This window comes from Aeribacillus sp. FSL K6-2848 (assembly GCF_038004325.1).
Lineage (GTDB): Bacteria > Bacillota > Bacilli > Bacillales > Aeribacillaceae > Aeribacillus > Aeribacillus composti.
Map to the genome: position 1 here is coordinate 1,288,187 of NZ_JBBOQQ010000001.1, position 115,343 is coordinate 1,403,529.

General features: G+C 38.1%; 100 protein-coding genes, 1 tRNA gene, 11 pseudogenes and 1 riboswitch (2 of these 113 running past the window's edge). Of the genes and pseudogenes, 68 read left to right on the forward strand and 44 right to left on the reverse strand.

Annotation, left to right across the window (positions count from 1 at the left end):
* The 6 genes in view from NSS70_RS06455 to NSS70_RS06480 are tightly spaced (at most 34 nt apart) and all read left to right on the forward strand, a layout consistent with a single transcriptional unit that may run on beyond the window.
* Window positions 1–761 carry the 3' portion of a DegT/DnrJ/EryC1/StrS family aminotransferase gene (locus tag NSS70_RS06455; protein WP_327862825.1) on the forward strand. Its footprint begins 355 nt before the window's first position, so only the last 761 of its 1,116 coding nucleotides appear in the window; its start codon lies beyond the left edge, outside the window; it ends in the stop codon at window positions 759–761.
* Between the two features lie 3 nt (window positions 762–764).
* A complete protein-coding gene (locus NSS70_RS06460; protein ID WP_340881095.1) occupies window positions 765–1,805 on the forward strand; it encodes a glycosyltransferase family 4 protein in 1,041 nt (346 codons plus the stop codon).
* Window positions 1,802–2,302: a hypothetical protein gene (locus NSS70_RS06465; protein ID WP_339199217.1), complete on the forward strand. Its 501-nt coding sequence runs from the start codon at window positions 1,802–1,804 to the stop codon at window positions 2,300–2,302. The genes NSS70_RS06460 and NSS70_RS06465 overlap by 4 nt, the downstream gene beginning before the upstream one ends.
* Window positions 2,303–2,336: 34 nt before the next feature.
* A complete protein-coding gene (locus NSS70_RS06470) occupies window positions 2,337–3,971 on the forward strand; it encodes a hypothetical protein (RefSeq protein ID WP_340881096.1) in 1,635 nt (544 codons plus the stop codon).
* Window positions 3,972–3,992: 21 nt separating this feature from the next.
* The gene (locus tag NSS70_RS06475) at window positions 3,993–4,697 is read left to right on the forward strand and encodes a sulfotransferase family 2 domain-containing protein (RefSeq protein WP_327862829.1); all 705 of its coding nucleotides are present in this window, start codon (window positions 3,993–3,995) and stop codon (window positions 4,695–4,697) included.
* Between the two features lie 26 nt (window positions 4,698–4,723).
* Entirely contained in the window at window positions 4,724–6,460 is a 1,737-nt protein-coding gene (locus NSS70_RS06480) for a DUF4214 domain-containing protein (protein WP_340881097.1), read from the forward strand.
* 47 nt (window positions 6,461–6,507) lie between these two features.
* Here NSS70_RS06480 and NSS70_RS06485 read toward each other — a convergent pair whose 3' ends face one another.
* Window positions 6,508–7,281, reverse strand: coding sequence for a sulfotransferase family 2 domain-containing protein (locus NSS70_RS06485; RefSeq protein WP_339199227.1), 774 nt, complete (start codon window positions 7,279–7,281; stop codon window positions 6,508–6,510).
* Between the two features lie 179 nt (window positions 7,282–7,460).
* Here NSS70_RS06485 and rfbC point away from each other — a divergent pair, with 179 nt between their 5' ends.
* The 3 genes from rfbC to rfbD are packed head-to-tail and all read left to right on the forward strand — an operon-like array spanning window position 7,461 to window position 9,849.
* Complete coding sequence (rfbC, locus tag NSS70_RS06490; RefSeq protein WP_327862832.1) at window positions 7,461–8,024, forward strand: dTDP-4-dehydrorhamnose 3,5-epimerase; 564 nt, start codon at window positions 7,461–7,463, stop codon at window positions 8,022–8,024.
* Window positions 8,021–9,001 carry a dTDP-glucose 4,6-dehydratase gene (rfbB, locus tag NSS70_RS06495; protein WP_339199230.1) on the forward strand — a complete coding sequence of 327 codons (981 nt, stop codon included), beginning with the start codon at window positions 8,021–8,023 and terminating at the stop codon, window positions 8,999–9,001. The genes rfbC and rfbB overlap by 4 nt, the downstream gene beginning before the upstream one ends.
* The gene (rfbD, locus tag NSS70_RS06500) at window positions 8,998–9,849 is read left to right on the forward strand and encodes a dTDP-4-dehydrorhamnose reductase (RefSeq protein WP_327862834.1); all 852 of its coding nucleotides are present in this window, start codon (window positions 8,998–9,000) and stop codon (window positions 9,847–9,849) included. The genes rfbB and rfbD overlap by 4 nt, the downstream gene beginning before the upstream one ends.
* Window positions 9,850–9,979: 130 nt before the next feature.
* On the opposite strand, the gene NSS70_RS06505 is transcribed toward rfbD, so the two are convergent.
* The 4 genes from NSS70_RS06505 to NSS70_RS06520 all read right to left on the reverse strand — a co-directional run bounded on the left by NSS70_RS06505 (window position 9,980) and on the right by NSS70_RS06520 (window position 13,953).
* Entirely contained in the window at window positions 9,980–10,726 is a 747-nt protein-coding gene (locus NSS70_RS06505) for a sulfotransferase family 2 domain-containing protein (RefSeq protein ID WP_339199232.1), read from the reverse strand.
* 83 nt (window positions 10,727–10,809) lie between these two features.
* Complete coding sequence (locus tag NSS70_RS06510; protein WP_339199234.1) at window positions 10,810–11,781, reverse strand: CgeB family protein; 972 nt, start codon at window positions 11,779–11,781, stop codon at window positions 10,810–10,812.
* Window positions 11,782–11,798: 17 nt separating this feature from the next.
* Window positions 11,799–12,836 (reverse strand): hypothetical protein, encoded by a 1,038-nt coding sequence (locus NSS70_RS06515; protein WP_339199236.1) that lies wholly within the window; start codon window positions 12,834–12,836, stop codon window positions 11,799–11,801.
* 397 nt (window positions 12,837–13,233) lie between these two features.
* Window positions 13,234–13,953, reverse strand: coding sequence for a hypothetical protein (locus NSS70_RS06520; RefSeq protein WP_339199238.1), 720 nt, complete (start codon window positions 13,951–13,953; stop codon window positions 13,234–13,236).
* Window positions 13,954–14,225: 272 nt separating this feature from the next.
* Here NSS70_RS06520 and NSS70_RS06525 point away from each other — a divergent pair, with 272 nt between their 5' ends.
* From NSS70_RS06525 to NSS70_RS06545, 5 genes are all read left to right on the forward strand, one after another.
* Window positions 14,226–14,693: a hypothetical protein gene (locus tag NSS70_RS06525; protein ID WP_327862839.1), complete on the forward strand. Its 468-nt coding sequence runs from the start codon at window positions 14,226–14,228 to the stop codon at window positions 14,691–14,693.
* A 76-nt stretch (window positions 14,694–14,769) separates the two neighbouring features.
* Window positions 14,770–14,922 (forward strand): hypothetical protein, encoded by a 153-nt coding sequence (locus tag NSS70_RS06530; protein WP_327862840.1) that lies wholly within the window; start codon window positions 14,770–14,772, stop codon window positions 14,920–14,922.
* A gap of 10 nt (window positions 14,923–14,932) precedes the next feature.
* Window positions 14,933–15,109 (forward strand): hypothetical protein, encoded by a 177-nt coding sequence (locus NSS70_RS06535; protein WP_339199241.1) that lies wholly within the window; start codon window positions 14,933–14,935, stop codon window positions 15,107–15,109.
* 135 nt (window positions 15,110–15,244) lie between these two features.
* The gene (locus NSS70_RS06540; RefSeq protein ID WP_327862842.1) at window positions 15,245–15,385 is read left to right on the forward strand and encodes a YjcZ family sporulation protein; all 141 of its coding nucleotides are present in this window, start codon (window positions 15,245–15,247) and stop codon (window positions 15,383–15,385) included.
* Between the two features lie 169 nt (window positions 15,386–15,554).
* On the forward strand, window positions 15,555–15,812 hold the full coding sequence (locus NSS70_RS06545) for a stage VI sporulation protein F (RefSeq protein WP_327862843.1): 258 nt from the start codon (window positions 15,555–15,557) through the stop codon (window positions 15,810–15,812).
* A 332-nt stretch (window positions 15,813–16,144) separates the two neighbouring features.
* Here NSS70_RS06545 and NSS70_RS06550 read toward each other — a convergent pair whose 3' ends face one another.
* The 5 genes from NSS70_RS06550 to NSS70_RS06570 all read right to left on the reverse strand — a co-directional run bounded on the left by NSS70_RS06550 (window position 16,145) and on the right by NSS70_RS06570 (window position 19,534).
* Window positions 16,145–16,612: a hypothetical protein gene (locus tag NSS70_RS06550; protein WP_340881098.1), complete on the reverse strand. Its 468-nt coding sequence runs from the start codon at window positions 16,610–16,612 to the stop codon at window positions 16,145–16,147.
* 284 nt (window positions 16,613–16,896) lie between these two features.
* On the reverse strand, window positions 16,897–17,571 hold the full coding sequence (locus tag NSS70_RS06555; protein WP_340881099.1) for a DUF421 domain-containing protein: 675 nt from the start codon (window positions 17,569–17,571) through the stop codon (window positions 16,897–16,899).
* 217 nt (window positions 17,572–17,788) lie between these two features.
* The gene (locus NSS70_RS06560; protein ID WP_340881100.1) at window positions 17,789–18,223 is read right to left on the reverse strand and encodes a GNAT family N-acetyltransferase; all 435 of its coding nucleotides are present in this window, start codon (window positions 18,221–18,223) and stop codon (window positions 17,789–17,791) included.
* Window positions 18,223–18,741, reverse strand: a complete 519-nt coding sequence (locus NSS70_RS06565; RefSeq protein ID WP_094245364.1) for a YjcG family protein — start codon at window positions 18,739–18,741, stop codon at window positions 18,223–18,225. The genes NSS70_RS06560 and NSS70_RS06565 overlap by 1 nt, the downstream gene beginning before the upstream one ends.
* Before the next feature lie 61 nt (window positions 18,742–18,802).
* A complete protein-coding gene (locus tag NSS70_RS06570; protein WP_339199251.1) occupies window positions 18,803–19,534 on the reverse strand; it encodes an alpha/beta hydrolase in 732 nt (243 codons plus the stop codon).
* Between the two features lie 177 nt (window positions 19,535–19,711).
* Here NSS70_RS06570 and NSS70_RS06575 point away from each other — a divergent pair, with 177 nt between their 5' ends.
* The 10 genes from NSS70_RS06575 (at window position 19,712) to NSS70_RS06620 (ending at window position 33,039) form a co-directional block, all read left to right on the forward strand.
* Window positions 19,712–20,497, forward strand: coding sequence for an ABC transporter ATP-binding protein (locus NSS70_RS06575; protein WP_339211185.1), 786 nt, complete (start codon window positions 19,712–19,714; stop codon window positions 20,495–20,497).
* Window positions 20,481–21,239, forward strand: a complete 759-nt coding sequence (locus NSS70_RS06580) for an ABC transporter permease (RefSeq protein ID WP_327862847.1) — start codon at window positions 20,481–20,483, stop codon at window positions 21,237–21,239. Before NSS70_RS06575 ends, NSS70_RS06580 begins: the two co-directional genes overlap by 17 nt.
* A gap of 17 nt (window positions 21,240–21,256) precedes the next feature.
* A complete protein-coding gene (locus NSS70_RS06585; protein WP_339211186.1) occupies window positions 21,257–22,267 on the forward strand; it encodes an aliphatic sulfonate ABC transporter substrate-binding protein in 1,011 nt (336 codons plus the stop codon).
* 412 nt (window positions 22,268–22,679) lie between these two features.
* A complete protein-coding gene (locus tag NSS70_RS06590) occupies window positions 22,680–23,795 on the forward strand; it encodes an IS4 family transposase (protein ID WP_340880736.1) in 1,116 nt (371 codons plus the stop codon).
* A gap of 1,219 nt (window positions 23,796–25,014) precedes the next feature.
* Window positions 25,015–25,152, forward strand: a riboswitch (SAM riboswitch).
* Window positions 25,153–25,371: 219 nt separating this feature from the next.
* Window positions 25,372–26,649, forward strand: coding sequence for an IS110 family transposase (locus NSS70_RS06595; protein ID WP_340881101.1), 1,278 nt, complete (start codon window positions 25,372–25,374; stop codon window positions 26,647–26,649).
* Window positions 26,650–27,036: 387 nt separating this feature from the next.
* Window positions 27,037–28,152 (forward strand): methionine biosynthesis PLP-dependent protein, encoded by a 1,116-nt coding sequence (locus NSS70_RS06600; protein WP_066248281.1) that lies wholly within the window; start codon window positions 27,037–27,039, stop codon window positions 28,150–28,152.
* Window positions 28,145–29,308 carry a cystathionine beta-lyase gene (gene metC, locus NSS70_RS06605; RefSeq protein WP_063387528.1) on the forward strand — a complete coding sequence of 388 codons (1,164 nt, stop codon included), beginning with the start codon at window positions 28,145–28,147 and terminating at the stop codon, window positions 29,306–29,308. The genes NSS70_RS06600 and metC overlap by 8 nt, the downstream gene beginning before the upstream one ends.
* A gap of 168 nt (window positions 29,309–29,476) precedes the next feature.
* A complete protein-coding gene (locus NSS70_RS06610) occupies window positions 29,477–30,484 on the forward strand; it encodes a TAXI family TRAP transporter solute-binding subunit (protein ID WP_144596586.1) in 1,008 nt (335 codons plus the stop codon).
* Between the two features lie 73 nt (window positions 30,485–30,557).
* The gene (locus NSS70_RS06615; RefSeq protein ID WP_311067053.1) at window positions 30,558–31,076 is read left to right on the forward strand and encodes a DUF1850 domain-containing protein; all 519 of its coding nucleotides are present in this window, start codon (window positions 30,558–30,560) and stop codon (window positions 31,074–31,076) included.
* Window positions 31,077–31,113: 37 nt separating this feature from the next.
* A complete protein-coding gene (locus NSS70_RS06620) occupies window positions 31,114–33,039 on the forward strand; it encodes a TRAP transporter permease (protein ID WP_066248422.1) in 1,926 nt (641 codons plus the stop codon).
* A 453-nt stretch (window positions 33,040–33,492) separates the two neighbouring features.
* Here NSS70_RS06620 and NSS70_RS06625 read toward each other — a convergent pair whose 3' ends face one another.
* Together NSS70_RS06625 and NSS70_RS06630 are read right to left on the reverse strand one after the other, a co-directional pair.
* Window positions 33,493–33,708 carry a DUF3006 domain-containing protein gene (locus tag NSS70_RS06625; protein WP_094245372.1) on the reverse strand — a complete coding sequence of 72 codons (216 nt, stop codon included), beginning with the start codon at window positions 33,706–33,708 and terminating at the stop codon, window positions 33,493–33,495.
* Window positions 33,709–34,031: 323 nt separating this feature from the next.
* Window positions 34,032–34,859 (reverse strand): annotated as a pseudogene (locus NSS70_RS06630) (ComEC/Rec2 family competence protein); the annotation flags it as partial.
* An 846-nt stretch (window positions 34,860–35,705) separates the two neighbouring features.
* On the opposite strand from NSS70_RS06630, the pseudogene NSS70_RS06635 reads away from it, so the two are divergent.
* The 9 genes and pseudogenes from NSS70_RS06635 to NSS70_RS06675 all read left to right on the forward strand — a co-directional run.
* Window positions 35,706–36,934 (forward strand): annotated as a pseudogene (locus tag NSS70_RS06635) (IS3 family transposase).
* A gap of 1,089 nt (window positions 36,935–38,023) precedes the next feature.
* Entirely contained in the window at window positions 38,024–39,181 is a 1,158-nt protein-coding gene (locus NSS70_RS06640; RefSeq protein WP_340881102.1) for an ISL3 family transposase, read from the forward strand.
* A 122-nt stretch (window positions 39,182–39,303) separates the two neighbouring features.
* A complete protein-coding gene (locus NSS70_RS06645; RefSeq protein ID WP_340436148.1) occupies window positions 39,304–39,540 on the forward strand; it encodes a mersacidin/lichenicidin family type 2 lantibiotic in 237 nt (78 codons plus the stop codon).
* Between the two features lie 129 nt (window positions 39,541–39,669).
* The gene (locus NSS70_RS06650) at window positions 39,670–42,816 is read left to right on the forward strand and encodes a type 2 lanthipeptide synthetase LanM family protein (protein WP_340436150.1); all 3,147 of its coding nucleotides are present in this window, start codon (window positions 39,670–39,672) and stop codon (window positions 42,814–42,816) included.
* A 91-nt stretch (window positions 42,817–42,907) separates the two neighbouring features.
* Window positions 42,908–43,822 (forward strand): ABC transporter ATP-binding protein, encoded by a 915-nt coding sequence (locus NSS70_RS06655; protein ID WP_340436152.1) that lies wholly within the window; start codon window positions 42,908–42,910, stop codon window positions 43,820–43,822.
* A complete protein-coding gene (locus tag NSS70_RS06660) occupies window positions 43,819–44,556 on the forward strand; it encodes an ABC transporter permease (protein ID WP_340881103.1) in 738 nt (245 codons plus the stop codon). Before NSS70_RS06655 ends, NSS70_RS06660 begins: the two co-directional genes overlap by 4 nt.
* Before the next feature lie 303 nt (window positions 44,557–44,859).
* Window positions 44,860–45,186: an IS66 family insertion sequence element accessory protein TnpA gene (gene tnpA, locus NSS70_RS06665; protein ID WP_340881104.1), complete on the forward strand. Its 327-nt coding sequence runs from the start codon at window positions 44,860–44,862 to the stop codon at window positions 45,184–45,186.
* Window positions 45,176–45,532, forward strand: coding sequence for an IS66 family insertion sequence element accessory protein TnpB (gene tnpB / locus NSS70_RS06670; protein ID WP_340881105.1), 357 nt, complete (start codon window positions 45,176–45,178; stop codon window positions 45,530–45,532). The genes tnpA (NSS70_RS06665) and tnpB (NSS70_RS06670) overlap by 11 nt, the downstream gene beginning before the upstream one ends.
* Window positions 45,533–45,576: 44 nt before the next feature.
* Window positions 45,577–46,173 (forward strand): annotated as a pseudogene (locus NSS70_RS06675) (transposase); the annotation flags it as partial.
* Window positions 46,174–46,349: 176 nt separating this feature from the next.
* Here the strand turns inward: NSS70_RS06675 and NSS70_RS06680 are convergent.
* The 3 genes and pseudogenes from NSS70_RS06680 to NSS70_RS06690 all read right to left on the reverse strand — a co-directional run bounded on the left by NSS70_RS06680 (window position 46,350) and on the right by NSS70_RS06690 (window position 49,098).
* Window positions 46,350–47,150: an ExeA family protein gene (locus NSS70_RS06680; protein WP_063389145.1), complete on the reverse strand. Its 801-nt coding sequence runs from the start codon at window positions 47,148–47,150 to the stop codon at window positions 46,350–46,352.
* A pseudogene (locus NSS70_RS06685) lies at window positions 47,143–48,394 on the reverse strand (IS481 family transposase). Before NSS70_RS06685 ends, NSS70_RS06680 begins: the two are co-directional and overlap by 8 nt.
* A gap of 140 nt (window positions 48,395–48,534) precedes the next feature.
* On the reverse strand, window positions 48,535–49,098 hold the full coding sequence (locus NSS70_RS06690; RefSeq protein ID WP_063388963.1) for a DUF6431 domain-containing protein: 564 nt from the start codon (window positions 49,096–49,098) through the stop codon (window positions 48,535–48,537).
* Window positions 49,099–49,229: 131 nt separating this feature from the next.
* Between NSS70_RS06690 and tnpC (NSS70_RS06695) the strand changes: the two are divergent.
* Window positions 49,230–50,234, forward strand: a pseudogene (tnpC, locus tag NSS70_RS06695) (IS66 family transposase); the annotation flags it as partial.
* Between the two features lie 37 nt (window positions 50,235–50,271).
* On the opposite strand, the pseudogene NSS70_RS20800 reads toward tnpC (NSS70_RS06695), so the two are convergent.
* Window positions 50,272–50,394, reverse strand: a pseudogene (locus tag NSS70_RS20800) (hypothetical protein); the annotation flags it as partial.
* A 727-nt stretch (window positions 50,395–51,121) separates the two neighbouring features.
* Here NSS70_RS20800 and NSS70_RS06700 point away from each other — a divergent pair.
* Window positions 51,122–52,732 (forward strand): IS1634 family transposase, encoded by a 1,611-nt coding sequence (locus NSS70_RS06700; protein WP_340880959.1) that lies wholly within the window; start codon window positions 51,122–51,124, stop codon window positions 52,730–52,732.
* Between the two features lie 104 nt (window positions 52,733–52,836).
* Here the strand turns inward: NSS70_RS06700 and NSS70_RS06705 are convergent, their stop codons facing one another.
* Genes NSS70_RS06705 through NSS70_RS06715 form a run of 3 tightly spaced genes read right to left on the reverse strand, consistent with a single transcriptional unit; the run spans window position 52,837 to window position 55,637 of the window.
* Window positions 52,837–53,472, reverse strand: coding sequence for a winged helix-turn-helix domain-containing protein (locus tag NSS70_RS06705; RefSeq protein ID WP_340434346.1), 636 nt, complete (start codon window positions 53,470–53,472; stop codon window positions 52,837–52,839).
* A 2-nt stretch (window positions 53,473–53,474) separates the two neighbouring features.
* Window positions 53,475–54,206 carry a peptidase domain-containing ABC transporter gene (locus NSS70_RS06710; protein ID WP_340881106.1) on the reverse strand — a complete coding sequence of 244 codons (732 nt, stop codon included), beginning with the start codon at window positions 54,204–54,206 and terminating at the stop codon, window positions 53,475–53,477.
* Window positions 54,207–54,227: 21 nt separating this feature from the next.
* Complete coding sequence (locus tag NSS70_RS06715; RefSeq protein ID WP_340881107.1) at window positions 54,228–55,637, reverse strand: peptidase domain-containing ABC transporter; 1,410 nt, start codon at window positions 55,635–55,637, stop codon at window positions 54,228–54,230.
* Window positions 55,638–55,838: 201 nt separating this feature from the next.
* On the opposite strand from NSS70_RS06715, the gene NSS70_RS06720 reads away from it, so the two are divergent.
* The 3 genes from NSS70_RS06720 to NSS70_RS06730 all read left to right on the forward strand — a co-directional run bounded on the left by NSS70_RS06720 (window position 55,839) and on the right by NSS70_RS06730 (window position 58,261).
* Window positions 55,839–56,543, forward strand: a complete 705-nt coding sequence (locus NSS70_RS06720; RefSeq protein WP_340436503.1) for a response regulator transcription factor — start codon at window positions 55,839–55,841, stop codon at window positions 56,541–56,543.
* Window positions 56,536–57,459: a sensor histidine kinase gene (locus NSS70_RS06725; protein ID WP_340436506.1), complete on the forward strand. Its 924-nt coding sequence runs from the start codon at window positions 56,536–56,538 to the stop codon at window positions 57,457–57,459. The genes NSS70_RS06720 and NSS70_RS06725 overlap by 8 nt, the downstream gene beginning before the upstream one ends.
* A gap of 85 nt (window positions 57,460–57,544) precedes the next feature.
* Window positions 57,545–58,261, forward strand: a complete 717-nt coding sequence (locus NSS70_RS06730; protein WP_340436507.1) for an ABC transporter permease — start codon at window positions 57,545–57,547, stop codon at window positions 58,259–58,261.
* Window positions 58,262–58,705: 444 nt separating this feature from the next.
* Here NSS70_RS06730 and NSS70_RS06735 read toward each other — a convergent pair whose 3' ends face one another.
* Both NSS70_RS06735 and NSS70_RS06740 read right to left on the reverse strand, forming a co-directional pair.
* Complete coding sequence (locus NSS70_RS06735) at window positions 58,706–58,867, reverse strand: hypothetical protein (RefSeq protein ID WP_340881108.1); 162 nt, start codon at window positions 58,865–58,867, stop codon at window positions 58,706–58,708.
* Window positions 58,868–59,239: 372 nt separating this feature from the next.
* Window positions 59,240–59,653 carry a disulfide oxidoreductase gene (locus tag NSS70_RS06740; RefSeq protein ID WP_340433740.1) on the reverse strand — a complete coding sequence of 138 codons (414 nt, stop codon included), beginning with the start codon at window positions 59,651–59,653 and terminating at the stop codon, window positions 59,240–59,242.
* A gap of 714 nt (window positions 59,654–60,367) precedes the next feature.
* Between NSS70_RS06740 and NSS70_RS06745 the strand changes: the two genes are divergently transcribed.
* The 3 genes and pseudogenes from NSS70_RS06745 (at window position 60,368) to NSS70_RS06755 (ending at window position 62,709) form a co-directional block, all read left to right on the forward strand.
* Window positions 60,368–60,679 carry a hypothetical protein gene (locus tag NSS70_RS06745; protein WP_340881110.1) on the forward strand — a complete coding sequence of 104 codons (312 nt, stop codon included), beginning with the start codon at window positions 60,368–60,370 and terminating at the stop codon, window positions 60,677–60,679.
* Window positions 60,680–60,922: 243 nt separating this feature from the next.
* Window positions 60,923–62,040: pseudogene (locus tag NSS70_RS06750) on the forward strand (IS3 family transposase).
* 78 nt (window positions 62,041–62,118) lie between these two features.
* Window positions 62,119–62,709, forward strand: coding sequence for a site-specific integrase (locus NSS70_RS06755; protein WP_340881112.1), 591 nt, complete (start codon window positions 62,119–62,121; stop codon window positions 62,707–62,709).
* A 114-nt stretch (window positions 62,710–62,823) separates the two neighbouring features.
* On the opposite strand, the gene NSS70_RS06760 is transcribed toward NSS70_RS06755, so the two are convergent.
* Window positions 62,824–62,896: transfer RNA gene (locus NSS70_RS06760), tRNA-Val, on the reverse strand.
* 359 nt (window positions 62,897–63,255) lie between these two features.
* Between NSS70_RS06760 and NSS70_RS06765 the strand changes: the two genes are divergently transcribed.
* The 13 genes from NSS70_RS06765 (at window position 63,256) to NSS70_RS06820 (ending at window position 79,684) form a co-directional block, all read left to right on the forward strand.
* Window positions 63,256–64,866 carry an IS1634 family transposase gene (locus NSS70_RS06765; RefSeq protein WP_340880959.1) on the forward strand — a complete coding sequence of 537 codons (1,611 nt, stop codon included), beginning with the start codon at window positions 63,256–63,258 and terminating at the stop codon, window positions 64,864–64,866.
* A gap of 345 nt (window positions 64,867–65,211) precedes the next feature.
* Window positions 65,212–66,231, forward strand: coding sequence for a GTP 3',8-cyclase MoaA (moaA, locus tag NSS70_RS06770; protein WP_340881114.1), 1,020 nt, complete (start codon window positions 65,212–65,214; stop codon window positions 66,229–66,231).
* A gap of 149 nt (window positions 66,232–66,380) precedes the next feature.
* Complete coding sequence (locus tag NSS70_RS06775; protein WP_340881116.1) at window positions 66,381–67,133, forward strand: response regulator transcription factor; 753 nt, start codon at window positions 66,381–66,383, stop codon at window positions 67,131–67,133.
* Window positions 67,134–67,144: 11 nt separating this feature from the next.
* Window positions 67,145–68,233 (forward strand): XdhC family protein, encoded by a 1,089-nt coding sequence (locus NSS70_RS06780; RefSeq protein ID WP_340881117.1) that lies wholly within the window; start codon window positions 67,145–67,147, stop codon window positions 68,231–68,233.
* Window positions 68,234–68,753: 520 nt separating this feature from the next.
* Entirely contained in the window at window positions 68,754–71,171 is a 2,418-nt protein-coding gene (locus NSS70_RS06785) for a xanthine dehydrogenase family protein molybdopterin-binding subunit (RefSeq protein WP_340881118.1), read from the forward strand.
* Window positions 71,168–71,623, forward strand: a complete 456-nt coding sequence (locus NSS70_RS06790; RefSeq protein WP_340881119.1) for an SRPBCC family protein — start codon at window positions 71,168–71,170, stop codon at window positions 71,621–71,623. Before NSS70_RS06785 ends, NSS70_RS06790 begins: the two co-directional genes overlap by 4 nt.
* 586 nt (window positions 71,624–72,209) lie before the next feature.
* Window positions 72,210–73,097 carry an FAD binding domain-containing protein gene (locus NSS70_RS06795; protein ID WP_066248256.1) on the forward strand — a complete coding sequence of 296 codons (888 nt, stop codon included), beginning with the start codon at window positions 72,210–72,212 and terminating at the stop codon, window positions 73,095–73,097.
* The gene (locus NSS70_RS06800) at window positions 73,084–73,575 is read left to right on the forward strand and encodes a (2Fe-2S)-binding protein (RefSeq protein WP_063387539.1); all 492 of its coding nucleotides are present in this window, start codon (window positions 73,084–73,086) and stop codon (window positions 73,573–73,575) included. Before NSS70_RS06795 ends, NSS70_RS06800 begins: the two co-directional genes overlap by 14 nt.
* Before the next feature lie 7 nt (window positions 73,576–73,582).
* Window positions 73,583–75,142 carry a class I adenylate-forming enzyme family protein gene (locus tag NSS70_RS06805; protein WP_340881120.1) on the forward strand — a complete coding sequence of 520 codons (1,560 nt, stop codon included), beginning with the start codon at window positions 73,583–73,585 and terminating at the stop codon, window positions 75,140–75,142.
* Between the two features lie 30 nt (window positions 75,143–75,172).
* A complete protein-coding gene (locus tag NSS70_RS06810) occupies window positions 75,173–75,961 on the forward strand; it encodes an enoyl-CoA hydratase/isomerase family protein (RefSeq protein WP_327847675.1) in 789 nt (262 codons plus the stop codon).
* A 91-nt stretch (window positions 75,962–76,052) separates the two neighbouring features.
* Window positions 76,053–77,390 (forward strand): MFS transporter, encoded by a 1,338-nt coding sequence (locus NSS70_RS06815; RefSeq protein ID WP_311067059.1) that lies wholly within the window; start codon window positions 76,053–76,055, stop codon window positions 77,388–77,390.
* Between the two features lie 669 nt (window positions 77,391–78,059).
* Complete coding sequence (locus NSS70_RS20805) at window positions 78,060–78,365, forward strand: TIGR04104 family putative zinc finger protein (RefSeq protein WP_117017504.1); 306 nt, start codon at window positions 78,060–78,062, stop codon at window positions 78,363–78,365.
* Window positions 78,366–79,285: 920 nt separating this feature from the next.
* On the forward strand, window positions 79,286–79,684 hold the full coding sequence (locus NSS70_RS06820) for a hypothetical protein (RefSeq protein ID WP_339199277.1): 399 nt from the start codon (window positions 79,286–79,288) through the stop codon (window positions 79,682–79,684).
* A 341-nt stretch (window positions 79,685–80,025) separates the two neighbouring features.
* On the opposite strand, the gene NSS70_RS06825 is transcribed toward NSS70_RS06820, so the two are convergent.
* Window positions 80,026–81,399, reverse strand: a complete 1,374-nt coding sequence (locus tag NSS70_RS06825) for an IS1380-like element ISGsp2 family transposase (RefSeq protein ID WP_044899598.1) — start codon at window positions 81,397–81,399, stop codon at window positions 80,026–80,028.
* A 490-nt stretch (window positions 81,400–81,889) separates the two neighbouring features.
* On the opposite strand from NSS70_RS06825, the gene NSS70_RS06830 reads away from it, so the two are divergent.
* The 3 genes from NSS70_RS06830 to NSS70_RS06840 all read left to right on the forward strand — a co-directional run bounded on the left by NSS70_RS06830 (window position 81,890) and on the right by NSS70_RS06840 (window position 82,907).
* Window positions 81,890–82,033 (forward strand): hypothetical protein, encoded by a 144-nt coding sequence (locus NSS70_RS06830; protein WP_232515499.1) that lies wholly within the window; start codon window positions 81,890–81,892, stop codon window positions 82,031–82,033.
* Entirely contained in the window at window positions 81,975–82,124 is a 150-nt protein-coding gene (locus NSS70_RS06835; RefSeq protein WP_232515741.1) for a TetR/AcrR family transcriptional regulator, read from the forward strand. Before NSS70_RS06830 ends, NSS70_RS06835 begins: the two co-directional genes overlap by 59 nt.
* A gap of 204 nt (window positions 82,125–82,328) precedes the next feature.
* A complete protein-coding gene (locus tag NSS70_RS06840; protein WP_198318514.1) occupies window positions 82,329–82,907 on the forward strand; it encodes an HXXEE domain-containing protein in 579 nt (192 codons plus the stop codon).
* Window positions 82,908–83,174: 267 nt separating this feature from the next.
* Here the strand turns inward: NSS70_RS06840 and NSS70_RS06845 are convergent.
* From NSS70_RS06845 to NSS70_RS06855, 3 genes and pseudogenes are all read right to left on the reverse strand, one after another.
* A pseudogene (locus tag NSS70_RS06845) lies at window positions 83,175–83,768 on the reverse strand (multicopper oxidase domain-containing protein); the annotation flags it as partial.
* A gap of 160 nt (window positions 83,769–83,928) precedes the next feature.
* Window positions 83,929–84,798, reverse strand: a complete 870-nt coding sequence (locus NSS70_RS06850; RefSeq protein WP_094245385.1) for a C39 family peptidase — start codon at window positions 84,796–84,798, stop codon at window positions 83,929–83,931.
* Between the two features lie 297 nt (window positions 84,799–85,095).
* Window positions 85,096–86,346, reverse strand: a complete 1,251-nt coding sequence (locus tag NSS70_RS06855) for an IS4 family transposase (protein ID WP_339192832.1) — start codon at window positions 86,344–86,346, stop codon at window positions 85,096–85,098.
* 337 nt (window positions 86,347–86,683) lie between these two features.
* Between NSS70_RS06855 and asnB the strand changes: the two genes are divergently transcribed.
* The gene (asnB, locus tag NSS70_RS06860; RefSeq protein ID WP_339199281.1) at window positions 86,684–88,582 is read left to right on the forward strand and encodes an asparagine synthase (glutamine-hydrolyzing); all 1,899 of its coding nucleotides are present in this window, start codon (window positions 86,684–86,686) and stop codon (window positions 88,580–88,582) included.
* 320 nt (window positions 88,583–88,902) lie between these two features.
* The gene (locus NSS70_RS06865; protein WP_339199596.1) at window positions 88,903–90,672 is read left to right on the forward strand and encodes an IS1182 family transposase; all 1,770 of its coding nucleotides are present in this window, start codon (window positions 88,903–88,905) and stop codon (window positions 90,670–90,672) included.
* 5 nt (window positions 90,673–90,677) lie between these two features.
* On the opposite strand, the gene tnpC (NSS70_RS06870) is transcribed toward NSS70_RS06865, so the two are convergent.
* The 6 genes from tnpC (NSS70_RS06870) to tnpA (NSS70_RS06890) form a co-directional block, all read right to left on the reverse strand.
* A complete protein-coding gene (gene tnpC / locus NSS70_RS06870) occupies window positions 90,678–92,252 on the reverse strand; it encodes an IS66 family transposase (protein WP_339199974.1) in 1,575 nt (524 codons plus the stop codon).
* A 59-nt stretch (window positions 92,253–92,311) separates the two neighbouring features.
* The gene (tnpB, locus tag NSS70_RS20810) at window positions 92,312–92,641 is read right to left on the reverse strand and encodes an IS66 family insertion sequence element accessory protein TnpB (RefSeq protein WP_445206619.1); all 330 of its coding nucleotides are present in this window, start codon (window positions 92,639–92,641) and stop codon (window positions 92,312–92,314) included.
* 58 nt (window positions 92,642–92,699) lie between these two features.
* The gene (gene tnpC / locus NSS70_RS06875) at window positions 92,700–94,277 is read right to left on the reverse strand and encodes an IS66 family transposase (protein ID WP_094245431.1); all 1,578 of its coding nucleotides are present in this window, start codon (window positions 94,275–94,277) and stop codon (window positions 92,700–92,702) included.
* 61 nt (window positions 94,278–94,338) lie between these two features.
* Window positions 94,339–94,695: an IS66 family insertion sequence element accessory protein TnpB gene (gene tnpB, locus NSS70_RS06880; RefSeq protein ID WP_003352857.1), complete on the reverse strand. Its 357-nt coding sequence runs from the start codon at window positions 94,693–94,695 to the stop codon at window positions 94,339–94,341.
* Window positions 94,689–95,009: an IS66 family insertion sequence element accessory protein TnpA gene (gene tnpA, locus NSS70_RS06885; RefSeq protein WP_003352856.1), complete on the reverse strand. Its 321-nt coding sequence runs from the start codon at window positions 95,007–95,009 to the stop codon at window positions 94,689–94,691. Before tnpA (NSS70_RS06885) ends, tnpB (NSS70_RS06880) begins: the two co-directional genes overlap by 7 nt.
* Window positions 95,010–95,114: 105 nt before the next feature.
* Window positions 95,115–95,438: an IS66 family insertion sequence element accessory protein TnpA gene (gene tnpA / locus NSS70_RS06890; RefSeq protein ID WP_066247376.1), complete on the reverse strand. Its 324-nt coding sequence runs from the start codon at window positions 95,436–95,438 to the stop codon at window positions 95,115–95,117.
* Window positions 95,439–95,719: 281 nt separating this feature from the next.
* On the opposite strand from tnpA (NSS70_RS06890), the gene NSS70_RS06895 reads away from it, so the two are divergent.
* The gene (locus tag NSS70_RS06895) at window positions 95,720–95,998 is read left to right on the forward strand and encodes a transposase (RefSeq protein WP_340881123.1); all 279 of its coding nucleotides are present in this window, start codon (window positions 95,720–95,722) and stop codon (window positions 95,996–95,998) included.
* A 91-nt stretch (window positions 95,999–96,089) separates the two neighbouring features.
* Here the strand turns inward: NSS70_RS06895 and NSS70_RS06900 are convergent, their stop codons facing one another.
* The 6 genes and pseudogenes from NSS70_RS06900 to NSS70_RS06925 all read right to left on the reverse strand — a co-directional run bounded on the left by NSS70_RS06900 (window position 96,090) and on the right by NSS70_RS06925 (window position 98,619).
* Complete coding sequence (locus tag NSS70_RS06900; RefSeq protein WP_117017593.1) at window positions 96,090–96,335, reverse strand: DNA-binding protein; 246 nt, start codon at window positions 96,333–96,335, stop codon at window positions 96,090–96,092.
* 90 nt (window positions 96,336–96,425) lie between these two features.
* On the reverse strand, window positions 96,426–96,728 hold the full coding sequence (locus NSS70_RS06905; RefSeq protein ID WP_063389303.1) for a contact-dependent growth inhibition system immunity protein: 303 nt from the start codon (window positions 96,726–96,728) through the stop codon (window positions 96,426–96,428).
* 85 nt (window positions 96,729–96,813) lie between these two features.
* Window positions 96,814–96,946, reverse strand: a pseudogene (locus tag NSS70_RS06910) (recombinase family protein); the annotation flags it as partial.
* 400 nt (window positions 96,947–97,346) lie between these two features.
* On the reverse strand, window positions 97,347–97,808 hold the full coding sequence (locus NSS70_RS06915; protein WP_011886783.1) for an Imm30 family immunity protein: 462 nt from the start codon (window positions 97,806–97,808) through the stop codon (window positions 97,347–97,349).
* Window positions 97,809–97,892: 84 nt separating this feature from the next.
* Window positions 97,893–98,174: a hypothetical protein gene (locus NSS70_RS06920; protein WP_094245393.1), complete on the reverse strand. Its 282-nt coding sequence runs from the start codon at window positions 98,172–98,174 to the stop codon at window positions 97,893–97,895.
* Window positions 98,175–98,181: 7 nt separating this feature from the next.
* Window positions 98,182–98,619: a hypothetical protein gene (locus NSS70_RS06925; protein ID WP_232515500.1), complete on the reverse strand. Its 438-nt coding sequence runs from the start codon at window positions 98,617–98,619 to the stop codon at window positions 98,182–98,184.
* A 441-nt stretch (window positions 98,620–99,060) separates the two neighbouring features.
* On the opposite strand from NSS70_RS06925, the gene NSS70_RS06930 reads away from it, so the two are divergent.
* Window positions 99,061–100,263, forward strand: coding sequence for a transposase (locus tag NSS70_RS06930; protein ID WP_340732215.1), 1,203 nt, complete (start codon window positions 99,061–99,063; stop codon window positions 100,261–100,263).
* 158 nt (window positions 100,264–100,421) lie between these two features.
* Here the strand turns inward: NSS70_RS06930 and NSS70_RS06935 are convergent, their stop codons facing one another.
* Window positions 100,422–100,715 (reverse strand): hypothetical protein, encoded by a 294-nt coding sequence (locus tag NSS70_RS06935; protein WP_066249852.1) that lies wholly within the window; start codon window positions 100,713–100,715, stop codon window positions 100,422–100,424.
* 50 nt (window positions 100,716–100,765) lie between these two features.
* Window positions 100,766–101,101: a hypothetical protein gene (locus NSS70_RS06940; RefSeq protein ID WP_339199289.1), complete on the reverse strand. Its 336-nt coding sequence runs from the start codon at window positions 101,099–101,101 to the stop codon at window positions 100,766–100,768.
* Window positions 101,102–101,358: 257 nt separating this feature from the next.
* Between NSS70_RS06940 and NSS70_RS06945 the strand changes: the two are divergent.
* Window positions 101,359–102,520: pseudogene (locus NSS70_RS06945) on the forward strand (IS3 family transposase).
* A gap of 178 nt (window positions 102,521–102,698) precedes the next feature.
* Here NSS70_RS06945 and NSS70_RS06950 read toward each other — a convergent pair.
* Together NSS70_RS06950 and NSS70_RS06955 are read right to left on the reverse strand one after the other, a co-directional pair.
* On the reverse strand, window positions 102,699–103,232 hold the full coding sequence (locus tag NSS70_RS06950; RefSeq protein ID WP_066249858.1) for a hypothetical protein: 534 nt from the start codon (window positions 103,230–103,232) through the stop codon (window positions 102,699–102,701).
* Between the two features lie 12 nt (window positions 103,233–103,244).
* Window positions 103,245–104,849, reverse strand: coding sequence for a hypothetical protein (locus tag NSS70_RS06955; protein ID WP_340881126.1), 1,605 nt, complete (start codon window positions 104,847–104,849; stop codon window positions 103,245–103,247).
* A 417-nt stretch (window positions 104,850–105,266) separates the two neighbouring features.
* Between NSS70_RS06955 and NSS70_RS06960 the strand changes: the two genes are divergently transcribed.
* The 6 genes and pseudogenes from NSS70_RS06960 (at window position 105,267) to NSS70_RS06990 (ending at window position 112,071) form a co-directional block, all read left to right on the forward strand.
* Window positions 105,267–105,752, forward strand: coding sequence for a PTS sugar transporter subunit IIA (locus NSS70_RS06960; RefSeq protein ID WP_063386461.1), 486 nt, complete (start codon window positions 105,267–105,269; stop codon window positions 105,750–105,752).
* A gap of 35 nt (window positions 105,753–105,787) precedes the next feature.
* Complete coding sequence (gene treP, locus NSS70_RS06965; protein ID WP_340881128.1) at window positions 105,788–107,203, forward strand: PTS system trehalose-specific EIIBC component; 1,416 nt, start codon at window positions 105,788–105,790, stop codon at window positions 107,201–107,203.
* Window positions 107,204–107,320: 117 nt separating this feature from the next.
* Window positions 107,321–109,006: an alpha,alpha-phosphotrehalase gene (gene treC, locus NSS70_RS06970; protein WP_327863910.1), complete on the forward strand. Its 1,686-nt coding sequence runs from the start codon at window positions 107,321–107,323 to the stop codon at window positions 109,004–109,006.
* Between the two features lie 23 nt (window positions 109,007–109,029).
* Window positions 109,030–109,776: a trehalose operon repressor gene (gene treR / locus NSS70_RS06975; RefSeq protein WP_063386458.1), complete on the forward strand. Its 747-nt coding sequence runs from the start codon at window positions 109,030–109,032 to the stop codon at window positions 109,774–109,776.
* Between the two features lie 175 nt (window positions 109,777–109,951).
* A pseudogene (locus NSS70_RS20815) lies at window positions 109,952–110,981 on the forward strand (ISL3 family transposase); the annotation flags it as partial.
* 262 nt (window positions 110,982–111,243) lie between these two features.
* Entirely contained in the window at window positions 111,244–112,071 is an 828-nt protein-coding gene (locus NSS70_RS06990; RefSeq protein WP_339199300.1) for a hypothetical protein, read from the forward strand.
* A gap of 588 nt (window positions 112,072–112,659) precedes the next feature.
* Here the strand turns inward: NSS70_RS06990 and NSS70_RS06995 are convergent.
* The gene (locus NSS70_RS06995) at window positions 112,660–114,327 is read right to left on the reverse strand and encodes an IS1634 family transposase (protein ID WP_340881130.1); all 1,668 of its coding nucleotides are present in this window, start codon (window positions 114,325–114,327) and stop codon (window positions 112,660–112,662) included.
* A gap of 620 nt (window positions 114,328–114,947) precedes the next feature.
* The gene (locus NSS70_RS07000) for an IS3 family transposase (RefSeq protein WP_445290580.1) occupies window positions 114,948–115,343 on the reverse strand (it continues 761 nt past the right edge of the window). Within the gene, window positions 114,948–115,343 belong to an annotated coding region that runs on past the window's edge; the region does not span the whole gene.

The following is a 115,343-nucleotide window of genomic DNA, read 5'->3' on the forward strand; positions in this document are numbered from 1 at the left end:
AAAAAATTACCGATCGCACGAAAGCAATTATGGTCGTTCACTTATACGGACACCCGGTTAATATGGAGCAAGTAATGAAACTTGCTGAAAAATATAATTTGTATGTTATCGAAGATGCAGCTGAAGCACATGGTGCCGAATACAAGGGAGAGAAAGTTGGAGCAATCGGACATATAGGCTGTTTCAGTTTTTTTGGCAATAAAATAATTACAACGGGAGAAGGAGGCATGATTACGACAAATGATAATAAGTTGGATGAGAAAATCCGATTGCTTCGAAATCAAGGAATGGATCCAACAAAAAAATATTGGTTTCCTGTCATCGGCTACAACTACCGCATGACAAATCTTCAAGCCGCTGTCGGCCTCGGGCAGCTTGAGAACATTCAATTTCATTTAAAGAAACGCCGCACCGTTGCCACTTTATATGACCACTATTTAAAACCGCTGGGAAAATTTATTGAAACTCCAAAGGAACAAAGTTGGGCCCGTCATTCATTTTGGATGTATTCGATTTTGCTGAAAAACCGCGCAAAAGTAGATCGAGACCAGTTTATGAATCTCTTGAGAAATGATGGAATCGAGACGAGGCCAATTTTTTATCCAATGCATACATTGCCGCCATATCAAGAGACGGAAGGCCGTTTTCCAATTGCTGAAAACATTGCGCGGCGGGGAGTGAATTTGCCAACTCATGCTCTCTTAACAGAAGAAGAAATTCAATATATAGCAGAACGTATTTTATACCATTGCAAAGGATAAAAGATGATGAAGATATTAATCGGAAGCACGTATGTACCTTATGTGAGGGGCGGCGCTACGTTCATAGCTGATTGGCTAAAGGCAAAGCTAGAAGAGTATGGCCATCAAACGGAAATGTTAAAAATACCTTTTCTCTCTTACTACCCGACGATGCTTCAGCAAATGAAAGCAATTCGTTCTTTTCCAATAAGCGAAAATATAGATCGGTTTATTGCCATCAGACCTCCAAGCTATTTGGTGAAGCATCCGCAGAAAGTGATCTGGTTTATCCATCATCATCGAGGGGCTTACGATTTTTGGGGAACCCGCTATCAAGATATTCCGAATACTGATAGCGGAAGGAATATTAGAAACAGAATGATAGAAGCGGACAATTTGGCCTTTTCGGAAGCAAAAAAAATCTTTGCTAACTCGCATACCGTCAAGAACCGCTTAAAAACATTTAATCATATTGATGCTGAAGTGCTCTATCCTCCTTTATATGATCCTGATGCATTTTATTGCGATAAGTACGGTGATTTTCTTTTTTATCCGAGCCGAATCGTTCATCATAAAAGGCAGCAATTAGCCATAAAAGCCATGAAATACACTAGGTCAGGTGTAAAGCTCATTATTGCAGGAAAAACCGAATCAAAAGAAATGGCATTTCTTTTAGAACAAATGATCGAAAAGAATGGCTTAGCAAACAAAGTTTGGATTCTAAATAGATGGATCACGGAACAGGAGAAAATTGCATTAATGGCAAAAGCGCTCTCCTGCTTATATATCCCATATCAAGAGGATTCTTACGGATATCCCTCTTTAGAAGCCTATTACTCTCGAAAACCTGTTATTACTTGTACTGATTCCGGCGGCACACTCGAACTGATTGAACATGAAGAAAACGGACTCGTGTCACAACCGGATCCGAAAGAACTTGCCAAATGTTTTGATAGACTTTATTTCAACAGGAAACTGGCTAAAAAGCTCGGTGAAGCAGGATATGAAAAATTGAAATCAATGGACATTTCTTGGAACCATGTTGTTCGGAGGTTATTGAGTTGAGAATCGCTGTTGTGAAAAACTTTATACCTTTCCAAAAAGATTGTATAGACGAATTAGCCAGGAAGTTAGTAAACAAAATAAGTCAATTCGGACATCAAACGGAAATTATCCACATCCCTTTTGATTGGACAGATTCAAAAGCTTTGATTGACCACGTGAAGTCGATCAGGCTGCTTCATCTTCAATGTTTTTTTGATCAAATTATTGCACTTGAAATTCCGGCCTGTTTCGTCGATCATTCGAGCAAAACATGGTGGCTTATGAACACCAGTTCTTTTTTTCAGGAGTTGGAAAAAAAGAATTTAAAGCCGCGTATGATCGATAAAGTGATTCACTTTGGAGCAAGATCAATTGCTGATGTTTCAGCCATTTATACACCGTCGATTAAAGATCGTGAATTCATCCAGAGACATTGGAAGAAAGACTGTGAAATATTGTCACATCCTTTATCTGAACATAAATGCTGGGACAAAGTCATCGAGAAACTCATCTGTTGATGTGAAGAAAAGACCGAATTTTGGAGGTGTCAGAATGATTGCACCAAGGATTTATTGGCTTTGCACTCATCAAACGCTGCGATATGAGGAAATTCCGTTGTTAATTGAGGCCGGCGCCGAAGTCATTCCATGTTTGGGAGACCGGTTTTGGTTAAAATTTGACAGCCGCTACGATGATGAAACAGACCGGCTTTATCCGCATTGGAGGAAGTCATGCACGCTTCCCACCAATATTGTGGAACAGATTAGAAGAATAAACATATTAGGAAAAAAAGGAAATTTGTCAACAGAAGAAGCAAAACTGATCAATCAATGGATCGATTGCATATTTGTTTCAAACTACCCAGAAATTTTGCAAAATATTAGCAAATGGTTTCATGGATACATTGTATTCCGTGTTTTTGGCCATGGAGATTATACAACTTATACGGAGCAAATGAACCGTCTTCATGTAGATATCGGTCAAATCACTGCATCCGAACGATATGTTTGGTGCCCGATATTACATTCTTTAGATGATCGGGAAGATAAGAGAATCATCAAAAATAAATTTTATTTAAATGCATTTGTATCAAAAGAAAGGCTTGAATTTGCATGGAAAGGTCCATTTTCCAAACCATATGTAAGCACGACGATTTCCTATTTGGACAGTAATCCTGCAGCAAGGGGGATTTTCGAAAATTTTATAAATGAATTTCAAGAGATTCCATTCGTTGTTCTTGGAAAAAATTCTAAAAATGCAGTTAAAGGCATATCCGACAAAATTCTTGGCCATTTGGACGATTTGTCATTTTATTCGAAAATTACAGAAAGCCGGATTTTCGTTTATTTCGGTTTAGGCTCCAACTACCATTTGCATTACACTCCGATTGAAGCGATTGAAATGGGAGTGCCAGTCGTTTTTCTTGAAAAATCAGGTCTGGCTCAAGAAGCACGCGATCACGGTATAAACGACAATGAACTGAAAAAAATCGGCATGTGTGCAAATCCAAAAGAAATAAAACAGTTTGTCTTGAGCAAAATGAACAATATTCAAGCTTTGCAAAACCTTGCGAACAATCAATCGAACGTATTTGGAAAAATATTCAGCCGCCAAGCAGCATTAACTAGAACGAAAATATTTTTCCGCCGCATAAGGCCGTACATTCGGGAACGTCGAAAAGGAGAGCGTGCACAAACAACGATTGCAAATCTATCAAAAAATACCTTATTCCGAAGCCCTGATATTCAAACGGATTTGCCGGTCATAATGGGGCAACGGACAGTTTTCAGTATGGAGAACATCAGCGGAACAACGGGAAAAATGATTTACGACCACAAGGGCGAATTTATTGCGAAGAGGGCTGAAAAAGGTTCAGATCCGGTAGGAATGTTGATAGGACAATATATTCAGAAGATGTCCCCTGGCCGGTATTCTTTTTCTCTTGAATTGATCAGTGGACAATCGTTTCCTTCATCTGTTGGAGTTTTTTCGATCGGAGTTTGGAATCCAGAGTTTCAATTGATTAGATCAACTGCTGTTTCCAATTTAAAGCAAGGAAAAAATATTGTTGCGTTTTCTGCGGAAATATCGCAACAAACAGCTGAACTATTGAAGGAAATTAGGTTTGTCTGGAATGGAAATCATACGTTTGAGTTAAAGAATTTAATCGTCGAAAAACTGGATTAATCTGAGAAAAGGGTGAGCAAAGTGAATGGAAATGAACTTCTCATTTTTCTTCACATCCCAAAAACAGGCGGTACGACTTTAACAAAAGTGATCGAACAACAATATCAAAACAATTTTCATTATGAAAAAGGGGATTTATCTAAACTAAAAATGGATCTGGAACGAGCTGAGACAATTTTAGGTCATCTGCCTTTTGGCGCGCATCGTTATGTATCTAAAAAATGCACTTATATCACAATGTTGAGAGAACCGGTTGAACACGTTACTTCATGGTTTTATTACCGCTATAAAAGCCCCTACTTCGACCCTTATGACGGCAGTTTTGAAGATTATTTAAACGATGACATATTCAATTTGACCTATAGCAATTTGCAAACCCGTTTTATTTGTGGGGATGATCCTCCAAGTTTTGAAAAAGCGAAAATGATTTTAACAACTTATTTTTCTGTCGTGGGCATTACGGAACTTTTTGCCGAGTCACTGTTTTTTATGAAAAAGAAGTTTCATTGGCAAGAAGTCTTTGTGGAAAAAAGTAATGTCAACCGCAATCGGCCTTTAAGAGAACACTTGCCAAAATCGACGATTGAAATAATATGTAAAAAAAATGAAATTGATTTAAAAGTGTACAATTTTGCTAAAAATAAGCTTTTAAAAAAAATAGCAGGGCTAGATGATCAAACGAAGCGTGAGCTCAATCAATTTAAAAGAAATTTTGCATCCATTTGAATTTGGATGGAAGGAGATGCCGTCAAATGAATTTTGCCGAATTGCGAAAAAGAAACAAACAATTACAAAAAATGTATGTCCATTGCGACAAGACGGTTGTGCGTTTTTTGTCAAAAGTGCTTCAGCTGGATGGAAATGACTTCGTTTGGGAGCTATACAGACAAATACTTGAGCGGGAGCCGGAAAAAGATAGTTTGCAGGCTCTTGCTACACAGGCTTCTAGTAGTCGCAAAAAGTTTGCAATAATTCTAAAAATGATGCAAAGCAAAGAGGCTAAAAAATTATATGCAAACAATCAATTGAAAAACAACGAACAAACAGTATTAAAATTTATAAGAGAGTGTCTGTGTACCCAAAATGAAGACTTCATACTTAAAATCTATGAACATTTTCTTCTTCGCAAGCCAAGACAAGAAGAATGGAATGATCAAATTCAGCGGCTTCAACAAGGCATTTCCCGAATCAAAATCATCTTTCGTCTCATCTATTCAGAAGAATTTCGAAAGCTTTTAATGGCTCTTGCTTTCGCTTCCAAAGTCCAGCCAGAAAGAGAACATCTTCATAAAGGAAGGAGCAAGGTGGAAAAATCATTTTCGAACAATGTAACAATAGGAGTATTTCTCTGTTACTCTATAAAGATTCACAATTTTGACGGCGAAGGGATTGGGCGTTTTGTCATAAGACTTCTTGAAGGAATGTTAAAAAACAACGGCCGTATTAAAACAATAATAGCAATAGAGGCGCTTAATTATGGCGTAATCCAACAGGCGTTTCAAACTTTGTTAAAAGTATTTCCTGCACAAATAAAGTTGATTCAATTTGAAACAATTGGCTGGCTGAACGAAAACGTAATGGTTGATGGCTGGATCGTCCCATACGCCGGGATGAAACAGGCAGCTGATTTAAAACAGCCGATGATTCTCTGTCTGCATGATCTTGTTTACACACATTTTCAAGGCATGTATAAACAAAATAAAATCTTTTACGATCAATTTCATGAAACTGTAAAAAAGGTAGTAGAGAAAGCTAAAAAAATTGTATTTCATTCCGAATTTATCAGAAATCATGAAGGGCTGCGTGTGCTAAAACTGCCTATTGAGAAAACGTGCGTAATCAGACTTGCTGCGCCGAGGGAGGAGTACAGCTCATCCGCTGTAACAACGGAAGAAGCATTTAGGAACAAATATAAACTGTATGGAAATTATATGACATATCCAACAGTGTTTCGCTGGCATAAAAATATAGAAAGGCTTATTGAAGCGTTTTTGCGATTTAGTAAAAATTATCCAGAAGCAGATCTGAAATTTGTTTTCACTGATCATTATGTAAACAGCCCTTTAGCTGGAAAGATAAAAGATATTTTGCAGAAGGAGCAAGTAGCGGGCTTCAGAAACCGGATTATTTTTTTAGGGAGGCTGCCGTGGGCTGATATTTCCCTTCTATATAAATATGCCATTGGCACAGTTGTTCCAACGCTTTTTGAAGGCAGCTGCCCGTTTCAAATGCTGGAATCATTACTTATGGGGACGCCTGTTGCTGTCAGCAATATGGAAGTGGTAAAAGAGATAGTTCATGATTTGAACGTTTTTGTCCCATTTAATCCTTATCAAATAGAAGAGATTGAACGGGCGCTCTTCAACTTGTGGAAACAGCACAATCATCTCCTGCCAAAACAATTGGCGGCCTTTCGCTCAACTTTGGAGCGAACGTGGTCAGATGTATCAAGCGAATATTTGGCATTGATGCATGAACTCATAGGTTAAAGCTCGCTAATTTCTCTGAACTCTCATCTCCGTTTCCCTCTGCTATATTAATGTAATTGTTTATACTCGTTTATTTTTTTCTTAAAAATTTTCAAATGTTTTTTTGTCAAAAAATCTAAAGAGGAAATTCGATCGGTTAATCGCTGTTTGGCAAATTCATAAAGTTTTATATCTGTTCTATTGTTTTCTTTGATTTTTTCAATTGTTTCCTGGGAAATTTCATGTTTTGCGGGTCTTTTTTTTGTGACATTTGCTTTCGTATAAAGCGTGTTCGCCCATTGAAATTGTTTCATCAACAAAAATAAAGATTCATCAAACATGTCCGTAATGCCGACAACGGAAAAATGTGTTTCTAAATTTTTTTTTGCCTGTTCAAAATCTTCTTCTGATAGAGGAGAACCAAACTTTCCCCCTAAAATGTAATGAGTTTGCAAATTTTGATTCATTGGTGATTCCTGATATTCTTCCAAACTCATCTTTGAAACTTTTAAATGAGAATTATGCCAGGGAATGCTTCGGATAAAATAATACTCTGAAATGATCCGATCAACCGGATCTCTTAACAGTGTAATATAAGTGCTTGGCTGCTTGAAAACATGATGAACTCCGAAAGGCATGTGACCTTGCAAGCACTTGACATCTTTTTCAGCTATCTCCTGAAGCCGTGTTTCCAATTGTTGATGGTCTAAGTATACGTCGAAAACATTACTTCTCGGGTAATTTTTTTTGATGATTTTTTTTAATGTTGTTCCGCCGGTTTTCGGCATATGAAGATGAATTACTAAAGGGGCTTTTTTTTGAATATGAATCATTGTTCCCATTTTCATCCGCCTTTTTTACAATTTTTTATCATTTGCTGTTTTATATATAATTACAATATTTTTAGCAATGTATGAAAGTTCTAGGTTGTTCCTTTAATTTCTTTCTCTTTTAAGAGGCGGATGCAGTTCATGAAACCGTTGATGCGTTCATAAAATGAAGATATGGGGAGGAACGCGCAATGAATGTCATAAACACGATGTTCCCGGATGTCTTTCTGTTTGAACCAGACGTTTTTCTAGATGAACGTGGATATTTTATGGAAGCATTTAACGAAAAAACGCTGCAAAAGCTTGGATTTTCTTTCAAATTTGTCCAAGATAACCATTCTTTTTCCAACTCTTCTGGAGTTTTGCGTGGTCTGCACTATCAGCTTTCTGAAAAAGCGCAAACAAAGCTGATTCGCGTCATTAAGGGAGCTATTTGGGATGTGGTCGTTGATCTTAGAAAAGGATCGCCGACTTTCAAAAAGTGGGAAGGATTTATTTTATCAGAGAATAACAAAAGACAGCTTCTTGTACCGAAAGGCTTTGCCCACGGTTTTTGCACCATCGTCAAAGAAACAGAAGTAATCTATAAAGTGGATGAATTTTATTCACCGGAATTCGACCGCGGAATTTGTTGGAATGATGATGAACTTCAAATCAGCTGGCCTGTTCAAAAACCGATTCTTTCGGTAAAAGATGCAAGTCTTCCTCCGCTTCGTGAGGCAGAAAACGATTTTGTCTGGAGGAGTTGGCCGTGAACATTCTTGTTACAGGCGGATGCGGCTTCATCGGAAGTCATTTTATTCGCCGGATGATCGCGCGATATGCCGATTATAAGCTGGTGAATCTTGATTTATTGACTTATGCGGGGGATTTGGAAAACTTAGGAAATATTAAAGCGCATCAAAACTATATGTTTATTCAAGGCGATATTCAGGATCGGAAGCTCGTCCGACAAATCATTGAATCTGAACAAATTGACGCCATTGTCAACTTTGCCGCCGAATCCCATGTAGACTTAAGCATTCGCGAGCCGGAAGTTTTCGTCCGTACAAATGTGCTTGGAACGCAAACTCTTCTGGAAGCTGCAAAAGATTTCAGTATACAAAAGTTTGTCCAAATATCTACCGACGAAGTATACGGATCCCTTACTAAATTCGGCTGTTTTACGGAAGATTCGCCGCTGAAACCGAACAACCCGTATTCTGCAAGCAAAGCAGGAGCTGATCTTCTTGTGCGATCCTATTATAAAACGTACGGGTTAAACGTTAATATTTCAAGATCATCCAACAACTACGGTCCTTTTCAATATCCAGAAAAGCTGATTCCGCTAATTATTACAAACGCATTGGAGGGAAAGAGGCTGCCGATTTATGGAACCGGAGAAAACATCCGGGACTGGATATATGTAGAAGATCATGTTGCAGCTATTGATTTGATACTTCATAAAGGAAAGCCGGGAGAAATATATAATGTCGGCGGCCGAAATGAACGTACAAACAATGAAATCGCCAAGCTAATTTTGGAGCAATTGAATTTATCTGATGAATGGATCGAGTATGTGCAGGATCGTCCGGGGCACGATTTCAGATACGCGGTCAATCCTGAGAAAATTGAGAAAGAGCTTGGATGGAGGCCGAACCGCTTATTCAGGGATGGTTTAAAGAAAACGATTCAATGGTATGTGGAGCATGAATCGTGGTGGAAGCCGCTAAAAAAAGGTGAGAAGGGATGAAAATTGTTGTTACGGGAGGCAAAGGGCTGTTAGGGACAGACTTGACACAAATTATAAAACAGAAAGGGTATGAAGTTTTTTCTTTTGGCAAAGCAGAACTAGATGTTACGAATTTTGACAAAGTTTATAAAGCATTTCAAGAGGCTGAACCTGATGTTGTCATTCATGCGGCTGCCTTCACGAATGTAGATTTGGCGGAAAGAGAGCAGGATCTAGCTTATTTGATCAACGGAATAGGTACGCGAAACGTTGCGGTATTGAGCGAAAAAGTCGGAGCGAAGCTGATGTTTATCAGCACAGATTACGTTTTTGATGGGGAAAAGAATCGCCCTTACAACGAATTCGATGTTCCAAAACCGCTCAATATATACGGACATTCAAAACTGCTAGCAGAAACATTTGTCAAACAGTTCCATTCAAAATGGTTTATTGTCCGAACGTCATGGCTGTTTGGCGAAAAAGGGTTAAATTTTGTCAAGACGATGATCAAATTGGCGAAAGAAAAGAAAAACATTCAAGTTGTAAATGATCAAATCGGTTCGCCAACATACACGAAAGATCTTTCCGAAAAATTGATCGAGCTTATGGTTACGGAAAAATACGGGGTGTACCATATTTCCAATGCCGGAGAATGTTCATGGTTTCAATTTGCCAATCAAATTTTAAACGAAGCAGGCTACACAGATATCAAAATCATCCCTTGCACAACAAAAGAAATAAATAGACAAGCAAAACGTCCGCATTATTCCGTCCTTGACAATTTTGCTTTAAGACTAAATGGATTTGCCGGCCTGCGTTCGTGGGAAGAGGCTTTGAAGGAGTATATGGTGAACAATAGGGGACATTAACGAAACAAGGGGCTGTCCAGAAAGTCAAATCCCCATTGAAAACAAAAAATCATAACACCGATATATCAACGTTTCTAATACATTAAAGGGGGCATCAATAAGCCGTAAAAATGACTTATTAGACACCCCCTCAAGTTTGTTTCTTCAAATATTTGTTCAATTCTTGTTTTTCTTTAGCTGTAAGCTCATCCAGCATCTTCTCCAATTTTTCTTTTGCTTTACTATAAAGGGCAAGATCCAACTGATTTTTTGACTCAATGAGCTGGATCAAAGAATCGTCAAGATCACTTTTTTTCGGTCTGTTATTAGTTTGATTTACCTTTTGATAAGAAATATTTTTCCAACCTAAATGTTTTTTCATTAAAAAAATCGATTCGTTAAATTTTTCCGTAACGCCGACAACTGAAAAAAACTGCTCCATATTTTTTAGCGCAAGCTTTAAGTCAGGAATTTTTTTACCGGACATAAATCTCGTTTGGTGGTTGTTTACCGGAACATGAAATTCAGGATGTTTTTCTTGGACAAACTGTTCGAAGGTGACTTTTTTCGCCAATTGGTGCAATCGATTTTGCGGGCGTTCTAAGATAAAATAATAAGTGGAAATAACCCGTTCAACAGGATCTCTTAGCATGGAGATATACGTAAAGGACCGCTTTTGTATATGCTGATGAATTCCAAACCGATTGTGTCCATAGAGAGCCTTTATTTGTGTGTTATCCGCCTGTTTCATTTGTTGATTAAGATCGAGATCAGATCGAATAAGCATAATTTCTTTCAGACGGTATTGTTGTTCCATCAGTTTTCTAATAGTAAGTCCTCCGGTTTTTGGAATATGCATGAAAATAACGAGCGGAAGCCTCATGTGTTTTTTATACATTTGCTCACTCTCCTTAAAGTATCTATACTTTATGTTTTATGCATTTGAAGAGTGAATGTGTTTCTTAGAAAAAAATACATCAATTACTCATTTTTTCCAGAAATCGAGTCAATCATTTGTTTCAATCTGTTTTCAAATGAATCACGGCTTTTGGCGGTTTTTTGTGCATTTCGGCCGATTCGTTCCCGTTTCTGCTTGTTTTTCATATAACGATCTATTTTTTGTACGGCTTCTTGAAAGTCAGAAAAAATGCAAATTTCTTCTTCTTCCATAAAAAAATCTTCCAAGTCATCGCTTTTTTCAGCAATTTGAAAAGCTCCGCACGCTGCAAGATCAAACGTCCGATTGTTCAATGATCGAAATGGTATGAAGTCAAGCGTGTCATTATGGGAATCGTTGATGGGCCTTAAAGTGTTGACATTGATCTCCGCGCTGTTGTAATAGGATGAAGCGATGCCGGGAGAAACCCAACCGTAATGGACAGATACCCGTTTTTGTTGATGTTTCGAAAGATTTAATTTCCATAATCCAACTAGTTTTAGTCGGTAAGGCGTTTCCTTGATCAGAAGCTCCGCGAGTTTTTTTCGGTTCTCATACGGGTAGCCGATGATGCAAATATCGCTTTTAAAAAGAGGTGCCGCTTGTTTTGGATAAAATGTAGAAAAATCTGTTCCAAGCGGCAAATAAAAGGCGTTTTGAATTCCCTGTTTTTGATACCAGCCGGCGCTAAATCGGTCAACAGTAAAAACAAAGTCAAACCAAAAAGCATATTGTATTGTTTTTTTTAAATAGTAAGGATCTTCTGTCAGCCAAACCGTGGCAGGAACGTTTCTTTTTTTCATAAGTTTTAGTTTTTGCAGCGGAATTTTGTCGCCAATCATTGTTAAAGCAAGGTCTGGCTGAAATTTAAGTAGCAATTCTGTAAGCTTTTGAATCGGCTCTAAAGGGTGGTGAACGACAAATGGAATGGACAGTTTGTTAAAGGCGCGAAAAAGGGATCGGTCAAAAAACGTGTAGATTCCTTTATGGCCAGATGGAATGTAGAGAATTTTCATTAAAACATGACCGCCTTTTAATTTATAATAATTTTGTTTTCAAATGGAATGCCGTTTTTCTTTTCCTGGCAATATACAAAACCTTCAATGACTAGCGCTTCATCGAAATCATCTAAAGGGAAAACAATGTGAAATCCTTCAAAGGAAATTTTTTCGTATGGTTCGATCGCCATTTTTTCACTAGGTTTTAGCCAGTATTCCCCTTTTTCTTGAATTTGTTTTCGCCATTCAGGGTGCAAATACTTCCATTCCATGGAAGAATCAGTTTTATAGTTGAAATCATTTTCGTTTTGTTTTTTTGTTGTAATAATTTTTCCGCTGAATTGAACATGTTGATGAGGGTGGATTTTAATGCATAATACAGGATGGTGCAAAGTTTGTTCTGTAATGTTTTCTATCTCGGCATGGCCAAGAATCGTTACCGGATCACCGTTTTCATGAGGAAGAACAATCGAGTGTATAAAACGAGCGCGAATCGGGTCGTCCATAAAGGCGGTGTTTTCCTTTCCTACCGCATCAACCTCTTTTTGTTCAACGTGTTTCTCGTATAGTGATTGGAATAAAAATTGAGAAGTATTTAAAAGTTCATTTCGTTCAGCTGTCAATAAATCGATGCGAAATTGTTCTTTTTCAAGCCTTTTATCTAGTTGTGTAATCAATCGTTCTTTTTCCAACAATAGTTGATTGATCTTTTCGTCAGAAGATTGCTTTTCTTTTAATAGGTTAGTAACTGCTGCTTTTAACAGTTTTAATAGGTCGTTTCGTTCCTCTTCAACAATGGAAAGCTGCATGTTCATCTTCTCAGCATTTTTTTCAGCTTCTTTCAATTTGGATTGAACGTATTGGATTTCTTGTTCAAATTGTTCTTTTGCGATGCGATATTGTTCGCCGGTTCGGATGACTGCTTTGTAATATTCTGTTTTCTCCCGTTCTTGAAGAAGTTTATTCTGAACGCTTGCCAATTCGTGTTTGTATTTCGAAATTTCGGACTTATAGTGGATAAGCTGCTGCTGAAGTTGTAAATAATCCTGTTTGCCCCGTTTTGTTTTGTTCATTGAATCGCCTCCTCGGACAAATAAATATTTTGCTTTTTTCTTGAAAATAGAAAACAGTTATTAGCCATTTCTTTCAAAAAGAAGCGCTTTTAAAACATAATTGTAACAGGATATAAATGGAAGAAATTAGTCATTCTATCTGATTTTGACCAAGCCTGCAGTTGATTCTGATCATTGGTTTAAATCCCATATGTATACGGAATTTGGCGCATAAGCGGTTCAAAATCCGTATAAAGGGACGAAAACTTTCGAAAGCGCTGTTCTCGTTTAAGTTTCAACAAAACCATCTTTGAAAGAACAGTTTTTCTATACATATGTATGTTCACTTCTTTAAACACTTTCCCGGAAAAATGAGAGGAAAAATAAAAAGGGGAGGACATCCCCTTTTCCAGTTGATTTAGACATCCAAGTCGTAGTCGTCACCAGGGAAAATTTCCGGACATTGCGGCGGAACTTGCACGGCCGAACATGTAAGAGTTGTAGGCAGTTCGCGACGGGGTTTGCAAAATTTCCCTTCCACCTCAAGCTTCACTTGGGCTTCCATTTGCACATCTAGACAAATCATGATGGAAATATCTAGTTGGCTGAATGATGTATTATCACAAATCATGTTCGCGTCGCTTTCAAAAAAGGAAACATGGCTGTTTAATGTTGTGCCGGGTGGTGCGCAAAGGAAGAAGGTTTGAACCGTTGCAAATGGAATAGCATCTGACACACAAGTGACAGATCCTTGCAAATCGGAGAGAGTAACGACAATATACCCTCTGATGAGCACTCTTACTTTTTGAAGGGTAATTTTTCCATCCCTTGGCAAATGAACGACTACTGATTGACGACCTTGCGGCTGAACAATTTCTGTCACTGATATAGCGTTTGGAGAATTTGGATCAACGGGATTTCCTAAACTGTCTGACAAGTAGCAATTGACATTTACAGGCCCATCATCATACAGCGCACACGGATCTTCCGATGTACCTGTCACTCCTTCGCAATCAAAACCGATGGATGATAAATCTCTAAAGCTTAACTGAGGAAGATCAATTTGACGGCTCACCCAGTCATAAACTTTCGGAACGCGAATACATAATCTTTCTGTATCATGTCCCAAATGGCTCATGCTGTTACCTCCTAATCATTCTGATTTCCAAAACCTTCTTAGGTGTCGGACTACTGTATATTATGAGCAAACTGGTTAAATGTGCAGTGACAGGAGCGGAAATTTTGAATTTGTTTTGCTAAAAAAATCCCTTTCTTTGAAGCAATGAGAGAGAATCTCTATATTTGCCTATACGCACATGTCAATATACAAAAGTCATATGCATCTTTTTCCTGGGCTTTTGTCAACATTTTTCATTTGAGCTCATACATTTACAGTAAGGGGTGAGGAAGATGGCGCAAATAAATAAAGAATTTTTGCAGCGGATGAGAGCGGAACTTTCGTTTTATAAAGAAAAAGCAAAAGAATCGATAGAATTAGAAATATTATTGCAGGAAAAAGAACGGGAACTTGAAAAAATCATCAAAGAAAACGAGAAGCTAAAGGAAACGATCGAACAGCACCGCCAAAGCAATGATCGAAATCATGAGTGGGAGGAACAAAAAAAACTTTTAGAAAAAATCGAGGCGTTAAAAAAGCAATTAGCTGAAAAAAATCACCATCCGTATGAATATGAAAAAAAGGCTGATGAAAAGAAGCAGGGAGATTGGTTTTTCCGAAATTTAAAAGAAACGAAAGCTATTCAAGGAAGAGTTGAACCTCATGAGTGGAAAGAATATTTTATAAAAGAAAAAAACGAAAAGAACAACCAAAGAGAATTTCATTTTTTGATGATGGATGATGCGGCCAAAAACGATTAGAAGGAACACAGATCAACCTTATTCTTCATAGAATGGAATAAGGTTCTTATTTTTTGGAAGAAAGGGGAGAAGCACATTGAAAAAAAACGTAAAGGTTTATTCCGGTTCAATGGCAAAAGGAGATGTTTTTAAAAAGAAGATGATGAAAAAGAAAGCTTACCCATCCGACATAAAAATTTACAACTCATCGAGTTCCGGTGGCTGCGGCTGTGGGAAAAAAGGATTTTAAAAAGGGAAAGATGAACAAGCTAGAAAAGGAATTCGTCAAATGGATAGAAGGTATATACGAAGACCATGACAAAGTTCAGCAAAAATGTTTAAGCTGGATGATGAAAAAAGACGGTGAGCTTTTAGACCTTGAAAAAACGGCGGTAAAATTTGAAAAAGAGATCGAAAACATGGAAAAACATATTTAAAAGGGAAACGAAAAGTGAACCAAAACAGGTTGAAACCTCACTAAAAAATCCGCACTTGCCCATCTTGTGTGTCCACTCCAAATGAGGAACTGCTTCATACTGTATAGTGATGAATAAAGGAGGAGGTGCAGAAAAATGGGCTTTGGTTGCGGATATGGAGGATACGGCGGATACAGCTATCCTTATAGCGGCGGTTTTCATAACAACAGCTTTGTGCTAATCGTCGTTTTATTCATCTTGTTGATTATCGTCGGTTGTTCCTGTTTTAAATATTAATCTGTAAGTCTTTTACAAAACTAATGGTGAGTGCTGGTCACGGATGGATGTCCGCCTTTTAGAAGGCGGACTATACTTTTTCCTCATCACGTTTTCATTTCATTTTCATAAAATATTAAAGCCTGTTATACAGGACATTTCGACAATTTAGGAGGGGACGAATTTCAGAATGGATCATATTTTTAAAAATATTGAGAAAAAAACCGGCGTCAATATGAAAGATGTGTTTGAACTGGCCAATTCCTTGCAAAATTCCAATTTCAACGATGAAGCAACCGTCAGAAAAGTGATCAAGCGGGTTGCACAATTGGCAAATCGGCCGGTTTCAAGAGAATTAGAAAATAAAATTGTCAATGCGATTGTAAATGGAAAAGAGAATATGGATTTTAACACCATCGCCAATATGCTGGACAATAAGAAAAAATAGCGCGTCAGCGGGAGTACTCCCGCTGACGGTATTATAGCAGCATTGGTTATAAAACCCCACAAGAGCTAGAGGACTACATTCGGCGTACTGCCTAATGGCTATCTTAAGATTGTGCACCCGCTTTACATGGAGTGGCGGGCATGATGGCCTTGTTTGGCGATGCCGATTGTTTTACACTTCTGCTTTATGGCAGCATGGAAGGAAAAGAGAAAATAGGGCAGCTTTTTTCCATCCAGACTTCTGCCAATTAAGATAGCAGAGCTGTTCAGCCAACAGCAGATTATGCGAAACGAAAACTGCGAAACAAATGTTAGAATGGATGAAAAATATTCTTAGACGGCTAAGACTGGCCGTATGAAATCCATAAGTTCTTGAGATGCTCTGCTCTTTAAATTGTGAGCTGCCAAAATCGTACCGCTCAGGACCTCTCGAATCACGTATAAGGTTTCATTTCCTTTTTCAGGTTGAACTCCATCAATAAACAATATGATCCCGCCATGTTCATTGACCACTTTTTGGAGATCATCCTTTACAGTCTCTTTGACATTGGCTCGAAGTAATAAAGCATAACGTTCATAAAGTTTCTGTACTTGACGGTCTGAGATTTTTACTTTCTTCTCTTTCAAAATAGAAGCCATTTCTGTTCGTGCTTTATGTTCTTTAAAGCGTAAATGGCCAATATATGCAATGACATCCATACCATAAGTAATGTGCTTCATACTTAAATGTTCAGCTTGTGCCGAACGATAAACTGTTGTGTTAGAACAAGATGGGTTTTCACAGCGATATCCCATATTCACGATCTTGAATTCACCATCTAAAGTGGAAATGGTTTTCTCCAAACTGGATGGCAATATGTAAGTTTTTCACCACAATCGGAGCAATGGGTGATTTCAGGACGAAAATACTTTGTATCTATAGGAGTTAATCGGTTTTTTGTACGCATAAATAAACATCAACCATTAAGATTTATAAGTCAATTATAACTTAAATCTCAACTTAGTGTTATTTATTCCATCTAAGAAAATATTTCAATTTCCAGCAAAAGCACATACATGAGTTTCATGATATGCTTCGAAACAAGCTAAAATTTTTGGACAAATAATCCGTTGTTTTGATCCCATTCCGCGTAAAAAACATCTTTCGCGTCTTCCACACTGTAAGCGAGAAGCTGCTGCTGAAGCCATTTTTCATCGAAACCTGCTTCCTTTAAATTTTCACTAACCACTTCGCCGTCCATAATAATCGTGTAGGGTATGGTAGCAGGCGAAGATAAAAGATTTAAATCCCTTCGGGTCGGCTTATCAAATTCCGATTTTTTCAATACGCTGATTGTGCCGTCCGTTTCAAGAATTGCGTATTCCACTTCGCGGATCGAAAAAGCTCCTTTTGCTCTTAGCAAATGTTGAAGCTGGTTCATATCAAGCTTGTTTTTTTTCAGCTGATCCCGTAAAATTTTTCCTTTGAGGATGACCATTGACGGAGCGCCCTCCAGTATTCCTCGGGTTCTTCTCCATTTTTGTGTGATGAATTCCAACAAATAGATTAACATTCCCCATATCACGACCGTAAATAATATTTTTTCAATCCCCATTTTCACATCATAAACAGCATTGCCAACCAGCTCGCCTAAAACGAGTGCAGAAATAAAATCGAACGTCGTGATTTGCGTAATTTGTGTTTTACCTAGTATTTTTGTCAGAAGAAAAAGGGCAAAGAATCCGAAAATCAGTTCAGTGGCAATTCCTACAAATTCCATTCCCATCACCTTTGCTAAGATCGGTAATGGTTAGGTTGTCCCAACTGCCAAAATTCATGTACATTTTTTAAAAACTATGGGAAGGTGTGCGGCGGAGAAAATGGTGAAACATTCAAATTGATCTGAATGTAATGAAGGGATTTTTAACCTCTTTTTCACGCTTTCTGACCCTTCAAAATGAAAGACCGCAATTCGCGGCCTCGTTTGTTTTTCAGCTTTATGAATGTGGATGTAACGTTTTTTCCATCGTGACATGAGGAATGCCCGCATCCATAAAAATATCGGAAACGGTTTGATATCCATGCTTTTTATAAAAATTTTCCGCTTGTGTTTGAGCGTTTAATTTTATTTTCTTTAATCCTTTTTCGGCCGAGAGTTTTTCAAGTGTTTCCAAAATGATATTTCCCGCTCCTTTTCCTCGGTATTGTGGCAGAACACAAATTCTCTCAAGCTTTCCGGTGTCGCCAATAACACGAAACCTGCCGGCTCCTACAGGCTGATTGTCGTCATAAAGCACGACATGCTCGGCAAAGTCTTCATATTCATCGAGCTCAATTTCAATTGGAACGTTTTGCTCCTCTACAAACACTTTTTTTCTAACATAAAAAGCATCATTTCGTTGTTTTTCATTAATAGCTTTGACTGCCTTCATCAATCTCGTCCTTCTCCAAGCAGGAATGTTTCATAAACAGTCCATGAGCCGTTTTCTAATTGATACAAAATATGGAATCGGTCAATCGTTTCCTCATGTTGAATTTTTAACATTTTTAAACGGCCGAGAACGTCAGAATGTTCATCATCCGATAAATTTTGTCCAATTGTAATGTGAGGTACGAAAGCGTATTCAGGCTTCTCTTTAAATTTTCCTTGATGGAGAAGCTCATGCAATTTTGTTAATTCCGGATTTGGTTCAACTTTTAAATAAATAACGTTATTGACAGGAGCAAATGAACTGAATTTGTAGACAGAGAGTTTAAAAGGCTTCACTTGTTTCGCAATTTTCCTAAGTTCTTTCACAATATCGCCAATTTCTTTTTCGTCAGCTTCAAACGGTGCCTTCAATGTTAAATGAGGAGGGACAAGCGCATAATGCGGATCGTAACGTTTTCTATATGAGTTGGCAATGTCTTGCAACTTTTTTGAAGGAAATAACACAATTCCGTACTTCATTTTTTTGGCCTCCTTGATATTTACTCGTATTCTTTATTATAACAACTTAAAGAATGAATTTTCATGATACAGCAAACATTTTTTTTAATATGTCTTTCAGCAGCGGCTGCCAATATGTCCAGCGGTGATCGCCGTCAAATTCTTCATAAATGCATTCGAATCCTTTATGTTCCATTCGTTCATGAAGTTTTTGATTGATTGTGTAAAAATCTATTATTTTCCCATCGGTCGTTTTTACGCTCGTTTCCTGTTTCCCGATTTGATGATAAATAGATAATAAAGAAGGCTGTGAAAAAGCATCGATCGCTTCTAACACCTTTTCATCCACATATGGTGATTGCATAATCACTTTTCCAAATGTATGCGGATAATACAGCGCTGCCATAAGTGAAACGGTTGCAGCCAGAGAATCACCGATAAGCGCACGGCCTCTTCCTAATGGCAAAAGTGGAAAACGTTCTTCTAAAACAGGAATTAATTCATGAGCTAAAAATCGGATATAGCTGTTGAACTGGCTTCCATCGGGATGATATTTTCTTCTTCGATCTTGAATGTCTTTATAAGGAATGCCGACGACGATCAAATCTTCAATCGTTTGCTGCTCTGTTAATTCCTCAACAAAACGCGCGATCCTTCCCAGTTTAAAGTAGTCTCCACCATCTTGGGCGATGAGAAGATGATGATGAGATAATGGAGAAAAAGAAGTCGGCAAAAATATGAGCAAAGAAACTTCTTCCCCCAGCTCTTTGCTAAAAAATGTTTCTTCTTTAATAGGTGCGACTTTTTGGGCCATACCAATTCCTCCAAAATGACTAATTACCAGTTAGGCTGGACTTCTCATTATTTTATCACTCTTTTGAAAAGTCTCCAACAAATAAAAAGGTTGACAAAATAAAAAATGCTTATATTATAATGATAACGACTAATCCGATAAGATAGGTAAGAATGATCATATACTGGGGGAATTACTTTGTCTGTCCAAATTGCGCATATTTCAAAAACATTTCAACATCATGGCGTCTCCCAAACGGTTCTTGACCAAATTGATTTGACTGTGCAGAAAGGAGAATTTGTTTCCATTCTTGGCCCTTCCGGTTGTGGCAAGTCGACGTTATTATCGATTGTTGCCGGGTTAACAGCCCCCACATCGGGAAAAGTGCTGGTAAACGGGAAGGAAGTAAAAGGACCTGGAAGCGACCGGGGAGTAGTGTTCCAACAGGCAGCCCTTTTTCCATGGCTGACAGTTGAGGAAAATGTCATGTTTCCGCTGAAGAAAAAAATGCCGAAGGAAGAAGCGAAAAAAAAGGCGCATCAATATTTGGCCATGGTTCAATTAAGCCAATATGCCAAGCATTCTCCGCACGAGCTTTCCGGCGGCATGCAGCAGCGCGTATCGATCGCAAGAGCTTTGGCGATGGATCCTGAGGTGCTCTTAATGGATGAGCCGTTCGGAGCGTTGGATGAGCAGACGAGTTCACGTCTGCACGAAGTGTTGGAAAAAATTTGGATCGATACGAAAAAAACAATTCTATTTGTTACGCACAGCATCCAAGAGTCGTTAAAATTATCGGACCGTATTATCGTCATGGGTACAAGGCCTGGGAGAATTATTGATGAGATTGAAGTTTCTTTTCCGAGACCACGTGATGAATTTAGAAAGCAGCTTGCTGAATATGAAGAGCGCATTCAAAAGCTGTTGAAGTCAGAAATTGATAAAGTAGTGAAAGAGGAAGAAAGTTATGCAGCAGGTCGTTAAACGAATCATTTTTTATGCAGCCGCACTGGGTATATGGGAAGCAATCGTCAAGCTGTTAAATATTAAGGCTGTCGTCTTTCCGGCTCCGAGCGATATTTTTCAGGCATTGTGGAACGGTTTTGCTGATCTAACTCTTGTTTATGATTTGCTGGCAAGTTTTCAGCGGCTGGCAATCGGGCTTGTGATTGCTCTAATTCTTGGAACGGTGCTAGGGGTTATTTTGGCAAAATCGAAAGTAATTGATGATACCATTGGCTCTTTAATTTTGCCGTTGCAAAGCGTACCGAGCATCGTATGGCTGCCTCTAGCCATCATCTGGTTCGGTTTAAATGAAAAAGCGATCATTTTTATTGTTGTGCTCGGTGGAACGCTTGTGATGACATTGAATATGCGGACAGGCATTAAAAGCGTTCCTCCAATCTACACAAATGCGGCAAGGACAATGGATTACAACGGATTTTCACTGTTTACTCATGTGATTTTTCCTGCAGCCATTCCGCATGCAGTAACTGGTGCAAGGCTTGCTTGGGCGTTTGGGTGGAGAGGCCTAATGGGTAGCGAGCTGCTAAGCACCGGCCCGGGTTTAGGCTATACATTAAAATTCGCATCGGACTTTGGCGATATGGCGTTAGTGATGGGCATTATATTTATCATTGCCTTAATTGGAATTTTAGTAGATTTAGTTTTTTTCAGCAGAATTGAAAAGAAAGTGATGAAAAAATGGGGATTGCTTGAACAATAAAGGAGGAAGTTGAGATTATGAAGAGAAAAAGTTTGTTGCTATCATTTATCTCCTTGCTGCTGATCGGTATTTTATCTGCCTGCGGAGCCGGTGGAGGAAATGAAGCATCAGGGAAAGAAGAAAGCGGAAAAAATAAAGTAGTCATCGGCTATTTTCCAAACATTGACCATGTTCCGGCGATGATTGCGAAGGAAAAGGGCTACTATGAAGAAGCGCTAGGGGATCAGGTAGAGATTGAATATAAAACTTTTCCGGATGGCGGTGCTTTTATGACAGCGTTGAAAACCGGCGAAATTGACGCCGGGCTTGTCGGTCCAGCTCCTGTCATGAATAACTATTCTAATGGTGCAGACGTGAAAATTATTGCCGGTGCGTCATCTGGGGGTACTGTCGTCGTAGCAAGCAAAAAAAGCGGAATCGAAAGCTTAGATGATATTCATAATAAAACATTCATTACTCCTGGTGTCGGCTGCACTCACGATGTCCAATTTGAAACGTACTTGCAAGATTACGACATTGCTTCATCAAGAATCGGCGGCACATTAAAGCATACAACTGGAAACCCGGCACAATATCAAGCTTTCTTTGAATCGGGAAAAGTGGATTTAGCCGCTGTGCCTGAGCCTTGGGCTTCATTATTAATAAAAGACGGGGCGAAAGTGATTGTCGATACGAAAGATATCGCCTATGGCACAACGCTTCCGAACACTGTTTTAGTGACGAGCAACAAATTTATTAAAGAAAATAAAGATTTAGTTCAAAATATTGTCAAAGCCCACAAAAAAGCAGTCGACTTCATCAATAAAAACAAAGAGGAAGCACGCGATATTGCCATTCAATCGATTAAAGAAATAACAAATCAAGAGCTTGACCCAGAAATTATCGACAGCGCTTGGGAACGTGTCCGCTATACAACCGAAGTGGATGAAAAAGTTCTTCAAGACTTTTCTAACTCTTCTTATGACTTGAAATTTTTAAAAGAAAAACCGGATCTTAAAGGTCTTGTAGATACAAGCTTTTTGAATTAAGTAATAAACCCCCTATACAGAAGCTTTTTGATATTATGCGGCTTCTGGATAGGGGGGTTATTTTGTTGATGTAAATTCAAGATGAAGCAGTTGTTAAAACAGGGCTTATCCCAAAAGTTGTTTATGACTATGCCTGTATATTGGGATTCTGTTGTTGTGAGAGCTTTTTATTCAAATCGCTCGAATAAGCTCCCGTTTTTTCACATTGTTTGGAGCTGTCCAGAAAGTCAAAATCCATTGAAAACGAAAGATTATAAACATTGATATATCAACACTAGCATTGCAGTAATTAAATCTGATGATTCAAAATACTAAGAATGTTCAATTTTTTATTGATTTCGAAACAAAAAAATCCTTTACAATGGAAGTACAGGTGGTTCCTGTCCAAATCCAATCGTAAAGGATAACCATTATGGACAAGAATACACTAATTTCATCATTTGGTAAATGGGTTTCACCCATAAATATTCAAAAACTTAGCGAACAAGTCAAAGAATTGAAACAGGACTATTACACAAAAAAGCTGACAACAGAAGCCTATATTAAACTTTTATTGGTAGCCCAGCTGCTCGAATTTACGAGCTTAGAGGAAATGAGTGATGCACTTGTAGACGAAGATCTTCAAAAAGCACTCGGATTTGAATCGATAAGTGCCTCTCAGCTATCCCGAAAAAACAATCAGATCAACCCACTAATTCTTGCCAATTTGTTCTTGGATCTTGTTTGGAAAATTCAACGGTACCATTATCAAAACGGAAAGAATATGCCACTGAAAATCATTGATTCAAGTACACTCCCGTTGAATTTGACCCATTATAAATGGGCAAAATTCCGTAAAACAAAAGCTGGTGTAAAGCTACACTTACGGCTCGTTTTCATGGATAAAGACACCGTCTATCCTGAAAAAGCAGTGATTACGACAGCAAAAGAACATGACCGAAATCAACTCGAAGTCCTAGTGGATGATCAAGAAGCCATGTATGTGTTTGACCGCGGTTATGTGGACTATGAACGTTTTGATCGGATGACAGATGATGGCTATTTCTTCGTTTCAAGACTGAAGAAAAACGCAGTCATTCGTGAAGTCTATACATTTTCACTTCCTGATGATTGTCACGTTCTATCCGATAAAATGGTCTACATTGGTACCACACAAAATCGTACTGAAAATGTCTTTCGTCTACTAGAAGTTATGGACACAAAAGGGAACTTACTTCGTTTCATCACCAACCGATTTGATTTAAAACCAGAAGAGATAAGTGATATTTACCGATCTCGCTGGGCTATTGAACTCTTTTTCAAATGGCTCAAGCAACACGTAGAAATTAAGCACTTTTATGGAATGAGTGAAACAGCTATTCAAAATCAAATTTTCTTAGCCCTGATCACGTATTGCTTACATGTTCTCATTCAATTGGAGATGAAAAGTAAGAAATCCCTACTTCGAATTACTCGTTGGTTAAAGAGAGCTCTGTGGAAACCAGCTTATGTTTGGTTGCGAAAATTTGATGGGCGAGCCAGTCCATAATCTCCCTTTTGTCGTTGTCGCTCTGGTTTAACTGTATATATTTACCAAATGGGCAGTGCCACCTTTCTTTAGGTTTTGTCTTTTTGGCACAAATTCACAAAAAATAATTAACAGAAAATTCTAACTATATTTATGCAATGCTAATGATATATCAACATTTCTAAAACATTAAAGGGGCGTCTATAAGCCGGAAAATCGACTTATTAGACAGCGCCTATATGAATTTCAATTTCTCCATTTGGGCCGTATTTTTCAAAATCATATGTGTAAGCACGCTCTACTTAAACCAGTTTCTTCTTGCTTCCAAATCTTACTCCAAGTTTTAAAAATGCCTTGTTCGTCCGTTTTATCTACTTGAAAAACTTTATTTTCATGTTCCTCGGGATTTCAATTAAAAGCTTCCCCATTATTTTCTTCAATTGCAATACTTAATAAATAATCTCCTCTGTAGTCGCTTTCATAATCATAATAAATTCCGTACACATTGTTTTGATGATGTTCCAGTTTTTAGAAAGCGTTTTCTCACATAATTTTGATTTGCCCCATCATTTGCTCGTCATGAAAATTATTGGTTCGTATGCTGTTGATTATATACAGCATCATAAACAGTCTTTCCTTTCCATAATATTGATAAAAAAGAGAAGGCGCATCAGTAAAGAATGTTCAGCAAATTTTCCAACGGCACGTTTATGTTCATCTTTTTTGCTTCCCAGCTTCACCTGCAAAACAAATATCGCATCTTCGTTTTCTGTTCAGTTGCTTTATGGAGTACGGGTTCGTTTGACAGAAGTTGGCGAAAAATTTATCAAACGATTAGTTTGCCAATTCAATCGTTTCATTCACTGTTTATTAAATACTCTTAAAATTTTCCAATTCCTCTAAAGAAGATCACCTCGTTCACAATTTTTCTTAAAAATACGACAGCTTCCGAATTGAATATTTATATTTTAAAATCTATTAAAATTTGGGAAGCCTCAGGGGAAAATAAAACCACTTCATTGAAATGATGGAGGATCAAAGGTGATCCATACAAAAAAATTTCCCTTTTGGCTTTCGCAAAAAAACATTTCAAGAATCGACGGATTATTTAAAGAAAGTTCTTATTTTTCTTTAGTTTTACTGAAAATAAATCAAAGTTATCGGAATTGTTGGCAGGAAACGTCTTGAATTTTTTTTAAAACTGAGGTAAAGTTATACCTATCAAAAGTTCATATCGGAATTCTTATCGAGAGAGGCGGAGGGAACTGGCCCGAAGAAGTCTCAGCAACCGGTACAAGGACGGCGGCATGATAACCTTTGTACCAAGGTGCTAAATCCAGCAAGCATTTTGCCGTAAGATATGCTTGGAAGATAAGAAGGAGCCAAACAATAAACGCCTTCTTCTTATGAAGAGGGCGTTTTATTTTTCAAGCCTCCTCTACAGGCAATGAAAGCAGCACATTTTTACTAACTAAAAAAGGAGCATTCCTGTTAGAAGTTTTTTCGGGGACTTGAATAAAAAAAGCCCTCTTGGTATGATTCGGGGGTGTCAATCGCACGAATTGACCCCTAATTTGGATACCAAGGAGGACTATACATGAATTCTATCTCAAACAAGAAGATTAATCAAGTCACCGATCAAACGCTGGTTGTTGGGATGGATATCGCAAAGAAAAAACATTATGCCTGCTTTGTGGATGAGCGAGGAAGGGTGTTAAAAAAGCCGTTTCCCGTTCTGCAATCGAGAGAAGGATTGGAATGGTTGTACCAGTGCATCGTGGAAGCCATGAAGGAATTTGGAAAAACCGAGGTGATCGTTGGCATCGAGCCAACGGGACATTATTGGCTCAATCTCGCTTACTTTCTTGACGAGAAGGGCATTCCTCTCGTCATGACAAACCCGATGCACGTGAAGCGCTCCAAAGAGCTGGACGATAACCTTCCAACCAAGCATGATGCGAAAGACGCGCTCGTCATTGCCCGGTTAGTGAAAGACGGCCGATTCAGCTATCCGCGCATTCTGAAAGGGATGGAGGCCGAACTGCGCGTTGGAGCGACATTTCGCTCCAAATTGGTGGAAGAACGGGGAGCGATTCGAAATCAAATGATTCGCTGGCTTGATCGATATTTTCCGGAGTTTTCCCAAGTCTTCCCGTCATTTGGGAAAATGGCGCTCGCGGTGCTGGAATATACGCCATTTCCGAGTGATCTGGCAGGAAAAGAGCTGGAAGAGGTGCTGGCCCTTTACCGGCAAAGTGAGGGATTACAATCGCCACAAAAGCCGAAAGCGAAGAAGCTGATGGAACTGGCCCAACACTCCATTGGCGTAACGGAAGGACAACAGATGGCCCGTATCGAAATCGCCACACTTGTCCGCCGGTACCGCCAATTGGAGAAAGAAATCGAGGCACTGAATGAGCAACTGACAGAACTTGTGCAAACATCCGTGGAATACGAATGGCTCAAAACTGTTCCGGGCTTAGGGGATGCGACGATCGTGGAACTGTTATCGGAAATCGGGAGTTTTTCCCACTATCAGGATCCGCGCCAATTATTGAAACTTGCGGGACTGACCTTACGGGAAAACTCCTCCGGCCAACACAAAGGGCAAAAACGGATCTCCAAGCGTGGAAGAAGGCGGTTGCGCGCCCTCCTCTTCCGCGTGATGATGCCGATGATCCGCCACAACGAAGCGTTTCGGCAGCTGCACGACTATTACACGACACGTCCTGATAATCCGTTGCGGAAGAAGCAATCGATTGTGGTGTTATGCGGAAAATTATTGAAGGTATTGCACGCTGTATGTACGAAGCACCAAGCGTTCGATGCGAAGCGAATGATGCAGGACATCTTTGGCCTCGAAACGGCTGCTTGATGCCTATAGTCTCGATTCTCTAGACAACAAGGATGACACGGAGAAGCTGGCGCGATATCATCCATTCGACCTTGAGTCCCTAAAGGAGCTTAGCCGGCCTCTGCCTGATGACTAGACCGAACGAAGGAATGTAGGCGCAAGGATGCCAAGAGACATGGGAGGGTTCGTCATCATCAGCGATGCAGAGATCCACGGTGCATCCCATACGCTTCCCCCACTACAACCAAATTTAACCAGTAGTGGCCGCGAAGCGTACCCAGTCAATGTAAGATATACACATATTTAAGAAATAATGTTAGGAACTTTGTCGAAAAATATTTTTTTGACACCCCTGAAACGGCTACAACCGTTGATATATCAACATTTATAGAGGGAGGAAAGTCAAAGATGAATATTGAAACAGTTTTGGCCCAATTAGGAAATCGAAGTGAAGCTCTTACAGGAACAGTAAGCGCCCCCATTTATTTGTCCACAGCCTACCGGCATAAAGGAATAGGTGAATCAACAGGTTATGATTACACTCGGACAAAAAATCCAACGAGAGAGCTTGTCGAGGACGCCATAGCCAAATTGGAGGGAGCCGATCAAGGATTTGCATTTTCTTCCGGAATGGCAGCGATTCAGACGATTATGGCTTTATTTAAAAGTGGAGATGAACTGATCGTTTCAAAAGATTTATATGGCGGGACATACCGCTTGTTTGAAGAAGAGTGGCGCAAATACGGTCTTTCCTTCCACTATGACGATTTTACGTCTCGTGAATATACGGAATCATTAATAAACGAAAATACTAAAGCGATTTTTCTAGAAACGCCCACTAATCCGCTTATGCAGGAAACATCGATTTCCTCGTTGGCGGAATTGGCCCGGAAGCACAATTTGCTGCTGATCGTTGACAATACGTTCTACACGCCTGTTTTGCAGCGTCCGATTGAAGAAGGAGCGCATATCGTGATTCACAGCGCAACGAAATATTTAGGCGGTCACAACGATGTCCTTGCCGGCCTGGTCTGTGCAAAAGGGAAAGAAATTTGCGAAAAATTAGCCATGCATCAAAATGCAATTGGTGCGGTATTATCTCCTTTTGATTCGTGGCTGCTGCTTAGAGGAATGAAAACTTTATCATTGAGAATGGCCAAACATCAGGAAAATGCAAGGGAGCTGGCGGCATATTTAAAAGAGCTTCCTGAAATTGATGATGTATTATATCCTGGCAGAGGCGGAATGCTTTCCTTCCGTGTGAAAAAAGAAGAATGGGTCAACCCGTTTTTGCAGAATCTGAAATTAATCTGTTTTGCGGAAAGCCTTGGAGGGGTAGAAAGCTTTATAACGTATCCAGCTACCCAAACACATGCGGACATTCCGGAAGAAATCCGAATTCAAAACGGTGTATGTAACCGGCTTCTCCGTTTTTCTGTAGGGATTGAAAGCGTGGAGGATTTGAAGGAAGATCTCAAGCAGGCATTGCAAGCAGCTGCGAAAGGGGATTTACTAAATGCATGACCAATGGAGCTTTCAAACAAAATTGATTCATAATAAACATAAGGTTGACCCGACAACTGGTGCTGTCAGCGTGGCGATTCAGCAAGCGTCAACGTTTCATCAGCAAACATTGGATGAATCTCCTGAATTTGACTACAGCCGTTCAGGAAATCCAACACGAAAAGCGTTGGAAGAGGCGATTGCCGAACTGGAAGGCGGAGTGAGAGGCTTTGCGTTTGCTTCTGGGATGGCCGCTATATCAACAGCTTTTCTTTTACTTTCTTCCGGTGATCATGTTTTGGTCACAGAAGATGTGTACGGCGGAACATACCGGATCGTTGCCGATGTTTTATCGCGCTTTGGCATTGAATATACGTTTGTCGATATGACGGACCTTGATGCCGTAAAAGCAAATATACGTCCGAACACAAAAGTGATTTACATTGAAACGCCCTCGAATCCGCTGTTAAAAGTGACGGACATTCGAGCAATTGTGCAGCTTGCAAAAGAAAACGGCTGTTTAACATTTGTTGATAATACATTTATGACTCCGGCTTTGCAAAGGCCTCTCGATTTAGGGGCCGATATTGTTTTACATAGTGCAACAAAATTTTTGGCAGGTCATAGCGACTGTTTGGCAGGATTGGCAGTTGTGAAAGATGAAAAGCTTGGCGAAGAGCTTTACAAACTTCAAAATGCCTTCGGCGCTGTTCTCGGCCCGCATGATTGCTGGCTTGTATTAAGAGGGTTAAAAACACTTCATGTGCGGCTGGATCAATCCGTCAAAACAGCTTCTCAATTAGCAGAATTTTTGAAAAAGCACCCTGCCATTAAAAAAGTGTACTATCCAGGTCTTCACGATCACCCAGGGTCAGATATTCATTTGCGGCAAAGTGTCAACGGTGGAGCGGTTTTATCGTTTGAACTAGAAGATGAAAAAGCGGTCAAGATTCTTGCTGATCATGTTCAGCTGCCTGTTTTCGCAGTCAGCCTTGGTGCAGTTGAATCGATCTTGTCGTATCCAGCTAAAATGTCCCATGCCGCGATGCCGAAAGAAGAACGGATCAAAAGAGGGATAACCGATGGTCTTCTTCGATTAAGCGTAGGGCTAGAAAATTTTGAAGACTTAAAAAATGATTTGGAGTCTGGTCTTTCTACTGTTTTGGCCTATCAATAAATTTTTTCTTACCTTAATAGAAGACAGGGAGATGTCGAATACCGACAATTCCTGTCTTTTTTTTATGTTGATAATCTAGCTGACATATTATCCCACATTTTTTCATTTGTTCTTTAATATGATAGTAATGCACCCAAAGTCAAACGAATTTAAAAAGGGGGAGTATCAATGATCAAATGGCGAAGCGGACTTATATTCTTAACAGCTCTTCTTTTCATAATGATCATTTCTGCGTGTGGAAATAACAGCGAAGGAGGAAGCAGCAAAAGTGATGGCTCCAATCAAAGCGGGGAAAAGGCAGGAAGCAAGACGTTAAGCATTTTAACCGGAGGCACAGGAGGAACTTATTACCCGCTCGGCGGATCGATGGCGCAAATTATTTCGGAAGAAACGGACTTTAATGCAAATGCACAATCTTCAGGAGCATCAGCAGAAAATATGCAAGCGCTAAAAAATGGTGAAGCTGATATTGCGTTCTCGCAAACTGATATTGCTGCTTATGCATTAAACGGTGAATTGATGTTCAAAGACAATAAAGTCGACAATGTTAAAGCAATTGGGACTTTATATCCGGAGACGGTGCAAATTATTACAACAAAAGATAGCGGCATCCTTTCTGTTGAAGATTTGAAAGGCAAGTCGGTTTCCGTTGGTGCCCCTGGGTCTGGAGTGAATGCAAACGCACAGCAAATTTTAGAAATTCATGGATTAAGCTTTGATGATATTAAAGCGCAAAGCTTATCTTTTGACGAATCAACGGACGGCATTCAATCCGGAAGCATAGACGCTGCATTCATTACTGCGGGGACACCGACGGCTGCAGTTGAATCGCTCTCAGCACAAAAAGAAATTAGAGTAATTCCGATTGCGGATGACAAAATCAAACAATTGATCGAAAAATATCCTTACTATGCTGAAGATACAGTACCAAAGGGGACATATAAAATTCCTGAGGACGTAAAAACAGTCGCTGTAAAAGCGATGCTGGTCGTCCGCGGCGAATTGGATGAAGATGCCGTATACAATATTACAAAAGCGATTTTTGAAAATACAAATAAAATTACTCACGCAAAAGGCAAATTAATCAAAGCGGAGGCAGCCCTTGATGGAATAGGCAATTTGCCGCTTCATCCAGGGGCTGAAACGTATTTTTCAGAAAAAGGAATCCAGCCATAACGTATCAAAGATAGGCCGTTTTAAACGGTCTATCGATTTCATTTATGTAACTCCATTTTAGGCGGGGATTTTCATGAGAGCTAGGATGAAAGCTTTGTTCATCTGTCTTCCCCTTTTTATGACAATCAACGTTTTTTTATTTTTCCTTCCTATTGTAAATGCCATCGCTTTTTATCATGAAGATCAGAATGACTTATTAGGTTATCTGCCTGTCCGTGATGATGACTTGTTTCAAATTCAGTACACTCATTCCATCCATCTTACGGATGTGAAGGAGACATATACATTACGCAATAACAAAATCATTCAGACAGAACTTGAGTATGAAAATTTTGCTGTTGGAATGCCTTCTAATGTGGAAGGGGAGGGGAAATTTTTAGAAAAGGATGGAAAATTTTTTATAAAAAACATGGAGCGAGAATTTTCCTATATTGATTTGAGAATTGGACAAGTACAGGCCGATCACCGAATCGTTTATCAAGGTAACAGCTACAAATTGGCGGATTTTTTTGGACCCGGCTCATGGGTAAGAATAAAACCGGCAAAAATCAGTATTTGGCAGCAGGTGAAAGGAGTGAATATTCGTGAGTAAAGAGAAATTTGACGTACTGTCAGAAGAAGAGCAGCAAATGCTGCTTGAAAAATATGATCCTGAAGCAGGAACGAGGAAGCTAAAAGGCGTGTTGGGAGGCATCGCATTTGCCGGATTATTGGCATTTTCGCTGTTTCAGTTGTATACATCGATTTTCGGTGTTTTTACAGCGCAAATCCAGCGCTCTGTCCATCTCGGTTTTGCGCTTGCTTTGATTTTTCTTTTGTTTCCGGCTAATCGAAAAAAGAGGAAAGAATATAAATTTCAAGTGGCTTGGTATGATATCATCCTTGCGCTTTTAAGTATTGGCGTTGGAGCATATTGGCCGCTGTTCATTGATGACATTGTAATGCGCGTCGGAATATTGACAGAAACGGATTTTTATATCGGAATTTTAGCTATTTTACTAGTTTTAGAGGCAACAAGGAGGGCGGTTGGGCTGCCGATTACGATCATCGCGCTGCTTTTCTTGGCGTATGCCTATTTTGGTCCTAGCATGCCTAACTTTCTCCAGCATAGCGGTCTTAGTTCTGAACGAATTGTTCAAACTATGTTCTTTACAACCGAAGGGATTTTAGGAACTCCGCTAGGCGTGTCATCAACCTTTATCTTTTTGTTTCTCCTTTTCGGCTCCTTTTTAATTAGAACTGGGATTGGTCAATATTTTAATGATTTGGCCGTTGCCGTTGCAGGGCGCAGAATTGGCGGTCCTGCAAAAGTAGCTATTTTTTCCAGTGCCCTTCAAGGAACGATCAGCGGAAGCTCAGTTGCCAATGTCGTCACATCCGGCGCGTTTACCATCCCGATGATGAAAAAGCTTGGTTATAACAAAGATTTTGCAGGAGCGGTGGAGGCTTCTTCATCTACAGGCGGTCAGTTAATGCCGCCGGTTATGGGAGCAGCTGCGTTTTTAATGGTTGAATTTATCGGGAACGGCATTACGTATTGGGACATTGCCAAAGCGGCAGCTATTCCGGCTATTCTATATTTTGCAGGGATTTGGATCATGACTCATTTTGAAGCAAAGCGAATCGGTTTAAGAGGCTTGTCAAAAGAAGAAATGCCGAATCGGAAAGAAATTTTGAAAAAACTGCATTTGTTAGCCCCGATCGTTGTTATTATTATTTTGCTAATGTCAGGAGTGACCGTTACACATGCTGCCATTTATTCGATATGTATTTCGATTGTCGCTGGATTTTTAAATCGTGAGAATCGGATGACATTTAAGGATATTGTATTAGCGCTCGTCGACGGCGCCCGTACAGCGTTAGGGGTTGCGGCAGCAACAGCCGCTGCTGGAATTATTGTCGGCGTTGTGACGAAAACCGGGCTTGGTTTGAAGCTTGCCAACGGGCTGCTTGATATCGCCGGGGGCAATCTCATTCCGACATTAATGCTGACGATGATAGCTTCGTTGATTCTTGGAATGGGTTCGCCGACTACAGCGAACTATGTTATTACCTCAACGATTGCTGCACCAGCGATTATTTTGTTGGGGGTACCTGATTTGTCTGCACATTTATTCGTGTTTTACTTCGGGATTATTGCCGACATTACACCGCCAGTTGCCCTCGCAGCCTTTGCCGCAGCCGGTGTATCAGGAGGAGAACCGATCCGAACGGGAATTCACTCTTCAAAATTGGCAATCGCCGCCTTTATCATTCCGTATATTTTCGTTTTGTCTCCGCAAATGTTAATGATTGATACGACATGGCTTGGAATTTTATGGGTAGTCTTTACGGCGTTTTGCGGAATGATCGCAATTGGAGCCGGGATGATCGGATATTGGATGAGAAAAATGCATTTGATTGAACGAATTGCCGCAGTCGTGGCCGGGCTGTTGCTGATTTATCCAGAACGTTTTTCAGACATTTCAGGTCTCATCATTTTCATCGCATTATATGCGTTTCAATATATATGGAAATACAAAGCTGATCAAAAAGTGAAGGGTGAGAGCATTTAAAGAAGACAGGTTGTCATGGAAGAATCGATCCATTGATTAGAACATGATTACAGGCGGAATCATTGAGACGCAGAATAAACGCGGAGAGCAATTCACATTGGAACGAACAAAATCAGGATAAAATGTCGGAGAGACAGAAAGGATGTGTTGGAATCAATCCATTAATTTGCAGAAGGCCGATTTATTTTTATGCTGCAAAATTCAAAATGTTGTTTAAGAAAAACCGCTTTATGTCACGAATAGGTGGGAAATGGAGCGGCATTTCAACCTAGACGGCAAAATGAAATCCGATAGAAAACGAAAATTTAAATCTATAAAAACCAAGCATAGAGGAAAAAATGAATGATCAGCTCTATAGGCGCGATTCTAAAACGGCAAAAAATAATGAAGTGGAAGCATCTTTGACACTTCCACTTCAATCATATTTGCTTGGAATCTTAATTGAAAAAACGATTAATCTTCAAACAATTCGTCCATTAACTCTTCAATTTCTTGTCTTCGTTTGCTTGTTTCTTGTTTATCGACATAATAACGGTTATTTTTCTGAATAATTACATCTCCCGTTTCTGCATTTTTAGGCAACTGGCTTTTTAAAATTTCGATTATTTTGCCGTTTTCATCTTCGCAGACTGCGATGTCATTTTCAAATCGATCAATAATAAATTTCATAATGTCCCACCTTATCTAGGAGTGAAAGATGTTTGTGCTTTATAAGTTTTGTTTTTATAAGTGGCTGATACATCGATTTTAACAGTATAACCTTTTGCAGCACGGCCGATTTTTACCGACAATGGCTTACCAATAGTACCGGTATAAGTGGTGTTTTTGCTTTTGTATTTAAAAACAGCTTTATATTTTGTTCCGTTTGGCAGCCCTTTTACATTCAGTATTATTGTAGAGTTTTGCTTTGGAGTTTTGTTATCGACACTTGCTGTTAATTTGTAGCTAGTTGGTTTGCTTGCTGTGCCGGACGATGCCACTTTTACATTAAAGGAAAGATTGGAGCCGTTCGTTGTTGCAACAATATGGCCTTGTTTATCCGTTCTAAAAGTGTTTATTTTGTATGCTTTCAGCCGATTGATCACATCTTGAGTAGGATGGCCGTATGAGTTCTTGCCGACGGAAATGACGGCATATGTCGGTTTTACTGAGTTTAACAGCGCTGTGCTTGTAGATGTTTTGGCACCATGGTGTCCTACTTTTAGGACGTCAGCTCGCAAATTTTGTTTAGCTTTAATCATATCCGATTCTGCTTTAAGTTCCGCATCGCCAGTGAAAAGAAATGATTTTTTACCGTAAGTAAGCTTTAAAACAGCACTCCAGTTATTTAAGTCGCTTTTTGGATATGCTTTGACAGGCCCAACGAATTTTGCGGTAACTCCTTTGATCGGCAAAGCAACATTTGCTTGAGCGGTCTTTATTTTTTTGCCTTCACGCTTAACAGCATTTAAAAAATCTTTGTAGCTTTCCGTCGTATGGCTGACTTTTGGCGCATACACCTGCTCTACTCGAAAAGCAGATAGCACAGTGTCCAGACCGCCAATATGATCTGCGTCCGGATGAGTTGCAATCATTATTTCGATATCATCCACTTTTTGCTTTTTCAAATAATTAACAACGTCATCTCCATAACTGTTATTTCCGCCATCAATGAGAATATCTTCTCCATTTGGAGCTTTTATGTAAATTGCGTCTCCTTGTCCGACATTAATAAAATGAACATACATATTTTTTGCCTGAGCGCTTGTTGTTTCGTGAAACGGGATCAACAGAAAAGAAAATGCAAACACTATCGAAAACAATAGCTTACGTAATTTCATCAAAATCACTCCGAGTACTGAATAGATCAAATTGATTATACAGCGTGGTAGGAAAAATTTACAAGATTTAATTTAGAAAATTTTATTTTTTTTTACAGAAAATTAAATTTTCTAGTCTAATTGAACTAAAGTCTCATCCGATTTTTTCATGCCGAAAAAAGAAGCCGACCCAAAAGGCTTGGATCGGCCTAAACAGACAAAGGTCTGTACATTTTTAATTTTGTTGAAATCTGGTCATTCCAAAATTTAATTTTTCAAACGTAACTTTTGGTGAATGGAGGAATCAAAAAGTTTAAGTAAAAAAACTAGTTTGCATATTTTAAAACAAGGAGAAACGTAATTTGTTAAAAACAATTGATAAGAAGATTAAATAAAACTTTGTGTTGCTAATTATTGTTGTCGCCAATTAGCTCGCTGTACCTAACTTTATTTAGCGTAAAAACATATTGCACAGTCAAAAAAGGTGAATATAACTAAAATTATTAAAAAATACAATATGGCCGCGAGAAAATGGAAAATTTGAACGATATAAAAGGCGTAAACAAAATTTACATTTAAAAAAAATTACAAGTTAAATAGTCTGTTGAATAAACCTGTCCATAAGGAATCACAAATGCAAAAAAATCATTCTCATTGTGAGAAGGGATTTGAACCTTATGTTCTTTTCATTTTTTCAAGAAATAGAAACATGATGAGCTACTAATTATAAAATATTTTTTTAACGAAAAATCGAAATTTGTAGTAAGTCATGGACGAAGTTTAAGTAGCCTCATAAGCCCCAAAATGAACTTGGACAATAGGAGTAATTTGTTTTATACTGCTTAATGTACCAAGGAGGCTGACATCATGACACGAACCAAACACTCCAAGGAGTTTAAATTACAAGTCATCAAAGAGGCACAGGAGACAGGCAATAACAGCCTTGTTGCCCGCCGTTATGAACTGAATTCCAACATGGTATCCCGTTGGGTGCGGGAATATAAAGATGGTAAATATGGTGATGTTGATGTCACTGTTTTGCCGGACCTTGACCCGAAAGAAATATCCAAGGAAAATGAAAAGCTCAAAATATTGCTTGGTGAAAAAGACCTTGAAATCGCGATTTTACGCGACATGATAAAAAAGAAAAACCCTCACTTGCTGAAAAAATTGAAGTAGCCGACAACTGGATCCAAAAAGGCTATTCCATTTCCAAGGTGCTAAAGATTATAGGGATTGCTCGTTCCACCTACTATTATCAAAAGAGCTACCGCGAGGAAGAGAAAAAAGTGAGTGAGGGGCGTCCGGCACCAGGTTATTCCTTCACAGAAGACGGACGAAAAGTATCAGACGAACAAATCAAAGAATTCCTGCTGGAGGAAATTGCAGGCGATGGCTTCAACTATGGCTAACGCAAGCTGACCAAGAGGCTTCGCCGCGAATATAACCTTGTCATCAACAAGAAGAAAGTCTACCGTCTGTGCAAAGAGCTGGGTATTCTACGGCCGCAGCGCAAAAAGAAGGCCCAACCCCCTAGGAAGCTGGCACGAAACCGTACGGTAACAGACTCAAACCAGCTATGGGAAGCGGATATCAAATACGGCTACATCGAAGGGGAAGACCGGTTTTTCTTCGTCATGTCCATCATCGATGTATATGACCGTGGAATTGTCGCCTATCACAACGGATTCAGCTGTACAGCCAAAGATGCCGTCCAAGCACTCCAACAGGCATTGTTAAGACGGCAACAATTCAGCGCAGAGATCAAACCAGTGATTCGAACAGACAATGGGCCACAGTTTGTTTCCCATACTTTTGAGGAATTTTGCGAAAAATACCAGATCGAACATGAAAGGATTCCGCTGAGAACACCGAATATGAATGCCCATATTGAATCTTTTCATCGAATCTTTGAAGATGATTGCCTTTCAAGATGGCAGTTTGAAACCTACGAGAAGGCCTATGAAGCCGTCACGGATTTTATGGTATTCTACAACGAAAGACGGATGCATTCAAGTATTTTGGACCTGTCACCTCAGGAGTTTTACGAACAAAACAAGCAAAATAAATTGGAAATCGAAGAGGTTCGCGTATGATCGATTCATGAGGAGTCAGGGCCGACAGGAATTCCTTGTCCGGCTGCGAAAAGAGCCACAGCGCAGCTGCTTGCCATTGACCACAGCTCCCGATTCTTAGGAGGCGATGGAAGGGGTCGGGGCCCACCAGCGAATACTTAGAATCGGTTTGTCCGTGTTAGCATTGGGCGCATGAAGAGCCCTAAAGGCTGTTTTTTTAGCGATCTTGCGCCGATCCCCCAACACGGACAAAAGCAAGGTCAATGGTGGCGGACAAGAAGCACAGGGTTCATAATCAAGAAAAAGAGAGCTATTTTAAGAAAAAGATAGACTAAGAGTAACTATGTCCAAAACTCGGGGGTTAATCCGCTAGACCAACTAATACTATGACCTCTGCTGACTTCTGACTGTTCAGCTATCTATCACTAGATAGGTTACCAAGGTTACTTGGCGTGCCAGCCAGACCTCCCCGGGTAAGAGTGTAATCTTTCCTTCCATCCATCTGCTTCATTTACTCTGTATCACCTTCGGCAGAAAGGGCTTTGTTTTGTCTTGCAAACTCACCCAGTGATACCTAGCCTCATATGAAGTTCGTGTTCCTCAGACCGGAAGTTTGCCGCTCGCTTCCTTCAGATTCCGCGTCACCACGGACACCCTTGCGTTAAGCTAACTGCTACTTCTGCCTTCGCAGCTCGGGACTTTCACCCTATAGATTACACCCATGCCGGGCGCACATAAAAAAGCTCAAATCCATATGTATCAATGGATTGAGCTTTTGGGTTCGAGCAGTGGATTCAGGTTAATTACAATTTTTCGTTTAGTTGTATTACTTCTATCCGATGAAGGAGACTGTTTAAAATGCTGTGGTAATGCCATGATTGCCGATTAATTCACCCATTCTACTAGATGTTAGCAGTTTTTCCATTACGCTTATACTTACAGACATTACAATTAACCTATTTTTAAACATTTTACAAAATATTGGTTCATCACCAAAACTTGGGGTTGAACTTTCATAAATTCAAATTTTTTACATTTATATATAGAATAAAAGCGAAAACTCATGTATCGTAATTGTTGTTCTGACAAACCACGAGAGGAGTTTTCGCTTTGTACTCTAAGTTTATCAAATTGATTCTACCGTTACCATCTTTTTTTGACATTACACTACCAACTGAAGAGGAGCCCAATGTATTTCGTGCAACAGCTGCACCTCAAACTATCACTTGTCCCATTTGTGCAGGTGCAACCGTTTGTCACGATCGTTCCCTACGTCGTTTTCGTCACGGATATGCTTGGCATATTGGTGTACTTTGGGTGGAGTTATTCGTGCCACGCCAGCGCTGTAAAGAATGCGGTTTTACGTTCACGTTTGACTATGGATTAGGACTCGTTCATTCTTCTACTGAGGCATTTCGTCGTGAAATCGTGAAGCGTTGTCATGGTCGTTCCATCGCTGAAGTTGCGCGTGAGTACGGACTTCTCTATACAACAGTTGAACGTTGGTTTTATAAGTATGCTCCTGAGCAATTGGTGGAAGAAGAGGCCCAACATATTTGTGTGGATGAGTTCGCTTTACGCAAAGGTCACAACTATGCAACCAGTGTATTGAATGCGGTAACAGGGCGTATTTTGGCGATTGTCCCTCACCGTGATCAACAGGCGATTGAAACTGTTTTAAAGAAAGTAACGGGAAAAGTTCGAACCGTCATGAGTGATTTCTCTGCGGCTATGGCAGGAGCGATTCAAACCGTCTATCCAACAGCAGTTCATGTATTGGATCGCTTTCATTTAGTTCAATTTTTTACCGATGCGCAACAACGCAGAAGACGTTATTTGGTGCAGGCAAAAAGGCATCATAAAGCCCGATTTATTGACCGTTGTTTAGCGAGAAAACCGGAAGAATTAACGGAAGAAGAACGTGCTTTTGTTCGAGAATGGCTTGAAGAAGATTTCCATTCAAAACATATTTATCAGGCTCTCAACCATATGCGCTACGTGTTGAAAGTGATGACGCGAACACAAGCAAAACGACGATTGAAAGACTGGCTAAAGCGTTATCAATTTCATCCTTGTGGTGTCGTCGCGAAAATCGCTAAAACCATCATTATCCGTGAAAAAGAAATGATTGAAACAATTCTGTCACCATTCTCAAACGGCATTATGGAAGGTACGAATAACAAAATTAAGCTTATCAAAAGACGGGGATTCGGTTACCGGAACGATGCCCATCTGTTTCTTCGATTGCGATTGGAAACAGGGCATTGATTTTGTCATCCCCGGATTTTGGTGATGAACCAAAATATTACTTAAATGTAATATTTTAATATTTTTTTAAGGATTCTGAAAATATTTCGATTTATCATTAAACATGTAAGGAGGTGAACGAAATGACAAAAGAAACTATCATCAGAGCTTGGAAAGACCCTGAGTTTCGTAAAACTTTAACAAATATTCCTTCCCACCCTGCTGGTTACTTAGCTTCAGAACTTAATGAGGATGAGTTATCACAAATCGTGGGTGGATCTTGTGGTTCAGGTGGAATTCCATCTATCACAGGTGAGTGTACTTGTTTTAACGGCTTAACTGTTTGTAATTGGAGTAAATTGTTACCAGCCTGTCGATAATGTTCTTAATCGGCTTAATCAACAATACGACAGACTAATAAGCACTCGTATTTGCGGGTGCTTATTACTTTAATATACACAAAAGGCATAGAAAATATGCTTAATACTTTTCATTTAGGGGGTTATTTAATGAAACTTGATGTTGAAAAAAAGTCGACAAAAAGTAACTGGGATAATGCTTGTTTTCTTAGCGAACGCATTCCTACGGACACAATCAAAAAGGAATTAAACTTCAATGAACGTGTAAAACAATGGAGAAAAGAAACTGCTCTAGAAAATAATGAACTTTTTTATGAAAGACTTAAATTAGATAACCTTTCCCCTGAACAATTCAATGCTATAGTTTCTAATGAAGATTGGAGTGTCGAGAGTTCCTCCATTTTATGGACAAAAAAATTAAAAATGATGGAAGATGTATTTGATTCAACAAATTCCAATGAAACAATCCCTATCACTATTAAATCTGTTCCATTTCATCAAGGTACGATTCCTTTTATACTTTGGGCGAAAAAGGAATTAATTTCATACAAAGAAAACCTTGAAGATGAATATTCGAAGTTTTTAGATTCACAAATAATCGAAAATATTTTGCTAAATTTATGCCTTCGATTAGTACAGTTGTCAATGCAGACATTTACTTTAGAGATGCACGTTGCAAATTTAGAAGGTAAATTGGTCGGAAATACAGCTGAAGACCGTTTTAAACACTTCGGAGATGAAATCTTGAAAAATAAAACCACTTTATTCTCTATCCTAAATGAATACCCTGTTTTAGCTCGTTTACTTGTCGAATGTACTAATAATTATATCGAGTTTATTAAAACAACACTTACAAGATTATTTACTGATAAAAAGGAATTAGAATTTTATTTCCAAATGGAAATTAATCATTTAACAAGTATTACGATGGGCTTGTCAGACTTACACCGAAGAGGGCAAAGTGTGATTATTTTTACTTTTGATAATAACAAAAAGATTGTATATAAACCGAAATCCCTTTCTATTTCTAAACATTTTCAAGATCTTTTAGAATGGATTAATGAAAAAGGCATTGAACTCAAGTTTAAAATTCAAAAAATCTTAGACAAACAAGAATATGGATGGGAAGAATATATAGAATACACTGAATGTGTTTCTGAAGATGAAGTTAAGCATTTTTATAAACGTCAAGGAGGATATTTAGCTCTTTTATATTTACTTGAAGCTACAGATTTCCATTTTGAAAATGTCATCGCTTCAGGAGAACACCCCTTCCTTATTGATTTAGAATCACTATTTACACATCAAACTATCCCAGATAGTGTTAATGAAACAACAGCAATGTCTAAGGCTATGAAGGAGTTTCGAAATTCAGTCTTTAGAACACAGTTAATACCATTTTTCATTGGTGGAACAGAAGTTAGCGGTTTGGGAGGAATGGAAGGTCAAGAAACTCCATTTGATGTTCTGCAGTGGAAAGATGTAGGTAAAGTTTCCATGAAAGCAACAAGGGAAAAAGGAAAAATTTCTGGAGGAAATAACATTCCTAAAATTAATGGAAAATTAGTCAATGTCCAGGATTATAAAAAGGAACTTATTGAAGGTTTTGTAACCACTTATAACATCATGAAAGAAAATAAATTTGAATTGAAAAAATTCCTTAATATCTTTGAAAATGACACAATTAGAAAAGTAATAAGACCGACCTATGTTTATTCTCTTCTACTAGAAGGAAGTTATCATCCAGATTATTATCGAAATGGACTTGATAGAGACAGATTATTGGATCGTTTATGGTGTGGTGTTGAATATGTACCACATTTAAAAGGCGTTATTGCTTCAGAAAAAAAAGATATGTTATTAAACGATATTCCATTTTTCTATACAAAAACAAATTCTAGACACTTATGGAATAGTTTTGATGAAATCATTCCTAATTTCTTTTATAATGATTCTCTTTCTGTAGTTAAAAAGCGATGTGAACAATTAAGTGACGAAGACTGTATAAAACAGTGTGACTATATTCAAATTTCACTTCAAATTAGTTCTAACTCCCATATGTATAGAAAAGAAAATATTTCTAAGGAAAATGAAAATACTAATTTTTCTTATGAAAAAGAGGAACTTTTAAAAGCAGCTATTCAAATTGGAGATTTATTAGAAAAAAAAGCCTTTCATGGCGAAGATGAAAACGATGTTACATGGCTCGGTCTTCAATGGAAAGGTAAAGCAAGTCAATGGAATTTCTCATCTCTCGAATCGAATCTGTATAGTGGTTTAAGTGGTGTTTCCTTGTTTCTTGGTTATTTAGGAGAAATTACAAGTGAATTAAAATATAAACAATTATCCTATTCCGCTATTATGTCTGCGGTTAATATGTATAGGCATAAGACTGATTCAGATAAAAGTATTTCAGCATTTCAGGGTGATATGTCCATTGTCTATACGTTAATACATCTTTCAGAGTTACAAGACAATTATGAAATGAAAGAAGAACTAAAAAAGGAGGCTTTCTTCATCGCTAAAGATCTAATTCCATTAATCGAGAATGATAAGAATTATGATATTTTAGATGGAGTTGCAGGAGCATTAATTGTTTATTTAGAGTTATATCTTGCTTTTGGGGATAAGACATTCTACGAAGCAGCTATTAAATGTGGCAAACATCTAATCAATAATTCTATGGATTTGGATAATAAAGCGGGTTGGTTAAATCCATTAATTAGAAAACCAATTGGCGGTTTTTCACATGGAGCTTCTGGTATCGCATGGGCTTTATTAAAACTATATAATGTTAGTGGGATTGAGACTTTTAAACAAAAAGCATTGAACGCTTTGAATTTCGAAAGAGCGCAATACAAACCAGAAGAACGAAATTGGTATGATTTAAGAACTAATACAATGTCATTTCCTAGTTGGTGTAATGGAGCAGCTGGTATAGCACTAAGTAACAAATTAAATTTAGATGTATTAAAAAATAGCGAAGAATTAATTCTTGACTTAAACGCTGCTATCCAAACAACAATAGAAAAAGGTTTTGGAAATGAATATTGTTTATGTCATGGCGATCTCGGAAATCTATCTATTCTTAGAAGTATTTCAAATTTAGCGGATGAAAATATTAATAAACTCACCCAAAATGTTATAGGAAGATTTCTGTATGAAAAAGTAATAGAAAAGGATACAGCAAGACTAACAAGTTTTATGATGGGATTGACTGGAGCAGGATACGTCTTACTTTCGTTATTAAAGCCATTACCTTCTCCCCTCTTTTTAGAATTCCCTAAGAAAAATTAGGTATAAATTAATAAAATGTTAAGAAGCATTTAATGGTTTAATTAATTTTATAGACTTATACTAAAATCAGGATAAATAGGGGGTGTCTGGATTGGAAATATTAAAAACTGTAAATCTTTCCAAGAAATATAAAGGTCATAGTGTTGTAAAAAACATGAATATGACTATCAATAAAGGAGAAATATATGGTTTTTTAGGTCAAAACGGAGCTGGAAAAACAACCACGATTCGTATGATTATGGGCCTTATCAAACCAAGTTCTGGAGAAATTCATTTATTCAACAAGAAAGTGAATAACCCTTCACAGATTCCATTCGAACGAATTGGAGCAATTATTGAAACCCCAGGTTTTTATAATAATTTAACAGGCTATGAAAACTTGGATATTCATAGAAGATATATGAATATCTACAATAAAGAATATATCGACGAAGCTTTAGAAATAGTTGGATTAATAGAAAATAAACATAGAAAGGTAAAGGATTATTCATTAGGTATGAAACAACGCTTAGGTATCGCAAGAGCGTTATTGCATAAACCTGAATTATTAATCCTAGATGAACCGACTAATGGCTTGGATCCTAAAGGGATACGTGAAATTCGAGAATTGATTCACAAACTAGCTGAATTCAAAAAAATTACAATATTAATTTCTAGTCACATTTTAAGTGAAATTCAACAAATGGCAACTAAAATAGGAATTATTCATCGAGGGGAATTGTTGGAAGAGATTAGTTCTGAACAGATTTCCAAACGAAATCGAAAATATCTGCAACTTGTTATAGATAATGCTAATAAGGCAAGCGTGGTCTTAGAACAAAAACTAGGAATATACGATTATCATGTAGAAAACACCAATATAATTCGTGTCTACGAACGAATTGACGAGTCCGATGAAATTACTCGTGTTTTAGTAAATGAAGGAATAAGTATTAAGCAAGTCAATCTTACCGCAGATACACTTGAAGATTATTTCTTAAAGTTAACGGAAGGTGTAGCCCTATGAGTAACCTATATTATTGTGAGTTGCTAAAATTATGGAAGTCACCTATTAGATTTCTTATGGTTTTAGCCGGAATTGCTCCTGTTTTTTTCACTGTGTTTCCTCAATTCATGGCTCAAATGGCAGCAGATGCACCAGTGTCATGGGACTTAATAATACTTGGTAATCTTTCTTATTTCAACTTACTAATCGGAATACCCTTATTTTATTTAATTACAGGTTATATTTTCGCATATGAATACAAACATAACATTATATCTCAGCTTTTTTGCTATCCTAATTCGAGAAATAGTATTTTATTTGCAAAATTTTTAGCTATCAGTACGTGTATTGTAATTACTACTGCTATTTCCTTTATAGGATTATTAATAATCGGATTCATTTGGAAAAGTAGCGGTTTTGAAATACAAACTTTACTTGGCGGAGTAGATTTATATATATTCTCAATTATTCTTCAAATATTTTTAATACCTTTTGCAATTTGTTTAAGTATTTCTAAAAAGAGTATGGTACTTCCAGTTGGAGTAGCCATAATTTTAGTTATTGTAACAGGCTTTACAACAGGAACAACAGTTTCACAAATATTTCCGTGGGCTATCCCTTTAAATGTTATACTTCATTTGGGTAATCATGCTACGATGGAAAATATCATGTTCTTTACTGGAATCGTAATTCTTATCTTATTTTGTATTGTTACAACATGGTATTCTAAAAGATTATATAACAAAATAGACTAATATATCTTTTCTAAAATAATAGGCTCTTTATTAAATGGTGTTGGTGAATATTTTTTGTGACTTTCAATAGATATAATACAATCAGAAGCTTAGAGGACTTGCATCTTCTAAGCTGTTTTTAATTTGCGAAGTTTTGGGGCGATAACCAAAAGCAATACACTTGATCATCTTAATTTTTGGTCTGCTGTGAAAGAGATAGCCCTTTCAAGATCTAAGTAAGCGCCAAATATCCCACACCTTCTAACCATTTTGATGTTTTGTGATAACTACATCAACATCAAAAGTTAGGAGGTTTTTATTTTTATGTCCCTAGAAGAACGAAAACAAATGTGGCAACAACGAATCGATGCCTATCGATCTAGTGGAGAGTCAAGTGTAAAAGCTTGGCGCAAACAAAATCAAGTAGGTCATCAAAGTATGTATAAATGGATGAAAAGACTAGAGTTAGAGACAACTGAAACTTCACGCACTTCCACTCAATGGCTAACTGTTGAAGTATCCCATCCGTTAGATGAAAAAAACTCCCCACTCATCGTTAACATTGGGGAATTTTCCATCGAAGTAAAAGAAGGTTTCAATCCACTCCTTTTCAACGAAGTGGTTCAGGTTCTGAAAACACATGTTAAGTAAAACACCCATTCAACATGTTTATTTAGCAGCGGGAGTAACGGATTTACGCAAGTCGATTGATGGATTAGCAGCCATTGTTCGAATGAGCTTTCAGTTAGATCCTTTCTCTTCTAATCTCTTTGTCTTCTGTAATCGTAAACGAGATAAATTGAAAATTCTCCATTGGGATCACAATGGGTTTTGGTTGTACTATCGTCGTTTAGAAAAAGGGGTCTTTCAATGGCCTGATGAAAGAACTCCCGGCCCTTTGTGCATCACTCCCCGCCAATTCAGTTGGTTGCTCGATGGTCTTTCTTTTGAACAAAAACAAGCACATGAACAAGTATCCGCTAAAATCATGATTTAAAAGGAATTTGACATGGACCTGTCAATTCCTTTATTCTTTAACTTATGAACAAACACAAACAAACCAATGAATCAACAATTGAAGAACTGCAAGCGAGAAATGCGGAACTCGAAAAACAAAATGAAGCCTTACAGGCTAAAATCAAATGGTTGGAAGAACAATTCCGCCTTAGCCAACATAAAAAATTTGGGGCTTCCAGTGAAAAAACGAATCCGGATCAACTCGAACTTCCTCTTTTTAATGAAGCTGAAATCACAGCGGATGCCAAAGTGGAAGAACCTACACTTGAAACGATTACTTATAAACGGAAGAAGTCTGTAGGACAACGCGATGCGAAACTAGAGAACTTGCCTACGGAAACGATTCACTATCGCTTAGCCGAAGAAGAGCAGGTTTGTTTGTGTTGCGGTGGAACCGTACATGAAATGAGTACGGAAATCCGAAGAGAAATCAAGATTATTCCTGCTCAAGTAAAAGTCGTTGAGCATGTTCAACATATTTACAGTTGTCGTCAATGTGAACGGGAAGGAATCGAGACACCGATTGTCACAGCCAAAATGCCAACACCTATTTACCCAAAAAGTCTGGCATCTGCATCGGCTATGGCCTATATCATGAATCAAAAATACGTGGAAGGAATGCTGTAAATTAGCACACTATTTTAGAACCACTTTTTTCAAATTATTTTGGACTAAAATCGGAAATACCTCTAAAAATGTTTGCGAATTCTCTCCGATTTTGCACGCTTTTTCCGATTGTTTGCGCACTATTTCAGACGAGAATCGTAAAACCAAAAGGAGCCGTTCGGCCCCTTTCATTATGCCCCTGTTTCCTCCACCGCCATTCGAACAATTTCTTCGTCAATCACGTCTTTTTTTAGCTGGTAGCCGTATAAAAGGCAGGTAGTCGTTAACGTATTGATGACTCGTGGCCATCCTTGCGACTGTAGGGCAATTGCCTCTAGAGCCGCAGGGGTAAAAATCGAGTGTTTTACCCCTGCTTGCTTCATTCGCTGCTCAATGTACGCTGCCACTTCTTCTTTGGAGAGTGTCCCCATCCGATATCGCATGATGATTCGTTGCTGAAGCGGACGATGGTGATTCAAGCGCAGTCGTATCTGTAAGTGCGGCAGCCCTGCCAAAATCAACACGAACGGATTCGTTGAATCCATGTGAAAATTAAACAGAATGGCGATATCCTGCAAAAACGCATCTTTCGCTAGATGCATTTCATCAAGCAGAATCACAGGGGTGATTCGACGTTCATGATACATTCGTTCGATTCCTTGTTGAATTTGGTAAAACAAGTCCACCTTGCGGTATTTCGGCTCCTCGCCTAACCCTAAGGCTAGTCCTCGATAAAAATCCATCACACCACCCGTTGATAACGGGAAATACACCACGTGATACAACGAAGGATGTAACGATTCTTTGAACGTCCGAAGGGCGAACGTTTTCCCCACCCCCGGCTCTCCTGTCAGTAGACCGATTCCTTTCGTTCGTTTCACGTAATCCAATGCATGTAATGCCTCTTCGTAAGAAGACCCTCGATATGCTTCAGACGGACTTGTGTCTTTCGAAAACGGCTCTCGAGAAAGGGAGTAGAACGTTTTATACATCCGTTCCTTCCTCCTTTCCTAGTCCCGTAAATGGCGATCGATGGCGTTTCACGTGGGCATTATCGTGCAGACGCACCAGCGTCGCTTTCGCTGCTTCTTTGCCGTCTTCGTATACATACACCCCTTGCTCATCATACCGAATTTCCACTGATTGTCCGATAAACCGAGGTGGAACCTCATACAGCTGTTTGTTTAACGTAATCGTCCCATCGGCTTTCACTTTGCGAAACTCTCGCTTCAAAAAGACCGTATCCAGCCAAGTCGCATCCTCCACGAATGATACTACCTGCACTTGCGATTGAAACACTTCATGCGGCGTTTTTCCGTCTAACGACGCATGGGGCTTCCGGTGGTAGTCTTTTTCGAGCCACTTCTAGAAGCGTTCGTTCAGCTCTTGAAGCGACGTAGCCGGTTTCATCTCCAACAACGGGGAAAACCGAGTTTGCACCGTCTTAAAAAATCGCTCGATTTTCCCTTTGCTCTGTGGATCATATGGCTGCGTATGAATGAGCGTGATCCCTAATTCTGCGCAAGCATATTGTAGTGTCTCCGATCGATAAATTTTGCCGTTGTCCGAATAAATTCGTTTCGGCTTCCCGTACCGAAGCAGCGCTTCTTTGGTCACGATCCGCAACCCGTCAAATTTCTCGGAAGAGAAAAACTGAGCGTACGGTACGACCCACGAGCAGTCATCGATGTAGGCAATCAAAAATGTTTTTTGCGCTTTTCCGTTCTCTCGTATCATTGGACCATGGGACAAATCCCCTTGCCATAACTCATTGACTCGATCGTACGCAAACCGTTTTCGTTCAGGAATCGGTAAAATTTCTTTCCCCACGAGGTTGTATTTTTTGCACAATCGATATATAGTAAACTAAGATACAAGTTGTTTTTCGATTTCCCCCTGCTCAATAAGGTGTTGGTAAAACACCGTCACGGGGCATGTGGGGAAGTTTTTTTCTTAGGGTTAAAATATGATCTTCGTCTTCAGGTGACAGCCTTCGGGAATGACCACGGTCTGACCGTCGTTTTGGCTTCAGCGCCTCAAAGCCCCCTTTTTTGTACTGCGTGCACCAATCTAGAATCGTCTTCGCTGCGATCCGTTTCTCTCCATAGTGCGGAACCCAATGCATGCGCGTTGACACCTCCTTCAGGTACGATGTCCGATCCACCTGCCCATTGACTAACGGTGCGATCAATCCATACCGAAATAGGGCGATTTCTTGTCTCACCGATTCGTCCATCAGGGTTTCCTCCTTCTTCGATTTTGCGGAAGAACCAACAGGTTCGTCCTGCCTTCATCATAACCCATCACTTTCCACTCGTCGACGCAAAAGGTTTGTGGAATCGATTGCTTTTGGAAATAGATCCAAAAAGAAACAAATTAGGCACCGAATCTATTCGCTAAAAAATGGGTAGATTGTTCATTCCACATCGCTTGGATGAGTTTTTCCAAACAGACCTCCTCCATTTTTTGAATCCACTCCTGTGCTTGAACGAGTGGTTCATCGGACAACCCAAGAATTCGCTTCCCTTTGGTTTGAAAAAACCAACGAAGCCACGGTAAGTTGGAGAGTAGTCGACGCATATAAAAATAGACTCCTTGTCGGGTAGGAAAGAACCTTGACGAACGTGTCCCCTTGTCTAAGAGAAACGAGAGGCGCTCGTTGATGCATGGGAGGATCGTCCAAATCGTGTATTGGAAATAAGGGAAGAGAAACGTGGGAAGCACCGTAACCGTCTTTTGGCATATCGTGCATCGATAACGAGCAATCCAAATCCGATAGGCTTCTTGTCCCATTAATGCATTTCGTTCATAATAGCCGTGACGGTAAAGGGTTCGCTTGACTTGGCAATGTGGACAACGATGGATCGACGGAAAAGCATTCTGTTTTCCTAAGTCCGCATAGGTTTGCACATCGATTCCAAAGTCGTACAATCGAATCACGGTCTCGTTCTCCCCCTCCGAAACAATTTACTAAAAATTTAGCACACTCTTTCAGAAAAGGGGAGAAGAACATCCCGAAGGAATTTGCAAAAAAGAAGGCTTTTTATGCGGAGATAAAATGATAATTTACAGGAATGCCTCTTTATCGTCAAGAAAAGCAGTTGGAACGATTCGGTGTGTATTTATCACGCCAAACGCTCGCCAATTGGATGATTTATGGTGCAACCAATTGGCTTTCCATTCTATATAAACGGATGCATGAGCTATTACTCGAAAACGATATTCTGCATGCGGATGAAACTACACTTCAGGTTCTAGCAGAACCTGGACGAAAAGCGGATTCGAAGTCTTATATGTGGATGTATCGAACAGGACGAGACATACCGCCGATTATCTTATATGATTATCAAACGACTCGTCACAGTAAACATCCGAAGGCCTTTCTAAATGGATTTAAGGGATATCTGCATGTAGATGGATATGCAGGATATCATGAATTAAAGGATGTCAAACTGGTAGGTTGTTGGGCACATGCAAGGCGAAAATTCGATGAAGCACTGAAGGCATTACCAGCCAATGTGGATAAAACATCATCAACCGCTGCAGAAGGAATTCAATTCTGTAATCAATTATTCCAGATTGAAAGACAAATCAGCGAAAAGTTTGAGAACTGTACTCCCGAACAGCGCAAAGAATACCGTCTTGAGCACAGTAAACCTGTGTTAGACGCTTTTTTGGCATGGCTAAAAACAAAACGCCCTCAAGTTCCCCCAAAAAGCAAATTGGGAGAGGCAATTACACATTGTATAAATCAATGGAGTAAGCTCATAGTGTTTTTAGAAGATGGGCGACTTGAAATCGATAATAATCGTGCAGAGCGCTCGATTAAACCATTCGTGATGGGCCGTAAGGCATGGCTATTTTCCCAATCGATGAAAGGTGCATCAGCGAGTGCAATTATTTATAGCATTGTCGAAACAGCTAAAGAGAATCAATTAAATCCACTGAACTACTTAACATATCTTTTCGAACAATTACCATTGATGGATCTCCATGATGCCGAAACTATTGATCAACTCCTTCCTTGGTCGAAGACAATTCCAGAAGAAAGTCGCATTCCAATGAAAACTAAATAAAGCATACAATAAACGCCCACGAAAAAACACGTGGGCGTTATTTGACGCTTACAGATCTAACGTAATTTTTTTGCGTCAAGTTATGCACTTGAACTTCATCTTTCGTCCATTGGAGGCATCCGTTATCTAATCGTTTATAAAGTAATGCGAAACCATCATCGTCAAAGTATAATCATTTATAACGATCTCGTTTCTAACCGGAAAATAAAAAGATAGCTGCGCAATATGGATCGAGGTGGAACTGATCTTGTACAAGAGCAACTAATCCGACAATGCTTTTTCACATATTCGTTCGACCACTGACAATGTAGATATTTATTTTTTACATTCGTGAAGTCATAAATCATCTTTCGTCAGTTCCTACATGGTAGTTTGGATGACTCGATTCTTAACGCCAGGGCCAGGGTAAAAGGATTTTTTTATTTGATGGGCTTTGGTTTAGGCGACACACGATCTGCCGAAAGGTTTAGATGATGATCTATTTGAACGGAAACGATGGATACTTATTTGTTGCCATAAGAATACACCTCCTTAATTTGATAGTTTCATCAAACAGGAGGTGTACTTATAATATATGCGTATTATGTTTAGAATCATTATGAGACATGTTACACTACTCATTGTACTATGTGGTTTGGCGATTATTACATTTTACCAGAGTTTTGTTTTTTGTCTCTTTTTTGTGCAAAAAATGGGTGTTGGTTTTTATTCACCAACACCAAATATTAAACTCAAGTTTGACACCATTTCACTACATGTGGATAACTAAAGGTGATTATACCAATAGTTATCCACTTTTTTTATCGAAAATATAATCATTATGTAGTGTTATGTGGATAACTTTTGTATATCCAATAATATGTAATATATGTTATACTATTAGTGCTATGTATATTCGAATTAATAAGCAAAAAAATAAAAATGGTTCTGTTCGTCAATATCTACAAATATGTCGTACATTTCGTGTAGACAATAAAGTTCGGCAACAAACGCTTTGTAATCTAGGGAGGTTAGAACATTTATTAGAGAATGGCTCTGTCGATAACATAATCGAGGGATTAGCCAAATTTTCAGAGCGTTACTTTGACCGAATTCACGGGCAAGGCTCTTCCTCTTCTGTCTCCGTGCTTTGGACAAAAGAGTTTGGGCCGGTTTATCTGTTCCGAAAGGTATGGGAAAAGTTAGGGCTTGGTCGGCTATTACGTAAAATCATGGATGATTCCGAGGCTGCTTCTCAGTATGACGAAGCCATTTTTGCTATGGTGTTAAACCGTCTCATGGATTCCAATAGTAAGCATTATATCTTCAAACAATGGATCGACACGATTTATGCAGAAGGTCTTTCAGACATTCAACTCCATCACTACTATCGTGCATTAGACTTCTTAAGTGAACAAAAAGAAAAAATTGAGGAACAACTTTATGGACATTTAACCGATTTAACCTCATTAGAAGTAGATATCGTGTTTTACGACACGACAAGCACCTATTTCGAAGGAGAGGAAGCAGACGAACTGCTGGCTCACTATGGTTACTCCAAAGATCATCGTGGAGATCGAAAACAAGTCGTGATTGGCTTATTAATGACCAAAACAGGGATTCCGATTGGGCATCAAGTCTTCCCTGGAAACATGCATGATACGAAGACATTTGGCATGGTGGTTGGAGATCTGAAGAAGCGCTATCCTATTCAGAAAGTCATTCTAGTGGGAGACCGCGGAATGGTTAGTGAAGCCAACTTAGATCAAATTCGTGAACTGGGCATGGAATATATTGTGGGTGTCAAATTACGAAAGTCGAAGAAAGCCCAAGAGCTATTATCCATCCGTGGGCCATATAAGAAGGTTCTCCCGAATCTAAAAGTGAAGTCAAAGAAAATCGATGGCGAAACGTATGTACTCTGTTACAATCCGGACGCTGAAGAACGTGATCGAGCGAGTCGTCAAGTCGTGTTAGAAAACCTTCAATCGAAGCTTGATGAACTCGGTCCATCTGGACTCGTCAAAAACCGTGCGTATTCCAAGTTTTTAACGATAGAAAAAGCATCGGCCAAAATTGATGAAGAGAAGGTATCCAATGACGAAAAGTTTGACGGAAAGTACGCCATTCGGACCAACTCGTCATTAACGGATGAAGAGGCAGCACTTGCCTATAAAGAGTTGTGGAGAGTGGAACAAGCCTTTCGTAACCTGAAGTCGAATCTAGAACTTCGCCCGATGTACCATCGAGTGGAATCTCGTATTCGAGGCCATATCATGGTTTGTTTCCTTGCGCTTGTCATGGAATCCTTTTTGGCCTATAAGCTAAAAGAAATAGGATGCCAAACAAGTGTAAAGGATATTTTGCATGATGTAAGCCAGATGAAGGCCTCGAAAATACGCGTGAATGGTGAAGAGCAAATCGTTCGTACAGAATTACAAGGTCAAGCAAATCTAGCATTTGAAGCACTTGTCACACAAGCGCCTCCTAGAGTATTAGAAAAAAACACGTGCCACTAACAAGTGTAGTGGTACGTGTTGTGGGTAAAGTCCAAAACACCAGTATTTTCGGGCTTTTCTTTAGTGTACTCTGTCAAACTTGAGTTAAAGAGACAAAATGAGGATTACGCCTCTTTTAATGAACTAATTTCAAACAACAATAGACCATATCCCACACCTTTTTTAGTAATTAATAATTTTGGTTTTTTTGGGTTTTTTTCTATCTTTTTTCTAATCCTATTTATATACACATAAAGTGAATCTGTACCAATTGGATATCCTATTCCCCATACGCTGTTTATTATTTCATCAATCGTTAGTATCTCTCCCCTGTTATCTATAAATAACGATAGCAACTTGTGTTCTATTGTTGTTAAAGGGTAGATTTCCCCATTGTTTGAAATGCACTGATTTTTTCTATGGAAAATCACATTTTCATTTAATTTTACTATTTCTTCTTTAATTCGTTTATAAGGGAGAAAGAATTCGAAAAAGATGTTCTCTAGTATTGTTCCATCACTTTCTTCAATCTTTTCAATGTTTTCCGGTGTTAGTAGTAAGATTGTTCCAAATTTTAATTCTGCTAATTTAGTAAAATCTTTTATTGTGGACAAATCGATGATAAAGTAGGGTTTATCATTGGTAGTAATTTCTATATCATATTGCAAACTTCTAATATGTTTTAAGTACACACCCTTAGAGGAAAAGAATATACTTAATTTCTTTATGAGATTTTTATTTTCCGATACTAATAACACCACTATTATATCCTCTCCATAACCGGTTTGTTCGTTTTATAATTATACAATTCATGGTATAGACCTTGTTTTAATAGCAGTTCATCATGTGTACCTTGTTCAACAATTTCACCATTATTCATTACGAATATTTTATCGCAATTTCTGACAGTACTTAATCTATGAGCGATAATAACAACCGTATTATTTAGGGAATTTATATTATTTTCAATTATGCTTTGTGATGAATTATCAAGAAAACTTGTTGCTTCATCTAATACTAAAATAGAAGGTGAAGTTACAAGGCTTCTTGCAATTAGTATTCTTTGTCTTTGTCCTCCTGATAAATTGACCCCAGATTCGGAAATGATAGTATCATAACCCATTGGTAAGGACATAATATCATCGTGTATATTCGCTAATTTTGCAGCTTTAACTACATCTTCCATTGTAATGTTTTGATTAAACAATCTAATATTGTCTGCTACAGTTTGATGGAATAGACGAGTTTCTTGCAGTACAGTACCGATATTATTCCTTACTTTTTTAAAATCAACGTCCACATCTATTAAAAGTCCATCATATCGTATCTCCCCTTTTGTCGGAGTGTAAAGATTTATAATGAGTTTTGCCAACGTACTCTTTCCAGAACCCGAAGGACCAACAATCCCTATTTTCTCGCCTTTCGTTATGTTCATATTTATATTTTTCAACGCATAATCGCCGAATGAATCATAACGATAATAAACATTTTTCAACTGAATATTTCCTTGAAAATCTTAGTTTTTTGTGTCCTCTTCATCGTTTTCTACTATCATCAATGGGCTTTGATTTTTTTCCATTGCTACGACATCATATATTTTTTTTATATATGTGTCGACAAGAAGTAATTGATTATACGCTTGTCCTAATGATGCAATTGGACTAATAAAAGCTATTGCAATAGCGTTAAAACCGATAATTTCACCTACTGATAAGTCGGTATTAGTAACATAAAATGATCCTATCCACAGAACAATTAAAGGTATAATGAGCTGAATTCCTTGTATCAAAGAATCTTGAAGAGATTTAAATCTATTTCCCTTTTCAGCATATTTGAGTTGCTCATTAAATCGTTTCAACCATTCTTTATATACGTTTGATTCTCCACCAAGTATCTTTATATCCAAAATTCCTTGTATACTTTCAGAGATATAACTTTGTGTTTTGGCTTGTTCTGCTACCTCTTTTTCGTTTAATTTCCTTGTATAAACTGTAAAAGCTAACACGATAGTAAATTGGATTAACCCTAGTAACATCACAATTACCCCTAGTTGCCATAACGTTACTAGCATTATGATGGCATAAATAAACAGCATCAAAAAATCAATTACCAACGTTACTAATCTTGTTGAAAGAATTTGCCGAATGACAACATTAGAATTGGCACGAAAGACAAGATCCCCTACCGTACGATTTTGGAAAAATTTATACGATAAGGAGAATAGCCGTTGAATAAACGATGACATCATTGATCTATCTACTAATGTTTGAATTTTTGAAATTATATATCCCCTGGTTATAGTAAAAAGGCAATAGAAAGCAAATAAAAGGATTATAGATAACCCCAAATGTTCTATTCTATTTCCATCCACCATTTTATTAGTAATATTTGAAATAAACATAGGAATTAATATGCCGAAGAATTGAATAATTAAGGAAGTGAATATGACCAAATATATCCACTTTTTATGCTTGAATATAGATTGTAATAAAAAATTCCACTTCTTCCTTTTGGGTGATTTAACAAAATTTTCATTTGGCCTTAAAATAAGTGTATAGCCTGTAAACTTTGAAAGGAATTCTTTTAACTTTAATTTTTGGAATCCTTCGGCTGGGTCGACAATAATTGCTGACTTTTTATTTAACTTCTTTAAGATTACAAAATGATTGTCGTTCCAATGTAGTATTACAGGTTCAGTAAGCTGCATTAAGTAATTAATATTTGCTTTAACAGTATATGTTTCTAAATGATAATTTTTAGAAATATCTATAAGATTTTTGAATGACAGGCCTTTATTATTAACGGTGAAATCTTCACGTATTTCTGGAAGTGTAATGTGATTACCATAATAATTTAGTATCATAGTCAGACAAGCTAATCCACACTCTGCGGGTTCACTTTGTTCAATAAAAAGTATTCGTTTCATCAAATCACCTACTTTATTTAATTTTGTAAGAGATAAAGAGATAATATAAATACTTGTAAAACCCACAAAATTCATTATATTGTTATTGCGATATTTCCTACGGCTAAGTATAGCAAGTTTATTAAGATTATTTTGATAACTAAGAATAACTTAAAGAAAAGTTAAAAATGCTTAAGAAAAGGATAAGAAAGGAATGTTTATATGCCTGCAAAAGTACTAGTTGTAGAAGATGATAAGGAAATTAATGAGTTGGTTTGTAAGTGTTTAAAATCTGAAAGATACATTGTTAGAAATGTTTTAGATGGCAATAGTGCTTTAGAGGAAATAAGAACGGAGGTATTCGATCTCATTATCTTAGACTTAATGCTACCCGAAGTTGATGGGTTTGAAATTATTAACTACATAAGAGAACAAGAAAATTATACACCTATTTTAATCTTATCTGCGAAAAATGAAGAAGTTGATAAGATATTATCTTTGGGGCTAGGGGCGGATGATTATATAAGTAAACCATTTAGTATTGCTGAGTTTTTAGCAAGAGTAAAAGCTCATATCAGAAGAAATTCTTATTTTAAAAAACAATTTCTACATTCCGACGTGAAAATTATTAGATTCAAAGACCTTGAATTGGACCTTAATCAACATATACTAATTAAAAACGGTAAACAAATCACATTGACACCTAAAGAATTTGAAATATTAAAATACTTTATTGAAAATCAGAACAAAGTCATCAAGAAAAGAGAACTATATGAAGAAATATGGAAAGAACCATATTTTGATGATAATACTGTCATGGTGCATATACGTAAATTAAGAGAAAAAATAGAAGATGGCACGGAACAGACTTATATTCAGACAGTTTGGGGAATTGGATATAAAATGGAGGGAGAACAAAATGAGTAATATCATATTTACATGTATAATATTTATCCTTCTCCTTCTACTGATTACTGCTAAACTTAAAAGAAATAAAGATATTAATCAACTAAATTTCTTATTAAAAAAGCTTAATTCTGGTAACTATAATACTCGATTTCGTATCCGAACTTCCGATAAGAGAATTAAACTCTTATGTAATCAATTAAATAAAATTATGGATACCTTTCAACAATATAATGAAGAAAGAGAATATTTAGATAGAGAAAGAAAACGTATGATTTCTAATATATCCCATGATCTTAGAACTCCGTTAACATCAATTATTGGTTATATTGAATTAATTCAGGTCAATACAAATATGAATTTAGAACAGCATAATGAGTATTTAGCGATAATACATAAAAAGGCAAAAGACTTAAGTAATTTTTTAAATAGTTTTTTTGAACTGGCTAAAGTAGAAGAACAAGATTTTTCTATTAAACAATCAAAAATTAATATAATTAAAGTTATCGAGGATGTACTTGTTACGAATTATAACAAGTTGACTAATGAAAATATCAATATATCTTTTAATTATCCTTCAGAGAATCTGTTTGTTATTGGAAATGAATATGCAACAGAACGTATCATTCAAAATATTGTCGATAATGCAATAAAATATGGAAAAGAAGGGAAGATTATTGGGATTGATGTTTTCCCAAACAATAAGTATATTCAAATTGATATTTGGGATAAAGGTAAAGGTATTCCGGAGAATGAATTACCCTTTATCTTTACTCGGTTGTACAGAGGAGAAAAATTTCGAAATATATCCAGTAACGGAAGTGGATTAGGTCTTACCATTGTAAAGCAATTATTAAAAAAAATAGATGGAAAAATTGAAGTAACTAGCACCCCCTACTCTAAAACTACTTTCTCAATTTATTTAAGAAAACCTTAAATATATTTTAAGGTTTTGAGAACTATAATTTTAATATAAGCGGATGATACAATTTTAATATTAATAAATGGTGAGGATGATTGTATTGTTAACCGTATTATCTGCCGAATTTACAAAGTTGAAGCGATCATATTATTTTCTAGTACTATTTGTAATAAGTATCTTTATCTCAATCTTTGGCACACTTATCGCATCACAAGATGAGTTCACTACAAAAGGAGTGCTTAATCAGTCAGTAATATTAATTAACTATATGTTGGGTGTGCCTATATTTTCAATTTTTACAGGACTAATTTTTGCGAAGGAATACGAACAAGGGACGATTTCCTATTTATTCACGTCTTCTTATAAACGTATTGAATTTTTACTAGCAAAAATAGTATTAATCTTTTGTTTGATCAGCTTCATGGTAATTTTTACTTTTGTACTTAGTTTAATTATTGGTATGATTTTTTCTAATGAGACAATTACTCTCCAGGAGACTTTACCTTTTGTAAAAATTTATTTACTAACGATTGCTATGCAATTTGCACTTACTCCATTAGTGATTCTACTCACTATAATATGGAAAAACTATATTATTTCAATCGCATTAGGTATTGTGGCAGCTTTTTCTATTGGAATTATTACCGCAACACCTATTGGCGCTTACTATCCATGGTCAGCTCCCCTACTCATTACTTACGACTTTTTAGGTATTGTTGATATGTCAATAAATATACAAATTATGGGATTGCTGATTTTATTTGTTTCCACATTATTAGCTTCCTTAATTTGTATCCTAAATAGTGAGGTAAAATAGGAAATTCAATTACCGTTCAAAATATATATAAGAACGGAATATCTTTTACGATTCACTCTAAAGAACTTCACCTTTGCATCATTCCGCGATACATGGACCAGCTATACTACTCTGTCGTGGATTCAACGCCAGTTAAATACTTTATCTTCAAAAGCGATTTCACGAATATATTTTCTTCCTTATGGCGTTGCCACACCATGTAGATGAAAAGTATTTTAATTGAACTACTCCTACTTACAGTAAACCCTTGAAATGGGAGATTCCTACGAACAGAACTCTTCGGAGTTCTTTTTTAGTAGGCTAACCCCGTAGTTCTTACGGTTCGAAGGCGTAAATCTTCGGTTAAGATATTTTTAATGCGTTTTTATCTCGGTTATGTGTGGTATGGCAATGGTTATATGTCCACGTGCAATAAATGAATTTTGCTCTACACTGCTTACATTCTTACACATGTTCAATATGTTGCACGCACACAACTTTAACCGGAATAAATTTCGCTTCTTCATGAGCAATGGTTGTATCAATTTCGTGTATTAAAGCACCATATGGATCTAATTGTAATGAATCTTGAATGAGTGAAGCGAGACCATCGATACCTTTTCGCATGTTGTTTTTTCCACAAATGGTATAAATGTTTTTACGCTCGTAAAATCGTGTTTCATAGATTTTTCAACTTTCTCAAAATGGGTTGGATGATGTGCTCATCAACGCTATTAAAAAAGAAAATTTCAGTGACAGCAGTGTTAATGACACAACCTAGTTTAGCTGCATCAAGTGAGGATTGAAATGGCTAGTTTCGTTTGGAAGAGGATCAAGTTTAACAGGGGAGAAAATGGCTATATAAATGGCACTTCCTTTAATTGAAACATCTATCGTGCCGAAGATACAAACTGCTTTATATATGATGTTATTTGATTACGGACTTACAATATTTATAATAAAAACGCCCAAAGTAATAACACTATTGAGCGTTGTTGTTTACAGATATTTTTTACTGATAATCAAAATGAAGATTATAGATAGAAAAGCAATTAGGGCCATGAACGGTATTGTAATGAAACCGAATAAATTGACATATTCAGCATGACAAGGAATGCCCCCGATACACTGTTGGAAATCACCAAAGTTAGGTATCTTTTGTACTAAATAATGATATGTAGAAATGATACCTCCTACTATAGCTAAAGGTAAAACATATTTATGCACTTTCTTATGCCCATTATATATACCAATTCCTAATATTATCGTCAGTGGGTACATAAAAATCCGTTGATACCAACATAATTCACATGGGATAAATCCTTTAATTTCACTGAAATACAAACTACCTAAAGTAGCTATTATAGAAATTATCCAAGCAGCATTTAAACCAAATTGATAACTCCACTTCATTGTTCAACATTCTCTCTTATAATAGATTCTATTTCCTCGATATCAAAAGGATCTTTGACAACTGCATCATTAATAATAATGATTGGTACTTTATTAATATTATGTTTAGATAACTTTCAAATATCATATCAACCATTAAATATCGAAACCTAAAAATAACCTTAAAATTAAACATAAAAAACAATCATGATTTTTCAATCACAACCCTTGCATGAAAAAGGCACCTTCTTCTCCATTAATTTAGATGTGCCAAATTTTTTTCACAGAAAAACAGCAGGAGGAATAAATCCAAATATTTTTATTATGTACACTAATATCAAATTTCGAGAGAACTATGTTAAGTTATACAGAAATTCCAATACTTTCTCAATGGGCTGATGAGAGATTAATATACACCTAATTTCATAATAGTTGGAAGTTCAATTTATGTGAACTTCCAACTATTTGATGCATTATAGAACATTCTGTTGGGTGTGATTTGTATACAACGTAAGAACGAAATAAAAAAAGCACTTTTACGATGCGAACAACAAATAGCCAGTTCGCTGAAAAATTTTTTCAGTTAGCTGGCCATTCGTCGTGCGTACCGAAAGGTGCGCTATTTTTTATTTCGGTCTTACGAGACACTATCGGCTAGTATGTGCAGCCTGTGGTGTCCTTTTTATTTAGAGGACATTAAGGTCATCTAACAATTCGATACAATCCTTCTATTCCATGATAGCGCATGACTACTATTCAAAAATAAATTATGAACAGGAAATAAATATATCAAGTTTTAAAGAAACTAGTAAAATTTTTGAGGCATTTCAGAATTATAGGCTAGACAGAATAAATAATCTTGCTATTGATTTTGAACAATTTCAAGAAGCATTTAAAAATAATGCCCGTGAAGCTTTTGAAACCCTCTTCCAACAGGGAGTAACTGATAATTTATTTGCTAAAATTATGGAAAATTTGACTTCCAAAAAACATACCTTGGAAAAATATTATAAGTACCTGAATCGGCTACACTTAAATGGACAATAAAATTAAGGTTAAGTAGACTAAACACCAAATTTGGGTATACTGCTTATTAAACATAAAGGATCCGTACTAGAAACTTTACTTGGAGTGGCGGGTATGCTAGCCTTGTCGGCGAGACAGATGAACACATCATCTGACTTCCTGGCTGGGAAAGCATGCCCGCAGAGGCTCCATGTCAAGTTTCGTCGCAAACCCACTGTTTTGGTGGTCTACTTCAACACTACCACAGTTAAGGAGAGTTTAAAAATGAGAAACAGACGAACATTCACTGTAGAATTCAAGGCTCAAATGGTCAAGCTTTATGAAAATGGGAAACCAAGAAAAGATATTATTCGTGAATATGATTTAACGCCTTCAGCCTTGGACAAATGGATCAAACAAAAAAAACATCCTGTTCATTTAAGGAAAAGGACAATCGTTCTCCAGAAGAAAATGAATTGATCCAGCTTCGAATAGAAAACAAGCGTTTATTGATGGAGAATGATATTTTAAAGCAAGCCGCGCTGATACTAGGACAAAAGTAAATGTGATCAAGAATAACAGACACAAATACTCGATATCAGCAATGTGCGATGTCCTACAACTTCCAAGAAGTACCTATTATTACGAAGTAAAAGAAAAAAGGAATGCAGAAGATGAACTGACAGCTGCCATTCTGGAAATTTTCCAGAAAAGCCGCAAAAACTATGGTACACGTAAAATCAAACATGAATTAGAGAAGCTTGGTATGATTGCCTCAAGACGAAGAATTGGCAGAATCATGAAAGAAAACGGGCTAGTATCAAATTATACGATTGCCCAGTTTAAACCTCATGTAGATAAATGCAATGAATCAAAAGTTGAAAATGTGTTAAAACGAGAATTTGATCAACAAAAAGAATGAACAGTTGTGGTTAGTGACCTAACATACGTTAGAGTAGAAAAAAGCTGGCATTACATCTGTTTATTTGTCGATCTTTATAATCGAGAAATTATTGGTCATAGTGCAGGCCCAAACAAAGATGCCCAGCTAGTCTACCAAGCTTTATCGACCGTGAAAGCAGATTTACGGCAAATTCAATTATTTCCACACAGACAGAGGCAATGAATTCAAGAACAAGACAATTGATGAAGCTCTGGATACTTTTCAGATTAATCGGTCGTTAAGCATGAAGGGTTGTCCCTATGACAACGCAGTAGCTGAAGCAACCTTTAAAATTATCAAAACAGAATTTGTTAAGGGTAGATATTTCGAAAATTTAGACCAAATGAAACTGGAATTAGATGATTATGTTTATTGGTTTAATCATATTAGAATCCATGGAACACTTGAGTATTTAAGCCCGGTGGAGTACAAAGAGAAACACCTCAAAAAAATTGTCTAGTTTAGTGTTGACATACCATCATCTATCGAAAAACCTAAATGGGATAGTAAAGAAATTACAATATGGAATCTACAACAAGTGATTTCATTTCTTAAGGTTGCAAAATCCAGTCCTTACTATATAGCTTTCCTCCTTGCTATCATGACAGGAATGAGACAAGGTGAAATTTTAGGACTGCGATGGAAAGATGTAGATTTCAAAAATGAATGTCTCTATATAAGACAAACTCTTACACACGATGGAAAAGGATTTAAAGAGGGTGCTAAGAGCAAGGCTGGTAATCGTTCAATTGGTCTAGATGCCAATACACTTTCCGCTCTTAAACAACAAAGAAAGATAGTCATTGCAAACAAGCTAAAGTACGGGAGCGCCTACAATGACTTTGACCTTGTTGTTTGCACTTCTAAAGGAAAACCCATCAATCCAAGAAATTTACTAAGAACATTTGACAACTTGATTATCAAAGCAAATCTACCCAAAATCCGATTCCATGATTTAAGACATACACATGCAAGTTTAATGCTACAACAAGGTGAAAACATTAAATTAATATCGGAGCGGTTGGGGCACAGTAGCGTAAAAATCACACTGGATACTTATTCACATGTTTTACCTAGCATGCAAAAAGAGGCGTCTAAACGTCTTGCAAGCCAACTGTTTAATAGCTAGAATGCTGTATCTGTGACCAAAATTGTGACCACGAGAGCGAGCTGAGTTCGTTTATACAAAAAACAAAAGGCTTGAAACCCTTGATACGCAAGGATTTCAAGCCTCTCATTTTAGTGATTCCGACTGGGCTCGAACCAGCGACCTCCACCCTGTCAAGGTGGCGCTCTCCCTGCTGAGCTACGGAATCATATTAACAAAACAGATGAATTTCTAATGCGTTTTTTTGACAATATCTATTGTAATGTTGTTATAAAAATATGTCAAGCCTCAATATGCAAGTTTTTTTACTTGCTGTAGTTTTTAATCATTGATAAGCTCTTTCTGGTCTTAGAATCTAAATTGATAAAAGGAAGTGCTTTTAATAGAAGCACAAATGTTGAGAATTATAACTCAAGTTTGACACCATTTCACTACATGTGGATAACTAAAGGTGATTATACCAATAGTTATCCACTTTTTTTATCGAAAATATAATCATTATGTAGTGTTATGTGGATAACTTTTGTATATCCAATAATATGTAATATATGTTATACTATTAGTGCTATGTATATTCGAATTAATAAGCAAAAAAATAAAAATGGTTCTGTTCGTCAATATCTACAAATATGTCGTACATTTCGTGTAGACAATAAAGTTCGGCAACAAACGCTTTGTAATCTAGGGAGGTTAGAACATTTATTAGAGAATGGCTCTGTCGATAACATAATCGAGGGATTAGCCAAATTTTCAGAGCGTTACTTTGACCGAATTCACGGGCAAGGCTCTTCCTCTTCTGTCTCCGTGCTTTGGACAAAAGAGTTTGGGCCGGTTTATCTGTTCCGAAAGGTATGGGAAAAGTTAGGGCTTGGTCGGCTATTACGTAAAATCATGGATGATTCCGAGGCTGCTTCTCAGTATGACGAAGCCATTTTTGCTATGGTGTTAAACCGTCTCATGGATTCCAATAGTAAGCATTATATCTTCAAACAATGGATCGACACGATTTATGCAGAAGGTCTTTCAGACATTCAACTCCATCACTACTATCGTGCATTAGACTTCTTAAGTGAACAAAAAGAAAAAATTGAGGAACAACTTTATGGACATTTAACCGATTTAACCTCATTAGAAGTAGATATCGTGTTTTACGACACGACAAGCACCTATTTCGAAGGAGAGGAAGCAGACGAACTGCTGGCTCACTATGGTTACTCCAAAGATCATCGTGGAGATCGAAAACAAGTCGTGATTGGCTTATTAATGACCAAAACAGGGATTCCGATTGGGCATCAAGTCTTCCCTGGAAACATGCATGATACGAAGACATTTGGCATGGTGGTTGGAGATCTGAAGAAGCGCTATCCTATTCAGAAAGTCATTCTAGTGGGAGACCGCGGAATGGTTAGTGAAGCCAACTTAGATCAAATTCGTGAACTGGGCATGGAATATATTGTGGGTGTCAAATTACGAAAGTCGAAGAAAGCCCAAGAGCTATTATCCATCCGTGGGCCATATAAGAAGGTTCTCCCGAATCTAAAAGTGAAGTCAAAGAAAATCGATGGCGAAACGTATGTACTCTGTTACAATCCGGACGCTGAAGAACGTGATCGAGCGAGTCGTCAAGTCGTGTTAGAAAACCTTCAATCGAAGCTTGATGAACTCGGTCCATCTGGACTCGTCAAAAACCGTGCGTATTCCAAGTTTTTAACGATAGAAAAAGCATCGGCCAAAATTGATGAAGAGAAGGTATCCAATGACGAAAAGTTTGACGGAAAGTACGCCATTCGGACCAACTCGTCATTAACGGATGAAGAGGCAGCACTTGCCTATAAAGAGTTGTGGAGAGTGGAACAAGCCTTTCGTAACCTGAAGTCGAATCTAGAACTTCGCCCGATGTACCATCGAGTGGAATCTCGTATTCGAGGCCATATCATGGTTTGTTTCCTTGCGCTTGTCATGGAATCCTTTTTGGCCTATAAGCTAAAAGAAATAGGATGCCAAACAAGTGTAAAGGATATTTTGCATGATGTAAGCCAGATGAAGGCCTCGAAAATACGCGTGAATGGTGAAGAGCAAATCGTTCGTACAGAATTACAAGGTCAAGCAAATCTAGCATTTGAAGCACTTGTCACACAAGCGCCTCCTAGAGTATTAGAAAAAAACACGTGCCACTAACAAGTGTAGTGGTACGTGTTGTGGGTAAAGTCCAAAACACCAGTATTTTCGGGCTTTTCTTTAGTGTACTCTGTCAAACTTGAGTATAAATTATGCGAAACGACCAACCGGGTTTCCGAGAGGTTTTTGTTCCTGATTGACGACAAAGTGTAACAGTAGTTATTTTTCCGTTTTATCTAAATAATCTGTAAGGAGTCCTCTTTGTTATACAAAATGATAGGAAAGAAAAAGGAGTGTCCTTTTGCCATTTATGCAATATTTTTGAAATCGTTTTAATAATTTGATAGGATAACATTTATAATATCGATCATTTTTGAAAATCCTTATAAAGGAATGTGATAAAAAATGAAAAATGGCCAAGTCTTGGATCAGAGGCACCGCCCTTTGCGCGATTTGCGTATTTCTGTAACCGACCGATGTAATTTCCGGTGCACGTATTGTATGCCGAAAGAGATATTCGGAGACGATTATCAATTCCTTCCGAAGGATCACTTGTTGACGTTTGAAGAAATTGCCCGGCTCACGAAAATTTTTGTTGAGCTTGGCGTGAAGAAAATTAAGCTGACGGGAGGCGAACCGCTTCTTCGAAAGGATGTATATAAACTAATTGCCATGCTTTCAAAAATTGAAGGAATTCATGATATTGGTTTGACAACAAACGGCGTGTATTTAAAAAAGTATGGCTCAAAATTATATGAAGCAGGTCTTCGCCGATTGAACATCAGCCTTGATGCGATTGATGACGATACGTTTCGCCGTCTAAATGGCCGAGATGTATCAGCAAAAACGGTCTTGGCAAATATTGATTATGCTGTATCGATCGGTTTTTCGGTTAAAGTAAATATGGTTGTACAAAAAGGAGTAAATGATCACCAAATTTTGCCGATGACGGAATATTTTAAAAACAAGGGGATTCCATTAAGATTTATTGAATTTATGGATGTAGGCAATACAAACGGCTGGAATATGAAAGATGTCTTGATAAAAAAAGATATTGTAAAGATGATTAGTTCTGTTTATTCCATTGAACCAATTGATGAAAACTACTTTGGAGAGGTAGCCAAGAGATATCGTCATCAAGACACAGGTTCAGAAATCGGATTTATTACATCAGTATCAGAACCATTTTGTTCAAGCTGTACGAGGGCGCGTATTTCATCAGACGGAAAGCTGTACACTTGTTTATATGCCCACGAAGGATTTGATTTACGGGATTTCATTCGTTCAGGAAAAAGTTCAGAAGAAATCAAAATGGCTATTGAACGTGTTTGGCAAAATCGTAAAGATCAATATTCTGTTGAACGTACAGAAAACAAAGGTATGTTGAACAAAAATAAAATTGAGATGTCATATATAGGAGGATAAACAATCGGCGTTTGGTGATGAAATGCTGATTGTTTTTTTTATTTTTTTTTAGAAAATTCGAAAGAGAAAAAATTAAAATTGAAATCGCAAAATTTTTAAACCATTAAAATACATTTTTATCTAATATATAGAAACAAGGAGGGGAGCAATTGGCTGATGTATTAATTGTTGATAATGATAAATCTGCTCGGAAGGATGTAAAGTCAATTATTGAAGATAGTAAATTCAGCTTTCTTTCCATTTATGAAGCAAGTACATCTCAACGAGGTATGATCCTTTTAAAGCAAAATCGACCGACTATACTCATTGTGGATATCTCCTTGCCAGATATAGACGGTATCAAATTAGGGAGATCAGCGTTGCAACTGTATCCAGATTTGCCCGTGATTGTTGTGACTCAGTTAAAAATGTTCGAGTTTGTTCAGGAAGCGATCAACTCAGGTTTTTCAGCTTATTTGTTGAAACCGCTTTCCAAAAATGAACTGCTTGATACATTTGAGCGGATTTTGCCCCAAGGATTAAATAAAGAAATTAATCAAACCATCAATGGTAAAAGTCATTTTTCCTCTGACTTAAAAAATCCGATCGAAAGTGCCATTCAGTTTATTCAAATGAATTATGGTTATGCTCTTACTCTAAAAGAAGTGGCAAATCAAGTATATTTAAGTCCATCTTATTTCAGCCGATTGTTTAAAGAAGAAGTTGGTATGACATTTGTGGAATATTTATCGTTTGTTAGAGTTCAAAAAGCTAAAACGCTGCTTAGAGTTTCGAGTCTTCCGATTGAAATTATCGCTAACAATACCGGTTTTTCAAATGCAAGCTATTTTGCAACCGCTTTTAAAAAATTGGTTGGGAAGACGCCAAGAGAGTATCGGGAGCAGTTTCATTTTAAAGAATAGGAGGTGAAGTCGTGATTACGATTAAAAAGGAATTGGAACGCTGCAAAAAGGAAGGGTTATCAGGTGTTATTGGAACCATTATTTCTACAAAAGGATCTACCTACCAAAAGACAGGGGCAAAATGCTTCGTATCAGAAGATCGAAAGCTAACAGGTCTTTTAAGCGGAGGTTGCGTCGAAGCAGATATTGTAGAACATGCTGTAAAAGTGCTCGAAACGGGTAAGCCGGCAGTTCTCCACTATGATTTTTACGGAGAAGAGGATATTGTTTGGGGACTTGGTGTCGGCTGTAATGGGAAAATGAACATATTTTTACAACCATATCTGCCAAAAAAGCAGCCTGAAAGGACAGAAGTGATTGATCAATATTTTTCACAATCCCTCCAAAAACAATTACACGCTGTCACGATCGTGAATGCGAAAGATGAAAATCTTCAAGGAAAAATGTGGATCCTAGACCCTTTGCAAAGTAATGACGACTCACTTATTACCGTTTCTGAAATTGCTCATGATTATCAAGATCGGAAAAACAATTTAAAAAATGAAATGGTTTATTTAGGTGGTGAAAAAGAATTGTACGTATATTATGAATCATTAAGTCCACCACCACACTTAAAGATTTTTGGCGCAGGTCCTGATGCCATTCCGCTTGTCAAAATGGCGAAAAGCTTGAAATGGATTGTGACTGTTCTTGACCATCGTCCTACTCATTGCAATGAAAATAATTTTCCTGATGCTGATTTTATCCAAGTTTATCCTAAAGGGTCTGTTCCTGACGTTTCGTTTAATGAAAACACATATGTCATTATAATGACACACAATTTTTTACACGATCAAGAAATATTAGAATCCATCATTCATTCAAATGCGGCTTACATTGGTCTATTAGGTCCGAAAAAAAGAACTGCCCAATTAATTGAAAGCAGCCAAACTCTGAAGGCTTATCCTTCTATTCAGCAAATTCATAGTCCTATCGGTCTTGATATTGGAGCGAAAACACCGGAAGAAATTGCCTTTAGTATTTTGGCTGAAATTATGACGGTGTACAGAGGCGGAACAGGAAAGAAATTATCAGAGCTGGCGGCAATGGCTTATTCCTAAAAAAGATACATCAGTCATAAAGGTGAAAAAACATATTTTGTTGAGTGATATCAGCTGCAGTTTTTTCAAAGCGGATGGTCAAACACAATCTATTAATACCATCTATTGGAAAGGTATTGACCAAAATACCGTGGATGAAAGTAAAAAATCTCAGTTAAGCGGTATTGCTGCTGACTTAACTCTGAACTAAAGTTTCTCTGAAATAAGTAAACCGATTGGTTTTAGGAGATATTACCAATCAAGGCTGATTACATTGCTAAAAATAAGATTAAAAAATGCATCTGACAAGACTGACACCGTTGTTGCGTTATTGTGCCGTGATTCAATGCTATGAAAGAAATGGGAACCTGTTTATTGTTCAAGCAAAATATCGAATTAAAAAGGTCATCCAGTTCTTTAAAGGGATGAGCCAAAAGGGCAAAAATTCGTAATGATATTTGTTTTGCTGCGATCGCAATATCCTCAAGTTAGTGAGTCACCACAAAATTATGAGAGATTTCTTCGGAAGGAGGTAAGTTAAATGAGTAAAGTGATTGGGAAAAGAGTGACGCGTGTTGAAGATGCTAGATTATTGACTGGTCAGGGAAAATATATTGATGACATCGGTACCCCGCCGAATACTGGTCATGTGGCCATTTTAAGGAGCCCTTATCCGCATGCCAAAATTGTGTCTATCGATTATTCGGAAGCCTTAGAAATTCCTGGAGTAAAGGGTGTTGTAACAGGTAAGGATGTACATCCTCTATTAAATCCTTTTAGTGTTGGCGTCAGTGCTCCAGTACACTATTATCCAATTGCTATTGATAAAGTTCGTTTTGTAGGTGAGCCAGTAGCAGTTGTCGTGGCCAAAAACCGTTATATTGCGGAGGATGCGTTAGAAAAAATTAAGGTGAAATATGAAAATCTTGAACCAATTGTAGATATTGAACGTGCAATAGAAGATGGAGCACCTATTTTACATGAAAATGTTGGTTCAAATATTGCTAATCATCGAACATTTCACTATGGAGATGTAGAGAAGGCTTTTGAGAAAGCTGACAAAATCATCAAGCATCGTTTTCAATTTCCGAAATATTCTGCAACACCAGTTGAAACATACGGCATTATTGCACAATACGAGGATAGCTCTGATAGTTATACGGTTCACGCAAACTTTCACGGACCGTTTGTGCTTCATTCGATTATGGCAGGTGCATTAAAAATTCCAAGCAATCGGTTGCGGATTATTATACCAAAAGATATTGGCGGCAGTTATGGAATTAAGGCAGGAATATTCCCGTATATCGTTCTTTGTTCCGTTGTAAGCCGTCTCGTAGGCTGTCCAGTGAAATGGATCGAGGACAGGCAGGAGCATTTAGCAGCTAGTTCAAGCTGTACGGATCGAGTCACATATATTGAAGCAGCAGTAAAAAATGACGGAAAAATACTCGGATTAAAAATGAAAATGATTGACAACGTTGGTGCATATATTCGGGCACCAGAGCCGGCATGTCTGTACCGGAATCATGCTAACACAACCGGTGCCTATGATATTCCCAACTTAATGATTGATGCGTATGCCGTTATGACGAATAAATTGCCAACAGGGCTTATACGCGGATATGGGGGACAAGAAACGTATTTCCCTCTTGAACGGATCATGCAAATCATTTCAGATGAATTAAAATTAGAGCCAGCTGAAGTGATCAGACGGAATTTAATTAAAAAAGAACAATTTCCATACAGAACGGCATCTGGTGGAGTGTATGACAGCGGCGACTATGAAAAAGCATTTGACCTGCTATTAAAAATCGGTAAATATGATGAATTCAGAAAAAAACAAGCTGAAGCACGCAAGATGGGAAAGCTTCTTGGTGTTGGCCTCGCTGTTATCGTTGAACCATCCGGTTCGAATATGGGATACATTACGATCGCCTTAACTCCAGAGGAAAGAAAAGCAGGATTGCCGAAATCTGGTTGTTCAGAAGCGGCGACGATTTCGATGGATCCTATGGGAAATGTGAATGTGCGCATTAGTACAACACCGTCCGGACAAGGGCATGAAACGGTCGCTAGCCAAATCGTATCGGAAATTCTCGGAATTCCGCATGAAAAAATTAATGTTGTAGCTGAACTTGATACAGCAACAAGTGCATGGTCCATTGCTTCTGGAAGCTATTCCAGCCGGTTTGCGTCACTCGGATCAAGTGCAGTGTACTACGCAGCACATAAGGTAAAAAATAAGCTTATCAAAATTGCCGCACATTTTTTAAAAGCGAAGGAAGAAGATTTAACGATCGAAAACGGTAAGATCGTTTCCAAAACCGATCCATCTAAATCTATTTCTATAAAAAGGGTTGTTGGATCAGCCCATTGGAATCCACTTTCTTTGCCAGAAGGGATGGAGCCTGGAATTTATGAAACAGCCTATTATACTGCCCAGGCTGAACCGCCGGATGATCAGGATTTAATTAATTCATCGGTTACGTATGGATTTGTTGCTGATTTAGTGACAGTTGAAATTGATCCAGAGACAGGAGACATCCACATTATAGATTATTTCACGGTCCACGATGCTGGAAAACTGTTAAATCCGCTTATTGTCGATGGACAAATATTGGGAGGCCTGGTCCATGGGCTTGGCGGCGCCATGTATGAAGAACTCGTCTACGATGAAAAAGGTCAGTTTTTAACTGGATCATTTATGGATTATTTATGTCCAACAGCACCTGAAGTACCAAATGTAACGATTAAACATATTGAGACGCCATCACCAATTACACCATTAGGCGCTAAAGGTCTTGGGGAAGGAAATACAATGAGTGCACCAGTTGTCATTGCAAATGCAGTAAATGATGCGTTGAAGCCATATGGTGTGACGATTGATTCATTACCTATAACGCCAAATAAAGTATGGAACATGTTGAATCAGTCTAAAAAACAGGAGGTATCATCATGAACGGAAAAGGGAGCGTAACATTAAATGCAGGAATTGAAAAAGCATGGGAAGTGCTGCTGGACCCAGAGGCATTAAAAAATTGCATTATGGGCTGTAAAAAATTAGAGTCTGTCAATGAAAACAAATATGAAGCGGAAGTATCTATTGGAATTGCTGCTGTGAAAGGAAAATATGAATCAACCATTGAAATTGCTGATGTTCAAAAACCGAACCATTATAAGCTCGTTGTAAAAGGGGAAGGCGGACCAGGAAGTGTTGAAGCAGCAGGAGTTGTTGATCTTGTTCCAATTGACGATAACAAGACGGAATTGAACTATACGTATGAAGCGGAAGTTGGCGGAAAAGTGGCAATGGTTGGGCAAAGAATGCTAAATGGTGTAGCTAAATTAATCATTCAGGACTTCTTTAAAAAGTTTAATAAAGAACTAGCGAAAAGCGAACAATCTATTTAAATAGAGAAAATACAAGTCAAGCACAAAAATCAAAGGAATTGGAAATTCCAAATCCTTTGAACTGCTAGATCATACTGTGAGTGGACGAAATGAAAAGGTCGATTGAGTCTTCTGCACCGATAAGAAAATCTGGCTGCCTTTTGAATGGAGTTTGCTACATTTAGCATCATTAAAGCGATTTTTGCCCTTTTCCTGAAAATAACCCCTTTCATGTAAGGATCTGTGGAAAGGACTATTCGGGATGTCCCCAGTCCACTTGTTGATCAATCACGAGAACTTGCTCTAATCCATGCTGTCTGGAAGCTGTCACATTCAGCATTGGTGGCAAGAGGGAACAAGATTGCGGGTTAGAAGTTCGAACAAGAGCTGGAGAAACAGACTTTATAAGTAGTCATAGCTGATGGATTTCTCCCAATGATCCTTAATACTACTATCTAGGGGCATCACGAAAAGTCTACCCCTAAAATGGAACTTTTTCAGATAGTGCCAGTTAGCAACACTATCTGAAAAAGTTATCAAAGAGTCTAACTGGAAAATGCCTCTCTCTAAAGAGGATTCTAAAAATACTAAACGAGGAGGGGAGTATATGAAACCCGTAAAATTTGATTATTATTCCCCGAAAACAGTTGATGAAGCTTTAACACTTTTAGAAGAAGCAGGATTTGACGGGAAAATCATTGCCGGTGGTCAAAGTCTTGTACCAATAATGAACATGAGACTATCATCGCCAGAATGTTTAATTGACATTAATCAGCTTCATGATTTGCAATTTATTGAGTTTGATAGTGACAAAGTTAAAATTGGTGCGTTAACGAGGCAGGCGGAAGTTGAAAGATCAGATGTAGTTCAGAAGCATTTAGGGCTTCTAAGTGAAGCGGTTCCCTTTATTGGGCACGTTCAAACGAGAAATCGGGGAACATTTGGAGGAAGTCTTGTTCATGCTGACCCAACAGCTGAAATTCCTCTTTCATTGATGGCGCTCGGAGGGACCCTTCATATTGCTTCTAAAGAAGAGGTGCGAGAAGTAAACGTCGAGGATTTCTTTATTACTTATTTAACAACTGACATAATGCCAAATGAGATGCTGACGGAAATTCACATTCCTATAGAACAAGAAAGAAATGGATATTCATTTTATGAAATTTCTCGTCGTCACGGTGATTTTGCACTCGTTGCCTCTGCTTGTCAATTAACGATTGATCATTTAGATCGCATTACAAATGTAAGACTTGTATTAGGCGGTGTTGAAGCAACGCCATTGTTAATAGAAGGGGCAAACGAATGGATGAAAGGAGAGGTTTTATCTGACTCCCTTCTCCAAAAAGTCGAGGATATAGTGGATGAAATGGTAGATCCAGAGTCAGATATACACGCAACTGCTGAATATAGAAGACATCTTTCGAAAAAATTGGCAGTGCGTACGGTGAAATCAGCCTACGAACGAGCGAGGGGTGAAGCCAATGAGCGTTCATGAAATTGAAGTGACGATCAACGGGAAAAAGTATAAAGAACAAGTTGAGTCAAGATTGCTGTTAAGTGATTTTTTACGAGAAACGTGCGGTCTCACTGGCACGCATGTCGGCTGTGAACATGGTGTGTGCGGCGCTTGCACGATCCATTTAAATGGTTCAGCTGTTCGAAGCTGCCTCATATTTGCGGTTCAAGTGGATGGGCAGGAGATCACAACAGTAGAAGGTTTGGGAGAAGACGGTCAATTAACTCCATTACAAAAAAATTTCATTGAATGTCACGGCCTTCAGTGCGGGTTCTGTACACCTGGAATCTTAATGTCAGCAACTGACTATTTACAAAAAAATCCGAATCCTTCCGTTCAAGAAATAAAAGAAATGCTATCAGGACATTTATGCCGATGCACGGGTTATGTTGGAATTATAGAAGCAATTCAAAAAACAGTTGAAGAAAATAGTAATCATGCTCGGGTGGAAAGGTGATGATGATATGAACCTTTTAACTCTTTTTGAATTTGCTGTTGAGCGTCATCCAAATCGACTTGCTGTTGTTGAAGGAGACAGAAGGTATACGTACAGGCAATATCATAATGAAGTGGAAAAAGTCGCTGCTTCACTTCAAAAAATCGGCATTAAACAGCATGACCGCGTTATGATCCTTTTAAAAAATCGTCTTGAAAATACGGTGATTTATTGGGCGCTGCAAAAAATTGGAGCCATTTACACTCCAATTAATTTTCGGCTTTCGGTGAAAGAAGTTGAGTATTGTGTAAATGATGCTGAGGCTGCTGCTGTCATATACGAGAGCGTAAGCCAAGAATCCGTGCTGAAAGCAAATCTGCACCAAAAACCGATACTTATTGGGTTCGGCGAAGTAGAAGGAGCTGATATCTACTATGATGAGCTTGTTGAAAGAAGTCCTGGCAGCTTGGAAAAGCCAACGATAGATGATAACGATATCGCTCTTATGCTTTATACGTCCGGAACAACAGGAAAACCGAAAGGAGTTCCTCGAACGCACAAAAATGAATATAGTGCAGCGCTAGCCCATATTATCCAAAACCAATATCAAGACGGGGAAAGTACATTAGGGACAATGCCGCTTTATCACACAATGGGAATGCGCTCCCTTCTATCTATTATGTTTTTAAATGGAAAATATGTTATTCTGCCTGATTTTGATGCAAAGGAAGCGTTGGAATTAATAGAACGTGAAGAAATTACATGCCTTTACTTAGTACCTACGTTATATCACGATATGTTAAATCACGCTGAATTTCATCATTTCGATTTGTCTAAGTTGAAAAAAATTGGTTATGCAGGCGCTTCTATGACAACAGCTTTAACAGAAAAATGTATTGAGATGTTAAAGCCTGAAGTGTTTGTGAACCATTTTGGCAGCACTGAAATTTACACATTTACAATAAACCATAATGTGAAGGAAAAACCAGGATGTGCCGGTAAGCCAGGCTTTCATCAGAGTATCCGCATTGTTAAGGCAGATCCTGATGGCAATGCAACTCCAGAGGATGTAGTGGAAAAAGGAGAACTGGGAGAAATCATTGTCAATATTGAATCACCAGAAAGCTTTAAAGGCTACTGGAATAGACCAGATGCTACAAAAAAAGCCATTCGGGATGGATGGTATTTTACTGGAGACCTTGGCAAATTAGATGAGGATGGAGATTTATATGTCGTCGGACGTGTCGATGATATGATTATTTCCGGCGGAGAAAATATACATCCTCTTGAAGTAGAAGATGTTTTAGCCAAGCATCCGAAAGTGCATGAAGTTGCTGTAATTGGTGAAGAAGATGAGCGCTGGGGCCAAGTTGTTTCTGCCTATGTCGTACCAAAAGATCCGTCACTTACCATACAGGAACTTGACGATTATTGTAAAAATAATACAAAACTTTCAAACTTTAAACGTCCAAGAAAATATGTATTTATTCAAGAAGTACCGAAAAGCCCTGTTGGGAAAATTCTCCGTCGTAAACTCAAAACGGGAGAATTTGAACTATATATAAATGAAAGTGAAAAAATCGTTTAATTTTTTCAAAAAAGAAAGGGGAACCAAAACATGGAAGCAGTAAAACAATATGATCACATTCGAGTTGAAAAAAATCCGGAAAAAAAGACGGCAACAATTGTTTTCGACCGTCCAGAAAAAATGAATTATATTAGCATGCTAGCTCGCTCGCAATTTCCAGAAATTTTTGATGAGTTAAATAAAGACGATGATGTTCGCGTCATCATTATTAAAGGTGAAGGAGATAAGGCATTTAGTGCAGGAGGGAATATCCCTGAATTTTTGGAAGTGCATCAAGAAGAATTATCACATCTTGCTGTAAACGTTGCAGCACCAGAACGTTCTCCAAAGCCTGTCATTGCTCAGCTTCAAGGCTATACGTTTGGAGTCGGTTTTGAAATTGCTATGGCATGTGATTTTCGAATTGCAGCAGACGACACATTATTAGCACTGCCTGAGATGAATCTTGGTATGATTCCAGGAAGCGGCGGAACACAAAGGGTGGCCAAAGCAGTAGGATTAACTCGCGCAAAAGACATGATTATGCGTGCACGAAGAATTCCTGCTGAAGAAGCGTATCAATGGGGCCTTATTACAAAGGTTGTTCCAAAGGAAGAACTAGAAAGCGCTGTCGATTCACTCGTTGAAGAGCTTGTAAACTTCTCTCCGCTTGCATTAAAAGTATGTAAACAAGTGCTCAATGCAGCCGAAGAAACACCGCTTAGTGCAGGAATTGAAATAGAAGGAAAAGCCTATGGATTGCTTCGCACTACAGAAGATTTCAAAGAAGGAGTCGAAGCATTCGTCGAAAAAAGAAAGCCGAATTTTAAAGGCAAATAAGACGGAAACTTCGGGAAACGGCTAGCTCGCCGTTTCCTAAAGTTAAAATTTACTGAAAATTAAAAATTTTTCAAAAGAAAGGTGGAGTAGTATGAATGGTAATATGGAGACAACCGTTCAGCAAACTTCAGCATTGGAAGCATCGACTAGTAGAAAGCAAATGATAATAGCCGTTATGGCGTCTCTGTTGGGTTGGTCGTTGGATTTGTATGATCTCTTTATTCTTCTCTATGTTGCACCTGAGTTAGGAAAGTTGTTTTTCCCGACAGATAAACCGACACTTTCATTGGCCGCTGTGTATGCTTCTTTTGCAGTTACACTATTTTTGCGTCCTCTCGGCTCAGCGCTTTTTGGTGCCTATGCTGATCGCCATGGGAGGAAGCGAGCAATGGTTGTGGCCGTGTCTGGTGTAGGGATTTCTACCGCCCTGTTTGGAGCGTTGCCAACAGTGCTTCAAATCGGTGCCGCTGCATCAATCATCTTTATTATTCTTCGTTTAATCCAAGGTGTATTTGTCGGAGGAGTTGTTGCCTCCACCCATACAATTGGGACGGAATCCGTACCGGAGAAATGGCGCGGCTTGATGTCCGGCCTTGTCGGCGGGGGCGGTGCTGCTCTTGGTGCATTGCTGGCCTCCATTGTATATTTTGTTTTGTCAAATATTTTTTCTGGGCCGGAATTCAGCGAATGGGGCTGGCGCTTTATGTTCTTTACCGGCATATTGAGCTCTGTTCTCGGACTGTTCGTATTCAAGAAGCTTGAGGAGTCACCGTTATGGGTGCAGCATAAGAAGGAGCAAGAAACGAAACCGGAACATCAGCAGTCTCCGGTGAAAACGGTGTTCACTAAATATTTGTCAGTTTTATTAATTAATTTAATGATTGTAATCGGCGGCGGCTCAGCCTATTACCTAACTTGCGGGTATTTGCCTACCTTTTTAAAAGTAATTAATGATATCCCGCAGACCGAATCCTCAATTATTCTTATGGTAAGCAGTATTTCTGCACTGGTTGCTGCTGTTGTTCTCGGTCATTTGAGCACTATTATAGGTAGAAAGAAAACATTCATTTTACTAGGCATCGTAAATCTGTTTGCTCTTCCGTATTTGTATACAGAATTGGCACACGCTCAAAATCTGACAATGATTACGCTCTTTGCAATGGGGTTGTCGTTTTTAGGGAATGGCTCATATGCTCCCGTGCTGATCTTTTTAAATGAACGTTTTCCTACATCTATTCGTTCGACGGGTACTGGACTGTCCTGGAATATGGGATTTGCTGTAGGCGGGATGATGCCGACTTTGGTAACAGTGGTCAGCGGTCAAACGTCGAATATTCCATCGTCCTTGGGGTATTTCTTTATTGCTCTCTTCATTTTGTATCTGTTGGGCAGCTTCATCATACCAGAAACAAAAGGGAATTTTAAATAAACAGCGAATCAATCGGAAGTCAACAAAGCTTACGAAAACAGCCTTTAAAAACAACAAACAGGATAGGAAAAAGATCTGTTTTGAACAAGCCTATCGTACGATTGCTTTGAGACCTCCTTCTTAAAAATGTTCAAAAAGAAGGAGGTTAATTGATTTTATCCATAAATATTTCTCTACTTTATCATATTTTTCATGTTCCGAACTTATTCATTGTAACGCGAAACATATCGATCCCATTATTTTTAAATTCAGCTTAACAGTAAAGTCCGCGTTTAAATCCTAATTATTTTGTTCGAACTTTCGATAATATTTGCTTAATCCTTCTTTTTAACAAATCCTTTTGACTCATAAAAAATATCTTTTTCATGCTATTATTACTCTTTTCACCTAAAGATCGGCATTGATCATTCTTGATTATTTGCAATATTCCTCTTTTTCATCTTAATACATACACTTATTATTTATTATATGCCGACAATAAGTGTAATTTCTGCCTTTATTTTCACACATAATATCCAAACATTTCACTCATGAAAACATGATACACTCCATGGATTTGTAACAGGTTACATCAGTGTAAAATAAAAGCTATTCTCTAAAAGATTGTTGTTATCAATCATAGAGAAATATATATCATATGGTAAAATAAAGTAAAAAGGGGTAGTTTCAATGGGATTGCCAAAATGTTGTAAATGTAACCATCCATTTAGTTGGAGAAACATATTTCGTGCTTCGTTCAAATTTAGTCAAGAAATAAAGTGCCCTAAGTGTGGAACAAAAATGTATCCAACAATGAAATCAAGACAAAAAATGGGTATAGCAACTTTTGTACCATTGGTCATATCTTTTGCATTACAGGTATTTGGGCTTCCATTCAAGTTTACTATGTTGATATTTTTGTTGTTGTCAGTTTTGGATATGATATTGCTGCCATTTTTATATTCGTTTGTCGATCATGAGGAGCCCCTTTGGTGAAAAAGGACGTATTGTTAAAGCTGATGATAAAAGGGTTTTTGCGTAATCTTGATGATAGGGAGGAGTTTTATGGAGAATATTTGTGTGTAAAGTTTTTAGCTTCTCATCTTAATTCAATAATCCCGATTTTTCATCAAAAGGACCTCAGAACCGGTACCCCCGTATCGCCTGAAAAAAATCCCCGCATATAACTATAGTGTCAATGAGAGAAGCAGTCGTTTACGATTACGAGAAGAGAGATATATGAAAGAGGAATGAATATTTTCTAATAATATAAGGAAATTGAGGATCGAAAACAGTTCAGAAATCTATTCAATCTCTCAACTGCTCCTTCGAAATTAATGAGAAAGTAGGTTGGATCTATTTAAGCGATGTCTTTCAAAAACGAAAGAGGGTATTTCCAAAATTTCTATTTTTATTGAGGAAGACGAAAAGACATTCGGACTGTTAACGAGGACATCGTTTGATCTCTACCGATTAGTAAGAGCAAAAAAGGGATAGAAACACAAAGTACGTTATGAAAAAATCTCTACTCAACATCTTCTGAACTTGCGCAAAAAAAGTATGGTTAAAGATTACAAATAATCATTTGATTGTATTAAATGATCAGTAAACGAAACATCGTTGTTAAATTATGAAACGCAACAAAAGATAATCATCCGAAAATGGAAAAATCAGCGAAAATTATTCTGAATTATGTGATAGATTCTTAATAAATCAACAAAAAGTATCTATAACCGCTCTTGCGAATGTAGAGAGTGTCGAACTTTCTCCATTTGAGCGAAACATTGCATAAAGTGTTTTTAAACATCATACTCCAATTACCATGTGAATACATGAAAGTTGATGCGATTTATATCGAAATGACCGCAATATGGTATAATAATAGTTATATTTAAAATGAAGAAAGGAGCATACCGATGGCTGAAATTACAAATGAAATGATTTTGCAAGCGATTAAAGAACTGGCTGAGCAGCTAAAAAACCATTCAGAAGAAACGAATAACCGGTTTGAACAAATTGACCAACGATTTGAGCAGATTGATCGACGGTTTGAACAAATTGATCAACGGTTTGAGCAGATTGATCGACGGTTTGAACAAATTGACCAACGATTTGAACAAACCGATCAGCAGTTTGAACAAACGAAGCAGCAATTGGTCGAAATCAATGAGCGGCTCGACCAAGTTGAACAAAAGATCGAGGAGATGGACAAACAGCTCACTGATGTAGCAAACGGTCAAAAAATTCTTGTGGAAGATTTGTTTGAAAATAAGAAAGAAATCAAGCGAGTCAAAAATATTTTAAACATATATTAACCGCATTGATCTATTAAGCGTTTCTTTTTGGACAAAACCGTTAGATAAAAACAAAATGATGTCTGAAATTAGCTTTTCGCCTCCCTGTTTTCTTCAAAATAATGTCAAACTTCTTCGCTGTTTTTATTTAGCTTCCTGAATCCGTGATGAATTGAAATCGACTTTGATTTTGTTGTAATTTTGATGGATTGATAATCCATAAAACCCTTTTTATGCTTATGACCTATGTCATCTCTATTTCCGAAAATGGAACAAATCTCTTTTTTAGGTATACGAACCAAAAAAATAGACAAAAAAGCACAGGGAGTGACGTTGGACATCAGTGCCCGAACATTCGTTCGTTATCTTGCCTCTCTCCATTTCTGATAGACGTTCAGTAGGGGCTCGCTATAGCCACTCCTTCGCGTCAGTTTCATCCAGATCTGTCGTGATCGACGGACGAGTCGCCCTGCCATCGTGATCACCGTCTGAATAATCGTCTTGATGCGGCGGCGTTTCACTTTGTGGTGCAACGGATGTCTCGGATCGCTTAATAGATCTTGTCCAATCAGACGAAGAAGATTGTAAACGAAGGCTCCCATGACCAACACGAGCGCATTCGTTTTCATCTTCCCAGATGGAAGCCGCTCTAAATCTAAGTCGCTCTTCAGTTCGCTATGAAACTGTTCGCATGTCGCATGGTCATGATACAACGCGAGCACATCGCTCATTCGAACATGCTCGTATCCTTTGAGCCGCACCCAATAGCTTTCCACTTCATAATCAGGAACGAGCATCAGCTGTCCATTGCGTTCCATCGTCCGTTCCGTCACTTGGGTGACTTGAACGTACGTATACGTGTTTCCATCGATCGCTGCCTTCTGTGGAAGGCATAGCTCATAGGTTTGTACTCCTTCGCTTTGTCCATCATCGACACGTTTGCCCTTTTGCGAAGCGATCTGGAACCAAAGCGCTTTCGATTCTCGGCGTAAGTTTCGCTTGATGACAAAGTCCACGTCTTCCTTTAGGCATACGTGCACATTCGCTTCTGCATCGTTTCCTGCATCCATGCGAACAAGCAGACGAGATGAAGTCAGTTGACGAGCTCGACGGATAGCGGTGACTAAAAACGAGGGCATGTTGTCTTGCACATGTTGTTTCCCTGGACGCAACTCGGCATGAACGAGATACCCTTCCTTCCCTGCATACGCAAACAACGGTGTAAAACCGTCAAATCCTTTATACGTTCGACTGACTCCTTCTTTTTTCGTATCGGAGTTGTCAAATGGGGAACCATCTATATCAAGGGGAAGCCATGTCGTCTTTCCTTTGGTCCAACAAGGGGACAAAGTGGCATGTCGTTGAATCAACAGACGTATGGACTCCTCCCAAAGAATCGTTTCGGTCATCGGAAGACAAGCGAGCTGATCGAGTCGTTGTCGCAAGGTTGGAGAGGAAGGCACGTGCTGAATCCCCATCGATGCCGAAAAGATATCGTCCTGACGATACGCTTCGATATGATCGAAATCCGTTTTTCCTGTGGCAAGCAAGCCAATCATCGAGCGAATGACATCGCTATGGGAAATGTGCACTTCTCGACGAACCGTTGGAAGCCGAAGTGCGTTTACCCGTTTATCCAGTTTCGTTCGATGGAGTAAGTAGCCAACGAGAGCAAGCCCAGCACTTGGGGTAATCGCTTCATCTGTCAATACAAACCGAATCGGGAAATCTTTCATCACATCACCTACTTGATGAAGAATCGTCAACGTCGTTTTCCCTTATCGTATCAACGGTTTGCGACCATTGTAAAGATGTTTTGTCACGGATTCAGGTAGCTTTATTCGTTCCTATTATTATCCAATTAATACTATCCCCGTTTTTAACACATAATCCCCGCAATAGGATCTGGCTTGTGCTGTCTACAGTGTGAGAAAAAAGACGCAACAAAGGACAAATCCCCATTCAAAAAACAGCGGCTGTCTCATCGGTTTAACGGCCATTGCGGCAGCCTCGTTATGCTTTCACCTTATTGATTAATTTTTATTATAAATGCAATAATTTTTTCTATCAGCGAAAGCAAAGATTGACATTAGCTTTAAGCGCCTCAGGCTTTTTACTTTCGGTACTTTCCATTCTTCCCTGTTTTGAAAATCTATTTACAACAAAGCAAATTTTTCCTATAATTATAACTAACTAATTAGTTAGTTATAAAAAAGGAGATTCTTGTTGGCTGTAAAAAAAGGCGAAGAGAGTATGAGAAAGTTATTTCAAATGCCTGAAGAGCTTTTTTCGGAAAAAGGGTTTTCAAAGTATCAAAAGGAGCGAATTTGTTGCAAAAACAGGCTTAACGCAAGCTTTATTTTACTTTAATTTCAAGAGTAAGGAAGATATCTTTCAACAAATATTTCAAAATTTTGATCAACAGTTAATAAAACTAAGGGATGTTGGAAAAATCTGTTGAACTATCGCTATCGGATGTCAAAGTTTTGTAAGATTGATATGTTCAATAACAAGCGATTCGGAATTGTAAAAGAAAAAATTGACACATGGGTGGCGCCAGAGTCAATTGTTACTATTACATCGATATTTATTAACAGGAGAAAAAGTAAAGTAGGACAGATGTTTTTGGGCGGAATTCAAAATCGTTCGAAAAGCGGTGATTGAAATGGTATTAGATTGGTTGGATTCTCAACTTCATTTGATTAGCGTGCTTTGGTTATTTCCCATTTTGTTTATGTTTCATGATTTCGAAGAGATTCTTACGGTGGAGAAGTGGACCAAACAGAACAAGGAACAAGTTCTTGCGGTTTTACCTAAATCAATACGAAAATATTTTTATAGCAGCTTTCAGATGACAACTGTTCAATTTGCGTACGATGTATTTTGGATTTTCCTTACCATTACAACAGCAACATGTTTAGCCGTCATTTTCTCTTTTTACTATATTTTTTTAATGTTACTGTTTATCTTTTTTGCCCATGTGTTCACACATTTAGGGCAAGCACTCTACCTAAGGAAATACACTCCTGGTGTAATCACTTCCATCATTCTAGTGTTGCCCTATTCTTCATATACCTACTATCGATTGCTGAAAGAACAAGTCATAAGCGGAACAGATATATTGTGGAGTACTATTGGAGCTTTCATCATCGTGCCAATATTATTTCTGTTTCTGGTGAATGAAAGAAATAAAGCTACAAAAAAAATTGAGGAAGATGGTGCCGACAAGAATTTTTTGTTGTAAGATAGATTTGAAGTTACACGATTAACTGTAGGCGGGTAACTTTCATATAAATATACCCCAAAATGTGCAGAGTATTTTATCGAAAAACTTAAGAAAGATCAAATTAATACAATTGTTGTACAGGAAATCGAACAGGAATCCGAACCAAAAGTTCGGAAGGAAAAACGGACAGAACGCAAGAAATGGAAAAAAAACTTTAAAACTGATTCAAGAAAATTTTTTACCTCGACTAGCCCAATACAAGGAACAGGATGAAATCTTTGGCGACACAAGTGTATAATCTCGATCTACTTTTTCCTCGTTCTTAGGTTCTACGATTAATGTACCGTATAATCCCTTGTCCACTTGTTTCGCGCTTTCTTGATGGGAATGATACCAATACGTTCCTGGTACAGTAGCTGTAAATTCATACGTAAAGGTTTCGCCCGGTTTGACTGCATCCATTGTGATCCCCGGAATTCCGTCCTTACTATTTGGAAAAGGGTAGCCATGCCAATGAATCGTAACCTGTTCCGGTAATTCATTTTTCAAATTGATTTTAACAGTCTCCCCCTGTTTAATACTCATTTGCGCTCCGGGAACCGATCCATCGTACGTATAGACCGGAAGTTTTACTTTATCATTTATTTGTAATAATGCTTCCTTAGCAGTAAGATTAATCTCTTTACCGGATAAAACTTCTGTATTTGTTACCAAATTCAGTTGCTCATTGACTTCAGAGGTTTTGGATGTTTTTTCCTCATTTTTATTCATGTTTGACATATCGTGTCCTTGCATAGAACTGTGCGAAGCGTTATTTGAGCAGGCTGCACTAATCGCAACGACTCCCGCTAAAATGGTTCCAAACAATAATTTTTTCATGTATTTTCCTCCATAAACTTTCATCATAAAAAATAAATGTGCAAAATTTATGGAGAAAGAGTTATATAAATAATTTTCCACAAAGTAATTTAGAGAAAATAATTATTCGATGTTAATGGAGGATATGAAACAAAAAAGACAAACCACTATCTATAACCGGTTAATTGTGGTTATAGGTAATAGCTTGTTTGCCCATTTGTATCCAAGCGTTTATAAATTCAGACTTAGGTGCTTTTTTATTTTTCGTACCTGTCAACGGGTCATTAAAATAAATATATTGCTCATCATATCCGGTGATTAACACGGAATGCTCCCAGTATGTAATTTTTAAAGGACCTTGCGGGGTCTGCCATTCAATAAATTCAGAAGGAGGAAGTACACGAAAGGTTGTGTTAGTAATAACCCAAACTGGAGTACCTTTAGACAAATATTTATATATTTCTTCAAATGACTGTCCTGTTAAATCAATGATTTGGTTAGGTAAATAACTCTCGGCTAATTCTTTTATAGGTTTATGATAGACACCGTATCCCGGTTTCTTTTTTGTATACATGTCACCAACAAACCCTTCATTTGGATGTCCATAAAATACTTTTCCATTATGTATTCGATAAGGAGTTGGGTTTTTCTTTATTTGCTTCGCTAGTGTCATCTTGTCTACTTTGATTCCCGCGTGATTCAAAAGCATTGCCAGACTTGTTACCTCGCACCCCCTTGGTAGTTCTGGAAGTTGCGAGAGAAGGGGGGCATCAATGAGAGCTGATTTAACCGGGACTTGTTCTTTTGAATTAGATGACGAATTTCTCTCTTCAACTTTATTTTTATATGATGTTTTCTGTACTTGATTTTTTATAGCATCGATCATATTTTCAGAATTTACATAATGGACAAATAGAGTTAAAAACAATAGGAAAAAAGCGGTATAGAACCCTATAGCTAGTTTATATAACTTTTCATTGGTTGGCTTTCGTAAAAGAAAAATAGAAAGTGAAACAATCATAAAGGCTAAAAAAAGTATAATCCCTAACATGACAGCTGCACCCCTTTGTTAAACTTGCTGTTTTTATATTATCAACTAAATATGCAGAAACAATGGAGGTGATTCTTATCATGTAATTATGTAACAATTTCGAAAAAATCCATAATTTTTCCACATTTTATTGTTATAATCAGTAGCGTTGCATAAAAAAATTTAATGTTTGTCAAGCTCAATAAAAATTCCAGTTATTTCATGTAACTGAATATTCAGACATACAATCTTTCTAAGCAAGCTTAAAAGGACAATGACGTCTTAATCGGCAGTCCATTTCCACAATTTGGTAATATATTACAGAAACATTGGATCATAAACTAAATCGTCTAGGTGTTCCACCTCCCCTTCTTCAAATTGGTACACGATGGTTTCAAAATCTTTTTCCCAATGGTATTTTTTCCGACCGTTGGACGTTCGAATTGGCTTTTTAAAAAGGGAGCGAACAAAACAGTCAAAACCTTTAAAAAGCAGATTCTGTAAAGTTCGCTTGATCTCTAATAAAGGACCATCGTGATTCACTTTTAATTGGAGCATGGCCTGTAAGCAATAGGTGATTAGGGCGATCCAAATTTGATTGTAAACGGCATTTTGACTTTTTCCATAAAATCTTTTTATCTTAAGGTGCTGTTTCATCCATTTAAAGAAGGTCTCTATCTTCCAGCGATATCGGTATAAATCTGCAATCTCTTCCGCAGAAAGATCAAAGCAATTGGTTATGATGATCACGGGATTCCCTTCGCTGTCGACCGTTTCGATCAATCGGAGAGGATGAGTCATTTTGGTATGATTACGGTCATTTCCTAAAATGACAATCTGATCCCTATAAATCAAACGTTCTGGATTGGGAATCCGTTCCGATAAAACTTCAATCTCTGCGTTCTTTTTAAGCCGGGTAATGAATCGCACCCCTTCTCGGCATAAGCGGTCGAACTGTTTGTAATCGACATACCCTCGATCAAACAAGTAAATCGCATTTGGATCGATTTCAATGAGTTCGTCCATCTGTGTGCGATCGGCATGTTTCGCGGGTAAGATAATCCCTTGATCCGGAACAGTGATATCCTTCGTTACAACAACCTTTAAATGGAGTCGAACACCAGCCTTTGTCTTACGAAAAGTTGCCCATGGATATTGGCTCAAACTCATGCTCATCGTGGTAGAATCAATGACCAGAAGACGACCAATGTTTCGGATGATCGGGGCATTTTTCATTTGCCCTTGGATCTTTAAGACCAGATATTTAAATACTTTTTCAAACAGTTGAGGGGATAATTGGCCTAATTTGCGAGAAAGTTGCGAAGTACTAATTGCATCAAATTCCAGATATGTCTGCAACTCTTCCTTGTCTTTCAAATGTTTGGCCAATTTTGTTAAGCTTTCCAATTCGTTTAACTGAGCGATGATACAAAGTTGTAAAAACTTATACGCCGTTAATTTTTTAATGTATTTGTCAACGTCAATCACATTAATTAGTTTTGAAAAAGTTATTGGATCGATCTCTTTAAATAGTTCATTTATTGTGGATTCTGTGGTATTCTTATCCATAATGGTTTCTCCTTATTCTTAGGATTTGGATAGGACTGCCAATCCTAATTATAAGGAGTTTTTTTATATCCAAAAAGATGAAATTTAACATAAAATTGGGCTTGACAAATTAAAATTAACTTAATGCAATGCTACTGTGTTATAATATATTAAAGGAATGAAAATATCGCAAGCAGGTTTCAGGAGGAATAATTAAAGTTCATTATAGGAACCTATAGATGGTATAAAAATAGAGTTTGTTACATTTAAATAAGATCAAAATATTATATTTTGCTAACCCAAGTCTTGATACAATCTATAAAATTTAAATTTGATAAAGTGAGGGAATAGCAATATCATGTGCGGTTTTATTTGTAGTATTCATGATCATCCAAGAATCATTGATGAAAAATGGAAAGAAACGTTTCAAGAAATGAATGATATCATTACTCATCGCGGTCCTGATGATGGTGGTTATTTTTTTGATGAATATGTGAATTTTGGATTTCGACGTTTGAGTATTATCGATCTTGAGACAGGGCACCAGCCATTGTCCTATGAAAATGAACGATATTGGATCATATTTAATGGGGAAATCTACAACTATGTGGAATTGCGAGAAGAATTGCTTGCAAAGGGATATAAATTTACTACTCATTCCGATACAGAAGTCATTATTGCTCTTTATAGTGCTGAAAAAGAAAAAGCTGTAGAAAAGCTTCGAGGTATGTTTGCTTTCGTCATCTGGGACAAACAAGAGAAAACGATTTTTGCGGCACGTGACCCGTTTGGCATAAAACCATTTTTCTATATGGAACAGGGCGACCGTACGTTTTTTGCTTCCGAGAAGAAAAGTATTTTGCTCGCTCTTAAAAATGATTTATTAGACTATGATTCACTGCAGCATTATTTAACATTCCAATATGTACCTGAACCAATGACGATGTCTGATGGTATTAAAAAGTTAGAACCGGGTCATTATATTAAGAAAAAAATCGGTGAAAAATTAACCATTCATCGCTATTGGAAAGCCAAATTCCAACCTATCATCAAATCAGAAGATGAACTTGTCAAAGAAATTCGCAACGCGCTGTTCGATTCCGTGCAAGTGCATATGCGCAGCGATGTGCCGGTAGGTTCTTTTTTATCAGGAGGAATTGATTCATCCTTCATTGCAGCGATTGCGAAACAATTTAACCCTCATATCAAGACATTTTCTGTCGGCTTTGATCGGGAAGGATTCAGTGAAATTGATGTGGCAAAAGAAACAGCGGACAAGTTAGGCGTTGAGAATATTAGCTATGTCATTTCACCAGAGGAATATATGGAGGAATTGCCGAAAATTATGTGGCATATGGATGATCCACTTGCCGACCCTGCTGCAGTGCCGCTTTATTTTGTCGCCCGGGAAGCAAGAAAGCATGTAACGGTCGTTCTTTCCGGTGAGGGAGCAGACGAGCTGTTTGGGGGTTATAATATTTATCGTGAGCCGCAGTCATTGGAACTCTTTGAGCGAATGCCAAATGCAGTTAAATCAGCCTTGAGAGTGATTGCAGGAATACTCCCGGAAGGAATAAAAGGAAAAAGTTTTATTGAGCGTGGTACAACACCCATGGAAGAACGATATATCGGCAATGCGAAAATGTATAGCGAGGCAGAAAAACAAAAGCTGCTAAAAGGATATAAGAGGGGATTAGAATATACAAATATTACAGCTCCTTTTTATAGAGAAACAACCCATTATCCTCCTGTAAACCGGATGCAATATATTGATATTCATACATGGCTGCGTGGCGATATTTTATTAAAAGCGGACAAAATGACAATGGCCCATTCATTAGAATTGCGGGTTCCATTTTTAGATAAAGCAGTGTTTGAAGTAGCGGCAAAAATTCCTCCAGAGATGAAGACAGCAAATAATACGACGAAATACATTTTGCGCAGAGCAGCGGAGGGTATTGTGCCAGATCATGTTTTACATCGAAAAAAATTAGGGTTTCCCGTGCCAATACGTCATTGGTTGAAAAACGAAATGTATGACTGGTCGAAAAATATTATAAAAGAAAGTGCAACAGATCATTTATTTAATAAAAATCTATTGTACCGTTTACTAGACGAGCATTGTAGCGATAAGGCAGATCACAGCCGAAAAATTTGGACCGTTCTTATCTTTATGATTTGGCACCAAGTATATGTGGAAAAGAAATACGATTTTACAAATGTATATAAAAAAGACAAGCAGCTGCTATCAATCTAATTTGATTAATTTGTGATTTCCTGTCTTCTTATTTGCACCCAAGCTTCTAAAATTCAGCTTTTGGGTGCTCTTTTATTTTTCGTACCTGTCAACGGATTATTAAAATAAATATGTTAATCATCATCCCATCAAGGAATTACAAGATCAGATTATTACATGCAATCAATGAAATAATTGTAAGCGTAAAAGGGGCTGTCCGAAAAGTCGATTGAATCGACCTTGGGCTCAGCCCTTTTTTCTGTTTTTAGGGTACAAAAAAATCGTCCTTTTTTATAGAATGAAATTGACCAAAAAACATTCTACAGAAAGGACGATTTCTTATGAATAATCAAATGACTATTCAAGAAAATTATAACACGCAATTAGAAATGACTCTAGAGGGTATTCAAAAAATAGAGGTTCAAAAGAATAAGAAACGCAAAAAACTAGTTTTCCAACCTTATTGCAATCGTCAAGTCATGAGCATTTTAGATATCGAAATGTATATTCCTGAAAATCATGTCGCCCGTTTAGTGGATGAAATGGTGGAATCGATTCCGGATGAAGTGTTGTATACTCATTATGTTGGTGGGGGTCGTGCACCCTATCACCCTAAAATGTTATTGAAAGTGATTTTATATGCGTACACTCAAAATGTTTATTCAAGTCGGAAAATAGCGCAAATGGTGAAAGAAAATCTTCCGATGATGTGGTTGGCGGGATTGCAAACCCCTGACCATCGCACAATAAATGATTTTCGTAGTGTTCGTATGTCAAACATGATGGATTCTGTATTTGAACAATTTGTCCTTCAACTAGTAGAACAAGGACTTATCGACCTCGACCATATTTTTGTGGATGGTACGAAAATAGAAGCGAATGCCAACAAATATACGTTTGTATGGCGAAAATCCGTAGAAAAATATGATCAGAAACTACGAGCCAAAATTCAATCGTTTCTACAAGAAGCGCACCAAATCGCCTTGGAGGAATTAAAAGAAGAACAATTAGAAGAAGAATTAGAAAAATCATCGGCACAACTTTCTGAGAGAATAGAAGCTTTGGAAAAAGATTATAAACAGGAAGAAGACAAAGAAAGAAAAAAAGAACTTCGCTCTAAAAAATCCCAACTCACCAAACAACTGAAAACGATTCAAACGGATTATCTTCCACGATTACGAAAATACAAAGTACAAAAACAGATTCTAGGTGAACGAAATAGCTACTCGAAAACCGACCATGAGGCCACTTTTATGCGAATGAAAGAGGACCATATGAAAAACGGCCAACTCAAGGCGGGTTATAATGTTCAACTCGCCACACAACATCAATTTATCGTGGGATTTGAAATTTATCAAAATCCAGGAGATACTCGCTGTTTCCAACCATTTATGGAAAAGTTATTGGAATCGATGCCGAAGGAAAAGAAACTCAAGTATGTCATTGCCGATGCAGGATATGCGAGTGAAGAAAACTATTTATATGCGATTGGCGAAGAAAAAGAACCTCGTTTTGAATTATTAGCCCCATACCAAACCTATTTGAAGGAACAAAGTAAAAAGTTTAAAAAGGATTTATCAAAAGTACAAAACTGGAAATACATCGAAGAAGACGATTGCTTTATCTGTCCGAACAATCGGAAAGTCGTATTCAAGTATTATCAAAAAAGAAAAAATGCATCTGGATACATACAAGATTTGAAAGTGTACGAGTGTGAAGATTGTACGGATTGCCCGTTGAAGAATGGGTGTACGAAAGCCAAAGGAAATCGTCGAGTATATTGGAACACGATTTATGAAGAAATGAAAGCGAAAGCCAAAGCAGCTCTTGGTGACGAACAAAAGGCAGCTCTTTATGCGAAGCGTAAAGTGGATGTCGAAAGTGTGTTCGGTAACATCAAGGGCAATTTGCGTTTCACTCGATTTCTGTTACGGGGGCTTCATAAAGTCCGAACAGAATTCGGGATTGTGGCAATGGCCCACAACATACTGAAATGGGCCGCAAATTCCCAAACCAATTTCAAAAATAAGGAAACAGAGCGAATGGAAAAACTCATTGTTTTCTCCATTCGCTCTGTTTTTATGGACTTTTTAGACAAGCCCTTGTTATGATTTATTTAGCTTTTATTAGGAACACGACATTCTTCTGGAATTGTTGTGGACCAAGGAAGGAGTTGATCTAATTTTTCTTTGTCAGTCAGATTAATATTTGGAAGCTGTTCAAATAAATATTTAAGGTAATTGAATGGGTTTAATCCGTTTTCCTTCGCAGTCTCCACAATGCTATAAATGATTGCGCTGGATTTAGCCCCCTTTATGGTATTGCTAAACAGCCAGTTTTTCCTCCCGATTACAAACGGTTTAATGGATCGTTCTGCGCGGTTGTTATCAATTTCTAAACGACCATCCTCTAAAAAAGCTACTAAACGGTCCCATTGATTACGACAATATTTAATGGCTTGCCCAAGTGCACTTTTTGGCAACACTCTTGGGGCTTGTTCATGAAGCCATGCCAAAAAAGCCTCCAATACCGGTTGGCTGCGTTCTAAACGTTTCTTATAACGTTCTTCAGGACTAACGTCCTTTAAATCCCGTTCTATCGAGAAAAGTTGATTACAGAATGCAAGACCTTCTTTGGCTTTAACGTGAGTAGTTTTAGCCGATTCAGGAAGAGCCTGCAAAGCTTCTGTGAATTTACGTCTGGCATGAGCCCAACAACCGACCAGACTGACATCAGGGATTCCGTTATAACCGGCATACCCGTCCACATGTAAATATCCACGGAAACCTTCCAAAAATCGTAAAGGATGTTTGGATGCACGGGTTCGCTGGTAGTCATACAAAACAATTGGAGGCCCCATTCGTCCTGTCCGATAAAGCCACATAAATGATTTGGAAGTCGCTCGTCGGTCAGGTTCTGAAAGAACCTGTAAGGTGGTCTCATCCGCATGGAGGATATCCTGATTCAATAGATGGTTACGCATTCGGTCGTAAACAGGACTCAACCAGGTGTCGGCTCCATACAAAATCCAATTGGATAAAGTTTGCCTGGAAATGAATATGCCAAATCGCTCCAGATGTTTTTCCTGGCGATACAAAGGCATACTTTCAACGTATTTCTGCGTCATCGTATAAGCCATTGACGATGGAGATGCCAGACTTCCCGGAAAAACAGGAGCCGGCATTTTCGCCGTGACAATAGGCGTTTCTATTTCATGGCGTTCACAATGACGGCAACTATAAACATATTGGACATGCTTTTTCACTTTTACTTGTGCTGGAATAACTTCTATTTCTCTGCGTACTTGCGTACTCATTTCGTGTAGAGGTCCAGCGCAACACGAACAAACCTGTTCCTCAGCTGGCAAACGGTATTCCACCGTTTCAGTAGGCAGGTTTTCTAGTTTTTCATCTCGACGATTTCGCTCCTTCTTGCGTGTATATGTAATGGTTTCAATCGTCGGTTCTTCATCATCAGGATTTGCGGTAGCTTCAGCTTCATTGAAAAGGGACAGTTGGTCTGAATTGGTCTTCTCACTGGAAGAACCAAAACGACGTTGTTGACTTAACCGAAATTGCTCCTCATACCATTTTAGCTTCGCTTCCAAAGCTTCCTTTTCTATTTCAAGCTTTTCGTTACGCGCTTTATAGTATTCAATTGTTTCCTGAATTTTTGTGTCCGTGTTTTTCATAGTTCCAGTATACGCAAAAGAATCCGGCTTGACCAGTCGGATTCTCAAGTTTTTTAATTTCATAGAATCGTGCGTGCTTTCACTGTGGGATGGGCTTGTTTTTGTTCGATGGATAAGCCATCTAATAACCAGCGTAGCTGACGAGGACTGATATCCATCGGCACTCCTTCTTGTTCAGATGGCCAGTTGAAAGTTCCTCTTTCTAATCTTCGATAATGGAGCCAAAACCCATTATTATCCCACTGTAGAATTTTAAGTTTATCCCTTTTCCGATTACAGAAAACAAATAAACAAGGGGAAAATGGATCCAAATCGAAGCATTCTTTGACGATGACTGCGAGACCATCAATCGATTTCCGGAGATCGGTGCTTCCACGTGCAAGGTACACTCGTTCAAAAGTAAGCGTAAAATAATCCCCACCTTTTAATGATAGGGATTAAATACTATTATTGTGATAAGTTATTAAAAACCCGACAATTCAAAGGAATTGTTTTGGACCAAGGAAGTAGTTGATCAAGCTCATCCATATTGCTTATATCCATATTGGGAAGCCTTTCAAATAAGTAGCGAAGATAATAAAATGGATTTAATTTATTCTCTTTTGCTGTCTCCACAATACTGTAAATGATTGAGCTGGCCTTAGCTCCTTTCGGAGTATTGCTAAAAATCCAGTTCTTCCTTCCGATCACAAATGGTTTAATGGATCGTTCACTTCGATTATTATCGATTTCTAATCGTCCATCCTCTAAAAATGCCACGAGTTTTTCCCATTGGTTGAGGCAGTATGTAATGGCTTGACCTAATAGACTCTTTGGTAAAACATTGCTTTTCTCTGTTTTTAGCCATGCTGAAAAAGCCTCCAACAATGGTTGGCTGTGTTTAAGTCGTTTTTTATATCGTTCTTCTGGTGTACATTCTTTCAAATCACGCTCGATGGCAAATAGCTGATTACAGAAATTGAGTCCTTCCCGAGCTGTGACTGCTGAATGACGTTTGGATTCAGGAAGTACGTTTAAAGCCTCATCGAACTTTCTGCGGGCATGAGCCCAACATCCAACTAATGTTACGCCGGATACCTTATGGTATCCTGCATATCCATCGACATGCAGGTATCCTTTAAACCCTTTTAGGAATTCTTTGGCATGTTCTCCTGCTCTAGTTTCCTGATAGTCATAAAGGACAAGTGGTGGATCCTCTCTTCCAGTCCGATAAAGCCACATGTAAGATTTCGATGTGCTTGACCTTCCAGGTTCATGTAAAACCTGAACAGTTGTTTCATCCGCATGTAGAATGTCTTTAGAGAGGAGATGCTCTTTCATTCGTTGATAAATTGGCGCAAGCCATTTTTCGGCACCATAAAGCATCCAATTGGCCATGGTTTGCCTGGATAAGATCACACCTAATCGTTTGAACTGTTGTTCTTGGCGATATAGAGGTAGCCCCTCTACATATTTTTGATTCATAATATATGCCATGCTTGACGGTGAAGCTAAACTTTTTGGATACACAGATTTTGGGGCAGGTGCTGTAACGATTGGTGTCTCTATTTCATTACGCTCACAATGACGGCATCCATAGACATATCGAACGTGTTTTAAAACTTTGACTTGAGCCGGAATAATCACTAATTCTTGTCGTACTTCTGTGCTCATTTCGTGTGTTTTTTCACCGCAACACGAACAGACCTGCTCTTCTTCGGGTAAACGATATTCAATCGTTTCCATAGGCAGGTTTTCAAACGTAGCTTGACGTTGACCACGTTTCTTTTTACGACGATATGTAATTGTTTCAACAGTTGGCTCTTCGGCTTTTACATTAGACTCTACCTCTGCTTCATTGAATAAAGGTAGTTCTAATTGATTAGGATTTGTTTTTTCGCTTGAAGAGCCAAATTTTCGTTTTTGACTAAGACGATACTGTTCTTCATACCATTGTAATTTCGCCGTCAATTCAACGATTTGCTGTTGAAGTTTTTCAATTAATTCAAATGGGTTTTGGTTAGGATTCTTTAAATTTTTCATCATGTAGTAATAATTCGACGGTTTTAGCTATTTTCCTCCAAGGTTTTTGTTAAAAGTAAAAAATTCATATAACTGTTCTAGCCTTTACTTCTGGGTGTGCTTTCTTTTGCTCCATTGCAAGACCATCCAATAACCAGCGTAATTGCCGATAACTAATTTGTATCGTTCCAGTGTCATTTTCATTTGGCCATTGAAATTTTCCTTTTTCCAATCGACGATAATAAAGCCAAAAACCATTATAGTCCCAGTGAAGAATTTTTAATTTATCTCGCTTTCGATTACAGAACACAAAATAGCTTGATGAAAAGGGATCTAAATCAAATCCCTCTTTCACCAAAGCAGCTAATCCATCAATGGATTTTCTCAAATCAGTACTTCCTTTTGCCAAGTAAACTCGTTCAGCTCTTGTACCAACTAACATGTTGATTTCAACGTCCTAACCACTTCTGAAAGAAAGGCCGGATCGAAACCAGGTTTTACTTCAATTGAAATCCCACTAATTTCAATCCGTAATGAATTTTCAACTGTTTGTGAATGATCTTCTAGGGTAACGGATGCCCATTTTGTAGACTTTCCTTGATTTTTTATTGGATTTTCAATTTTTCTTAACCAGTATTTAAACTGGTGAATACTCCATTGATTTTCCTTGCACCAGTTTACTTGAGTTTGACCGCTTTTACGATAGTCAGCGATTCGTTGTTCCCAAACCTTTCGTAATTCAGGATTCTTAGGCATAAAAAAACCTCCTTCAATTTCATCTTGAGGAGATTATCTCATGAAATTAGCACATCAAGAAGGTGTGCAAGATTTGACGCTTACGTTCAAAATTTGCGTTAGATATCATCGATTTTGAATCACACGCACTACATCGGAAAGTAGATTCAAATCGGTGCCTGGACGTACTTCGATGGACAGTGCACCGTAATGAATAAGCACAGATTCCTGACCCGTATGATGGGAGGAGATTTCTTGGACATCCACCGTCAACCATTTTGATTGATGCTCGTTCGTAGAAATTTCTTCCTCACGAAACTTTCGAATCCAGTAGTACATCTGATGTATTTTTACATCATTGATGCGAGACCACTCAGCAGCACTCAATCCACTTGTTTTCCAAGCATCATACCTGGATTTCCATTCTATTCTTTTGTCAGCATCATTCATAGCATAACCTCCAGCATTTTTTCTATGGAGATTATCTCATGTAACATTCACAACTAGAAGGTGCTGAGTATTTGACGCTTACAAATAATTAATAAATGAGTGATGAACCGTCAACTTAATAGATTGGCGGTATTTCTAAAGAAGAGGGATATTTTTTATTATTTCCTCTACATAAATTCTGCAAATTTATTTATTAAGATATATTTATCTAGTTATTAGAATCGTTATAATGCTCCCATAAGGTGAGACACATGAGCGTGATAAATAAGTTATAATGATACATGAAAAAAAGAAACCGATATACCGCAGAATTTAAAGCTAAGGTGGTTCTTGAGGTGTTGCGTGAAGAGCAAACCGTCAATGAAATAGCCGCCAAATATGAATTAAGCCCAGTCATGGTCAGTCGTTGGAAAGTAGAATTTCTAGAACGATCCTCGATGGTCTTTGAAAAAGGCTCAAGCGAAGTGGATAAAATCCGTAAAGAATATGACGCGGTTCTTGTGAAATACAAAAATCGCATTTTTCTTGTGCGTCCGGCATGGATCCATTCTATAGGGTGAGAGGCACGAACCATGAAGGCAGTTGTAGAGTTAGCTTTAAAATAGAAAAACCTTGAAAGGCTTGTAACCAATCAAGGTTATTTAACGCTTTTTAATTGCTATACTTGTTTATCCAATCTATAATGTCTTGTTCTACATGTAGATATTCATTTGGACTATCTTTTAAATCAATTCCGGAAACAATTTGTAAAAGTTCCCAAACAGTTTCTTCTGATATATTTGGCTCATCCTGCATGACATATTTTGAAGCCCAATCTGCTACTTCTTCTCGTGTTAGCTTTCCTTGTAAAATCATTTTTAATTTATTAATTATTTCTTCTTTTGTTGGTTGTTTCATTTTTTCACCACTTTCCAATATAATTCCCATTGCTAGAAAAAAACCTTGAAAGAGTTTTTACTCAATCAAGGTACTCAAGAATTTGTAGTTCTATTCTGCTTTTACAGCTTCTTTTAATTGTTCTACTACACTTTTTAGCCATTGAATTGGAGTTAGCTCAAGATCAGGAAAATATACTCCGTCTGCACAGTGTTGAATGTATTCATTCTTTTCATCATCCGAATACTCACTATTGATGAATTCTGTTAAAAATACAATAGCAGATTTAAGATATTCTTTACTTTCCTCTGTTAACAATTCTTGTAATGCCTCTTCAGGTGAATCTGCATCTTGATGAAAAGTCCCAGCCAAGAACTGAAAAACTGGATCTTCTGGATTATTTTTGACTAACAAGCATTTTTCCCTCCATTCCATTATTTGGTTGGATAACCAGTTAAAATAAAATTCCCTGCTTCATCCTTCTTTAATACTATGTTAGCATTCCCTCATCCCTAAACACACGTAAGAGAGTGTATCCTTGTGCCTTTAATTTCATCTTCTTGGTAGGCAAGGCTGTATCCATCTTTGGCTTGCCCTTGTGTGGAAACTCGGATATATCCAATCACATTCATGATACCTTCCCCCTCCGTTACGCAAATTCAGATTAACGTAACGCTTGTTAACAATGACGAGTATTATACGACCGTCTTTAGTGAAAATACAATACAAAAATAATTTGCCAGCTCTTATTGTCACAGTCAGTTAAAAGTTTATACCCTCTTTCTCGCCACGAGAAAGCTTTCTCTCGTGTTTTAAAGCGTACTCGAAGGGTATTAGTGGCGTTATCACTTTACCATGCATTGCAGCCAAACTCATAGTAGGCGGAACCATTATGAAGTCTGAATTAAAATGTTGGTAAAAACGATATATAAATTTTCTCGTAATTGCACTTTATTATTTGATACATCTGTTAGTTTTAAAATAAAAAAACTTGAAAGGCATAAAGCCAATCAAGGTTTTCATAATTAGTTCTTAAATATTATCTAATACCTCATCTACTGACTCACCAAACAATTCTGGATCTTCTTTCTTTATATCTCCTAACAAATCTTTAATAATATTTCTTGTTTTGATGTCGATATTCTCCAAAACTTTTGCATAAATTGTACGTACATGGGGGTGATTTAATATTCTGTAATGTAAAATTTCTATCCATTCCCTCCCATAACTTATAACCGTTGGCACAGAAGTAGCAATTAGTTTTAACCCTTCCTCTATTTTATTCTTATATAAATGCTCAATAGTATGCACCAAGTTAAACATTACCTCATGGTGTTCAGTATTATCATCAAAAGCTAAAATTAAATCTTTAATAATTGATACCTCACCATATTCATATATATTTTTTAAAGCTTGCTCAAATTCTTCCACTTGTTTTTCTGTCTTAAGCAGACGGTTATCGTATACCTTTTTTATTTCCGACTTAATATCCAAAAATATTCCCTCCTTAGCTGTTAGATTTAAATTAGAAAAAACTTGAAAGGCTTGTAGCCAATCAAGGTTTTTGTTCTAAATCAGTTACCTCCATCTCCAATTTATTTCCCAGTCTTCATACACAGCCGGCAAATAAATTCCTCTTTTATATTGATGATCATTCACAATAAACCAATTTTCATCCTTCAGCCATTCTTCATTATATTCACTCTCTTTAAAATCGTTTTCTTCATCCATCAGAGCCTTAAAAAACTCTTTAAACTTTACTATATTTTGATTAGGTATAAGTTTACCATACATCCACATGCCTTCAGTGTTGATATCTTGTATTTCGCCTAGACATTCATCTTGGAAATATAAAAACATAATATACTCACTCCTTAGGAGAAATTTTTATGAATTTGCTAGGTATCTCTCCTCTGATCAAATATTCATTGTCTCTTGTAGTCCAAGTTAACGCTCTATTTTTCCAAAAATCAGAAGAAGAGCTATCTCTCTCAATTAATTTTCGAATCTGTTTTGGGGATAAAATGGCTACATTTTTAACTTCTCCTGATCTAATCGCTTTTCTCAAAGAAGAAATATCTAATTCTATTAAGTAATCCCCATAATTTCCAATAATACCTTTATTACCAGTGAAACTAATATAAGGGCTATTTGATTTTGCTCCCCTTCTGTAACCTCCTAAAATATGCTCTATAACAGTAACTTGTCGATTTTTGTATATACCTTTACTATTTGCAGGAACTAAATTACCTGAATCTGATATAAATGGCTTACCAATTCCATTAGATCTTTTAGGTGAATGCAATAAACTATCTCCTCTATAAAGTTTACCAGTACCCTTATTATTGTTTTTAATTTGGCTTCTCTATTTCTCCTTCAACGGTTCATTATGTAAAAAATGACCCCAACTGTACTGGAGTCATCTTTAGCTGTATATGCATTTTGAACTGTCTATTTTTTGATGTCATAACTATACGAAGATAATAATTTTTAAATACTTAGTAAATTTTTTGTTTATACTACCCAATATTAAATTTAGAGGAAACATATTTTTAAAATTCCTGGTCCTTCCCCCCATTAAATTCTTTGGAATAAATATGTTCCGTGTAGATATTAAATGAGCATTTTGCATATTTTTTGACCCAAGAGCCATAAGGATTTCAAAGACATAAAAAAGGACTTCACCCCTAAAATGTAGAATTTTTGAAGTGACGAAACCACAAAAATTCAAAAGGAGGAAGTCACTTTGTATATTCTACAAGAAAGCCTATTTTCCTTTGAAGAACTGCAAAAATTAGAGTCAAAAGAGAAATTACCTATCTTTTTTAGCTCGCTTGATTTACGCCCTTATGCTAAACAGTTGAGAAGTTCTTCACCCCAAGGGGCTGACGGTCATTCCAGAGAAGGGATTCTAAGGGCTCTCATCGCTGCCCCACTCGAAGGCATCGACACCTTTACCGCCCTTCATCATCGATTGGATAAAGACCTTCGTTTCCGTTATCAATGCGGTTTATCGATTGATCGCCCCGCACCGTCTATCTCCACTCTCAGCCGGGTTTTTGCGGCACTTACCAAAAAAAAGCTGGCTGAAAAGATCTTCCTTGACTTGGTACAGTTAGCTCAGGAGGAAGGAATAATTGACGGCAGCCACCAGGCCATCGACAGTGCCGCCATTGATGCCTATGAAAAGAAACAGCCCAAAAAGCGTAGTGAACAAACGGGTAATGCCAATTGGGGCGCAAAATATGATTCCTTCGGCAATAAAATTACCTGGTTTGGCTATAAGATGCATCTTTCAGTCGATACCGCAAGCGAACTGCCAATAGCCATAAAAGTAACCCCTGCCCATGTGAACGATGGAGAAGTCGCACCAGAATTAATAGAGCAAGTGGCAGAGCGTACCAAATCCAAAATTGAATTTCTGATCATGGATGGCGGATATGACCAACTAAAAAACTATGAATCAGCCAAAAACATTGGAGCGCAAGCCATTATCCCGCTCAATTTGCGCAACGAAAAAGAGCCTCCTGAAGGGATTTCTTCCAATGGAACTCCGCGTTGTTCCATGGGTTATGAAATGACTTATTGGGGAGCTGATAAGGACCAGCTCAAGTTCAGATGTCCTCACGCAACCGGCAAAGTGGATTGCCCATTAGGAATGGCAGCCTGTTCATCTTCCAACTATGGAATGGTGGTAAAAGTCGACATCAAAAAGGATGTGCGCCGATATTCCAATCCGCACCGTGATACAAAACGTTGGAAAGAGCTTTACAACGAGAGGACAAGTGTAGAACGCTGTAATTCAAGAATGAAAAGCTACCTTACGGCGAACTCCCTACATGTATGGGGAATTGAAAAAGTAAAGACCCATATTTACCTGAACGCTATTGTATTACTTGTTTCAGCGCTAGCGATGGCAAAGGAAAATAAAGGGAAGAAAGCCGCTTAAAAAAATTCAATGTGAAAAATTCTGTAGGTATGCCCGAAAACAAGATTATTGTAATATTTTGTAAAATAACATGCTGGTAGCTATTTGTCGAGTGCTTTATTTTTTATACTTTTATCCAAAAAATCTAATTTTGCAAAATGCTCAAATAAAAAAACACTTTAATTCGTCTTCTGTTGCAACATTACTTCTAATTTATCTAACTCAATTACTAGTGGTTCATCGTAACTCTCAACTAAGTTGGTATCAAAATACGCTCTCAAGGCTCCTTTTAGCTTAGAATCTTTCCTTAATTCATCAATATTGCTATTGGTATTTACAGTTTCTGATAATTCTTTCAACTTATCTATTAATGTATCTAAAAATTTATGTTCCCTCTGACTTTTTTTTTCATAAACTAAATCCATAACCTTTTGTATTTGAATTTTAATATTATCCATTTCTTCGTTTTGCATAACAAAACCTCCTATTTTGAAGGTATTGGCCTAATTTCCTTTATCCATTCTCAAGAATAATTTAAAGGTAATAAAATTTGGTCAGCATCCCCTTTTAGAATACTACCGGTTTTAGTAATTTGTTTTTCAGCTCTGCCAATATTCAATATAGTTCCTTTTGGAATTTCAATTACGGCTTCATAGTTCCTCGTATTTTTCCATTCTGGGAGTAAAGCTAAGTCAATTTTAGTTTGTATCCTATTTACAGCCGGAGAAGTTGTAGCAAATGTTCCGCCTGCATCTGCATGCCCGCCAAATACTCTATAGACTGTAACATTCTCTTTTGTAATCACTGTTCTATAATTTGAATCTTTAAATGTAGTAGCAATACTCGAAGGTAAAGGCATTTTTTCAATTTCCTCTACCTGATTGTCAATACGAGTTGAGTAATCTTTTCCTTTTTCAACTGTTTTTTTACCAGTACCCTTAGGAAATTATAAAAATGTACTTTATAAATGGGCGGCAGTTTCACTAACCATCACCCATTATATCAACTGACTTTCCGTTCAGGCATGATATAAGCGTGATGTTAGTCTAAAAATTGGACACGGAGAACAGGGAGATTATAATAAACTTAATTACAATAGGTTCGAGGTGTTCAATCATGAAAAAGAGAACATTTGATCAAGAATACAAGATTCAAGCTGTTGAGTTATGCTTGGAGGGGGACAAGTCCATCGCCCAAGTGGCAAAAGAACTAGGTTTGGCTTACAACACTCTTCATCGTTGGGTCAAAGAATACAAAGAAAGCAATGGAACAAGCTTTGTAGGTTCAGGCAACATCAAGCCACAAAATCAAGAAATCATCGAGTTACGCCGTCGCAATCAAGAGTTGGAGGAGGAATTAGCGATCCTAAAAAAGGCGTTAGGCATCTTCACCAGAAGTAATTTACGCCTTCATTTTTCAACACCATAATGAATTTCTTGTTGTGAAGATGTGCCAAGTTTTCGGTGTTTCAAGAAGTGGGTATTACGACTGGCTCAAGCGTGTGAAAAGTAAACAGAAAGAACGAAAAGAACAACTCACTCAACAAATTCGAAATGAGTATCTAAAGTCCCGTAAGATTTACGGAAGCCCAAAAATTACGCAAGAACTACGCAAACAAGGGATTCGTGTTTCTCAAAAGAATGTCGCTCGCATCATGAGCGAAGAAGGCTTGAGATCCATTACCGTCCGTAAATTCAAAGCCACTACGAACAGTAACCATCCTTACAACGTATATGCCAATCTATTGAAACAGAACTTCCAAGCAACGGCTCCTAATGAAATATGGATGGCAGATATTACGTACATTCCTACCGACGAAGGCTGGTTGTATTTAGCGAGTATCATGGATTTATATACTCGTAAGATTGTAGGATGGTATATCGATACACGAATGACGAAAGAGTTAGTCATCAAAGCGTTACAACGGGCTCTAAACAGCGAAAAACCAACGGGACGAGTGATTCATCATTCGGATCGTGGAAGCCAGTATGCTTCGAATGACTATCAGCGACTTTTACAGGAACATCATTTTCAAGTGAGCATGTCGAGACGTGGGAACTGTTACGATAACGCTTGTATAGAGTCATTTCATAGCCTCATCAAGAAAGAGTGCATTTATCTGAATCGATTCCGTACGCGAAAAGAAGCGAAACAAGCCATTTTTGAGTACATCGAATGCTTCTACAACCGCAAAAGAAGTCATTCAGCCCTTGGCTATGTATCGCCATGTGAATTTGAAGCTGCATATTACGCTAACCAGAGAAAAGTAGCTGCCTAAATTCAGCTATTTCTCTCTGTTTAACGTGTCCGTTTTCTTGACATAACACCACATAGAGTTTAAAATTTACTTTATCTTTTAAAAACTCCAAAACTAATGCTCTCATTGTCTTCGTTGTTCAAATAATCTACAACCATTAAAGTCTCTTGCTTAATGCCAATCCAAGTATAATTTCTTTTTAATAACTATCTTCAAATAGGCAATGAAATACTGTTACCTTTTCCTCTCTAAGTTCTAACGAAATATTAGGTACTTCTATTTCTAATAAGCTTTTTTCAAGAACTTCTATCCCCTCATTCTCTAATAATTTCAAAATATCTTTGCCGATTCGTTCTGTTTCTTCATCGAATGGCTGGTATTGTTCTTGCATTTCAATCTCTCCATCAACATATTCATACCTAACATATTTTATTGCTGCGAATGGAGCAATTGCCGAAATATAAACCAATAATCCGTTTAAATAAGTGTGTTCTCTGATATATGCTCTAAATTCATCCGTACCAATTTTTATCTTAGGATGGATCGAAGGCATAATATATAATGTGAAACATTTTGAATAATTAAAATCTGTTAAATTCTCAACGTTTATTCCTTTTATTTCATGAGTGATTTTATTAGCCCAAACATTAGTATCGACATAATTCAATAAAACATATCCAAAATCACCATGGTGATATAATTGTTCAATTGTATTTAATACATTTTGTTTCATGATATACCTCCGTTATTTTACTGGGTAACCATGGATGTTTCCTTTTTTATCCATATGAACTTTTACTCTAGTTTCTCCATTCACCCCAATTGGTTTGTGAAAGTCATAAATTTTAACACTACCATCTGGCTTAACTACAGTTCCCTTTACCCATGCTTCTTGAGTCAATTTAACTCCATCTTCTCCTTCTGGCCATTGAGTTTTCTTACCAGGCATACTATTAGGATGACCTAAAACATGCTTTCCTTGCTTACCAGCATCTACTTTTGGTGCTCCCGGAACGCCTGCATCCACCGTCCCTTGGCTTGGTAGCTTAACAGTTTTACCCGTACCCTTAGTGCCAAGTTCAACGCCATCGTTGCCTGCTTTACTTCCGCCTAAATTTACCCCCGTCTTCTCACTTAGATAAGCTCGAACTTTATTCTCCAATCCTTTGGTGTTTTCGGGCGGAACCTTAACATTCCCAACCCCTTCTATGGCCAATCCCATTTGCCGGCTTGGCAGGAGGTGTCTTAAGTTTGTTGCGGCGTTGTCTACGAACCGACCGACTTGCAACGAACCTTTTTTTGCACCGGTTTTTAAATGCTGCGTCATTTCTTTCGTCCATGCCTTGGCACTCCTGATGCGGGCCAATATGCTGTTTTCCGCATGGACAACCAGGTCGCAGGCACGTTGTGATTTCTGGTGCAATCCAGCTTTCAAGCTTGTAAATAGCTTGGGATCCATTGCTTCTAGAAGAGGTGCGAACCGGGCGGCACTGCTGAATTTCGAAAGCGCGCTGATGCCAGGGACGATATCCAATGGGGCGAGGGCACCGCGGAATACTCTTTCGCCTGTTCCCAGTTCCCTCCCTGAAATCCAGTCTTTTCCGGAAACGGCCGAGCTTAATTCCAGTGTACCATAGGCCATGCCCAATGCCATCCCTGCCGGCGGACAAATAAATGAGACGCCGACAATCACGACGAGCGCCGCTATTTGCCCCCAGAATTCTTTATTCAACTGTCCTTCTTTGATCGATTCATACTGAAAAGCATGGGAATTCAATGTCGTCTGTATATATTCTTTTTTCGAAAAGTCATGGCGGGTGTTCAGTTCTTTCCATGAGGCGTATTCCCGTTCCATTAGCCTGGCATAGTAGTTGCTGCCGCTGAACAGATCTTCCAGTCCGACCTCGGCTTTCGGCACTTCGATCGTCTCCTGTGAGCCATAAGTTCCTGGAACAACGATTGTTTCTTTTGCGCCGATGCGGTTTTTCGTCTTGATCTCTGATATCGATAAGTCGCGCATCGCTTCGACAAAAGCATCGATATCTTGATAAAACGGCTCATCGATGGTGCGGTCGACAATATCTCCGATGCGGCCGCTAAAGCGGTGCATGACAAGAAAATCCTCATATAAGCTTTGATATTGGCTTTTGCGATCGGTATGGGTGAAAGAGATGACACCATCGCTGTCATATTTGGCTATGTCTGACTGGGCGTCTTCCAAAAGATCGCTGATATCTTTTAAGTTGTCGATCATGCCTTTTCCCCATACACCGACGCCGATCAGGTTGCCGATTCCTTTCTTGGTCCTTTCCCATTCTGAAGGTATATAGTTGACATTCACTGTATCCATGCCTCCGATTGAAACGAAATGGATTCCATCAAGTGGAAAAGCTTTTTGTTTCATTATAAGACAGATAAAGGAATTTTTGGTAAATAGAAATGAAAAAGGGGAATTTTAAGAAAAAACTACCAAGAGGTTTCTAGATTATTTTCTTATTTAGGTAATAGAGACCGATTATATTGTCTCGAATAAAAATGCCCTTTATGGAATATAGGACCAAAGCCGTATAAAGCAACTTTTATTATTTCCACTGTAAACTTGACAGGGGGAAGTTCAAAATTAGGAACTCTTTTATTAAATAAAGTACTTTTTCAGTGGTGACGATGTATACGGTCAACTTTTTTATTGACGAACTTGTATATACAGGTTAAAATAAAAGCATCTTGTATATACAAGTTTTGAAAGCGGTTAAAAGGAGAGTTCATAATGTTAAAAAAATGGTTTCGAAAAAAAGAGGAAACGCTCTTAGCCCCTTTAACCGGAAAAATAGTCGAGATCGAACAAGTTCCTGATCCAGCATTTTCCCAAAAGCTCATGGGGGATGGAGTGGCTATTGATCCTGCAGACGGAATTGTCGTTTCGCCGGTCAATGGGGAAGTTATTCAATTTTTCCATACGAAGCATGCGATTGGTATTCGTTCTGAGACGGGACTGGAGCTATTGATCCACATCGGTTTAGACACCGTTATGATGAACGGTGAAGGATTTGTTGGACATGTGAAGGTCGGTGACAAAGTCAAGGCGGGCGACAGTTTACTGACATTCGATCTTGCATTGATCAAAGAAAAAGCAGCAAGCACGATCACACCGATTGTCATCACCAATATGGATGCCGTTCAATCACTCGAAAAGAAGTCGCTCGAAAGCGTGCAGGCAGGAACGGATTCATTTATGGTTGTCGTAGCAAAATAACACTTGTTTTGTAAACGATTACGGTGGGGATCATCATGAATATCAGCAAACAATCAGTTGAAAAGATTGTTGAGTCTGTTGGAGGAAAAGAGAATATTGTAGCGGCAACACATTGTGTTACCCGGTTAAGATTTGCATTAAAGGATGAGGGAAAAGTAGATAAAGAGGCTTTGGAAAGCATTGATCTCGTCAAAGGCTCCTTTTCGGCAAACGGTCAATTTCAAGTCGTGATTGGACAAGGGCTTGTTGATAAAGTGTACAACGAAATGGTGGAGTTGACGGGGATTGACCGCGCGACAAAGCAAGAGATTAAAGATGCAGCGGAAGCGAAGCTAAACCCGCTTCAGCGTGCGATTAAAACATTAGCTGATATTTTTATTCCGATTTTGCCGGCGATTGTGACAGCAGGTTTGTTGATGGGAATTAATAATATCCTGACAGGCCAAGATATTTTTTATGAAGGCAAATCATTTGTGGAAGTGCATAGAGAGTGGGCCGATCTTGCCAGCATTATTAACTTAATTGCCAATACGGCGTTCGTCTTTCTGCCAGGTTTAATCGGTTGGTCAGCGGTAACGAAATTCGGCGGCAGTCCATTGCTTGGTATTGTGCTAGGCTTAATGCTTGTTCACCCAGATTTGTTAAACGCATGGGGCTGGGGAGCAGCGAAAGAAGAAGGAAACATTCCTGTATGGAATTTGTTCGGATTGGATGTTCAAAAGGTAGGATATCAGGGTCAAGTATTGCCTGTGTTAGTGGCATCGTACGTGCTGGCGAAAACAGAGCTGTTTTGGCGCAAACGAATTCCCGATGCGTTTCAGTTGCTGTTAGTCGCTCCGCTTTCACTGCTATTTACCGGTTTTTTAGCGTTTATTGCAATCGGACCGATTACATTTGCAATCGGCAACGGGATTACAAGTGTATTTGTTTCAGTGTTTCATAATGTTCCAGCAATTGGCGGGCTTCTATATGGAGCGATATATGCCCCTCTTGTTGTCACGGGGATGCATCATACGTTCTTGCCGGTTGATTTGCAGCTGATCACCAACACTGGCGGAACATTTTTATGGCCGATTCTCGTTCTTTCTAATATCGCTCAAGGTTCGGCGGCGTTAGCCATAATGTTTTTAGCAAAAGATGAAAAACTGAAAGGGCTGTCATTCACATCTGCCGTTTCAGCTTATTTGGGTATCACGGAACCAGCAATGTTTGGAGTGAATTTACGCTACCGTTATCCATTTATTTCAGCGATGATCGGAGCAGCAATTGGCGGAATGTTCATTACGCTCAATAAAGTGATCGCATTTTCTATTGGTGTTGGCGGCCTTCCTGGTTTTTTATCAATCGTTCAGCAAAAATGGGCGCCGTTTTTCATTGGAATGGCGATCGCGATTGTGCTGCCATTTGCCCTAACATTTGTGTTAGGAAAAATTCACAAAGATCATAATTAATAGAACTGTGTTCTAAATAATAAATATGAATAATCAAAGATTCATACCATTGGTGAATAACCGCCAATGGTATCGTTTTTCCCGATAGTCTCAAAATTATAAACGAGGTGATATTCATTGAAGCAGCCATGGTGGAAAAAAGCCGTTGTTTATCAAATTTATCCGAAAAGCTTTAAAGACACGACGGGAAATGGAATAGGAGATTTGCAAGGGATTATCGAGAAATTAGACTATTTAAAGACATTAGGGATTGACGTCATTTGGCTGACGCCTATTTATGCTTCGCCGCAGCGAGATAACGGCTATGATATTAGTGATTATTTTAGCATTCATCAAGATTATGGAACAATGGAGGATTTCGAGCGTTTGCTTGCTGAAGCCCATCGGCGCGGTATCAAAGTGATAATGGACATGGTCGTAAACCATACCTCGACCGATCATGAGTGGTTTCAGCAGGCGCGTTCGTCAAAAGAAAACCGCTACCGCCATTTTTATATTTGGAAGGATGCCAAACCAGACGGCAGTGCCCCAACAAACTGGAAATCCAAATTTGGCGGATCGGCTTGGGAGTATGATGAGCAAACGGGACAATATTATCTGCACTTGTTTGATGTAACTCAGGCCGACTTAAATTGGGAAAATGAAGAGCTGCGCAAAACGATTTATGAAATGATGCATTTTTGGTTTCAAAAGGGAATTGATGGCTTTCGCTTAGATGTCATTAATTTGATTTCGAAAGATCAACGTTTTCTCGATGATGACGAATCCCTGCCATTGGGTGACGGCCGCCGATTTTATACAGACGGTCCGCGCATCCATGAGTTTTTGCAGGAAATGAATAGGGAAGTATTTTCTAAATATGATATTATGACAGTCGGTGAGATGTCATCGACCACCATTGACCATTGCATTCAATATACTAATCCAGCACGGAACGAATTGAATATGACGTTTAACTTCCACCATTTAAAGGTAGACTACCCAAATGGTGAAAAATGGGTGGCAGCTCCATTCGATTTTCTGGCTCTAAAACGAATTTTATCTACTTGGCAAGTGGAGATGAATAAAGGCGGAGGCTGGAATGCGCTCTTCTGGTGCAACCATGACCAGCCGAGAATTGTGTCGCGCTATGGCAATGATGGAGCATATCATAAAGAATCGGCGAAGATGCTGGCAACAGTTATTCATATGATGCAAGGAACACCATATATTTACCAAGGTGAAGAAATTGGCATGACCAACCCGAAGTTTGAGCGAATTGAAGAATACCGAGATGTGGAAACATTAAATATGTATAAAATTTTGCTTGAGCAAGGAAAAACAGAAGCAGAGGTGCTTGAAATTTTAAAATGTAAATCGCGCGATAATTCACGGACACCTATGCAATGGGACGACAGTCCGCATGCCGGATTCACAACTGGGACTCCTTGGATTCATGTCGCGCCGAATTTTAAAGAGATTAATGTGAAAAAAGCATTAGAGGATCCAACATCGATTTTTTACCATTACAAACGTTTGATTGAATTGCGAAAGAACTATGACATTATTACAACAGGAAACTATCAGCTATTGTTAGAGGATCATCCGCAAATTTTTGCTTATGTGCGCAATGGAGATGGTGAAAAGCTTCTAGTAGTGGCCAACTTTTTTGGCGGCCAAACAGAATTTGTTTTGCCGAATGAGCTTGATATAAACGGATATACAAGCCGTATCCTGCTTTCCAACTATAATGACTCTTCTGAACATGTACAAGAAATCATGTTGCGTCCATATGAAGCGATTGTGTATCATTTAACAAAATGATACTATACAATTCGGTGATGACTATGAAGGAAAATAAATTTATGGCGATTTACAACGACCTTTTGCTTCATATTCGCAAAGGCATTTTTCAGCCGAACGAAAAGCTGCCTTCTGAAAATGAATTGTCCCAGCGGTATCAAACATCGCGTGAGACGATTCGCAAAGCGCTCAATCTTCTATCAGAGCATGGCTATATTCAAAAAATAAAAGGAAAAGGTTCGATTGTGTTAGATGTAGGAAAATATGATTTTCCTGTCTCTGGACTTGTCAGCTTTAAAGAATTGGCGCAAAAAATGAACAAGCCGGCAAGAACGATCGTACATGAACTGGAATTGATCGAGCCTGATGAATATATTAAAAGACAATTGGAAACCGAAAATAAGGAAAAAGTTTGGAAAGTGATTCGTGCTAGGGAAATAGAAGAAGAGAAAATTATTTTAGACAAGGACTTTCTTTGCCAAAAATTCGTTCCAACATTGACGCGCGGCATTTGTGAAAATTCGATTTATGAATATATCGAAAATGAATTAAAGCTTCGCATTAGCTTTGCGAAAAAAGAAATGTTTGTCGACCGAGTGACAGCTGAGGATCAAAAATATATGGATTTAAACGGCTACGAGCATGTAGTAGTGGTGAAAAATTTTGTCTACTTAGAAGATGCGAGCTTGTTTCAGTATACCGAATCGAGACATCGGCTCGATAAATTTCGGTTTGTTGATTTTGCGCGGCGTACTCATCACCCGGGGATGTCCGATAAGTCCTTAAAATGAAGCCAGTGGAGAAAAACGAGTTGTTTTTCTCCACTCAGCTTGTAGACTTTGTTGACAAGCTGACCTTGAAAGAGTGTCGAACACTCATTCAAGGTGTTTATAATTACTTATATTGCACGGCTCCTAGAAATCTAAACTGATGTTTTTCATTGATATTTCCATTATATTGAAAGTTCTTCCTATTCTCAATCATTCTGTGTGTTTATTGTGCTGGTCAAACGATATCAATGCCAAAATTGTTAATCGGTATTCTCGGAGCCTTATGAGTCGATTCAACCTAATAAACACCAAACGAATAGGTATCGTGAATACTTGTTTGAATTATGTCAGGATACAACTATACAAGATGTAAGTCGAAAACAAAAGATTCCGTATTCGACCTTAGAGAGAATGTACTACTCGGTCGCTCAAGAAAAAGCTGCCCTTCATCAAAAACAAATTCATGAAGCTTTAGATAAGGATGAACTGGTTTTAAGTTTAGATGAGGTGTCTGTACGAAAAGGTCATCGATACGAAACCGTTTTGACAGAGGCGAAATTAGGCTGTGTCATCGGAATGCATAAAGACCGAGATTGTGATTCCACCATTCAACTATTCAATCAGAATGTCCTTTCCTCCCAAACGGTTTAAACCATCGTTTTTGACATTTGGGAGCCTTATCATAAAGCGTTCAATCCGTCTTTCCTTTAGCGACGATCGTCATTGATCAATACCAAGTTGTTCAAAAAGTCACACAAGCCTTAGACAAAGTTAGAAAAGGATTTGCAAAACTAAAACTAAAAAAAGCAAGATTCCTCCTGTTGAAAGGATATGAATCACTACAGGATCATCAGAAAGCACGCTTGGAAGAAATCTTAGAAGAGTACCCAGAACTTGCTTGTGCTTACGATTTAAAGGAACTATTTCGAGATTTCTATAAATTGACCGATTACAATGATGCCCATGATCTTTTAGAAGAATGGATTCAATTAGCACGGAATAGTCCTTACTCATCTTTTTATAAAGTGGCCAACACATTAGAAAAGTGGAAAGCACCCATACTCCAATATTTCTTATCTCCACACACGAATGCCCGAACAGAAGGAACCAATCATAAAATCAAACATATAAAACGGAGGGCTTATGGATATCGGAATCTAAAGCGTTTTCGACTTCGTTTATTTTTGGAATGTACAGGGAATACGAATGTTGATCAAATTGCTTAAGGGCTCTTCTTCAGCAGTTAACATGATGCAAGGTTTGTGTACAAATCACAGAAAATGGTGAAGAGACCAAAAATAATGACTTATAATACATTATGTTCGTAAAATTCAAATTTTCTCTTTTCTATTAAAATTTGATTTTTTTTATAAACTTATTTACAAGATTCTCTATATTTCACCAATTATTTGATAAAATAAAAATAAAACAAATATTTGTGAAAAATTTGTTTTTTATATCATATAAAAATATAAACGGAGGATGGTTATGCAAACTATAGATGAACATCGTAAAGAAGTACATATTCTTGAAGAAGATTCTCACAACTATAAATTCATATTAATAAAATACCCAAATAATCCGAATGAAAAAGCTGTTTATCAGTGTATAGCTGGTCACTTTTTTGAAATGAAACCTGACGAATTTCTAAAAAATAAACAATGTCCAATTTGTGAGATTGATGAAAATATTAGTCGTAAAACTAAAGAATATAACTTATATTTGCAAAAAGTAAAAAAATATAATGATGGGAAATGCGAACTTACTAACGATACTAAAAACGTTGTGGTTCATCATTTGTATAGTATAAGAAAATATCCTGAGCTTGCTTACCACCCTGATAACGCGATTTTACTCAATAAAACATTACACAAAGAATATCATAGGAAATATTCTCCATACAATACAAATGGCTATACTTTTCTTGCTTGGTTAAATGATAATATAGAAAAATTTGGTATTGCCGAAGATTCGATCAATAGACTTTCAATAAAAGTACAAAAGCTAATGAATGTATTGGAAAATGAGATTGCAAGTAAACGTGGTAACAAACTTGAAAACTCTACTCCTAAAATATTAAATTCCTCTGTTACTAATATGAAAGAATTACAAAAAATGGAGAGGAAAGCAAATAGATTAATTGAAAATATAGAGGCATTTGAAACAATTGAAATTATAGAAAACGAAGTCTACTTATTAAACAGTTATCTTGAAGCTTTTGTTATTTATAGAAATGATTTTGGCAATTGGAACGAATATAATCCAATATCTGGTTCAATACCAAAAAATGTTTTTGAAGCAGTAATGGATGTCTAGACAATTTATTATAAAAGAAAAAGTGTGAATAATTTTATCAGACGTCAATTAAGGGGGCTGAAAATGTTAACATAACCAAATAAAAACATCTACTTTGCATGTGAAGTATTATTAAAACAAAGAAAATGCTAAAAGAATTTTTAACTCTCTTGATGAAAAAAACAAAATACTTTCAAAAAGTTCCCGATTCATCATTTGTCTGAAAATCCAGAGTGGAATTTTATTTTTATGTTTTAAATTTATTATTGGTCCTGAATCTATTTTAAATATAATGACTGCCATTTAATTATCTTAGCAACAAGGGTTAAGTGTGGAAAATGGGTAACAGTCTATAGATTATTTTCCTAATCAAAAATTTATTAGACATCCAGGAGTTAATCGAGGTGGAGTAATCCTCTCGCTATAGTAATCGGTGGTAGCGAAGAAAAAGTTACGAAAAAAATTTTTATAAAATGGTGGGAAAACAAGGGTAAGGTTTTTGGCGAAAAAAACGGTACCCGAGTTCGACAGTCACTAGGCAAACAAAATGCCTCTCGCCCCTTGATACAAAAGGGATCGGAGGCATTTGGGCACACTTCGGGCGTGTATCTAGGTGCGAGGGTGGATGCCTAGAATCTTTGGAGGAGGTTCCAGCCCTAGAGCCGCAAGGAATAGCGCTTGTTTGGCCGTCAGTTCGGTTCGTTGATAAAGGTCGCCGTTTTTTGAAGAAAAATGTCCAAGCATGAGACGCTCGCATTCGTCTCTTACTTTCGGCCACGATTCATGAGTTCGGATCTCCACGATCCGAACCAGCAAGAGAGCCAGCCAACTGAGCAGCACATGCGCCCGGATACGGTCTTCCAAGCGATGATACATGGGGCGCAGCTCGAGTGTTGATTTCAACGTCCGAAAGGCCTGCTCGATATCCACCAGTTGCTTATACCCGAGCGCGACATCCTCGGCAGACAAGGTGTCATCGGAGGTTCGGATGAGATATTTGCCATCGTACTTTTCCGCTTCACGAACCGCTTGCTTGTCGATGCGAAGCGTTCCATCCTTCAATTGACGCAAGTATTTTCCGTAGGACGGATGGGAACGCAGCCGGCAGGTGGCCTTATGATGAGCTTCATTGGGGAGTTGGCGAAGCCCCTCCAACTCCTCTTTCAGCGATTCGAGCAGCTTTTCCCGTTCCTTGCGTTGGCGTTCGGCTTCGCTGGGATTGTACACGAGAACATAGCGCTGACGCGCTTCTCCGTCGCCCACGATGATTTCTTTGATATGCAAGTTCTCGCGAACTTGTTGGTAGCGCCCGCGACGGTTTAGGGCCTCTTCGACGGCGGTTTTGCCGGACCGCATTTTTTCGCCGACAATGTAGTGTCCCCCGGCCTGTTGCAAGATTCGCAAATTCTCTTCAGACGAAAATCCGCGGTCCATCACGCTGATCACACGCCCAAGCTTCCAGCCAATCAAGTCTTGTTTCACCTGTTTGATGACCGTCATATCCATCGTATTGCCAGGCCATACCCAAGCGCGAATGGGGACTCCTTCCCGGGTAACGGCCAGTCCAATGACGATTTGGACCAAATCGGGACGCTTATCTTTGGAAAACCCCTGCTTTCGAAGCGATTCTCCTTCTGGTGTTTCGGATGGATCCACTTCGAAGTACGACGAAGTCGTATCAAAGTAAATCAAATCGACTTCCAGGTTCAATAAATCGGCCACGGCATGGAACACTTGGCGTTCCAATTCCGGCTGCACAGCCAGCAGCTCATCCATCGCCCGGTACAACTGGTGGCTGGCGACTTGGGGAAGATGAGGGATATGCACGTCTTTCTCCACCCACTCCTCCATCGCCAACTTGCTTGACGGATGAAGGGCACGATTCGCCACCATGGCAAAAATCAGCCGTTCCAACGGAATCTGATGATGTCGGGAGGCAAACAAGGAGTGGAGAATCTCTCCCAATCCCAGTTGTATCCAGAGCTGATCCAAAAGCCAAGTGCCACCAAGGCGTTTGCTTGATTGAAACTGAAAGTCATCCGACACTTCTCCTGTCAACGTCTCGATTTCCCAAGCCTGCTCAGGAGAAAGGAATCGCGAAATGCTTTTGGCCAGACGCTCCAAGACAGCGCGATCCACCTCGTCTTCGCGCCCAAACGAATAAATCACCTTCGCTTTCGCATATTTGGCCTTCGGATCCCATTCGTTGTGAGCAAGCTGGAGATACGCCACGGTCGTTCCATCTTTGTTTTTGCGTGTTACTCGCCGTATGTACATGCCTATATTATAACCGATATTCAGCTGTTTTAAAAGTTAAAATAAACAAGTCGTGTGCCTATGAAATTCAGTGTTTTTTTCTAGGATCCGCATCGCGAAATCTTTGATATAACAGCATTTTGGCCATTTTCATTTGCCTAAAATGGCCTCAAAACTGTCGAACTCGGGTCTAGGATCCGCATCGCGAAATCTTTGATATAACAGCATTTTGGCCATTTTCATTTGCCTAAAATGGCCTCAAAACTGTCGAACTCGGGCGGTAGTAACTGATAATTTTTCAGCGGGTTATATTTGATGAAAATTGTAAAATAGGGCATCTTTTTTATACACATTTTGTGCGTACAAGATAACTCTAAAAATTATCATATAGAACTTGAATAGATTACATGCACAAATTGTATCACTAGCAGCTCGTTCGGCACTACGTCACTAGTAGAAAATCCTCAAAAGAGAATTTATATTCCCTGATATTAGGTCAATAAAGTAGACACAAAAATTTATAAATTTTTTTCGCAGCTACCGCGCTATCGCTTGGTGGCCTTTTAAAAGTAATTACGACGTTGTCCTAATTATTTTTAAAAGGTAAATTTTCGGGTCTAACTATTCTATTAATATGCTCATTAAGCTCCCTTTTTGCCGTACATACGTTCGTATTCAGATGGTGAAAAATACTCTGTTGCGGAGTGAATACGTTTATTATTGTAAAATATTTCTATATACTCAAATATGCTCTTTTTTGCTTCTTCCCTTGTTTTATAACGAGTCTGATAGATTAGTTCTTTTTTTATTATCCCATGAAATGATTCAATACAAGCGTTGTCATAACAATTTCCTTTGCGGCTCATGCTACATTTCATTCCGTATTCCATTAGCTTAGCTTGATAGTCATTTGAAGCATATTGACTCCCTCGATCAGAATGATGGAGGATAGAACCCTGTGGTTGTTGACGCTGATAGGCTTGCTTTAAAGCACTTAACACTAGCTCCTTTTTCATGGAACAGTCTATATGCCAGCC

Excerpts from the sequence above, each read along its gene's own strand:
- NSS70_RS06460 (WP_340881095.1), top strand. The coding sequence starts at position 765 with ATGATGAAGATATTAATCGGAAGCACGTATGTACCTTATGTGAGGGGC.
- NSS70_RS06470 (WP_340881096.1), top strand. The coding sequence starts at position 2,337 with ATGATTGCACCAAGGATTTATTGGCTTTGCACTCATCAAACGCTGCGA.
- NSS70_RS06480 (WP_340881097.1), top strand. The coding sequence starts at position 4,724 with ATGAATTTTGCCGAATTGCGAAAAAGAAACAAACAATTACAAAAAATG.
- NSS70_RS06485 (WP_339199227.1), bottom strand. The coding sequence starts at position 7,281 with ATGGGAACAATGATTCATATTCAAAAAAAAGCCCCTTTAGTAATTCAT.
- rfbC (WP_327862832.1), top strand. The coding sequence starts at position 7,461 with ATGAATGTCATAAACACGATGTTCCCGGATGTCTTTCTGTTTGAACCA.
- rfbD (WP_327862834.1), top strand. The coding sequence starts at position 8,998 with ATGAAAATTGTTGTTACGGGAGGCAAAGGGCTGTTAGGGACAGACTTG.
- NSS70_RS06505 (WP_339199232.1), bottom strand. The coding sequence starts at position 10,726 with ATGTATAAAAAACACATGAGGCTTCCGCTCGTTATTTTCATGCATATT.
- NSS70_RS06510 (WP_339199234.1), bottom strand. The coding sequence starts at position 11,781 with ATGAAAATTCTCTACATTCCATCTGGCCATAAAGGAATCTACACGTTT.
- NSS70_RS06515 (WP_339199236.1), bottom strand. The coding sequence starts at position 12,836 with ATGAACAAAACAAAACGGGGCAAACAGGATTATTTACAACTTCAGCAG.
- NSS70_RS06520 (WP_339199238.1), bottom strand. The coding sequence starts at position 13,953 with ATGAGCCATTTGGGACATGATACAGAAAGATTATGTATTCGCGTTCCG.
- NSS70_RS06525 (WP_327862839.1), top strand. The coding sequence starts at position 14,226 with ATGGCGCAAATAAATAAAGAATTTTTGCAGCGGATGAGAGCGGAACTT.
- NSS70_RS06535 (WP_339199241.1), top strand. The coding sequence starts at position 14,933 with ATGAACAAGCTAGAAAAGGAATTCGTCAAATGGATAGAAGGTATATAC.
- NSS70_RS06540 (WP_327862842.1), top strand. The coding sequence starts at position 15,245 with ATGGGCTTTGGTTGCGGATATGGAGGATACGGCGGATACAGCTATCCT.
- NSS70_RS06545 (WP_327862843.1), top strand. The coding sequence starts at position 15,555 with ATGGATCATATTTTTAAAAATATTGAGAAAAAAACCGGCGTCAATATG.
- NSS70_RS06555 (WP_340881099.1), bottom strand. The coding sequence starts at position 17,571 with ATGGAATTTGTAGGAATTGCCACTGAACTGATTTTCGGATTCTTTGCC.
- NSS70_RS06560 (WP_340881100.1), bottom strand. The coding sequence starts at position 18,223 with ATGAAGGCAGTCAAAGCTATTAATGAAAAACAACGAAATGATGCTTTT.
- NSS70_RS06565 (WP_094245364.1), bottom strand. The coding sequence starts at position 18,741 with ATGAAGTACGGAATTGTGTTATTTCCTTCAAAAAAGTTGCAAGACATT.
- NSS70_RS06570 (WP_339199251.1), bottom strand. The coding sequence starts at position 19,534 with ATGGCCCAAAAAGTCGCACCTATTAAAGAAGAAACATTTTTTAGCAAA.
- NSS70_RS06580 (WP_327862847.1), top strand. The coding sequence starts at position 20,481 with ATGCAGCAGGTCGTTAAACGAATCATTTTTTATGCAGCCGCACTGGGT.
- NSS70_RS06585 (WP_339211186.1), top strand. The coding sequence starts at position 21,257 with ATGAAGAGAAAAAGTTTGTTGCTATCATTTATCTCCTTGCTGCTGATC.
- NSS70_RS06590 (WP_340880736.1), top strand. The coding sequence starts at position 22,680 with ATGGACAAGAATACACTAATTTCATCATTTGGTAAATGGGTTTCACCC.
- NSS70_RS06595 (WP_340881101.1), top strand. The coding sequence starts at position 25,372 with ATGAATTCTATCTCAAACAAGAAGATTAATCAAGTCACCGATCAAACG.
- NSS70_RS06600 (WP_066248281.1), top strand. The coding sequence starts at position 27,037 with ATGAATATTGAAACAGTTTTGGCCCAATTAGGAAATCGAAGTGAAGCT.
- metC (WP_063387528.1), top strand. The coding sequence starts at position 28,145 with ATGCATGACCAATGGAGCTTTCAAACAAAATTGATTCATAATAAACAT.
- NSS70_RS06610 (WP_144596586.1), top strand. The coding sequence starts at position 29,477 with ATGATCAAATGGCGAAGCGGACTTATATTCTTAACAGCTCTTCTTTTC.
- NSS70_RS06615 (WP_311067053.1), top strand. The coding sequence starts at position 30,558 with ATGAGAGCTAGGATGAAAGCTTTGTTCATCTGTCTTCCCCTTTTTATG.
- NSS70_RS06620 (WP_066248422.1), top strand. The coding sequence starts at position 31,114 with ATGCTGCTTGAAAAATATGATCCTGAAGCAGGAACGAGGAAGCTAAAA.
- NSS70_RS06625 (WP_094245372.1), bottom strand. The coding sequence starts at position 33,708 with ATGAAATTTATTATTGATCGATTTGAAAATGACATCGCAGTCTGCGAA.
- NSS70_RS06645 (WP_340436148.1), top strand. The coding sequence starts at position 39,304 with ATGACAAAAGAAACTATCATCAGAGCTTGGAAAGACCCTGAGTTTCGT.
- NSS70_RS06650 (WP_340436150.1), top strand. The coding sequence starts at position 39,670 with ATGAAACTTGATGTTGAAAAAAAGTCGACAAAAAGTAACTGGGATAAT.
- NSS70_RS06660 (WP_340881103.1), top strand. The coding sequence starts at position 43,819 with ATGAGTAACCTATATTATTGTGAGTTGCTAAAATTATGGAAGTCACCT.
- tnpA (WP_340881104.1), top strand. The coding sequence starts at position 44,860 with ATGTCCCTAGAAGAACGAAAACAAATGTGGCAACAACGAATCGATGCC.
- tnpB (WP_340881105.1), top strand. The coding sequence starts at position 45,176 with ATGTTAAGTAAAACACCCATTCAACATGTTTATTTAGCAGCGGGAGTA.
- NSS70_RS06680 (WP_063389145.1), bottom strand. The coding sequence starts at position 47,150 with ATGTATAAAACGTTCTACTCCCTTTCTCGAGAGCCGTTTTCGAAAGAC.
- NSS70_RS06700 (WP_340880959.1), top strand. The coding sequence starts at position 51,122 with ATGTATATTCGAATTAATAAGCAAAAAAATAAAAATGGTTCTGTTCGT.
- NSS70_RS06715 (WP_340881107.1), bottom strand. The coding sequence starts at position 55,637 with ATGAAACGAATACTTTTTATTGAACAAAGTGAACCCGCAGAGTGTGGA.
- NSS70_RS06720 (WP_340436503.1), top strand. The coding sequence starts at position 55,839 with ATGCCTGCAAAAGTACTAGTTGTAGAAGATGATAAGGAAATTAATGAG.
- NSS70_RS06725 (WP_340436506.1), top strand. The coding sequence starts at position 56,536 with ATGAGTAATATCATATTTACATGTATAATATTTATCCTTCTCCTTCTA.
- NSS70_RS06735 (WP_340881108.1), bottom strand. The coding sequence starts at position 58,867 with ATGCGAAAAGGTATCGATGGTCTCGCTTCACTCATTCAAGATTCATTA.
- NSS70_RS06740 (WP_340433740.1), bottom strand. The coding sequence starts at position 59,653 with ATGAAGTGGAGTTATCAATTTGGTTTAAATGCTGCTTGGATAATTTCT.
- NSS70_RS06745 (WP_340881110.1), top strand. The coding sequence starts at position 60,368 with ATGATAGCGCATGACTACTATTCAAAAATAAATTATGAACAGGAAATA.
- NSS70_RS06765 (WP_340880959.1), top strand. The coding sequence starts at position 63,256 with ATGTATATTCGAATTAATAAGCAAAAAAATAAAAATGGTTCTGTTCGT.
- moaA (WP_340881114.1), top strand. The coding sequence starts at position 65,212 with ATGAAAAATGGCCAAGTCTTGGATCAGAGGCACCGCCCTTTGCGCGAT.
- NSS70_RS06785 (WP_340881118.1), top strand. The coding sequence starts at position 68,754 with ATGAGTAAAGTGATTGGGAAAAGAGTGACGCGTGTTGAAGATGCTAGA.
- NSS70_RS06790 (WP_340881119.1), top strand. The coding sequence starts at position 71,168 with ATGAACGGAAAAGGGAGCGTAACATTAAATGCAGGAATTGAAAAAGCA.
- NSS70_RS06795 (WP_066248256.1), top strand. The coding sequence starts at position 72,210 with ATGAAACCCGTAAAATTTGATTATTATTCCCCGAAAACAGTTGATGAA.
- NSS70_RS06800 (WP_063387539.1), top strand. The coding sequence starts at position 73,084 with ATGAGCGTTCATGAAATTGAAGTGACGATCAACGGGAAAAAGTATAAA.
- NSS70_RS06805 (WP_340881120.1), top strand. The coding sequence starts at position 73,583 with ATGAACCTTTTAACTCTTTTTGAATTTGCTGTTGAGCGTCATCCAAAT.
- NSS70_RS06810 (WP_327847675.1), top strand. The coding sequence starts at position 75,173 with ATGGAAGCAGTAAAACAATATGATCACATTCGAGTTGAAAAAAATCCG.
- NSS70_RS06815 (WP_311067059.1), top strand. The coding sequence starts at position 76,053 with ATGAATGGTAATATGGAGACAACCGTTCAGCAAACTTCAGCATTGGAA.
- NSS70_RS20805 (WP_117017504.1), top strand. The coding sequence starts at position 78,060 with ATGGGATTGCCAAAATGTTGTAAATGTAACCATCCATTTAGTTGGAGA.
- NSS70_RS06820 (WP_339199277.1), top strand. The coding sequence starts at position 79,286 with ATGGCTGAAATTACAAATGAAATGATTTTGCAAGCGATTAAAGAACTG.
- NSS70_RS06825 (WP_044899598.1), bottom strand. The coding sequence starts at position 81,399 with ATGAAAGATTTCCCGATTCGGTTTGTATTGACAGATGAAGCGATTACC.
- NSS70_RS06840 (WP_198318514.1), top strand. The coding sequence starts at position 82,329 with ATGGTATTAGATTGGTTGGATTCTCAACTTCATTTGATTAGCGTGCTT.
- NSS70_RS06850 (WP_094245385.1), bottom strand. The coding sequence starts at position 84,798 with ATGTTAGGGATTATACTTTTTTTAGCCTTTATGATTGTTTCACTTTCT.
- NSS70_RS06855 (WP_339192832.1), bottom strand. The coding sequence starts at position 86,346 with ATGGATAAGAATACCACAGAATCCACAATAAATGAACTATTTAAAGAG.
- asnB (WP_339199281.1), top strand. The coding sequence starts at position 86,684 with ATGTGCGGTTTTATTTGTAGTATTCATGATCATCCAAGAATCATTGAT.
- NSS70_RS06865 (WP_339199596.1), top strand. The coding sequence starts at position 88,903 with ATGAATAATCAAATGACTATTCAAGAAAATTATAACACGCAATTAGAA.
- tnpC (WP_339199974.1), bottom strand. The coding sequence starts at position 92,252 with ATGAAAAACACGGACACAAAAATTCAGGAAACAATTGAATACTATAAA.
- tnpC (WP_094245431.1), bottom strand. The coding sequence starts at position 94,277 with ATGATGAAAAATTTAAAGAATCCTAACCAAAACCCATTTGAATTAATT.
- tnpB (WP_003352857.1), bottom strand. The coding sequence starts at position 94,695 with ATGTTAGTTGGTACAAGAGCTGAACGAGTTTACTTGGCAAAAGGAAGT.
- tnpA (WP_003352856.1), bottom strand. The coding sequence starts at position 95,009 with ATGCCTAAGAATCCTGAATTACGAAAGGTTTGGGAACAACGAATCGCT.
- tnpA (WP_066247376.1), bottom strand. The coding sequence starts at position 95,438 with ATGAATGATGCTGACAAAAGAATAGAATGGAAATCCAGGTATGATGCT.
- NSS70_RS06895 (WP_340881123.1), top strand. The coding sequence starts at position 95,720 with ATGAAAAAAAGAAACCGATATACCGCAGAATTTAAAGCTAAGGTGGTT.
- NSS70_RS06900 (WP_117017593.1), bottom strand. The coding sequence starts at position 96,335 with ATGAAACAACCAACAAAAGAAGAAATAATTAATAAATTAAAAATGATT.
- NSS70_RS06920 (WP_094245393.1), bottom strand. The coding sequence starts at position 98,174 with ATGTTTTTATATTTCCAAGATGAATGTCTAGGCGAAATACAAGATATC.
- NSS70_RS06935 (WP_066249852.1), bottom strand. The coding sequence starts at position 100,715 with ATGCAAAACGAAGAAATGGATAATATTAAAATTCAAATACAAAAGGTT.
- NSS70_RS06940 (WP_339199289.1), bottom strand. The coding sequence starts at position 101,101 with ATGCCTTTACCTTCGAGTATTGCTACTACATTTAAAGATTCAAATTAT.
- NSS70_RS06950 (WP_066249858.1), bottom strand. The coding sequence starts at position 103,232 with ATGAAACAAAATGTATTAAATACAATTGAACAATTATATCACCATGGT.
- NSS70_RS06955 (WP_340881126.1), bottom strand. The coding sequence starts at position 104,849 with ATGGATACAGTGAATGTCAACTATATACCTTCAGAATGGGAAAGGACC.
- NSS70_RS06960 (WP_063386461.1), top strand. The coding sequence starts at position 105,267 with ATGTTAAAAAAATGGTTTCGAAAAAAAGAGGAAACGCTCTTAGCCCCT.
- treP (WP_340881128.1), top strand. The coding sequence starts at position 105,788 with ATGAATATCAGCAAACAATCAGTTGAAAAGATTGTTGAGTCTGTTGGA.
- treR (WP_063386458.1), top strand. The coding sequence starts at position 109,030 with ATGAAGGAAAATAAATTTATGGCGATTTACAACGACCTTTTGCTTCAT.
- NSS70_RS06990 (WP_339199300.1), top strand. The coding sequence starts at position 111,244 with ATGCAAACTATAGATGAACATCGTAAAGAAGTACATATTCTTGAAGAA.
- NSS70_RS06995 (WP_340881130.1), bottom strand. The coding sequence starts at position 114,327 with ATGTACATACGGCGAGTAACACGCAAAAACAAAGATGGAACGACCGTG.